Annotated in this window: 99 protein-coding genes and 1 other RNA gene (2 of these 100 running past the window's edge); 51 read left to right on the forward strand and 49 right to left on the reverse strand. The window is 44.7% G+C overall.

Annotation, left to right across the window (positions count from 1 at the left end; all coding sequences use genetic code 11):
* Positions 1 to 237 carry the 5' end (the start) of a TonB-dependent receptor gene (locus tag LU351_RS01660; protein ID WP_232592267.1) on the reverse strand. Its footprint begins 1959 nt before the window's first position, so only the first 237 of its 2196 coding nucleotides appear in the window; its start codon is at positions 235 to 237; its stop codon lies off the left edge, out of view.
* Positions 238 to 473: 236 nt separating this feature from the next.
* Between LU351_RS01660 and LU351_RS01665 the strand changes: the two genes are divergently transcribed.
* Together LU351_RS01665 and LU351_RS01670 are read left to right on the forward strand one after the other, a co-directional pair.
* Positions 474 to 1448, forward strand: coding sequence for a YbgA family protein (locus LU351_RS01665; protein ID WP_232592268.1), 975 nt, complete (start codon positions 474 to 476; stop codon positions 1446 to 1448).
* A 16-nt stretch (positions 1449 to 1464) separates the two neighbouring features.
* Positions 1465 to 3003, forward strand: a complete 1539-nt coding sequence (locus tag LU351_RS01670) for a cryptochrome/photolyase family protein (RefSeq protein WP_232592269.1) — start codon at positions 1465 to 1467, stop codon at positions 3001 to 3003.
* On the opposite strand, the gene rpiA is transcribed toward LU351_RS01670, so the two are convergent.
* Positions 2987 to 3676, reverse strand: a complete 690-nt coding sequence (gene rpiA, locus LU351_RS01675) for a ribose-5-phosphate isomerase RpiA (protein WP_232592270.1) — start codon at positions 3674 to 3676, stop codon at positions 2987 to 2989. The two genes, LU351_RS01670 and rpiA, sit on opposite strands and share 17 nt — an antisense overlap.
* Before the next feature lie 419 nt (positions 3677 to 4095).
* On the opposite strand from rpiA, the gene ilvA reads away from it, so the two are divergent.
* The 3 genes from ilvA to LU351_RS01690 all read left to right on the forward strand — a co-directional run bounded on the left by ilvA (position 4096) and on the right by LU351_RS01690 (position 9154).
* A complete protein-coding gene (gene ilvA / locus LU351_RS01680) occupies positions 4096 to 5631 on the forward strand; it encodes a threonine ammonia-lyase, biosynthetic (RefSeq protein WP_232592271.1) in 1536 nt (511 codons plus the stop codon).
* Positions 5632 to 6215: 584 nt separating this feature from the next.
* A complete protein-coding gene (locus LU351_RS01685) occupies positions 6216 to 8621 on the forward strand; it encodes a GGDEF/EAL-containing response regulator (protein ID WP_232592272.1) in 2406 nt (801 codons plus the stop codon).
* A 392-nt stretch (positions 8622 to 9013) separates the two neighbouring features.
* The gene (locus LU351_RS01690) at positions 9014 to 9154 is read left to right on the forward strand and encodes a hypothetical protein (RefSeq protein ID WP_232592273.1); all 141 of its coding nucleotides are present in this window, start codon (positions 9014 to 9016) and stop codon (positions 9152 to 9154) included.
* Positions 9155 to 9584: 430 nt separating this feature from the next.
* On the opposite strand, the gene LU351_RS01695 is transcribed toward LU351_RS01690, so the two are convergent.
* From LU351_RS01695 to LU351_RS01710, 4 genes are all read right to left on the reverse strand, one after another.
* Positions 9585 to 10208, reverse strand: a complete 624-nt coding sequence (locus tag LU351_RS01695; protein ID WP_232592274.1) for a 5-formyltetrahydrofolate cyclo-ligase — start codon at positions 10206 to 10208, stop codon at positions 9585 to 9587.
* Positions 10209 to 10434: 226 nt separating this feature from the next.
* A non-coding RNA gene (ssrS, locus tag LU351_RS01700) (6S RNA) lies at positions 10435 to 10611 on the reverse strand.
* Between the two features lie 351 nt (positions 10612 to 10962).
* Complete coding sequence (locus LU351_RS01705) at positions 10963 to 11247, reverse strand: cell division protein ZapA (RefSeq protein WP_232592275.1); 285 nt, start codon at positions 11245 to 11247, stop codon at positions 10963 to 10965.
* Positions 11248 to 11279: 32 nt separating this feature from the next.
* Positions 11280 to 11489, reverse strand: coding sequence for a TIGR02449 family protein (locus LU351_RS01710; RefSeq protein ID WP_232592276.1), 210 nt, complete (start codon positions 11487 to 11489; stop codon positions 11280 to 11282).
* 347 nt (positions 11490 to 11836) lie between these two features.
* On the opposite strand from LU351_RS01710, the gene LU351_RS01715 reads away from it, so the two are divergent.
* The 8 genes from LU351_RS01715 to fnr all read left to right on the forward strand — a co-directional run bounded on the left by LU351_RS01715 (position 11837) and on the right by fnr (position 20679).
* The gene (locus LU351_RS01715; protein ID WP_232592277.1) at positions 11837 to 12415 is read left to right on the forward strand and encodes a UPF0149 family protein; all 579 of its coding nucleotides are present in this window, start codon (positions 11837 to 11839) and stop codon (positions 12413 to 12415) included.
* Positions 12416 to 12479: 64 nt separating this feature from the next.
* Positions 12480 to 13811, forward strand: coding sequence for a Xaa-Pro aminopeptidase (pepP, locus tag LU351_RS01720; RefSeq protein WP_269783229.1), 1332 nt, complete (start codon positions 12480 to 12482; stop codon positions 13809 to 13811).
* Positions 13808 to 15073 carry a 2-octaprenyl-6-methoxyphenyl hydroxylase gene (gene ubiH, locus LU351_RS01725; protein ID WP_232592278.1) on the forward strand — a complete coding sequence of 422 codons (1266 nt, stop codon included), beginning with the start codon at positions 13808 to 13810 and terminating at the stop codon, positions 15071 to 15073. The genes pepP and ubiH overlap by 4 nt, the downstream gene beginning before the upstream one ends.
* A complete protein-coding gene (locus tag LU351_RS01730) occupies positions 15070 to 16395 on the forward strand; it encodes a UbiH/UbiF/VisC/COQ6 family ubiquinone biosynthesis hydroxylase (RefSeq protein WP_232592279.1) in 1326 nt (441 codons plus the stop codon). The genes ubiH and LU351_RS01730 overlap by 4 nt, the downstream gene beginning before the upstream one ends.
* Positions 16396 to 16457: 62 nt before the next feature.
* Positions 16458 to 16814, forward strand: a complete 357-nt coding sequence (locus LU351_RS01735) for a hypothetical protein (RefSeq protein ID WP_232592280.1) — start codon at positions 16458 to 16460, stop codon at positions 16812 to 16814.
* A gap of 218 nt (positions 16815 to 17032) precedes the next feature.
* Complete coding sequence (locus LU351_RS01740; RefSeq protein WP_232592281.1) at positions 17033 to 17962, forward strand: aldo/keto reductase; 930 nt, start codon at positions 17033 to 17035, stop codon at positions 17960 to 17962.
* 551 nt (positions 17963 to 18513) lie between these two features.
* Positions 18514 to 19746, forward strand: coding sequence for a coproporphyrinogen-III oxidase family protein (locus LU351_RS01745; protein ID WP_232592396.1), 1233 nt, complete (start codon positions 18514 to 18516; stop codon positions 19744 to 19746).
* A gap of 186 nt (positions 19747 to 19932) precedes the next feature.
* Positions 19933 to 20679, forward strand: coding sequence for a fumarate/nitrate reduction transcriptional regulator Fnr (gene fnr / locus LU351_RS01750; RefSeq protein ID WP_232592282.1), 747 nt, complete (start codon positions 19933 to 19935; stop codon positions 20677 to 20679).
* 85 nt (positions 20680 to 20764) lie between these two features.
* Here the strand turns inward: fnr and LU351_RS01755 are convergent, their stop codons facing one another.
* The 9 genes from LU351_RS01755 to iscR form a co-directional block, all read right to left on the reverse strand.
* Positions 20765 to 21196, reverse strand: coding sequence for an Hsp20/alpha crystallin family protein (locus tag LU351_RS01755; RefSeq protein WP_232592283.1), 432 nt, complete (start codon positions 21194 to 21196; stop codon positions 20765 to 20767).
* Positions 21197 to 21472: 276 nt separating this feature from the next.
* A complete protein-coding gene (locus LU351_RS01760; RefSeq protein ID WP_232592284.1) occupies positions 21473 to 21910 on the reverse strand; it encodes a SufE family protein in 438 nt (145 codons plus the stop codon).
* 49 nt (positions 21911 to 21959) lie between these two features.
* The gene (sufT, locus tag LU351_RS01765) at positions 21960 to 22481 is read right to left on the reverse strand and encodes a putative Fe-S cluster assembly protein SufT (protein ID WP_232592397.1); all 522 of its coding nucleotides are present in this window, start codon (positions 22479 to 22481) and stop codon (positions 21960 to 21962) included.
* Between the two features lie 64 nt (positions 22482 to 22545).
* Positions 22546 to 22902 carry a HesB/IscA family protein gene (locus LU351_RS01770; RefSeq protein ID WP_232592285.1) on the reverse strand — a complete coding sequence of 119 codons (357 nt, stop codon included), beginning with the start codon at positions 22900 to 22902 and terminating at the stop codon, positions 22546 to 22548.
* A gap of 29 nt (positions 22903 to 22931) precedes the next feature.
* Positions 22932 to 24149 (reverse strand): aminotransferase class V-fold PLP-dependent enzyme, encoded by a 1218-nt coding sequence (locus LU351_RS01775; RefSeq protein ID WP_232592286.1) that lies wholly within the window; start codon positions 24147 to 24149, stop codon positions 22932 to 22934.
* Positions 24150 to 24309: 160 nt separating this feature from the next.
* Positions 24310 to 25602: a Fe-S cluster assembly protein SufD gene (gene sufD, locus LU351_RS01780; protein WP_232592287.1), complete on the reverse strand. Its 1293-nt coding sequence runs from the start codon at positions 25600 to 25602 to the stop codon at positions 24310 to 24312.
* The gene (sufC, locus tag LU351_RS01785; protein ID WP_284285022.1) at positions 25602 to 26384 is read right to left on the reverse strand and encodes a Fe-S cluster assembly ATPase SufC; all 783 of its coding nucleotides are present in this window, start codon (positions 26382 to 26384) and stop codon (positions 25602 to 25604) included. Before sufC ends, sufD begins: the two co-directional genes overlap by 1 nt.
* A gap of 31 nt (positions 26385 to 26415) precedes the next feature.
* Complete coding sequence (sufB, locus tag LU351_RS01790; protein WP_232592289.1) at positions 26416 to 27852, reverse strand: Fe-S cluster assembly protein SufB; 1437 nt, start codon at positions 27850 to 27852, stop codon at positions 26416 to 26418.
* Positions 27853 to 28067: 215 nt separating this feature from the next.
* Entirely contained in the window at positions 28068 to 28544 is a 477-nt protein-coding gene (iscR, locus tag LU351_RS01795) for a Fe-S cluster assembly transcriptional regulator IscR (RefSeq protein WP_232592290.1), read from the reverse strand.
* An 809-nt stretch (positions 28545 to 29353) separates the two neighbouring features.
* Here iscR and LU351_RS01800 point away from each other — a divergent pair.
* On the forward strand, positions 29354 to 29815 hold the full coding sequence (locus tag LU351_RS01800; protein ID WP_232592291.1) for a hypothetical protein: 462 nt from the start codon (positions 29354 to 29356) through the stop codon (positions 29813 to 29815).
* A gap of 135 nt (positions 29816 to 29950) precedes the next feature.
* Here LU351_RS01800 and LU351_RS01805 read toward each other — a convergent pair whose 3' ends face one another.
* Positions 29951 to 30565 carry a class I SAM-dependent methyltransferase gene (locus tag LU351_RS01805; protein ID WP_232592292.1) on the reverse strand — a complete coding sequence of 205 codons (615 nt, stop codon included), beginning with the start codon at positions 30563 to 30565 and terminating at the stop codon, positions 29951 to 29953.
* Between the two features lie 194 nt (positions 30566 to 30759).
* Between LU351_RS01805 and LU351_RS20615 the strand changes: the two genes are divergently transcribed.
* The 4 genes from LU351_RS20615 (at position 30760) to LU351_RS01825 (ending at position 35756) form a co-directional block, all read left to right on the forward strand.
* Positions 30760 to 31482 (forward strand): acyltransferase, encoded by a 723-nt coding sequence (locus LU351_RS20615; RefSeq protein WP_269783230.1) that lies wholly within the window; start codon positions 30760 to 30762, stop codon positions 31480 to 31482.
* Between the two features lie 554 nt (positions 31483 to 32036).
* On the forward strand, positions 32037 to 32636 hold the full coding sequence (locus tag LU351_RS01815; protein ID WP_232592293.1) for a nucleotidyltransferase family protein: 600 nt from the start codon (positions 32037 to 32039) through the stop codon (positions 32634 to 32636).
* A 460-nt stretch (positions 32637 to 33096) separates the two neighbouring features.
* Positions 33097 to 33555, forward strand: coding sequence for a (2Fe-2S)-binding protein (locus tag LU351_RS01820; RefSeq protein WP_232592294.1), 459 nt, complete (start codon positions 33097 to 33099; stop codon positions 33553 to 33555).
* Positions 33556 to 33557: 2 nt separating this feature from the next.
* Positions 33558 to 35756, forward strand: a complete 2199-nt coding sequence (locus tag LU351_RS01825; RefSeq protein ID WP_232592295.1) for a xanthine dehydrogenase family protein molybdopterin-binding subunit — start codon at positions 33558 to 33560, stop codon at positions 35754 to 35756.
* Between the two features lie 145 nt (positions 35757 to 35901).
* Here the strand turns inward: LU351_RS01825 and LU351_RS01830 are convergent, their stop codons facing one another.
* From LU351_RS01830 to LU351_RS01845, 4 genes are all read right to left on the reverse strand, one after another.
* Positions 35902 to 37107: a tetratricopeptide repeat protein gene (locus LU351_RS01830; protein WP_232592296.1), complete on the reverse strand. Its 1206-nt coding sequence runs from the start codon at positions 37105 to 37107 to the stop codon at positions 35902 to 35904.
* Positions 37108 to 37215: 108 nt separating this feature from the next.
* Positions 37216 to 38631, reverse strand: a complete 1416-nt coding sequence (locus LU351_RS01835; RefSeq protein WP_232592297.1) for a hypothetical protein — start codon at positions 38629 to 38631, stop codon at positions 37216 to 37218.
* Positions 38628 to 40067 carry a rhomboid family intramembrane serine protease gene (locus LU351_RS01840; RefSeq protein WP_232592298.1) on the reverse strand — a complete coding sequence of 480 codons (1440 nt, stop codon included), beginning with the start codon at positions 40065 to 40067 and terminating at the stop codon, positions 38628 to 38630. The genes LU351_RS01835 and LU351_RS01840 overlap by 4 nt, the downstream gene beginning before the upstream one ends.
* 432 nt (positions 40068 to 40499) lie before the next feature.
* Positions 40500 to 41894: a TolC family outer membrane protein gene (locus tag LU351_RS01845; RefSeq protein ID WP_232592299.1), complete on the reverse strand. Its 1395-nt coding sequence runs from the start codon at positions 41892 to 41894 to the stop codon at positions 40500 to 40502.
* A gap of 602 nt (positions 41895 to 42496) precedes the next feature.
* Here LU351_RS01845 and LU351_RS01850 point away from each other — a divergent pair.
* The 5 genes from LU351_RS01850 (at position 42497) to parE (ending at position 47337) form a co-directional block, all read left to right on the forward strand.
* Positions 42497 to 43093 carry an NUDIX domain-containing protein gene (locus LU351_RS01850; RefSeq protein ID WP_232592300.1) on the forward strand — a complete coding sequence of 199 codons (597 nt, stop codon included), beginning with the start codon at positions 42497 to 42499 and terminating at the stop codon, positions 43091 to 43093.
* Positions 43094 to 43163: 70 nt separating this feature from the next.
* Positions 43164 to 43619: a DUF1249 domain-containing protein gene (locus LU351_RS01855; RefSeq protein ID WP_232592301.1), complete on the forward strand. Its 456-nt coding sequence runs from the start codon at positions 43164 to 43166 to the stop codon at positions 43617 to 43619.
* Positions 43620 to 43763: 144 nt separating this feature from the next.
* Positions 43764 to 44552, forward strand: coding sequence for a 3',5'-cyclic-AMP phosphodiesterase (cpdA, locus tag LU351_RS01860; RefSeq protein ID WP_232592302.1), 789 nt, complete (start codon positions 43764 to 43766; stop codon positions 44550 to 44552).
* A 232-nt stretch (positions 44553 to 44784) separates the two neighbouring features.
* Complete coding sequence (locus LU351_RS01865; protein ID WP_232592303.1) at positions 44785 to 45375, forward strand: YqiA/YcfP family alpha/beta fold hydrolase; 591 nt, start codon at positions 44785 to 44787, stop codon at positions 45373 to 45375.
* Positions 45376 to 45450: 75 nt separating this feature from the next.
* A complete protein-coding gene (gene parE, locus LU351_RS01870) occupies positions 45451 to 47337 on the forward strand; it encodes a DNA topoisomerase IV subunit B (protein WP_232592304.1) in 1887 nt (628 codons plus the stop codon).
* Positions 47338 to 47435: 98 nt separating this feature from the next.
* Here the strand turns inward: parE and LU351_RS01875 are convergent, their stop codons facing one another.
* The 3 genes from LU351_RS01875 to LU351_RS01885 all read right to left on the reverse strand — a co-directional run bounded on the left by LU351_RS01875 (position 47436) and on the right by LU351_RS01885 (position 51567).
* Positions 47436 to 47651, reverse strand: coding sequence for a hypothetical protein (locus tag LU351_RS01875; protein WP_232592305.1), 216 nt, complete (start codon positions 47649 to 47651; stop codon positions 47436 to 47438).
* Between the two features lie 13 nt (positions 47652 to 47664).
* The gene (locus tag LU351_RS01880) at positions 47665 to 50331 is read right to left on the reverse strand and encodes a hypothetical protein (RefSeq protein ID WP_232592306.1); all 2667 of its coding nucleotides are present in this window, start codon (positions 50329 to 50331) and stop codon (positions 47665 to 47667) included.
* A gap of 444 nt (positions 50332 to 50775) precedes the next feature.
* Positions 50776 to 51567, reverse strand: coding sequence for a hypothetical protein (locus LU351_RS01885; protein ID WP_232592307.1), 792 nt, complete (start codon positions 51565 to 51567; stop codon positions 50776 to 50778).
* A gap of 337 nt (positions 51568 to 51904) precedes the next feature.
* On the opposite strand from LU351_RS01885, the gene arsH reads away from it, so the two are divergent.
* Positions 51905 to 52618, forward strand: a complete 714-nt coding sequence (gene arsH, locus LU351_RS01890; protein WP_284284952.1) for an arsenical resistance protein ArsH — start codon at positions 51905 to 51907, stop codon at positions 52616 to 52618.
* A gap of 155 nt (positions 52619 to 52773) precedes the next feature.
* On the forward strand, positions 52774 to 54843 hold the full coding sequence (locus LU351_RS01895; protein ID WP_232592308.1) for a S9 family peptidase: 2070 nt from the start codon (positions 52774 to 52776) through the stop codon (positions 54841 to 54843).
* A 112-nt stretch (positions 54844 to 54955) separates the two neighbouring features.
* On the opposite strand, the gene LU351_RS01900 is transcribed toward LU351_RS01895, so the two are convergent.
* The 4 genes from LU351_RS01900 to LU351_RS01915 form a co-directional block, all read right to left on the reverse strand.
* On the reverse strand, positions 54956 to 55639 hold the full coding sequence (locus tag LU351_RS01900) for an MSCRAMM family adhesin SdrC (protein ID WP_232592309.1): 684 nt from the start codon (positions 55637 to 55639) through the stop codon (positions 54956 to 54958).
* Positions 55567 to 57105, reverse strand: coding sequence for a hypothetical protein (locus LU351_RS01905; RefSeq protein ID WP_232592310.1), 1539 nt, complete (start codon positions 57103 to 57105; stop codon positions 55567 to 55569). Before LU351_RS01905 ends, LU351_RS01900 begins: the two co-directional genes overlap by 73 nt.
* Before the next feature lie 434 nt (positions 57106 to 57539).
* A complete protein-coding gene (locus tag LU351_RS01910) occupies positions 57540 to 57815 on the reverse strand; it encodes a hypothetical protein (RefSeq protein ID WP_232592311.1) in 276 nt (91 codons plus the stop codon).
* A 106-nt stretch (positions 57816 to 57921) separates the two neighbouring features.
* Positions 57922 to 58521, reverse strand: a complete 600-nt coding sequence (locus LU351_RS01915) for a DNA-J related domain-containing protein (RefSeq protein ID WP_232592312.1) — start codon at positions 58519 to 58521, stop codon at positions 57922 to 57924.
* A 72-nt stretch (positions 58522 to 58593) separates the two neighbouring features.
* On the opposite strand from LU351_RS01915, the gene LU351_RS01920 reads away from it, so the two are divergent.
* Positions 58594 to 59172 (forward strand): thymidine kinase, encoded by a 579-nt coding sequence (locus LU351_RS01920; protein WP_232592313.1) that lies wholly within the window; start codon positions 58594 to 58596, stop codon positions 59170 to 59172.
* Positions 59173 to 59369: 197 nt separating this feature from the next.
* Here LU351_RS01920 and LU351_RS01925 read toward each other — a convergent pair whose 3' ends face one another.
* Positions 59370 to 59807, reverse strand: coding sequence for an Lrp/AsnC family transcriptional regulator (locus LU351_RS01925; protein ID WP_232592314.1), 438 nt, complete (start codon positions 59805 to 59807; stop codon positions 59370 to 59372).
* Between the two features lie 311 nt (positions 59808 to 60118).
* Between LU351_RS01925 and LU351_RS01930 the strand changes: the two genes are divergently transcribed.
* From LU351_RS01930 to LU351_RS01940, 3 genes are all read left to right on the forward strand, one after another.
* Positions 60119 to 61237: a saccharopine dehydrogenase family protein gene (locus LU351_RS01930; RefSeq protein WP_232592315.1), complete on the forward strand. Its 1119-nt coding sequence runs from the start codon at positions 60119 to 60121 to the stop codon at positions 61235 to 61237.
* A 77-nt stretch (positions 61238 to 61314) separates the two neighbouring features.
* A complete protein-coding gene (amaB, locus tag LU351_RS01935) occupies positions 61315 to 62820 on the forward strand; it encodes an L-piperidine-6-carboxylate dehydrogenase (RefSeq protein WP_232592316.1) in 1506 nt (501 codons plus the stop codon).
* A gap of 8 nt (positions 62821 to 62828) precedes the next feature.
* On the forward strand, positions 62829 to 63638 hold the full coding sequence (locus LU351_RS01940; protein WP_232592317.1) for a DUF1338 domain-containing protein: 810 nt from the start codon (positions 62829 to 62831) through the stop codon (positions 63636 to 63638).
* Between the two features lie 81 nt (positions 63639 to 63719).
* Here LU351_RS01940 and LU351_RS01945 read toward each other — a convergent pair whose 3' ends face one another.
* Positions 63720 to 65906 (reverse strand): di-heme-cytochrome C peroxidase, encoded by a 2187-nt coding sequence (locus LU351_RS01945; protein WP_232592318.1) that lies wholly within the window; start codon positions 65904 to 65906, stop codon positions 63720 to 63722.
* A gap of 475 nt (positions 65907 to 66381) precedes the next feature.
* Between LU351_RS01945 and LU351_RS01950 the strand changes: the two genes are divergently transcribed.
* From LU351_RS01950 to LU351_RS01970, 5 genes are all read left to right on the forward strand, one after another.
* Entirely contained in the window at positions 66382 to 68478 is a 2097-nt protein-coding gene (locus LU351_RS01950; RefSeq protein ID WP_232592319.1) for a VCBS domain-containing protein, read from the forward strand.
* Between the two features lie 30 nt (positions 68479 to 68508).
* Positions 68509 to 68874, forward strand: coding sequence for a hypothetical protein (locus LU351_RS01955; RefSeq protein WP_232592320.1), 366 nt, complete (start codon positions 68509 to 68511; stop codon positions 68872 to 68874).
* A gap of 335 nt (positions 68875 to 69209) precedes the next feature.
* The gene (locus LU351_RS01960) at positions 69210 to 69806 is read left to right on the forward strand and encodes a TetR/AcrR family transcriptional regulator (RefSeq protein ID WP_232592321.1); all 597 of its coding nucleotides are present in this window, start codon (positions 69210 to 69212) and stop codon (positions 69804 to 69806) included.
* Between the two features lie 277 nt (positions 69807 to 70083).
* Positions 70084 to 71103 carry an NADP-dependent oxidoreductase gene (locus LU351_RS01965; protein ID WP_232592322.1) on the forward strand — a complete coding sequence of 340 codons (1020 nt, stop codon included), beginning with the start codon at positions 70084 to 70086 and terminating at the stop codon, positions 71101 to 71103.
* Between the two features lie 13 nt (positions 71104 to 71116).
* The gene (locus LU351_RS01970) at positions 71117 to 71998 is read left to right on the forward strand and encodes an SDR family NAD(P)-dependent oxidoreductase (RefSeq protein WP_232592323.1); all 882 of its coding nucleotides are present in this window, start codon (positions 71117 to 71119) and stop codon (positions 71996 to 71998) included.
* 92 nt (positions 71999 to 72090) lie between these two features.
* Here the strand turns inward: LU351_RS01970 and LU351_RS01975 are convergent, their stop codons facing one another.
* From LU351_RS01975 to LU351_RS02010, 8 genes are all read right to left on the reverse strand, one after another.
* Positions 72091 to 72747, reverse strand: a complete 657-nt coding sequence (locus tag LU351_RS01975) for a glutathione S-transferase family protein (protein WP_232592324.1) — start codon at positions 72745 to 72747, stop codon at positions 72091 to 72093.
* Between the two features lie 22 nt (positions 72748 to 72769).
* Positions 72770 to 73303, reverse strand: coding sequence for a hypothetical protein (locus LU351_RS01980; RefSeq protein WP_232592325.1), 534 nt, complete (start codon positions 73301 to 73303; stop codon positions 72770 to 72772).
* 38 nt (positions 73304 to 73341) lie between these two features.
* The gene (locus LU351_RS01985; protein WP_232592326.1) at positions 73342 to 74466 is read right to left on the reverse strand and encodes a DUF3570 domain-containing protein; all 1125 of its coding nucleotides are present in this window, start codon (positions 74464 to 74466) and stop codon (positions 73342 to 73344) included.
* Positions 74467 to 74666: 200 nt separating this feature from the next.
* Positions 74667 to 74870 carry a DUF4266 domain-containing protein gene (locus tag LU351_RS01990; protein ID WP_232592399.1) on the reverse strand — a complete coding sequence of 68 codons (204 nt, stop codon included), beginning with the start codon at positions 74868 to 74870 and terminating at the stop codon, positions 74667 to 74669.
* Between the two features lie 101 nt (positions 74871 to 74971).
* Positions 74972 to 75484 carry a TlpA family protein disulfide reductase gene (locus LU351_RS01995; RefSeq protein ID WP_232592327.1) on the reverse strand — a complete coding sequence of 171 codons (513 nt, stop codon included), beginning with the start codon at positions 75482 to 75484 and terminating at the stop codon, positions 74972 to 74974.
* 159 nt (positions 75485 to 75643) lie between these two features.
* Positions 75644 to 76291, reverse strand: a complete 648-nt coding sequence (locus LU351_RS02000) for an outer membrane beta-barrel domain-containing protein (RefSeq protein ID WP_232592328.1) — start codon at positions 76289 to 76291, stop codon at positions 75644 to 75646.
* Positions 76261 to 77178, reverse strand: a complete 918-nt coding sequence (locus LU351_RS02005) for an SH3 domain-containing protein (RefSeq protein ID WP_232592329.1) — start codon at positions 77176 to 77178, stop codon at positions 76261 to 76263. Before LU351_RS02005 ends, LU351_RS02000 begins: the two co-directional genes overlap by 31 nt.
* A gap of 95 nt (positions 77179 to 77273) precedes the next feature.
* Positions 77274 to 80003: an HzsA-related protein gene (locus LU351_RS02010; protein WP_232592330.1), complete on the reverse strand. Its 2730-nt coding sequence runs from the start codon at positions 80001 to 80003 to the stop codon at positions 77274 to 77276.
* A gap of 693 nt (positions 80004 to 80696) precedes the next feature.
* Between LU351_RS02010 and LU351_RS02015 the strand changes: the two genes are divergently transcribed.
* The 7 genes from LU351_RS02015 (at position 80697) to LU351_RS02045 (ending at position 91768) form a co-directional block, all read left to right on the forward strand.
* Positions 80697 to 82034, forward strand: coding sequence for a hypothetical protein (locus LU351_RS02015; RefSeq protein WP_232592331.1), 1338 nt, complete (start codon positions 80697 to 80699; stop codon positions 82032 to 82034).
* 3 nt (positions 82035 to 82037) lie between these two features.
* A complete protein-coding gene (locus LU351_RS02020; RefSeq protein ID WP_232592332.1) occupies positions 82038 to 84575 on the forward strand; it encodes a LamG domain-containing protein in 2538 nt (845 codons plus the stop codon).
* Positions 84576 to 84686: 111 nt separating this feature from the next.
* Positions 84687 to 86288, forward strand: a complete 1602-nt coding sequence (locus LU351_RS02025) for a general secretion pathway protein GspF (protein WP_232592333.1) — start codon at positions 84687 to 84689, stop codon at positions 86286 to 86288.
* A 616-nt stretch (positions 86289 to 86904) separates the two neighbouring features.
* A complete protein-coding gene (locus tag LU351_RS02030; protein ID WP_232592334.1) occupies positions 86905 to 88230 on the forward strand; it encodes a UDP-glucose dehydrogenase family protein in 1326 nt (441 codons plus the stop codon).
* Positions 88231 to 88449: 219 nt separating this feature from the next.
* Positions 88450 to 89871 carry an MFS transporter gene (locus LU351_RS02035; protein WP_232592335.1) on the forward strand — a complete coding sequence of 474 codons (1422 nt, stop codon included), beginning with the start codon at positions 88450 to 88452 and terminating at the stop codon, positions 89869 to 89871.
* Positions 89872 to 89960: 89 nt separating this feature from the next.
* Positions 89961 to 90638: a single-stranded DNA-binding protein gene (gene ssb, locus LU351_RS02040; RefSeq protein WP_232592336.1), complete on the forward strand. Its 678-nt coding sequence runs from the start codon at positions 89961 to 89963 to the stop codon at positions 90636 to 90638.
* Positions 90639 to 90895: 257 nt separating this feature from the next.
* On the forward strand, positions 90896 to 91768 hold the full coding sequence (locus LU351_RS02045) for a sugar nucleotide-binding protein (protein ID WP_232592337.1): 873 nt from the start codon (positions 90896 to 90898) through the stop codon (positions 91766 to 91768).
* 41 nt (positions 91769 to 91809) lie between these two features.
* On the opposite strand, the gene LU351_RS02050 is transcribed toward LU351_RS02045, so the two are convergent.
* From LU351_RS02050 to fabA, 4 genes are all read right to left on the reverse strand, one after another.
* Positions 91810 to 92400, reverse strand: a complete 591-nt coding sequence (locus tag LU351_RS02050) for a glycine zipper family protein (protein WP_232592338.1) — start codon at positions 92398 to 92400, stop codon at positions 91810 to 91812.
* A 77-nt stretch (positions 92401 to 92477) separates the two neighbouring features.
* Positions 92478 to 93443 carry a DUF6515 family protein gene (locus LU351_RS02055; protein ID WP_232592339.1) on the reverse strand — a complete coding sequence of 322 codons (966 nt, stop codon included), beginning with the start codon at positions 93441 to 93443 and terminating at the stop codon, positions 92478 to 92480.
* A 348-nt stretch (positions 93444 to 93791) separates the two neighbouring features.
* Positions 93792 to 95006 carry a beta-ketoacyl-ACP synthase I gene (fabB, locus tag LU351_RS02060; protein ID WP_232592340.1) on the reverse strand — a complete coding sequence of 405 codons (1215 nt, stop codon included), beginning with the start codon at positions 95004 to 95006 and terminating at the stop codon, positions 93792 to 93794.
* A gap of 477 nt (positions 95007 to 95483) precedes the next feature.
* The gene (gene fabA / locus LU351_RS02065) at positions 95484 to 96008 is read right to left on the reverse strand and encodes a 3-hydroxyacyl-[acyl-carrier-protein] dehydratase FabA (protein WP_232592341.1); all 525 of its coding nucleotides are present in this window, start codon (positions 96006 to 96008) and stop codon (positions 95484 to 95486) included.
* A gap of 741 nt (positions 96009 to 96749) precedes the next feature.
* Here fabA and galU point away from each other — a divergent pair.
* Both galU and LU351_RS02075 read left to right on the forward strand, forming a co-directional pair.
* Positions 96750 to 97583, forward strand: a complete 834-nt coding sequence (gene galU, locus LU351_RS02070; RefSeq protein ID WP_232592342.1) for a UTP--glucose-1-phosphate uridylyltransferase GalU — start codon at positions 96750 to 96752, stop codon at positions 97581 to 97583.
* A gap of 26 nt (positions 97584 to 97609) precedes the next feature.
* Positions 97610 to 98962 carry a phosphohexomutase domain-containing protein gene (locus LU351_RS02075; protein WP_232592400.1) on the forward strand — a complete coding sequence of 451 codons (1353 nt, stop codon included), beginning with the start codon at positions 97610 to 97612 and terminating at the stop codon, positions 98960 to 98962.
* Positions 98963 to 99068: 106 nt separating this feature from the next.
* Here the strand turns inward: LU351_RS02075 and LU351_RS02080 are convergent, their stop codons facing one another.
* From LU351_RS02080 to LU351_RS02095, 4 genes are all read right to left on the reverse strand, one after another.
* Positions 99069 to 99461 (reverse strand): YbaN family protein, encoded by a 393-nt coding sequence (locus tag LU351_RS02080; protein ID WP_232592343.1) that lies wholly within the window; start codon positions 99459 to 99461, stop codon positions 99069 to 99071.
* Positions 99462 to 99504: 43 nt separating this feature from the next.
* A complete protein-coding gene (pgi, locus tag LU351_RS02085) occupies positions 99505 to 101139 on the reverse strand; it encodes a glucose-6-phosphate isomerase (protein ID WP_232592344.1) in 1635 nt (544 codons plus the stop codon).
* Positions 101140 to 101340: 201 nt separating this feature from the next.
* Positions 101341 to 102303: a polyprenyl synthetase family protein gene (locus LU351_RS02090; RefSeq protein WP_232592345.1), complete on the reverse strand. Its 963-nt coding sequence runs from the start codon at positions 102301 to 102303 to the stop codon at positions 101341 to 101343.
* On the reverse strand, positions 102275 to 102535 hold the full coding sequence (locus LU351_RS02095) for a hypothetical protein (RefSeq protein WP_232592346.1): 261 nt from the start codon (positions 102533 to 102535) through the stop codon (positions 102275 to 102277). Before LU351_RS02095 ends, LU351_RS02090 begins: the two co-directional genes overlap by 29 nt.
* A 49-nt stretch (positions 102536 to 102584) precedes the next feature.
* Between LU351_RS02095 and rplU the strand changes: the two genes are divergently transcribed.
* The 6 genes from rplU (at position 102585) to LU351_RS02125 (ending at position 107217) form a co-directional block, all read left to right on the forward strand.
* On the forward strand, positions 102585 to 102896 hold the full coding sequence (gene rplU / locus LU351_RS02100) for a 50S ribosomal protein L21 (RefSeq protein ID WP_232592347.1): 312 nt from the start codon (positions 102585 to 102587) through the stop codon (positions 102894 to 102896).
* A gap of 21 nt (positions 102897 to 102917) precedes the next feature.
* Entirely contained in the window at positions 102918 to 103175 is a 258-nt protein-coding gene (gene rpmA / locus LU351_RS02105; RefSeq protein ID WP_232592348.1) for a 50S ribosomal protein L27, read from the forward strand.
* Between the two features lie 226 nt (positions 103176 to 103401).
* Positions 103402 to 104595 carry an Obg family GTPase CgtA gene (gene cgtA / locus LU351_RS02110; protein WP_232592349.1) on the forward strand — a complete coding sequence of 398 codons (1194 nt, stop codon included), beginning with the start codon at positions 103402 to 103404 and terminating at the stop codon, positions 104593 to 104595.
* A gap of 81 nt (positions 104596 to 104676) precedes the next feature.
* Positions 104677 to 105810: a glutamate 5-kinase gene (gene proB / locus LU351_RS02115; protein WP_232592350.1), complete on the forward strand. Its 1134-nt coding sequence runs from the start codon at positions 104677 to 104679 to the stop codon at positions 105808 to 105810.
* A 50-nt stretch (positions 105811 to 105860) separates the two neighbouring features.
* Positions 105861 to 106919, forward strand: a complete 1059-nt coding sequence (locus LU351_RS02120; protein ID WP_232592351.1) for a pyridoxal phosphate-dependent aminotransferase — start codon at positions 105861 to 105863, stop codon at positions 106917 to 106919.
* A 19-nt stretch (positions 106920 to 106938) separates the two neighbouring features.
* Positions 106939 to 107217, forward strand: a complete 279-nt coding sequence (locus LU351_RS02125; RefSeq protein WP_232592352.1) for a hypothetical protein — start codon at positions 106939 to 106941, stop codon at positions 107215 to 107217.
* 43 nt (positions 107218 to 107260) lie between these two features.
* On the opposite strand, the gene LU351_RS02130 is transcribed toward LU351_RS02125, so the two are convergent.
* Together LU351_RS02130 and LU351_RS02135 are read right to left on the reverse strand one after the other, a co-directional pair.
* A complete protein-coding gene (locus tag LU351_RS02130) occupies positions 107261 to 108493 on the reverse strand; it encodes a GGDEF domain-containing response regulator (protein WP_232592353.1) in 1233 nt (410 codons plus the stop codon).
* Between the two features lie 301 nt (positions 108494 to 108794).
* Positions 108795 to 111296 carry an ExeM/NucH family extracellular endonuclease gene (locus LU351_RS02135; RefSeq protein WP_232592354.1) on the reverse strand — a complete coding sequence of 834 codons (2502 nt, stop codon included), beginning with the start codon at positions 111294 to 111296 and terminating at the stop codon, positions 108795 to 108797.
* A gap of 512 nt (positions 111297 to 111808) precedes the next feature.
* On the opposite strand from LU351_RS02135, the gene LU351_RS02140 reads away from it, so the two are divergent.
* A complete protein-coding gene (locus LU351_RS02140) occupies positions 111809 to 112801 on the forward strand; it encodes an alpha/beta fold hydrolase (protein ID WP_232592355.1) in 993 nt (330 codons plus the stop codon).
* Between the two features lie 116 nt (positions 112802 to 112917).
* On the opposite strand, the gene LU351_RS02145 is transcribed toward LU351_RS02140, so the two are convergent.
* Complete coding sequence (locus tag LU351_RS02145) at positions 112918 to 113739, reverse strand: substrate-binding periplasmic protein (RefSeq protein ID WP_232592356.1); 822 nt, start codon at positions 113737 to 113739, stop codon at positions 112918 to 112920.
* A gap of 341 nt (positions 113740 to 114080) precedes the next feature.
* Positions 114081 to 114602, reverse strand: coding sequence for a GAF domain-containing protein (locus tag LU351_RS02150; protein ID WP_232592357.1), 522 nt, complete (start codon positions 114600 to 114602; stop codon positions 114081 to 114083).
* A 489-nt stretch (positions 114603 to 115091) separates the two neighbouring features.
* Between LU351_RS02150 and LU351_RS02155 the strand changes: the two genes are divergently transcribed.
* Positions 115092 to 115343 carry the 5' portion of an MBL fold metallo-hydrolase gene (locus tag LU351_RS02155; protein WP_232592358.1) on the forward strand. 396 nt of this gene lie beyond the right edge of the window, so only the first 252 of its 648 coding nucleotides appear in the window; its start codon is at positions 115092 to 115094; its stop codon lies beyond the right edge, outside the window.

Below are 115343 nucleotides of genomic sequence, written 5' to 3' on the forward strand. Positions count from 1 at the left end.
ATTAAACGCCTGAACAGATTCTGGGATATCCATTTTACGCTTTTCTTCACGCGTCGCGGTCACAATCACGGTTTCAAGTTCCGATATACCTGAGTGGGCTAAGTGAATATTATTTTGACGAATTCCTTCTTCATTTATCTCAACCGTCGCCTGTTCACTGTCAGATGCCTGTACTCCCAAAGGAAAAATAAAAGACATAGAAGCCAAAAAAAGGGATACAGACAATTGATTGCTCATAAACAATACTCAAGTAAGAAAAATGTTTTAATTAATATTAATTGTATCGCTATCGGTTTTTTCCTTATATGAGTCAAAGTGTCACACCCCTCATGCAGAGTGCCTTCTACAAAGAGCCTCTATAAAAGCGCTTCTAATAAAGAAGAAAGCACTGATCCACCTCTTCCTCCCCTTGCGTATCCGTAGGCTATGATAAATATTGGTATTGTCGACACACTTGAGGAGTCGATTTCATAATGACACTAGAACCTAAAATCCCTGTCGGCATCAGTGCCTGCGTTTTGGGCCAAGAAGTTCGCTACAACGGTGGCCATAAGCGTTCACGCTACTGCACGGATGTACTCAGTGATGTGTTCGATTATCGGCCCTATTGTCCAGAAGTCGCGATTGGGTTGGGTATTCCTCGGCCCACTATTCGTCTGGTCGGTGACCCACAGCGCCCAAGAGTAGTCGGCAGTGAAGACGACTCATTGGACGTCACCGATAAAATTTACGCTTACAGCGAAGATACCTCGAAAAAACTCAGCGATTTATGCGGGTATATTTTTATTAAAAACTCCCCCAGTTGTGGAGCCTTTAAAGTAAAGGTGTACAACGATGACAAAACCAGTAACAGCTATGGCTACCCGCAACAAGAACCGGGCACCGGTGTCTTTGCGCATCATGTAATGAAAAACAACCCTCTTTTACCCGTAGAAGAAGAGGGGCGCTTAAATGATCCTCCTTTACGGGAAAACTTCATTTTGCGCGTGTTTGCGTTGTACCACTGGAAGCACGAAGTCGAGAATCAACTATCTGCAAAAACCTTGGTGGACTTTCATAGCCGCTATAAATACACCTTAATGGCACAATCTCAGAAGGCATACCGCTCTTTAGGGCAATTGGTGGCAAACCATGAAAAGCGCCCGGTAGAAGACGTCGCTGACGATTATATCCATCAGTTTATGACGGCAATGCAAAAACCCGCCTCTCGTAAAAATCACTGTAATACCCTTTATCACATTCTGGGGTATTTAAAACGTACGGTAGAAAGCGAAATTCGCCACGACCTTATTGATGTGATTGATCAATACCGTCTCGGTAGTGTGCACCTTGCCGTGCCAGTGACAATGCTGAAACACTATGTGAATCGATACGGTAATGATTACATTCGTCATCAAGCCTACTTAGACCCCTACCCACTCGAACTTGGGTTACGTAACCAGATTTAATCTACTTCGCCCCTCTATGACTGAACGCCAAATTCTTGAGCAACACGCTCAACAACACCTTGTTTGGTTGCGCAATGACTTACGCACCCAAGACAACCCCGCACTGTACGAAGCCTCTCAACAAGGCCATGTCATTGCCGTGTTTGTGATTACCCATAAGCAATGGGAAAGTCACCATGACAGTCACACCAAACTGTCGTTGATCTATCAACGATTGAAGGTACTTCAAGAGGAATTAGGTTCGCTTGGTATCCCATTGAAAGTGATTGAGGCAAAACAGTATTCCCATATCCCACAAGCGCTATTGGAATTGGGAAAATCGTTGAGCATCTCTGGGCTTTGGTTTAATAACGAATACCCACTGAATGAGTCTCGCAGGGATAGGGCTGTTGAAAAACACTTTGTTGCTGAAGGGTTATCCGTACATCGCTTTCACGGTGATGTGATTTTTCCACCCGGCAGTGTGCTTACTGGCCAAAACGAGATGTTTCAAGTCTTCACGCCATTTGCCCGGCGCTGGCGGCAGCTTTTCCGACAAGGTTTCAGCAAACACGGTTTATCACCGTACCCCAAACCCAAGCGACAAAAGTCAGATATTCTTCTCAATAACATTCCCCACGATGATATCCCTCCTTTTGGAGAGCCACTGAAAGAATCGCAAGGAAGGTCTCATGAAAAGTCACATGATGAGTCATATCGACAGTCGTATCGAGACGACCTCTGGCCCGCCAATAGCCAGGCTATTCACCGCAAACTGACCGCGTTTGCCCAAAAGCGACTCGAACGATACGGCGAAGATCGTGATATGCCCTCACTCCCCGGCACCAGCACACTGTCTCCTTATTTGACGATTGGTGCTCTGGGGATTCGAGAATGCCTGGCGGCTGCCGAAAAAAGCGCAGCCAAACAACCTGGCTCAAATACCACATTATTAGACGAGTGGTTAGACTGCACCTGGGTTACAGAACTGATTTGGCGAGAATTTTATCGACACATTATGGCGGCCCACCCCAAAATAAGTTGGGGAAAATGCTTTCGCCCGGCGGGTGATAATGTCCGTTGGGACGATAACGAGAAGGCTTTTCAAGCATGGTGCGAAGGTAATACTGGCTTTCCTATTGTGGATGCCGGTATGCGTCAGTTAAAACAGACGGGCTGGATGCACAATCGCGTTCGCATGATTACCGCCGCCTTTCTTGCCAAACTCACCTTAGTAGACTGGCACAAAGGTGAGGCGTTTTTTATGCAGCATTTGATCGATGGGGATTTCGCCAGTAACAATGGCGGTTGGCAATGGTCAGCATCGGTCGGAGCGGACGCCGCCCCGTATTTTCGGATCTTCAACCCCTACCGGCAAGCCGAACGCTTTGACCCAGAAGGGGAATACGTGCGCCGTTTTGTGCCAGAACTACAATCCCTCCCGGCGAAACAAATACACAAACCCTCCCTGGAGCAATGCCGCCAACTGGGTTACCCAGACCCCATCATTGATTACAGCCAAGCACGCAAAAGAGCATTGGCTGTGTTAGAGGCCGCCTTTAAGCACGGGCAGTAAAGGTTTTTACGCCGTTTTCAGTGCCTAACAGCAAGACATCCGCCGGGCGGTCAGCGAATAAGCCATTGGTGACAACACCCACAATGCCATTAATGGCACGTTCCAAACTTTTGGGGTTGTGGATATGCAAACCATGGACATCCAAAATATGATTGCCGTTATCCGTCACAACCCCATCACGATAAACTGGGTCTCCGCCAAGCTTCACCAACTCACGGGCAACGTGGGCACGAGCCATTGGGATCACTTCCACAGGAAGAGGAAACGCACCCAATGTATCAACCCATTTACTCTCATCCGCAATGCAGACAAATTCATCTGCCACAGCCGTAATGATTTTTTCACGGGTTAATGCCGCACCACCGCCCTTAATTAATTCCAACTGAGCATTGGTTTCATCAGCCCCATCCACATACACCGCAACATTATCCACCGCATTCAGGTCATACACACTGATACCATGACCTTTCAACTGCTCGGCTGAAGCCTCAGAACTGGCAACAGTGCCATCAAATAACCCTTTTAAAGGAGCCAATAAATCGATAAAAAACGCTGCAGTTGAGCCAGTGCCGATACCCACAATGGTATCTGGCTCTAACTTTGGCTTAATGTAATCGATGGCGGCCTGAGCTACGGCCAATTTCAAGCGATCTTGCGGGGACAGGTCTGACATGATTTCTCCAAGTCGATCAAATGCGTCGATAATAAATTCAATGCTCCTTACTGCTATGCCTATTAACTACTAGGTCTATTAACTACCATGTCTATTAACTACCATGTCTATTATTAGGAGCAATTTTCTTGATATAGGAATAATAGAAATCCATATCACCTCTAACAAGAGGTTTGCATTATAACGGCCTATAATGACAAATAGAGCTTTTCTATTTAAATCCTATGCTTTGGAAGCCATAACGTTTTAACGTGCTTGGAATATCAAAGTGCATAGCGTTTCAAAAAAGCAGATATTAAAGTCGTAAACGTTAATGTACGTACTTTTTAAATAAATCAAAACTAGGCAGATAAGTGCGAAATGACTTCCTGTTGGGCTTACAGTAGTATGATTGCTCCAAAACCAGAAGTTGCCTGAACATGCCCGACTCTTACATAAAACGCATCTTAGACGCCCGCATCTACGACCTTGCGGTCGAAACCCCACTAGACAACACACAACTGCTTTCCGAACGATTCAGTAACTCCATTTATCTGAAACGGGAAGACCTACAACCGGTGTTTTCATTCAAAATTCGCGGTGCCTACAATAAATTACTGCAACTGCCAAAAGAAGCACTTGAGCGTGGAGTAATTGCCGCCTCTGCGGGTAACCATGCTCAAGGGCTGGCCTTAAGTGCGAAACACCTGGGCATTCAAGCCACCATCGTGATGCCACAAACCACACCGGCTATTAAAGTGGATGCCGTACGTGCTCGTGGTGCCAACGTAGTATTAGTTGGCGACGCCTTTGACGAAGCCGCCGCTCATGCCAAGCAATTGGAAAAAGAGCATAACCTTACCTTTATTCACCCTTACGACGACCCCGATGTGATTGCTGGGCAAGGCACTGTCGCGATGGAAATTCTGCGACAACACCCACAACACATTGACGCTATTTTTGTCCCTGTAGGTGGTGGCGGACTTGCTGCGGGAGTAAGTGCTTACATAAAATACGTGCGACCAGACATTAAAATTTTCGCCGTCGAGCCCGAAGATGCGGCCTGTTTAAAATATGCACTTGAGCACGATTGCCCGAAAAAGCTCAAAGAGGTCGGCATCTTTGCCGATGGGGTTGCGGTAGCCCAAATTGGGGACGAAACATTTCGAGTATTACGTGAAACCATCGATGGTGTCATCACAGCGAACACGGATGAGATTTGCGCCGCCATTAAAGATATCTTTGAAGACACTCGCTCTATTGCTGAGCCCGCAGGCGCCATTGCTTTAGCTGGTCTGAAAAAATACGTACAAGAACACAAGCTGAAAGGGCAAACACTGATCGCCATCGACAGCGGTGCCAATACCAATTTTGATCGCCTGCGTTATATTTCTGAGCGCACCGAAATTGGTGAAAAACGCGAGGCCATTATTGCTGTTACTATCCCGGAAGAGCCGGGCAGTTACATGCGTTTCTGCCAAGATCTCGGCAAACGAAACATTACCGAATTTAACTATCGCTATGCCGGTGAAGGACCTGCACATATTTTTGTGGGGATTCAGGTTTCCGCACACGGTAATGATCGTGCCCAATTGATGGGGGAACTCAAAGAGAAAGGCTATAACGCCGTAGACTTAACCGAAAATGAAATGGCAAAACTGCACATTCGCCACATGGTGGGTGGACGACTACCCTATACTGCCGAAACAGCGACTACCGTCAAAGAGCATCTTTTTCGATTTGAATTTCCCGAGCGCCCTGGTGCATTAATAAAATTTTTAAACCACATGGGTAATCGTTGGAATATCTCTATGTTTCACTATCGCAATCATGGCAGCGCTCAGGCGAGAATCTTACTGGGTATGCAGATTCCAACGGGTGAGATTACCGAGGTGATTGCGTTTTTAGAAGCCTTAGACAGTTACCGTTATTGGGATGAAACCAATAATCCAGCCTACCAACTGTTTTTATCTTAATTTACCTTACGAATAGAGTCTTATGACTCTATTCACTTTATTCTACTCCATTGCCACTCTTACGGTCATTGCTACAAGCCATACACCCATCATCGTAGAAATGATGACAAGGAATCATCCATCCCGACGTTAGACTTTGGTCGCTATCGACTTTAGTAGAAAATGGATTTCTTTGGTACACAAGTTATGTTTCACTTGCTAAATTCTCAATCAACCTTAATTTTTATGCCTATTTAGCGTTATAGAAAAACAGGTTTAGATGGAGTACAACGTAATTTCTTAACTCTTAAAAAGAGTGATACAAATGAAAGATTAAAGTATCTATACTCACTATAAGCCACACGCTCCACCCTTTGATTTTTCATCAAAAAAAAATATCAGTTTATCAGAAATTATTTAATTGCTATACATTACCCAGGTTATCATCATGGGCATAAATAGAGTCATGGGTACTCATAGTGTCGTGAATACTCATAAAATTATAGATTACCGATTCACAGGCTAAGACCAAACCATGCGCATCAAAGAATTTCACCCGTGAAATTGAATATGATTATTCATACTTTGATTAAAGAGTTCGCCCTATGGATGCTATGCCAAATACAAACATTTTAAACAATAAGCGATTTTTGGTAGTTGACACTAACAGAGATTGCGGAAAAAAAATTGGCGCCATCATACAAAAATTTGGCGGTGAGTTGTCTGCGACCGCAAATGATGATGAAGATGCTGTCCGTCAAATCCACTACAACGCGCTGGATATGGTATTGATAGACGTAGAACTCAATTCTGATGAACGAGGAATACGCGTCGCAAAGGTAATAAGCAAGTGTACTAATATTCCTATTGTGTTCATGGCAAAGCAGGATGAACACAGAGAAAATGAGCGAGAAAAAATTGCGGCACCCTATGGCATCATCTTTAAGCCCATCTCAGAAAAGGACTTCTTATTTACTGTCGACATTGCTTTTCTACGACATGCTATTGAGCAAAAAAGCAGACAAACAGAATATCAATTACAAAAACTGATCGATACCATAAAAACGCCCGGCCCAACCAACACAAATTTTTTCAAGTTTCATGGCATAGAAAGCTTTATTGAAAAGAAAGGTGAATCGACGCAAATCACTCCCAATACCTTTTACCAGCTCTGTTCCCAACCTGAACATACACTGCGAAAGAAGCTCGACCAAAGCATCCCCTTTGACTGCACTATCGCACCATTTAAAAATCAACCTGGCAGGCATGTTCTATTAAAGGGCATTCAAAAACGGCATGGAACGATTTACATCAATGCAGTGGTGGATATCCAAAGCAAAGGCACGGAATTTTCTGAAAATACGCTACTTCACGGTATTTTAAATATCGCCTCAGATGGCATCGTTATTACCGACAAACAAGGCACAATTACCTGCACAAACAACGTATTTTCAAATTTACTGGGGTATCCAGCCAACGCATTAATTGGGCAACCTCTGGCCGCCACCCTAACCCACCAACGAGCTTCCGATATTTCGTTTTCAGAACTATTACAATCGACCTCGTCTTGTCGTAAGGAAGTCACCCTGCAAAACAGCAGTGGCAATCACTTTTGCTGCACTTATTCGTTCTCCGAGCTTGATAAAAAAAATGATGACTATTATTACGCGGCCATCTTTACTGACATCTCCTCTCTAAAAGAAGCCCATCGCCAATTACATTACCTCGCTTATACAGATCCGCTTACGGGGGTGATGAACCGGCATGGATTAACGCAGTTTCTAGACCAGAATTCACATCAAGAAATAACGGTTATTTTTATTGATGTGAATAAATTTAAATTAATCAATGATCGGTACGGCCATCATGTAGGCGACGAGGTATTGATTGAAATTGCTCAAAGGGTTTCACAAAATATTCGTGAAAAGGATTACCTTTATCGTATTGGGGGTGATGAATTCGTGATCGTCGTCAATAACCCTAACCACACCAAAACGCTCGTTGATAAACTCACCGCCCTGTTTGACCTTGAATTCGAAACCAGTGCAACCCGGCTGACCGTCACCGCCAGTATCGGTATTGCAACTTCTGATCGCCTTTCCAGTACTCAAGATTTACTAAAACACGCTGATACTGCGATGTATCATGCCAAAAGTTATCAACAAGAAAACATCTGCTTTTACAACGATGATTTACGCAGTGATATTTCGATCAGACAATATTTAGAAGAATCGATACGACGAGGATTAGTTGATAAAGAGTTCACCACCTACTTACAACCAATTGTGGACGACGAAGAACATGTGATAGGTATTGAGGCCCTGTGCCGCTGGCGAGGGAATGGTGAAGAAATTATCGCACCAGATCGCTTTATTCCTGTAGCCGAAGAGGCACATTTGATAGACGCCATTGGGCAGCACGTCTTTCGTGAGGCTTGCATTGCACGCAGTATTCTTGAAGCGAAAGGGTACAAAGATTTACCCGTTCACATTAATGTCTCACCAGAACAACTGCATAAACCTGATTTTTTTAAATTCTGCAAAGACACCATTGACGATATCGAAATTGAGAGCAATCAAGTGGTACTCGAAGTCCGCGAAGCAGCCATCCTTCATCATGACTGCCGAAAACAACTCGCGCGCTTTATTCTTGCTGGGTTTAAAATTGCAATTGACGATTTTGGTGCGGGTTACACTCAGTTACAATCCATCAAATCTTTTGACTACCATATCGTTAAAATAGACCGGTCACTGCTCCCCAAATCGGGAAGAGATATTCGCGGACAAATCTTACTCCAACATACGCTCGGGCTTTGTAAGGCCTTGGGCATGAAGGTAATCGTTGAAGGAATCGAAACCCCCGCGCAAGTTCAATTGATGCGCCAACTCAACTTCGATGGCTTACAAGGCTTTTATTATGCTAAGCCTATGCACTTGATTGATCTATTGAAATACATGGATGTCCCTGCTATGCCCACTGGGCTTGTCAATACCATTTCAGCCCATCACTAAGTTATCCACACCCTCCCCCCCCCCTCCTCACTCACCGAGAGAATCAAGGAACAAATGCGCCACCTTAGTGAGAAGATGATCAAATTGAGCCAATATAATGCACGTAGACAAGACGACGAAAGTTTGCCACCTTTCCATTAGAATGATTTGCTATCGATCTTAAAGCATTCTCATATACAAGGTTTTAGAGGTAAGCTACCACTTACTCTCAATGTGAAGGTGATCACAAAAGGAAGGCCCGCCAGTTGCAGCAATGCTGTCTTATCGCAAAGATGACAATTCTGCGATTTGTCATGTCAACTTCTTGGCGGACGAAAACAAATTAGGTATAAAGCTTGCTCTCACCGATTACCACAACCATTACAATGTGAGATAACCGTAAGGACATTCATATGAAAAATGATGTACTTACCTTGGCTGCAATTGTGTTTTTTGTTGGTGTACTTGTCAGCAGCGTTGGTGTTAAAAGCGTCTTTCACAACGAAGGAGATACGCCTCCAGCACAGCTACAACAAGGCATTGCTTGGCAGTGAAGCTATTAATCGGTCATGGTAGACCTCAATAAAAAGCCATAAGCATGTTTTCACGGAAACTATGCTGGCCGAGGTAACAATAAATAAGTTAAGAGAAACTCAGTTAAGAGAAACTCAGTTAAGAGAAACTCAGTTAAGAGAAACATAGACAGTTTGTCATAGTGGTCTGTCTTAGCGATAACAAGCTTACCGCTATCACTAAAAATCCGGTGGTAATGTAATCTTTGCTATCGAGTACAAATTGAACTTTAAACCTTAACTGGCATTAAAGTAGAAATATTATTAAGGCGACGTGATTATCGCGACAAGAAATCATTACAATGCCGCTTGTCGTCTTAATCATCTATTCAAACAGTGCCATTCAAAAGCCAATGATTCTGTTGGCTTTTTTATTTCCTACTTTATTACTCCCCTTACTTACACAATTTTATTACAAAACATTATTACAAAGTGCAGCGAACGACTCTGTCACAATCCCCTCCATCGCCACATCCCAGTCATCAGACGGCAACCTCGTAGAGGCCTGGCAAGAATGCGCAACACCAATTAAAGCGGGTGTTGAAAAAGGCGACAAATAAGTATTTGTTTTACTTTTCCTATACGCAAACGCCCGATCATAAAAGCCGCCTCCCATTCCCAACCGTCCTCCAAAATGGTCAAAGGAGACCAACGGCATCAGCACCATATTTAAACACCACACCGGAATTCGACGACTGAAGCGGCGATCAGGCTCTAATATTCCAAATCGATTGGGGCGCAAAGGCATACCTTGACGATATTCATAGAATTGCATACGAGGTGATACCCGCTTCGTTCCATCACCAATTACAGGCAAATAGCAACGCTTCCCAAGACGCTGAGCAAAATCCATAGCGTAGGTTAAATCCACCTCTCCATCGCTCGCCCAATAAAAACCAATGTGTTGGCTAAATAAAAAACAAGATTGAGTAGACAATTGCGACATGACACCAAATGCAGCCTGATCTTGCTGTTCAGGCGTTAAAGCACGACGCGCAGCTCGCATTTGTCGTCGGATTTCATTTTTCTCTTTCATTCAGTATCACCGCTATGGCCTGTTATGGATGGATAACTGACCTTGCATAAAGGCAATTTATCAACCTGAAAGTGATTTTAAGTCAAGAAGCCATCATCGGCCTATTAATGCAAGAACACAGCTATGAAGAAAAAAATGAACAATGAGTTACTCAAAACAATCGTGAAAAGAATATGAGCAAAGTAGAAAAAGGAAGAATGTGCGCACCTGCACAAAAATACGGATAAGGTATCCCGGCGACGCCGCTGTCAACTTGGCCTTGAACCGTAGGGTTCAAGGGGAGGTGGCTGAAATGCATTAGGCTTTCCGTCTCGCGGACCTGCACACCAACATTTGCGAGTCACTTCCGGGGTATACATTATCGGCTCGAGGACTTGTCAACTGGCAAACGCCTCAGGATGGCAACAGTATACCCCAACACGGCGTTGCTAAAAATATTGTACTTCTCTCCATTTTGCGATAGACAACTGTCAAGCGACAACCAAATACAGTGCCACATATAGTATTTTTACAATTAAACACAGACTTGATTCCCTAGTTAAAAAAAACCGCTATAAAAAATCGATAATGCCTTCATTCGCATTTTTAGAATAAGGAGAAAAGATACAACAGATAGGATTTTGCAGAAAAAGAAGCAAGTGATCGAACAGTAATCAAACAAAATTTATAAAAATAAAAAGCGAAAATAAAAAAGAAAGGAAAAGCGTAACGTAGAAGTGGTGACAGCCGACACGTTCAGTAAATAAACAAGCACTTACTCCAAACGAGAAAGTGCATCATCAATTTTATCCGACATGCGTTTTAGCATCTGGTCGTCCATTTGGCTCTGTTCTTGATGCGCCTGCAATAGATCATGGCTCAAATTTAACGCTGCCATCACGGCAATCCGCTCCATACCAATCACAGTGCCAGCATTGCGAATTTTCCGCATACGATGATCTAGTTGATGCGCGGCACGCAAAAGATCGTCCCGCTCCTCTTCTGAACAGGCCACTTGGAAGTCTTTACCCAAGATGTTGACAGTAACAGTGGTGGTCATAATAGTAAGATCATAGATTTAAGTTCACAATATCATGCCTCTGACTCAAGACTTCTTAAGCGGCTGATCATTGCTTCTACACGAGACTTAGCCAATTCGTTCTTCTCAACCAATCGGCCACGCTCTTGGTGCCATTTTTCTTCACGCTCTAATAGATTTTGCTTGTCCAACTGAAGCTGCTCGACTCGCCCAATCAATTCGTTAATTTTAGCTTCCAATACCAACATTTGTTCTTGAGACATAATTTTCCAAGCCACAGCATGGTATGCATCACACAACGACGTTATAAATGACTGAACTATGAACACCGTTGTCGACGTAAGTTACAACATCAAGTCGCAATAATGGTTACCGTTTACTATATTGTGGGGACTCAAAGTGGTCAATTAGCACATCAACAGAATGACAACCGTCAATCAATTCAATTTCTTTTCGTTTCCTGCTCGTTTTTTCTGATAATGCAGAATCATGGTAGAATTTTCTCCTTAAAAGCGGACAACACCTAAACCGCAAACGATAAACATGTGTTCAGCTTAATCACATTTTAGTGCGTCAAGAAGTACACCACCTCTAGTAACAGGCTACTTGAATGAGCGATTCCTCTTCCATCATCGATTTTGACTCTCTTTGCGACTTACTGGCACCCCTTAATGTCATCAACAGTCCTGCCGAATTGCACGGCTTTCTCTGCGGCAAACTGACCGGTGGCGCCCAACTTTCTCACTCACAGTGGCTAGAAAAAGCCTGGGAGCTATTGGATGCCGTCGAAACTCCCACCGACGAAGCCAGCAATGCCCTTGTGGAACTTTTTGAAACCACTCAACAACAATTGCAAGGCAATGACTTCAGACTGCAGTTATTAGTTCCCGATGATGATACCGATATGAGCCAGAGGCTCATGGCGCTTGGTCAATGGACATACGGATTTTTAACCGGTTTAGGTAATTCTGGCCTAGCTGGCACCAGCCAACTTTCCCCAGAAGTGGCAGAAGGTATGCGAGACTTAGCCGCCATCGCACAGATCAACGACAGCTCAGATCCAGAAGAGACCGACGAAAATGATTACAATGAAGTGCTCGAATACGTTCGAGTGGTCGTATTGAATATGTACGAAGAAATTGGTCGCTCGGCAAACAACGCCGCAAGCCCCCAACCCCCGATTCATTAGGTATGATACCCCTCATATAACACCGACCTAATGAACGCCGATGTGAAGTAATGGAGCTCTCCCTTTGAAACAGCGCATTGCACTGATTGAATATTCCCGCCGTCGCCGCGAGTTAATGGACATGATGGAGCCCAACAGTATTGCCATCATTCCATCTGCTCAAGAAGTGGTCCGCAGCCGCGATACACATTTTTCATTTCGCCAGGATAGTGATTTTTACTATCTTTCCGGATTTGACGAACCTAATGCCGTTTTAGCATTGATCCCCGGTAGGGAGCACGGCGAAGCCGTGTTATTTGTTCGAGAACGAGATCGAGAAAAAGAAATTTGGGACGGCTACCGACAAGGCCCTGAAGGCGTGGTCGAAAACTTCGATGCAGATGATGCCTTCCCGATTGATGACATCGACGAGATTTTGCCGGGATTACTTGAAGGCCGTGAACGAGTGTATTACAGCCTTGGGCGCGACGCCGACTTTGATCGTAAAGTCATGGACTGGGTAAATACCTTACGAGCCCAAGTCCGTGCCGGTGCCGTACCTCCGGGTGAGTTTTCTGATTTACATCACTTTCTACATGACATGCGCTTATTTAAAAGCGCCTCAGAAATTCGAGTGATGAAAGACGCCGGAGACATATCCGCCAATGCCCACGTCATCGCAATGCAACAGTGCAAGCCGGGTATGTACGAATACCAACTGGAAGCACACATCCACCACACGTTCGCTCAAGCCGGCGCCAGGCATCCTGCCTACAGCACCATTGTGGGCAGTGGAGACAACGCCTGCATACTGCATTACATCGAAAACAATCGCAAAATGAACGCCGGCGATCTAGTACTCATTGACGCAGGTTGCGAATTGGAAATGTACGCTGCCGACATTACGAGAACCTTCCCAGTCAACGGTAAATTCAGCGAAGAACAAAAAGCCATCTACAACATTGTACTTAAGGCCCAACTTGCCGCCATTGAGGCAGCACGCCCCGGTAACCATTGGAATCAGCCCCATGAAATTGCCGTACAAATTATTACCGAAGGCTTGGTTGAACTGGGTATTTTGAACGGCGACGTTGAAAAGCTTCTGGAGGCAGGGGCTTACCGGGACTTTTACATGCATCGCACCGGCCATTGGATCGGTATCGATGTACACGATGTCGGCGATTACAAAGTCGCTGGCCAATGGCGCATTTTAGAGCCCGGAATGGTATTAACCATTGAGCCGGGTATCTACATTCACCGCGACAACGATAGCGTAGACGCCAAATGGCGCGGGATTGGTGTCCGTATTGAAGATGACATTGTTATCACCCCAGACGGCTGCGACGTGATTACCGATGGCGTACCGAAAACCGTCGACGCCATTGAAGCTCTGATGGCCGAGTCCACCGCACAGTGAACAGCCCCAGCCTCAAAGCGGCACAAGAAACATCGATTGCCATCGTCGGTGGCGGAATGGTCGGCGCCACTTTGGCTCTGCTGTTGGCCAATGCAGAGCCTCGCTGGCAAATTACTTTATTCGAGCGTTACGCTCTGCCACTGGAAAACGAACCCGCTAAGCAACCCAGCTTTGATGAACGCAGCACTGCCTTGTCATTTGGCAGCACGACGATTTTAAACGCTCTTGGCATTTGGGACACACTAGAGAGCCTTATTACGCCCATTGATACGGTGCACGTATCCGATGCAGGGCATATTGGGGGGACTCGCCTGCAAGCCAAAGCGCAACAGGTGCCTGCTCTGGGGTACGTCATAGAAAACCGCCACCTCGGCCAGACATTAATGCAACAGGTGATGCATTGCGACAACATTAACTTCATCGCACCTGCCTGCGTCACTCAACTTACCCCTAAGCCAAATGGCTTTTACTTATCGTGGTCTCAAGATGAAGGCGATTCCAACTCCCTTCACAGCCTTGAGCCTGATCTTGTCATTGTGGCCGATGGTGCACACTCCCCACTGAGAAAACAGCTTGGAATAGACACCGCACAACACGACTACGATCAAACCGGTATCATTGCGAATGTGGGATTTACACAACCTCATAAAGGGGTAGCTTATGAGCGCTTCACCCCTAAAGGGCCCTTGGCACTATTACCATTAGGGCAAAGCCCCAACGGCAAAACCTCCGCTTTGGTATGGACTCGCCCTAAAATCGACGCTGAATCCTTACTGAAATGTTCTGAAGCTCAATTTCTAGATCAATTGCAAGCAGACTTTGGCTGGCGACTCGGCCGCTTCACGCGTGTGAGTCCCCGACATGCATACCCACTCTCGCTCATTCTGGCAAAGGAGCAAGTGCGACAGCACTTAGTCGTCGTCGGCAATGCAGCCCATTTTTTACATCCCGTTGCCGGCCAAGGCTTCAATCTCGCACTGCGTGACTGCGCACGGTTAGCAGCAGTATTGGCTGAAGGCTGGAAAAACAACCCCATCACGTTTGCAAAACTGAATAATTTACAGCGATATGTGGATCAGCAACATACCGACCAACTTACGACGATTGGCTTTAGCCATAATCTGGTTAAACTGTTTTCCAGTGATCATCTCGTTTATGCCGGGCTTAGACAACTCGGACTGCTTGCCCTAGACACAACCGCCACCGGACAAAGCGCCTTTGCACGACAAGCCATGGGAGTGGGGGGAGCTTTCTCTTTATGACGAATAACACAGAAACCTTAGAACCAAACAACAAACAGCCACCCTCTACAGAACACACCTACGATATTGTCATCGTAGGCGGCGGCTTGGTGGGCGCTAGTTTAGCGGCAAGTTTATTATTAAAAGCCGACGTCCATAATGAAAGCCTCGGCCACCCGCCTCTTTCCATTGCCTTGATTGATGCAGGTCCAAAGCCAGAGGCACCGGCTCTAGATAAGCACGATGCCAGAGTGGTGGCACTCACACGGGAGTCTGAAACACTCTTACGAGATATTGGCGCATGGCAGAGCATAGAGAAACTGCGAGCATGCCCCTATACCCATATGACCGTATGGGATGCTGATGGCACGGGACAAATTCACTTCGACTGCCGCGAATTGGCCGAACCAAACCTTGGGCATATCGTCGAAAATCGTGTCGCACTGTACGCAGTTTATGAACAACTCGAAAACCAAGATGCCATCTCCCTTTGGCATCATTCTACTATTGAGCATATAGCACCCGATAACACCCTAACCTTGAGCGATGGCCGCACTGTGCAGGGCACCTTAATCGTGGCTGCCGACGGTGCGCACTCCAAAATACGTACCCTAACGAATTTCGCCACACGAGAGTGGGATTATGGACACCATGCCATTGTGACGACGGTTAAAACACAACACCCTCACCAAAGCACAGCATGGCAGCGATTTCTACCGACAGGCCCTTTGGCTTTTTTGCCATTACTCAGCAATGGTACTGATGGTGACACATCACTGGCCTCCCCCTCGTCATTATCAAACTCTGAAGAGCATTATTCTTCTATTGTCTGGTCGATTGAAGAAAAATACGCCCACGACCTCATGGCAATGAACGATGACTCATTCAAACAAGCTCTCAGCGATGCCTTTGAATACACCTTGGGTGAGGTAACTTGGTGTGACAAGCGCGCCTGCTTCCCGCTACGACAACGGCACGCCCAGCGTTATTATCAAAATGGAATTGTATTAATTGGCGATGCCGCCCATACCATTCACCCTCTAGCCGGCCAAGGGGTCAATCTTGGCTTATTGGATGTGAACAGCCTTTGCGAAGAAATCACCCGTGCCAGAAAACGAGGTATTCCACTTGATGATATCTCCATACTCAAGCGCTATCAGCGTCATCGCAAACCTCACAACTTAGGAGTAATGGCGGTGATGGAAGGGTTTAAACAATTATTTGGTACAAAGGCTATCAGCCTACGGTGGATACGAAATGAGGGAATGCGCCAACTCAACCGGCTTACCCCTTTAAAAAACCCCATTGTTCGTCGCGCAATGGGAATCACCGGTAAACATTAAACAACACGAGCTAGCTCGAAAACAAAATACGCATTTTCATGACAAAAAACACTAGAGAGATAATGAAACTCATCAACATGGTTTACGCCATGTCACTTTTATTGGCCAGCTTGTGGTTTACAAGCCAGCTCGATACATTTGGCCTCTTTGTTGGCACAACAGGATTCCTATGTGTATCGGGCGTTATCATGAAAAAAAAATGGGGGTATTTCGCTGCCGGAATTTGGTGCGCCGGCTTAATGCGGTTATCCATCGATAAATATTCTGGCGTTTACGAAGACAGCATTAAACATACCGTCACGGCACTCGGATTTTTCGGCGTAGTCTTCGCCATTATCCTCCATGAAACATTGACGAAAACCAGTAAAAAAGCAGAAAGTAAGAGCAAAAACACTCCAACAGACTCATCAAGCCATTGAAGACAACTCAAATACCCTTAGCAAGAGAGCGTTTATTTTCGTAAAAATCACGATAAATACTCGTTTGCAGCACGCATTGGGATTCCGCTTTACACACAGATTACGCTACAATGCTGATTCTTTAATCAAATCTCAGTCTTTCAAGCAGTTAAGTGGGAACACTCGACACGCACCATTAAGAAAGTGGTCAATGCTGGGTTAGGAGCACCTTTAGACACATGTCGGATATTCAAGGAATCCAACGTCGACGTTTTTTACAATGGGGACTCTCGTCGCTAGGGATGTTTTGCGCGCCCAGTTTTAGCCAAAACTTTACCCGCGCCACCTTGATGCATAAATCCATTCCCAGCTCTGGTGAAACCTTGCCCGTTATAGGCTTAGGTACCAATGCCTATGACATTGGCCCACCAGAGCAAATGTCGCGTTTATCTTTATGTTTGAGCACATTAAATGAATTGGGTGGAAAATTTATTGATACCGCTCCCCGTTATGGCTCTTCCGAAAATGTGCTTGGGGATATGATTCGCTCTTTAGGTTCAAGAAAACACTTCTTTTTAGGCACAAAGTGCGATTCAGAACGCCGAGATACTGTAATTTCTCAACTTTCTCAATCTCAACTCAATTTGCACACAGACGTTGTTGATATCGTGCAAATACATAGCCTTCGAGGTTGGCAGGAACAATTGCCCATTTTACGTGAAGCAAAAGCAGACGGGCTCATTCGATATATCGGTATCACCACCTCACAAAATAACCAACATTTAGAATTGGCCGATATTTTAAAAAATGAGCCCGATATTGACATGGTTCAACTGAATTACTCTATTGTTGATCGTCAAGCGGAATACACATTACTACCGATTGCACAAGAAAAAGGTATTGCAGTCATCGGCAACCTCCCTTTTGATGGAGGTAAACTCTTTCAAAAAATCGCGGATAAAGCATTACCCCCCTGGGCTGCTGAATTTGACTGTCACAGCTGGGCGCAATTTTTCTTGAAGTTCATTATTTCTCATCCGGCCGTAACCTGTACCATTCCAGGGACTACACAGCCTCACCATTTACGGGAAAATATCATGGCCGCCACTGGCCGATTACCCTCACCACAATACCGTCAGCGCCAGGCTAACTTTATGGCCTCGTTATAGATTCACTCGCACCTTCATTTAACGATGCATTGGCCTGCTGTATATCATGCTCAATATGGCGTTTCGCAAAACGTCCTATATACACAAGAATGGCACAGGTAAGTATCACCACCAAAAAAGAGCCTATCACTACCCCATCTAGATACATTATCAACGCTCCCATCATTTCACATTTTAAGAGAAGAGTTTTTTCATAGGTACGTAACGCCACAGGTAGGTAGCGTCATAGGTACATAGCGTCATAGGTACATAGCGTCAAAGAGCGACTTAATGCCTATATGCCTATCCACGCTATGTCTATCCGCGCTATCTAACACGTAATTAGGGTAATGCCGGACGCCATATACCGGCTTGATTAAAGTCAATGATGCTCCAAAACATTTCTATAGAGTGTGGGAATTAGAAATACAGACTGAATTCATGACCATCTCATGCTGGCTAGAAGACTAATGCAAAATTGTCATTCTCCTCGCTTTAAATATACAAGCACACTGATAAAACAATATCCTCCCTTATGCTCTAGGGGATGGCAGCCGACTACAAACGATGTGATGTATCCATTGAGCTTAGGCAGTAAAGACATTAAGCGTGCATTTGATGGAGCCTCCGGCTTATCGCTCTATATTCACATTCCGTTTTGCCGAGACCTATGTTACTTCTGCCACTCCAACAAGATTGTTACGCGGCAATACGGCCTTGCCAGCCATTACATGGAGCTATTGTGTAAAGAAATTCAGTGGTATGGCCAAATAGTGAAAAACATTCCTGTCACCAAACTCTACCTAACCGGTGGAACCCCCACCTATCTCACGCATCAAGATATTGAATATTTATTAAACCAAGTAAAATCCCATTTTTACCTCCAGAATATTGGCGATATACCATTGAGTATTGAGTCAGACCCAAGACACTTGGACGAAGACCTCATTCCTGAACTCGTGCAACTTGGTTTTACGGATTTAAGCATAGGTATCCAAGACTTTGAGCCAAATGTGCAACAGGCTATTCACAGAACATGCTCACCCGAACGCATACAGATGCTGATAGAGCGTGCAAAATTGTGCGGTATGAAAACGGTTAATGTGGATGTCATGGTTGGATTACCGAACCAAACACTTTCTTCATTTCAAAAAACACTCGATGAAATAATCCAATTAAATGCGGATGAGATTTCTGTTTATCACTACCAACACGAACCTGAACGCTTCCCCTCACAGAAACAAATTGAACGTCAACAGCTACCTGATATCGAAACCAAAATCCAACTCGCTCAATACGTGTATCAAGCCCTTTGCCAAACAGGCTATGATGTTCTCAGTGCCGATCACTTTACACACCCTAAAAACAAGAAAAACATGACAAACCAAACGCCATATCAAGACCCGACAACGCAATACCAATTGGGCTTAGGTACATCTGCAACCACCAGAACCCCAGAAAGGCTTTGGAAAAATCATGAAGATATTCAACACTACAGCCAAAATATCCGTAATGGACAACATGCGATCAAGCTAGAATATGGCCTATCAGAAGACGAAAGGATTCGAGAAGCACTATTAAAGTCGATATTGTCCGATTTCCAAGTCAACAAAGGCCTTTTCTCGAGGCTTTGGAATATTGACTTTGATCACTATTTCGCTAGAGAATTGAATTTATTAAAAGCCATAGAAAAAGATGGACTAATATCTCAAAGTAAAGACATGCTCAAGGTTAATCAAAGTGAGCTCTGGATAACACCCTATATTGCAAGCACCTTTGAAAAAGCAACTGAAGAAGACAATTGAGTCAATGGCAATCTTACAGAAGACTCTAGTAAATAATACTATTGAGACAAACGCCATATAAGACAATGAGCTTATAACAATGACTTCTTATAGGCTTGAGAGAATAATTGAGTACAACGTTAAATACGGCACGGCATAGAAAGCCATGCAATGTAAATTATCATACTCGGTAAATGGAAAACGCTAATGTCTATCCAATCACACGTAAAATGCAGCAATTGTGCGGTGAATAAATTCTGCTTACCCCAAGCGCTATCCAATGACGATATCGACAAACTTGAAAATATAGCCAGCCAAAAGCGAGTTCTTCATTACAATGACACCTTATATCATGCAGGAGACACCTTTGAGGGCCTGTATGCCGTTAGCTCTGGCAGCTTTAAATCGGTTTTTATAGCCGAAAATGGTGACACACAAATCACCAGCTTTTCCTTCCCTGGTGAAATATTAGGGTTTGACGGATACAGTGGAAAAAATCATACCACTTACGCTCAAGCCTTAGAAACAGCCAGCGTGTGTTTCTTACCTTTTGATCAACTCGATCAACTCTCAAAAAAAGTGCCTGCTCTACAACAACAAATTTACAATTTATTCTCTGCCGAAATTCAAAATACGAATGACACCCTGCTCCTGCTCGGAAAACGTAGTGCCGATGCTCGCCTAGCAGCATTGTTAATGAATATTTCCAGCCGATATTCGCAACGCGGTTATTCTGCAACGCAATTTCGTCTATCCATGTCCCGCACGGACATCGCTAACTATCTTGGCCTAACAATCGAAACCGTAAGCCGACTGACTAAACGCTTTCAACAACAAGAACTCATTGAAATACGCCAGCGCGATGTTCATATATTAAATTTAATTGAGCTCAGTGAATTAGCAGGCACACACTGCAACTTTAATGAATCTCAAATAGCCAGCAGCTCTAATTAATTTTCAACACCAATAGCTCCCACACGCCTTCCAAGTCGATGAACTGGAATTCTTCAGCAACAACCAGCGCGGGAGCTATTCATAGTTAATTAATTTCGATACGCTTTCTTTCTGGTTCGGTATTTTTTATTTTGGGCACCTCCAGAGTCAGAACACCATCGGAAAACTTCGCCACAATATCACTTTCGCTAACATTACCGCCTAGGTTAAAACTTCTCCAAAACTGCCCAAAATGACGCTCTCTACGAATGATCACTTCATCTTTTTCTTCTTTAGACTCTGAAGACACTTTAGCGCTAATTGTTAAAACACCTGCATCTAAAGTAACGTCCAAATCCTCTTTTTTTACACCAGGCAATTCCGCATGAAGTAAATATTGATTTTGGGTTTCTTTTATGTCAACCCTTGGTGAAAAAACATCAGCAGCAGCGCCACCAAAACTTTCTCGTCGTGGATGAAGAAAATGATCGAATAAATTATCAAAGTCAAACAGGGAATTACGGGGTATTATGTTCATTGCAAATTCCTCTGAAAAGTCTTATATAGCTTTCCGAAACCTTATGGTATCAGTTCATTTCAACAGTAAAGAGTGGCTTAAACTTTATCGTTTACACCTTTTCCTTACACATTAACGTTAACATCCACAAGAAAACGTCGGTTGAGGAAAATCAAATTTTCACTCACCTTATTAACATAAGACAGCAGCGTACACATTGGAAAAGAAAAGATTATGGACAGCGCCTTAGAACCAGGCGCTTTAGAGAAATAAAAAACAAAATCCAAATCGGAACAATTAAAGCTCAATAGCGTTATCGGTTACATTTTTTAAAGACATCGCTATGGATTTCACTTTACCCACTATTGACCTTAAGCCGTTTCCACGAGTCGGACTGAGATGACGCTCTAAATCCAGTGTTGAAAAATAATCGTCTATATCAAACGCCACGATATCACTGGGGCTTTTCTCGTTGAATGCCGACATCACTAAGGCAAGTAAACCACGCACAATAACAGCATCACTTTCGACCAAGAAAACCAACTGACCATTTCGATATTCGTAGTGTAGCCAGACATTACTTTGGCAACCTTTCACTAATCGATCTGCTGTTTGTAACTCTGGCGCCATAGAAGGCAGCTCTTTACCTAGATCAATAATGTATTTGTAACGCTCTTCCCAATCATCAAAAAAAGCCAAGTCTTCTAAGATTTCATCTGTGCTAGCTAATACCATGGTGTTATTCTGCTTCAATTAACATCAATTACGAGAATAAAGAAAAAGCTTAGAAAAATAAACCGGCTTCTAATTGAGCTTCTTCACTCATCATTTCACGAGACCAAGGCGGGTCAAAAACCAATTCTACCCCCACAGAACTCACATTAGGCACTTTCGCAACACGATATTCCACATCACTGACCAAAACTGGTCCCATACCACACCCTGGCGCGGTTAAGGTCATTTTAATGGCGACAGATTTATCTTCTTGATTTACTTGAACACCGTAAATTAATCCAAGTTCCACCAAATTAATGGGAATCTCCGGATCAAAAATGGTCTCCAGCGCTTGCCAAATTTGAGATTCATTAATGAGATCACAACCGGTATCTTTAAAGACAAGGCCCTCGACCTCCTGCCCAATGGCATCAGCATCGGTACCATCAATTCGATACATATTGCCTTGCCAAGTGACTGTATAATTGCCCCCCAGACTTTGCTTTATCGACAAAAATTGGCCTGCTGGAATGGTTAACGCCTCGCCACTTGGCACCCGACGAACAGGGCAGTCCCGTTGGGTTACCACCATGGATTGTTCCACTACTGAACCTCTCTATAACTTCTCTTGGCTTTTACTTAAACCACTTGGAAATTCAGCTTACGCTGAAACTTTCTCCACAACCACACTCGGAGACGACATTAGGGTTATTAAACTTCACTACCTGGTTGATGCCTTCTGTGACCAAGTCTATTTCGGTCCCTCGTACCAACGCCAATGTGTCTTGATCAATGGCCATACTGAGACCATCACTCAAGGTTAGAAGCGCATCACCCTCTTCGGGTGCGGGAACAAAATCCAGCACATACGCATAACCTGTACAGCCACGAGTTTCTGTACTTAGGCGAATCACACTCTGCACGCCGGACGTTTTATTTTTTTCAAAATATTTGAGTGCCTTATCTGTGACCGTCACGGGCGTGGCACTTGGGTCGTAGGTCGCTACGCTCATTATTCACACTCCATTTTTCATCTTAACAATCAGGCCAGCATCAAACGTACTTTTTTCAATGCATCGAATAATGCGTCGACCTCATCTAATGTGTTGTACAGGGAAAACGAGGCACGGGCGGTACCTGGTACGCCAAGGCGATTCATGAGCGGCTCTGCACAATGGTGCCCGGTACGAATTGCAATACCTTGTCGATCCAGTAGAAATCCCACATCTGCTGGGTGGCCCCCCTCAATGAGAAAACTCAATACGCCCAATTTGTTTTTCGCCGTACCAATAATTCGCAGGCCTTCGAATTGCTCGGCACGCTCTGTCGCCGTGGCCATAAGTGCTTTCTCATGAAGGCGCATCCCATCCAAATCCTGCCGTGATAGCCATTCCAGCGCTGCACCAAGCCCTATGACTCCAGCAATATGTGGCGTGCCCGCTTCTAATCGATAAGGTAATTGATTCCACTGTGCGGATTGGTAAGTAACAGTAGAGATCATCTCTCCACCTGTTTGCCAAACAGGCCAAGACTCTAATAAAGATTGACGCCCCCAAAGGACACCGGTGCCGGTTGGCGCAAACACTTTATGGCCAGAAAAAACGTAAAAGTCACACCCCAACGACTGCACATCAACATCACCATGGGCAATGCCTTGAGCGCCATCTATCAATACTAATGCACCGGCAGCTTTCGCCATTGCGATCATCTTTGTAATCGGATTTACCGTCCCCAATGCATTAGAGATATGCGGGAAGGCAACTAATTTGGTGCGGTCACAAAGCAGAGTTTGGAATTGGTCTAAATTCAATTCCCCATTGTCATTGATAGGAGCAACCTTTAGCTCAGCGCCCGATGTAGCGCACGCCTGTTGCCAGGTGACCAAATCAGCGTGATGCTCCATTTCGGTTACTAAGAGTTGATCACCAGGATTCAACTGCTGTGCAATACCGTGCGCCACAATATTAATGGATTCGGTGGTGCCACTCGTCCAAATCACTTCTTCACGCACATTTGCATTAATGAAGCGCGCCACTGTATCTCTGGCACCTTCGTAGGCTTTCGTAGATTCATCGGCAAGTCGATGGGCTCCCCGGTGCACATTAGAATTACTGTAACTGTAGTAATGACTAATGGCGTCAATTACACACTGGGGCTTATGTGTCGTTGCTGCGTTATCCAAATACACCAAAGGCGAGCCATCAATATCACGGCTTAAAATTGGGAACTGCTGACGGATTACTGCAACGTCAAATGCCATACCGGAAACCTTTTTACCTTTGTACTTCTTATGTATGTACTTTTTATTTACGCACTATTAATTGATGAACTACTTATGTACGAACTACTTATTTACATGCTTCTATATGTTCTTCAAATCATGCGCTTAGAATTACATTGCCTTCGAGCTTTTAATGGCCTTAGGAATTTACCAACGCATCTTGTGGCGATGACACTTTCATTTGAGCAAATCGCACTTTCAGCTTCGACCTTAACCATGTAGCCAATGCTTCATTGGGCATGCGGTCCACCAGCTCATTAATAAAGCCAAAATTCAGCATGATTTGCGCGTCTTGCCGACTAACACCTCGGGACTGAAGATAGTACAACGCCTTGGTATCCAACTCTGCTACGGTTGCCCCATGAGCACAACGCACATCATCGGCATAGATTTCTAACTCTGGCTTAGTATTCACTTCCGCTTTTCTCGAAAGCAACAAATTCCGATTGTTCAACTCAGCCAGTGTTTTTTGCGCATCACGATGAATATGAATTCGACCGTTAAACACCACTTTCGCTTGATCAGCAACGATACCCCGAACGTTTTCTTCTGTTGTACCATTGGGTTTGGCGTGCTCTATCGTCGAATGCAAATCGAAAATTTCTTTCCCATCCAACAAATACACAACATTCTTTTCAGCGTAAGCATGTTGACCGGCATGTTCGATATCCACATCGACGCGCGACAACTGACTCCCGAACCCCACCAACGTACTGTGCAACTTAGAATGGTCGTGCAATTTAAAGTGTCCGCCACCCACGCTAAGAGCACTGCCGGTTTGTAATGCAAAACGATAATGCTCTAACTCAGCGTTGTCTTCGATAACATACTCGGCAAAGCTGGTATTTAAGCTCGGTGTTGAGTTGGTAAATTCCTCTGCAATGGCCAGTTTTGCACCTTTACCCACACGAACCAATATACGGCTGTGGGCTTCAATACCTTCTGAAAATAAATTAACCACTCGCAACAATGTTGTTACTTGTACGCCCGGCTCGACATCAATAAGCAAACCATCTTCAGCAAGCACATCATTTATCAAGCCAAATAAGTGGCGATCAGGCTTCACGCTGGCAAATTGGGCTAATGCCCACTCTTTTTGAGCAGCGGAGGCATTATGGAAAGACGTGATCGAAACCCCTTCAGGCAAGGTTTTACAGGATAGGGCCTCACAGTATCTCCCATTTAAGAATACCAATGCGCTTGCATCTAGGTTATCAATCGCATCAATCGCTGCGTTCGCGTCAACATCATTGACCGCAGGAGAAAAAGCACCACGGTCGATAACACTCACCGGAGTATATTTCCACGCTTCGGTTTTGCGGTTGGGCCATGACTGTTGCTTAAGTTTGCCCAACGCGGCCTGACGCTTTTCAGACAACCAATCTGAAACGTCTGTACCGCGAACGATGGCATTGGCTAACCAAGTGCTCATTAGACGTGCTCCTCTCCCAACAGCTCGGCATCCCGTGCACGCTGCTCCTGAAGCCACGCATAACCTTGAGCTTCCAGCTCCAGGGCCAATGACGCATCGCCACTTTTGACAATCTGGCCATCCGCCAATACATGCACAAAATCAGGTTTAATAAAATCCAATAAACGTTGGTAGTGGGTAACTACGACAAAACTACGCTTCCCATCCCGTTGACTGTTTACACCTTCAGCAACCACTTGCAAGGCATCGATGTCTAAACCAGAATCGGATTCATCCAAAATACACAGCTTCGGCTGTAACAAAAGCATTTGCATAATTTCATTACGCTTCTTTTCTCCGCCAGAGAAACCTTCATTGACTCCGCGTTTTAAAAAGTCAGCCGGTAAATTGACTTGCTTACAGGCTTCACGAGCTTGCTTTAGGAAATCCTTGGAACTTAAAGGTTCTTCACCACGCGCCTCTCGCTGGGCATCTACGGCCGCTTTCAAAAATTCAAGGTTACTCACACCAGGTATTTCAACCGGGTATTGGAAAGCCAAAAACAATCCTTCGCGTGCCCGTTCTTCCGGATCTAAGTCCAGTAAATCAGCCTCACCCAACTTGGCACTACCGCTATTGACTTCATAGCCCTCTCGACCAGAAAGCACATACCCTAATGTGCTTTTTCCGGCACCATTGGGGCCCATAATGGCATGCACTTCACCTTCATTTACTGTTAGGTTTAGCCCTTTCAAAATGGTCTTCTCTTCAACCGAGGCGTGAAGGTCCGTTACGGATAACAATGCGTTCGACATATCTTTAAATTCCTCGTACTTATCCCACCGAGCCTTCAAGGCTGATTTCAAGCAGTTTGCCGGCTTCTACCGCAAACTCCATCGGTAATTCTTTAAAAACTTCTTTACAAAAACCATTCACGATCATAGATACCGCTTTTTCTGCATCCAAGCCACGCTGCTGGCACAAAAACATTTGATCATCACTGACCTTGGAGGTTGTCGCCTCATGTTCAACAATGGCACTGGGGTTACGGCTTTCCACATAAGGGAAAGTGTGGGCACCACACTGATCACCAATCAACAATGAATCACATTGGGTGAAGTTCCGGGCACCTTCAGCACCAGGGTTCATACGCACTAAACCACGGTAACTGTTGTTACTACGACCCGCCGAAATGCCCTTGGAAATGATGGTCGACTTAGTATTTTTGCCCAAGTGAATCATCTTTGTGCCAGTGTCGGCTTGCTGTTTACCACGCGTCAAAGCAACGGAATAAAACTCACCCACACTGTTATCGCCTTTCAATATACAGCTGGGATATTTCCACGTTACAGCAGAGCCTGTTTCTACTTGCGTCCAACTGATCTTCGCGTTGGTATGGCAAACACCGCGCTTGGTCACGAAGTTATAAATACCCCCACGGCCTTCTTCATCACCCGGGTACCAATTCTGTACTGTAGAATATTTGATTTCTGCATCATCTAAGGCCACTAGCTCTACCACTGCTGCGTGCAATTGATTCTCATCACGTTGTGGTGCAGTACAGCCTTCTAAATAACTGACGTGACTGCCTTCATCAGCAACGATAAGAGTACGCTCAAACTGACCGGTATTTTGTTCGTTAATACGAAAATACGTGGATAACTCCATCGGGCAACGCACCCCTTTCGGAATGTAGACAAAAGAGCCATCAGTGAATACAGCACAATTAAGGGCTGCGAAGAAGTTGTCTTTCTGAGGGACGACGCTGCCAAGGTATTTTTTCACAAGCTCTGGGTATTTATGGACTGCTTCAGAAATCGGGCAAAAAATAACCCCAGCCTCTTCTAGCTTCTCACGAAAAGTCGTCACCACCGAGACAGAATCAAATACTGCATCTACCGCAACACCGGCAAGCATTTGTTGCTCAACCAATGGAATACCGAGCTTTTCATAGGTACGCAGTAATTCAGGATCCACTTCATCCAAGCTCTTTGGCTTATCCTTCATACTCTTCGGCGCGGAATAATAGGAAATAGATTGGTAATCAATATAGGGATAATCAACATGAGCCCATTCTGGCTCTTCCATTTCCTGCCAAAGCCGAAACGCCTTTAAACGCCACTCCAGCATCCATGGCGGTTCATTTTTCATCGCAGAAATACGATGAATTACGTCTTCATCGAGACCAGGAGGAAAGGTATCGGACTCAATTTCAGACACAAAACCGGCTTCGTACTCACGAGCCAATGCCTTGTCGATTTGTTCGGTCATCTTCTAGAACTCACTAATCACAGATTCTGGGTTGATCTCGAACACTCTTTCGGTGTTTTCTGCACTTGTTATCACATGCCGACTGACATGCACCAAGACAGCGTTGATCATAAAAGGCGCGCCAGTGTAGCGACGCCTGGGCATTTCGCAAAGGGGTAATCGAAAGTCATTTACTGATACATAACAGGACCTCTGTGAATCTCAGTAATTACTCGTCAATTAATAACTGCTAACACCTGCTCGTGCTGAGCACGTTCTTGAGCATCTTGTCGATCTGCCACCGCTTTTATATCGTTTCTCTCAACTAAGTCTGCCAAGCTAATACCGCTGAGGAATTGATGTATCTGCTCACTCAAGTCACTCCAAAGGTGGTGAGTTAAGCAAACATCGCCCTTGTGGCAATTTCCCGCCCCATGGCAATTGGTGGCATCTATCGTTTCATTAACCGCATCAATGATTTCAGCAATGAAAATCGACTCTGACTCACGACTCAATTTATAGCCCCCCCCTGGCCCACGCACACTGGAAACCAACTCGTGTTTACGCAACTTGGCAAATAATTGTTCAAGATAGGACAGAGAAATTTCTTGGCGCTTAGAAATATCCGCCAAACTTGTGGGCCCTTGATGGCTATGCAAAGCTAAATCCAACATTGCTGTAACCGCATACCGGCCTTTTGTGGTAAGACGCATAAGGCAGTCCTCATCAATTGATCGAAGGCACATCAGTTGGCCTCAGGACACGCCCAAAACCAAGTAAATCAGTCAGGTATATATCCGACTATTTTACTCAGATATTATCAAACCGCAAGTGAAGTCACGCTGTTCAAGAGAGATAAAGAAGAAGGTTGCGAAAAATCTCCCTGTACAAGAAATGTACGACTCAAACAGCAAGATTATTTAAAATATACACCCGTTAGTCGCCCACACTGTTAATAAACACTATTCATAAGCAGAAGTGTTAATCACTTGTACAAGTTTTTACAAATTGAGGGATGAAAGTGAAGTAAGTGTACGCTATTATTGCTCGTCCTGATTTGGTACTACAATAATTCTATATATTGGCTTAGCACGTACTTCAAGGCAGTTATTATCGAAGCAACTTGCCCCCACGCTGCAAAAGCACCTTTTTATTTCGGCTGATTTGGCCACACTTCAAACTTAGTAATGTATGTCTGTCACAACTCATATCATTCACCCGAACTGATATGCCTTGCTTGTGTCAACACAACGCAGAAAGCGCTTTGCATTGGTGTTTTTTAATCCTACTGATGAATAGGCTACATTTGTTATGAGCGCTCGCTCACCAAATCAATAGGCTCAAGTAAGTACCACTTGGCTAATCCAAACAAAAAACGGAAACACCGGATTTTTCGGCGCAGCTTTCTGTGCCAACACCAAGAAAAATCGACTCGTCGATGTGAGTAATGACAGAAGCGAAATAATGAAAGACGAAACGAACGACGATGCTAAGTGTGGGAAGTAGTAAACGGATGATGGGTGTGAATAAACCAATGATGATTAGCACATTATCAGAGGCCGAGCGTCAACGCTCAATTGCCATTTACCAAGCGATACAACGCAAACATAACGCGGTAACCATTACGGCTGGCAGTATTGTTGGGGCCGTATTATCAGGTGCCTTACTTGCCTGGATAATGGTGAAAGCTCCATCCAACGCAGCGTTGGCCATGATTGTTACACCAGGTTTTATTATTGGCGGGATGTCTCGCTTAACCTGTGGTGCATTTTGCAACAAATTATGTTTAATTCCCGCCGTGTTTGGTATGGCGCTGATAACCTCTGTCGTGTTTTTACTGGGTGGCTCAATCGCTATGTATTTACTGGCCATTCCCAATGCGGTGATTGCAGCGTCTGTTACCAAAAAGCGTTTATCAACGGAAGAACGTCTTGCCATTTACCGAGTCAAACAGGGGTTAATCGACCGCCAGTCCACGCCATAAACTGCGACTTAAAATACAGGAATAATTGCGTCTAAAAATAAATAGAAAGGCGCATAATTAACCACAGAGCAATTTCCTCACCCTACTTTTCATCGCCTTCTATTGGATAGCTAAAACTTTATTTTACTAATACTTTTACAAACGCTTTAGTAACGCCAAAGTATTCACCATCGGCAGCTCTTCAAATAGTCCCGAAGCTAATGCTTGCTGATAGATATGATAGGGTGCCTGCCCACCTTCGGCTGGGTCAGGAAAAATATCATGAATTGCCAATATTCCTCCTTGCATAATGTGTCCAACCCAAGAGCGATAGTCAGTTTGTGCCGCTTCTTCACTGTGTCCACCATCAATGAACACCATGGATAAGGGCGTTGACCAATACTTTGCTGCCATCGCTGACGAGGCAACAATAGGCACTACAGTATCATTCAATTGGGCCACGTCCATGGTTGAGCGAAAAACACGAAAGCTGTCCATTTTCGCAATCGCTTCGTCATACAGTTCCGGATCGTGATATTCCTCGCCTAATTGATGCTCTTCAGAGCCACGATGGTGATCAACGGCGTACAACAACCCACCGGCTTTTTGACATGCCACCCCCAAGTACACAGAAGATTTTCCACAGTAACTACCCACTTCAAGACAGGGGCCAAGAGGTGCACAGTCCAGTGCCATTGCATAGAGTGCAGCACCTTCATCATCGGATAAAAACCCTTTTACCGTATGGATATCAATCGGTAACTCCATCATTTTCGCCTTTCTCATTTCGCTAAACTGTCTATTTATATCAGCGCTTTGCCAAATACAACCTTTATGCACCAGCCACCAACAATAACAGGTTATCTGACCTAATCTGTTCGTATTGCGCATGAGAAAACATTACATCAAAAGAGACCTCTTAGGCATAATATGCCTCTTTTTGTATAAATGTTGTGAATCAAACTATGCGCAAAGACCCAAAGCCCTACTGGCTGAAACGCTGGCTCAATCACATTAATCGTTGGTACGTTAACCGCTTTGTGCGACCTCACTGTGATTATTTAGGCAGAGACCCTCTCATCATGCACCCGCGCCACATCGAAATTCATGGGGCAAACATTCACATTGGTGACTTTATCCATATGATCGGAGCCTCTGATCGAAAATTGCGTTTAACTACTTGGGGGGGGAAACAGGGACAAGGCACCATCAATATTGGACACTATTGTTTACTCTCACCAGGGTGCCAAATTACCGCGCATCAAAAAATTGAGATTGGAGATAACTGCATGTTGGCTGCCGATGTGTACATTGCCGATAGTGATTGGCACGGCATCTACAATCGACTACGACCCTTTCGATGCACCGCCACAATCACATTACACAATAATGTTTGGGTCGGCCACGGAGCAAAAATATTAAAGGGCGTTACCATCGGTGAAAACGCGATCATTGCAGCAGGAGCTATTGTCACAAAAGACGTGAAAGCCAATACCATTGTCGCAGGTAACCCTGCAAGAGTAATAAAAAGTATTAATCCAAACCGAAAAATGCTCAAACGCGAGTTATTGTTTCAAGATCCAGAGCATTATCTCAACAATATGGATTTATTAGATCAATATTTACTCTCAGAAAACACTTTTCTAAATTGGTGTCGAAGCCAAATCGCACCCAGCACCAATGATTAATGAGAAGTTTTCAAGAGACTCTTTTAACTTACAAGCAAGTATTTCTAAGATAGTAGTCTAACGTTAACCAGGAATGTATTGACATGGCGACACAAGAATAGAGCGTGTTTCGGCCTACAAGGATTCTTCGGTATGCATTGTCACGTAAGCTCAATCACTTGCTTGAATGCTCGAACAACTCAAGATATGAAAACAACTCATAAGAATCGCTCTCCATTATAAAAAAACATATTAATTTAACTTTTTGATATAGAAAGCCCTCTTTGCTAATTCGGCAAAGACACAACGCAGGGCTATTCTGGCCAGTATGCTCAACAGATGGATTTATTTTTTGTTAATTCTCGTTTAGCGATGTTTTGCACTTCTTTTTAAGCCATAATGCAATATTGAACGACACAAAAGCTTAAATTATTAAAGCAATGAAATTGATTAAGTCTCTTTTCAACTTGTATTCGTTTCATTCCAATAACGTTCAGTAAAAACACAACTACGATAACGATCTTAAGAATCGTTACATTGGTCTTCACGGTGCACTAACAGAGATACTATTTTCAATGTTAGAAATTCATAACTTATACGGGGTCATTTTAGCCTCGGGCAGCTCAACTCGATTGGGTTGGCCAAAACAACAACTTCTTTATCAGGGAAAGTCACTCATTGAGCACGGCATTGACCAACTACAGCCCTGCTTATCTACGCCCATTCGCTTAGTACTTCCGCCACAGTTTTGCCAGGAAGGTGCTTACCCACCTGACATCGTGGTGGTTCCCAATGAGCAACACCAACGGGGAATGTCTACATCTATCCATGCCGGCATCAATGCGATCCCCCCCAATGCAACCGGTGTAATGCTGTGTTTATGTGATCAGCCCTTAATTACCAGTGCCGACTATGCCAACTTAATTACTCATTGGTCCGAAAATGTATCGGCTATCGTTGCCAGCTACTACTCTGGGACACTCGGCGCACCAGCTATCTTTCCAGCTCGGTATTTTTCTCGATTGTGTTCCTTAAATGGAGATCGTGGTGCAAGAGCATTACTGGAGAATAACCCAGATGTATTATCTGTTCCGATACCTGCAGCGGCAGTGGATATTGACACCATTGAAGATGTTACCTCAACGCCTGGCGTAAGTGTTCCTCCGATACATTAACTCCGCCATAAACACACCAAGCAGCCTACTAAATCCATTCACTTGATTCTTTAATTTCTTCATAACCCGGTTGATTAATATTGAGCAACCGGGTGATTAATATTCATTAAATCATACTTAATTTTTATTTAGCGAATGATGTCATATTCTCTAAATGCTTTCCCTACTGCTCCTGCTCACTCATTAGTTATTGCTATACTTAAGTTCGAATTTTTAATGACCTAACCATCGATCGCCTGTGAAAGCCTATCTTAAATCGATGACTATTTTAAATGATGCTTTTTTGAATAAATTTTTATTTCTGCATTACACATTAACTTTTTATTTTATCGCAACCATCTTCATGACCAACAGCACGCTCCACTGCCGTGTTCCGATATCAATACTTAAAAACGTTTACAAAAAATAATCGTGATTACGATGTTGCGCTCATTGCCAACTGAAATTAGGAGGAGAAAAGATGACCGAGTTTACGCTCAACGGAAAAACCATCCAATACGATGGCGATCCAACCATGCCATTATTATGGTATGTACGTGACCTCGCCGAATTAACCGGTAGCAAATTTGGATGCGGTATTGCCATGTGTGGTGCTTGTACCATGCATGTCAACGGCCAAGCGACGCGCTCTTGCTCCTTACCGATGTCGGCATTGGACGGAGCCACAGTGGTGACGATTGAAGGCCTGTCTACGGCTGCCGGTGAAGCAGTAAAAGAAGCCTGGCAAGAACATGACGTAGTGCAATGCGGGTACTGCCAATCTGGACAAGTCATGCAAGCTGCTGCTTTATTGGCGACCAACGCCATGCCAACAGACGAGGATATTGATGTGGCAATGCAAGGCAATGTCTGTCGTTGCGCCACTTATCATCGTATTCGCACTGCTATTCATGCTGCTGCCAAAAAACTGGAGGCTTGATAATGACTCGCTCCCCCACACTGTCACGCCGCGCCTTACTTCGTGTCACCGCCATTGCAGGCACTGGCTTTATGATCGGCTGCGAAGACCCCTCTGTCGTAGACGACAACACTAATAGCGCATCCGATACAAATACAAACATAGATACCGCACCATTAACCTTTAACCATTTTATTAACATCAGCACCGACGATACTGTCACCGTTGTTGTTAAACATTTAGACAAAGGTCAGGGTGTTACAACAGGGTTACCCGCCATTGTTGCAGAAGAATTAGGGGCGCGGTGGGATCAAATGCGTTGGCAATACTCCCCAGCCGACTCGACTCGTTATAACAATCTTTTTTGGGGGCCTGTTCAGGGAACTGGTGGCTCTTCATCCATCGCCAATTCATGGAAACAGCTTCGTACTGCCGGTGCCGCTGCGCGCGAAATGATCATTAATGCAGCGGCAAAAGAATGGGGTGTTCCTGCTACTGAAATTACCGTGTCCAACGGAAAAGCTCAGCACTCAAGTGGAAAAACCGCCAGTATTGGTGAACTCGCGATTGCGGCAAGTCAAATAACACCACCGACAGAACCTAAATTAAAACTTGCTCGAGATTTTAAGCTTATCGGCGTAAACGCTTCCGGCAAACTGCCCCGTATGGATAGCAAAGAAAAAAGCACCGGCACAGCACAATACACTATTGATGTGAAACGGCCGAATATGTTGAGTGCGGTCATGGCACACCCACCACTCTTTGGCGCCACCGTTAAACATGTTGATGATACCAAAGCCCTGCAAATAGAAGGGGTAGAGCATGTTCTTACCACACCTCGTGGTGTTGCCGTCGTCGCAAAACACCACTGGGCAGCCCTAAAAGGGCGAGAGGCTTTAACCATCGAATGGGATGATTCAGCCGCTGAAAAACGCAGTAGTGATGAATTGACTGCTTATCTACAAAAGGTGGTTTCTGAACCCATGACAGCGGTTCGAGAAGAAGGGGATATCAAAAAAGCCTTCAATGAAAGTAGCAAAACCATTGAAATGACATTTGATTTTCCCTATTTAGCTCACGCCACTATGGAACCTATGAACTGTGTATTGCAGCTAAAAAATGGGGAATGTCACATCTGGACTGGTAGCCAAGTACCCACATTAGACGTAGGTACTGTCGCGGCCATCACTGGAATACCTCCAGAAAATGTTCACCTCCACGTTCAATTTGCCGGAGGCAGTTTTGGTCGTCGTGCCGTACCTGACAGCGATTACGTTGCCGAAACCGCAATGATCGCTAAAGCCCTAGGCAAGACCAACCCCATTAAACTTCAATGGACGAGAGAAGACGATATGCTTGGCGGGCGCTATCGCCCTATGGCACATCATCAATTTCAGGCCAGCCTCGATAATAAGGGAAATCTCACAGGATGGCACCAACGAGCAACCGCGCAATCCATACTAAGAGGCACCCCTTTTGAAGCCATGATTTCCGGTGCGGTGGACGATAGTTTAACCGAAGGTGGAAAACAGCTTCCCTATTCGGTACCCAATATCACCGTTGAAGCTGCAGAGGCCGAAATTGGTGTGCCCGTGTTGTGGTGGCGATCTGTGGGACACACGTTTAACGCTTACTCTACAGAAGTATTTCTCGACGAAATTGCCCACGCTAGCCAACAAGACCCAGTAGAGTTGAGAAAAAAACTCTTAACCAAACACCCCAAACATAAAAAAGTGTTAGAACTCGCTGCGGATAAAAGTAATTGGGGCAGTGCTTTACCCTCCAACACCGCACGAGGTATTGCCCTTCATGAGTCATTTAATACCGTGGTAGCGCAAGTGGCCGAAGTCACTCTCAATGGCGATGGCAGTTATCGAGTAAACAAAATCACCTGCGCCGTAGATTGCGGAATTGCGGTGACCCCCGATGTCGTCAAAGCCCAATTAGAAGGCGGAATCGGGTATGGTCTCAGCGCCACCATGGGAGAAGCCATTACATTAAAAGAAGGCCGCGTTGAACAAAACAACTTTCACACTTACCAACCGTTGCGCATCAACCAAATGCCAGAAATTGACGTCCATATTGTGGAAAGTAACGAAGCCCCAACCGGAGTGGGAGAGCCAGGCACCCCACCTGCAGGGCCCGCCGTTGCCAATGCATTAAGAGCATTGACTGGAAAAGCCATTACTCAACTGCCAATTGGACCAAGCGTCACCACATAGGGCCTGAGAGAAAAGAGAAAAGAGAAAAATAGATTAATACCGACGACAGATTATCGTCACGCTCCACTTCCCTTAGGCACGGAGGCTTTATAACCTCTGGCCTTAAGGGAAATACGAAACCTACCGACCATTCATCACGTATCAATTACTGATTCAGTGCCGATAATTTTCGTTCATACCGCGCTCGATCATACACCTCCGCCACCTCAGCCGCTTTGGTTAAGCTTCGCAAGGCTCGCTCATGATCCCCCAGCTGGTGCATGATTTGCGCCTGTAAATGGTAAAAACGATGCTCATCTTGATTCAAGGTAATAGCATTTTGAATCTTCGTACGTGCCTCATTCCAACGTTGTTGGTCATAGAATCGCTTCGCCAAATAGTATTGGTAAAATGGATTTTTAGACTGGTGGAAACGCACTAACCTCTCATATTGCAATGCGTTTTCTGTCTCACCACGATTCTCATATAAATGCACTAAATTCATTGCCGGTGGACGATGGCTGGGCTTTAACATCAACGCGTGTTTGAAAGCAATTTCCGCCTCAACATCATGGCCAAGGCGGTTATAAAATACCCCAAAATTACTCCAGATAGCCGCATCACTGGGATTCAGTGTTAACGCCTTCTTAAAATACCCAAACGCCTTTTTATATTGATTTGCATTTAACGATTCCATAGCGCGGTTATTGTAATACTGAACCGTCAACTCTTGTTCACTTAACGTTGTTTCTGACACACCTTGGTTGTAGCTATTCATATCCAAATCAACAATGATTCGAGTTAAATGATTCACCTTCACCATGGCATTAACATGCCGGAATAACACAAATGTTTGATCGCCTTGCAAGTCCCACGTTAAAGGCACTTCAACTTCATTAATAAAGACCTTCAACCCTAAATATTTACCCATTGCATAATACAAAGCGGTAAAAGTGAGGCAATTTCCTTGCCGCTGATCAAAGGCTTCTGCTGCGGTTAATGTCAAATACGGCTGATAATCGAGTCCCAATGCACCGGGGTGAAGAATGGTTTGATGCAGAGTTTCGGCGCGATCGCCCTTTTTCAGCGCCCTTCCCACCATCAAATCGGCGTATCGCTTCATCTCTTCTGTTAATGCTAATGGGTTTTCTGAAGGGAGTTCAATCTCGTGTGCCGCCGAACCGAATAATGGCTCACCCGATAAAAGTACCTTTAACGCCTCGGCTTCTATGGGTGCGTGATGAACATGGGTACAGCTGATGAGAAAAAATGGCGTGAAAAACAATAAAACAATCCGCCGCAACGATGCGCACTCTCCGCAACGTGCAAACAAATGACTTAATAATAAAACAATGTCACTACCTCTGGCCATACAACTCATGAGCACCACCTTTAGCTGCCCACAGTTTACAACAATGCGCATTGCTTCATTACAATGCAATCGCATTAAAACTGAGGTTCTTTCAACGAATTATACTTATCACTCCGACTGTGATTCCGAACTTTTAAGAAACCCTTCAAACATGACACTTTCCTGTTGAAGTTGCTCTTTTTCTTGGTTTTCTTTAATCAATTTATTACAGAACTTTCGATAGCTTTCGGCTTTACTGGCCATTGTCGGTATTTTTTCAATGGCATTCGCTAGCAATGTATAAGCCTCAATAACGTATGTCGCTTCTTCATATCGCTTATGAAAATTATTCAATAATTTTGCTGTACTTTTAAAATCACCAGCATTATACAATGTGTGGGCCAAACTGATTCGCAATTCTGGATCTTCCGGCCCATAATTTGGCACTTTTTCAATAATGCTCCTAAACATCTTGGAGACAGCAAACTCTTCGTTTCGAGACATGAGTTTTGGAAGATAGTTATCAGAAAAGCGCGTAATTTCTGTTTGGCTACCAACCGCAAGCATTAAAGTTAAACACCGTTCCCACAGAACTGGACTGAGACTTTTGGGCAATAGTTGACGGTATACCTCCAGGGCAGATTCATACTCACCTTCTTTAACCAGCACTTCTATTCTGGCTTCTTGTATTTTTTGTTCACTACGAATCGTATCTTGCTGTGTAGAATCCGACGCATAAAAGCCCAATGCTTCCTGGTTTTGAAAAACCAAATACCCCAGCATATGAAAAATAATCACAAAATAATAACTGGATATTGTATTTTGAATAAAAAATTGAATATGGGGAAATGCATCGCCAACTAACGCATTCAATATTCCTATTGAACTGATCATGATGGCAATAAACGTTAATAAAACAATGTAAGAAATACCCGTTGATGCAACAAGCTGACTAATTCGGCCAAAATTCACTGCCTCTTTTAAGTCTTCGTCAATTGCCAATAAAATAAACACTGCAGGCAAAGCAATGACTTCCAGCAAAGCGACAACTATTGCAGCAGTAGGATGCACAAACATCGCCACAACGATGATCAATGCCACCGCAAGAATATTAACCCCAATGAGCTGGAGTAATAATTTAACACTACCGCTAAATCCTTCTCCCAACTCTGGAGGGTGCATTTTCCCCCCCGCTGTTTTTTGAAGGCAACTAAAAGCATAACGAGTTAACAACATCGTTGGCACGAGCAATAACAAAGGAAAATGAATAAATAATTGCGAAAGGAGCGACGTTCCAAAAATCGCCATTAAGGCATCTTTTGAAAAGCCATATCGATAAATAGACGGCAATTCTCGCCAAAAGGGGGCTACACTGTGTGCTGCCCCAAGGTGCTTCATGGTTTTATTACAAAGAAAGCATCGATGACCATGCTCATCACCCGTGCCACTGGGGTTCTCGTCACAACACTCGTCACAAGTGTAAATATTGCAGTGAGAACAAAAGAATCGTGACGATTTCAACGGATGATATTTGCAAGTACTCATCGAACAAATCCTCCCATTAATTCATCCGCCAAGCGATTGTATTCATTTTTTTTATGCAAAATGCCTTCTCTTTCATAATACCACGCCAGTTTTCGGGCCAACTTTGCCAAACTGGCTTCATGAGGTTGACGAGCCTTCAGGTATGTAAAAATAGATTCGGACAGTTCAACATCACAGGCATCCAATATACGTACTGCCATACTGACTTGATCTGCAGGCGAAATAGACGCTCTCTCTCGTTCAGATAGAGAGCGCCACAGCTTAGCTTGTGCTTTTCCTAAGCGGGTGCCTTTTTGTCGACTATGGATATTTTTTAACAAATAGTCTTTGAGCGATGTGCCACCAATAGCAACCATAATGTTTAATTGAATACTCATTAGCTCACTTTTTTGCCCGTGAGTTTCAATCATGTCAGCCACTAATTTCCGGGCAGATTCAAAACGATAATCGGCAATCGTACGATAGACACGATCTAACGCCACAAGATAATCATCAACGGATTGATCTTCTTCTATGTACTCCTGATCAATGGCGTGTTTATCATAATACTGCACAAGCAGCACCCCCACACCGCCGGCCAAAAAACCACCCAAATGGGCAGAATAAGCCACATTGGAATCGCTCGTGGTTAACCATTGCAATAGTTCACTGCCAATGTACACCGGCAATATTGCCAACGCCGGAGCACGAAAATACCCCACCAATACAAAGATAAAATAAAAGAACTCAATTTTACGAAGCTGAAACAACATGCAATACATGGCCATCACGCCAGAAATGGCGCCCGAAGCACCTACCAATGGGGTCGCATTTTCCTTCGTCAGTGACGCAAATAAACAATAAAACAACCCACCTGCCGCACCAGACACTATATATAATGCGAGAAAACGCCCATGGCCCAGCGCCGCTTCCACCGCAAAACCGCAGACAATCAGAAAAAGTAAATTCCCCAACAAATGCCCAACACCACCATGCAAAAATTGATGGCTAATCAGAGATACCACACTCAGGTTATCCACACTGAGGCCAAATGCCCGTGAACTGACTTTATTCACCGCCGCATTGACTTCCTCTCTCGCCAATTGCCACTGCTTAACGCCTCCTGCAGGCTTATACAGCGTGAGATTCTCTTCCAAAAATTCGTAAAAGCGCTGATCAAACATCAGCTCCAAAGTGAATTCTTCGGGGAAAGATTCTCGGTACTCGATAATGTCTTCAATAGGGGAGTCATGGTAGCGCAACCAATAATCTTGATAAGGTTTCCATTCGACATTTAACAGCTCATGGGTACGGTAAATCTCCAGCGCAGTCTCCATACGCCGAGAGTCCCCCCATTGGTACAACATAAAAACCAATAGATTCAATAACACCAAGACACACAAAACAACGGGCGGTTTTTTCCAATCAATTTTTTTTTCTGTGGGTAATATAATCATTCTCTGTAACAGCCTTTAACAGAGTCAATGAATCGCAAAATAGATCTCTCAAATAATGGAAACAGACCTACACATTGCATTAGTAATTTAGTGTTTTGTTACACCTCGCTAATGTCGGGCCTTAAAAACTTATATCGCCTTAAAAATGACGCGAATATCAACACAACAATTCATAACTTTCTTTTTAGTACTCTACTGATAACCATAGCAGCAGGCCAATTACCACGCTGACACAGGCAGAATAACTGAGTTCATTAGGTTTGTCTTATGTACTAAAAGCTACTTCCACAACACGGTACTGATAATGATGTACTTGGAAGTTGGAATCAGGCGGCGTGAAAAGATAGAAAGACAAAAAATGGTAGGCAGGCTCATCAAGGAAAGAATGATGACTGGATTTCCTTGATGAGAACAGGCTGGGTTTAAATAGATTTACTGCGTAAAACTGCTGCGTTCAACTGACTTGCCCGTATCCAACCAGCGGTTAAGCTCCATGATATCCGCCGGATTCAAAGTACCTGCGGTTTGTTTAAGGTTGAGAGTATTCAGGACATAATCGTACAGCGCATTGTAGTAATTACTGCGCGCCTGGAAGACACCTTGCTGAGCATTCAAAACATCCACAAAATCACGCGTCCCCACTTCATAACCTGCTTGGGTCGCCTCCAGCGAGCTTTCACTGGAGATAATTGCCTGTTTGCGAGCAGAAATGGTCGCCACATCCGTCACAACATTAAGGTGCTGAGAACGGGCCGACTGAATGGTTTGGCGCTTTGTTTGCAGATATTGCTCTTGAGCTTGCTCATAACGCCTCGCCGCTTGTCGGCGTGAGGCACTGATATTACCACCAGAGAACAACGGCAGATTCACATTTAAACCGATGGTCTCGACACTCTGATCATACAATCCAAGGTAGATGTTTTGATCATCATAGGTATAACTGGCCGATATTGTAGGCAGATGGTTACTGGTGGCCGCACGCGAGCCTTGACGCGCCGCATCCGCTGCCAATTTGGCCACTTTCAAAGCATTGTTATTACCTAAGGCAAACTCAACCCACTCTTGACGATCTACTGGCTCAGGTGGTTGAACAGGAAAATCCTCTCCCAAAGGCTGGACGTCGGTATACACCTCACCAGTGAGTACCTCTAACGCTTCAAACGCAACACCAAGATTATTTCGGTTACCCAATGTGTCCGCACGGGCACCGTCATAACTGGCACGCGCATCGTGTACATCGGTAATAGCTGTCAAACCCACTTCAAACCGCTGTTTGGTTTGCTCTAATTGATGCTTTAACGCACGCTCTTGAGCGATGCTGTTTTCTAATACATCCGCTGCGCGTAGCACGTTGAAATAAGCTTGAGCAACACGAATAATAAACGCCTGCTGATCGGCTGCAAATTGCATCTTCGCCTGGTCAGTGGTCGCTGCCCCTTGTCGATACGTAAACCACGCATTCATATCAAACAATGTTTGCGTTAAGTTTGCCCTATAAATCGTTCCTTCTCTTTCTTGGTTAAAACGGTTCAGAAAAAGCGGGTCAGGATTAGGGTTTTGGCTTTCTGTTATCTGGTCTTGATAAAGAGCTTGAGCGGTTAATTGGGGTAATAAAGCCGACCTTGCCGTATTGACCGCCTCCAAACCCGCTTTATAAGCGGCTTCATCCGCCTTTAGCTGATGTTCAAATTGCAGTGCTTGATCGTAAACTTCTTGCAAAGTCGTTGCACTGACATCAAAGCCGCAAATAAGCGCTGTGGCAAAGACGCTCGTTTTCTTCCAAAACTGTTTTCGTATGGCTTGTTTCCAATACATTGATGTCATCATAGGTTATTGGCCCAATAATTCTGTGTAATTCAAAAGCGAAAGACGATTGTAAAAAACGCTAGGGAAAGACCTTATTTATGGGGATTCGTTCACCCAACCACAAGGTATAAAGTATACGGAGGCAACCATTACAGCCGTAATCACGCTGACCACTCCTTGTCGTTGCAACAATTTCCGTCCCCACAGCACACGACATTGTTGGTTGAGACTAGCACTTTATAATAAGAAGTGCGTCATGAGGAGAAAGGTATAAGCCGCAATGATTGAATCAACAGCATGGCAACAATACCTGAGCCTCTCAGAATAATCTTGCCAATTCTTTCGTATCGTTTCTTCTGCATCAACGGCGATTGGCGCCATTTTGTCATCGTTCGGCGCGTAAACACAGAGTATCAACTGCTTTAAACAAAGAATAGCTTTCTTGAAAATGAGACGATTTGAATACTCGAATATAGACGAATAAAAAGAGTGGCGATGCCCGTCACTCAAAATACCGATGCACTCTGACTACACTCGTACAATAATCCCCAAATACGATAACTATCCACTAAAATAGCACCGACACAAAAACAACATATAACTTTTAAAGATGCGAGAACACATTGACTGAATTTCACAATAAGGATGTAGAAATCATCCAAGAAGAAATCGTCTACAACGGTTTTTTTAAAATGATCGCCAAAACACTGAAGCATCGATTATTTGGGGGAGGTTGGAGCCCACCGATTCGCCGGGAGTGCTTTCAGCGAGGAGATGCCGTAGCCGCCATCCTCTACGATCCGCATCAAGATACTATTGGATTTATTGAACAATTTAGAATTGGAGCCCTAAATTCCAAAAACGGACCTTGGTGTTTAGAGGTCGTCGCAGGGATGGTTGAAGCCGGTGAGACGCCTGAAAATACGCTCAAAAGAGAATTAATTGAAGAGGCAAGTTTTACCCCCGAACGTTTGATTCCTATCTGCGAATACTTTTCAAGCCCTGGTGGCTGTGACGAAGTATTGCATGTGTTTTGCGCTATTGGTGATTTACGGCATACTGGAGGAATTCACGGTTTAGAATCAGAGTCGGAAGACATCAAAGTTCATGTTCAACCGGCAGAGTGGGTATTTGAAAACCTATATCGTGGCAGATTTAACAATGCCGCAACGCTCATTGCTCTACAATGGTTAAAATTGAATAAAATGGCACTAAATTAGACATAATTTGGTTGAAATGTCGCCACAATCGAGACAGCATTAACGTTTTTTTACGGAGTACCTTGTTAGCATGCAAAAGCGCTACGTTGTCGATTTACGTCATCAGCAAGCAGAGTGTGATGCGAACTACGTTCGACTGACACGGCTTTTGCATGGAATGCCAGAAAAACAAGAGTGGGAATATGCCGTTGAGGGCTCGCACAGCCAAGTGGCCGAGCGAGTCAGCCTTCGAGTCATTGAATCCGCACCTTATACCTCAACCATTGAGGTTAAACAGGTCGAATCACCCCACCAATGGTCGAAAGCGACCGTGTTGAAAGTAAGAATGTATCACGATGCCCAAATGGCAGAAGTCGTGGCTTGGGACAAGCACTGGAATACTCGCTCACGTTATGAATATCCGAATCCCCGGATGTACCAACGGGACGAAAAAGCCCAATTCAATAAATTTTTGGGTGAATGGTTATCGTGTTGCTTATCCCAAGGTAGGGTCGTACACACTTTTGCGATATCTGAAGACAGCTAATTGGCACGTTTGCATAGCGCAAACGTGCATCAAAATCAGCCAGCGTATGTTTACAAAAATCAGCGTACAGAAAAACAACGCAGCACTAGGCCAATATTCAGGTATCCGAAATCGCGTCGAAAAATTCGAGCAAGGAACGAGATAATGGGCAATTCAGCTACAACACACAAAGTGATTCAAATCACTGACCCCCATCTAGGCAGGGAGCACGGGGACGAATTACTGGGTCTTAACACTGACGAAAGCCTGTCTGATGTTCTACTGGCACTCGTCGACGGCGACTTAGTGGTTGCCAGTGGCGACATCTCCAATGACGGCAGCGCAGAATCGTATCGTCGCTTTGTTGATACCGTTACCACCCAAATTCATTGCCCGCTAGTTTGTTTACCCGGTAACCATGACGACGATGAAGTTATGCAGCGCGTCATGGGGCCTGCGGTTATGAATCGTATGATCATCATGGGTAAATGGATTCTAATCATGCTGAACTCACGGGTTCCAGGTTTTGAACATGGTGACCTGACCGACAGCGAACTGCAATTTCTCGACAGCATCTTAAGTAAGCACCCAAACTACCATGCGATGGTCTTTTTGCACCATCAGCCTGTACCTGTGGGTAGCGCCTGGATTGACCAATATGTCGTCAGACGCGCTGAAGAATTCTTTCAAGTCATCGATAAGCACAGCAACGTTCGCATTATCTCTTGGGGGCATGTACATCAGGACTTTCATCAGGTGCGAAACGGCGTAGACCTCTATGCAAGCCCCTCTACGTGCGTACAGTTCAAGCCTGATTGCGATGACTTTACCATTGACCCCGCCATGCCTGGCTACCGCACTTTCGATTTACTGGATGACGGCACTCACAGCACCGCTATTGAGCGAGTCATGGAAAAGACCTATAGCATCGATTTCGCATCAAACGGATATTAGTAGTTGGGCAATTAATCGTTAAACAATTGCAGTTAGACTATCAGCTATTAGACTATCAGCAGTTAGACAATACGCTGGTAGTGAGAGAGCAAACTCTCTAATTCAGTATATAAGCACTAACTACCTGTATTGCACACCAGATTAGTACGATCACAAGAGGCTCAGCCAGGATAATGGCTGGGCCTCTTTTCGTTTTTGAGTATACTAATAGCCAACAGTTAGCGAGGGTTAAATGTCAACACTACTCTATATCCATGGTTTTTTAAGCTCACCATCTTCTTTTAAATCACAGCAATTCAAGCAGTGGTTGACACAACACCGACCAGATATTCACTTTGAGTGCCCTCTGCTACCGCCCTACCCTGCACAAGCGCATCAAATTCTCGACAACATTATTACCCAAAGCGCCGAGCGGCCCATCTACCTCGTGGGCAGCTCAATGGGAGGGTTTTGGAGCACATATTTTGCCGAAAAATATAACCTGCCCGCCGTATTGGTAAATCCTGCGTGCGCGCCCCTCACGCTCATGCCCTCCTACGTCGGGATAGAACTAAAAAACTTTCATACAGAAGACACTTACCTTTTAAACGACTCCCACCTGAAAGAACTCGCAGAATTCGTCATTGAAGAACCTCAGCGCATACCCAATTATTGGGTGCTACTGCAAACGGGCGATGAAACATTGGACTACCGGCTGGCTGAAAAAAAATACCGCAAATGTAAAGTCACAACTGAAGATGGGGGCGATCACAGCTTTGCCGGGTTTGAACGATACTTTGAAAACATCATACGCTTTTTCGAAGACATACACAGCGCCCGCTAGCAACATGACATAACCCATAGCACCCCCCATAATGCAAAATCAAAGACAACGCACGAATCATTAGGACCCTTGTATATGAGTAAGTACACCGCCCAGGATATCGAAGTATTAACAGGCCTAGACCCAGTAAAGAAACGCCCAGGCATGTATACCGATACCACTCGCCCAAACCATCTTGCTCAGGAAATCATTGATAACTCTGTGGATGAGGCCTTGGCGGGCCATGCCAAAACCATTCACGTTGTGCTGCATAAAGATCAATCCATGACCGTTGCCGACGACGGACGCGGCATGCCTGTCGATATCCACCCAGAGCAAGGGAAACCCGGTGTAGAAGTCATTTTGTCCACTCTGCATGCCGGAGGAAAGTTCTCAAACAAGAATTATCAATTCTCTGGTGGATTGCACGGTGTGGGCGTAAGCGTTGTAAATGCGCTATCGAAAATACTCGAAGTCACCATCAAACGTGATTCAAAAGTTTATCGTATTGGTTTTCAGGGCGGTGCCAAAGCGATAGATTTGGAAGTCATCGACGAATGTTCCAAGCGTACAACTGGTACCAGCGTTCGCTTTTTACCAGACCCACAATATTTTGATTCTTCGAAATTTTCTGTCTCTCGCTTAAGGCACGTCTTACGCGCAAAGGCGGTGTTATGCCCCGGTTTAAAAGTTATTTTTAAAGACGAACAAAGCGGCGAAAAAGACGAATGGCTCTACGAAGACGGCTTAAAAGATTACCTCCTCGCCTCCACGCAAGGGTGGGAAACGCTACCCAATGAACCTTTTATTGGCAGCTTTAATGGCGAAACTGAAGCAGCCGACTGGGCCGTGCAATGGCTACCGGAAGGGGGCGAACTCACCCAAGAAAGTTACGTCAACCTTATTCCCACCGCGCAAGGCGGCACCCACGTCAATGGATTACGAACCGGCTTGCTGGAAGCCCTTCGTGAATATTGTGAATTCCGTAATTTATTGCCCCGAGGCGTAAAACTCACCCCCGATGATTTATGGTCAAACTGCTGTTACATTCTCAGTTCAAAACTCGCCGACCCACAATTCTCTGGCCAAACAAAAGAACGCTTATCTTCGCGAGAAGCAGCAGCCTTTGTTTCCGGCGTGGCCAAAGACGCCTTCAGTTTATGGTTAAATCAGCACACCGAAGAAGGCGATAAAATCGCAGACTACTGTATTGCCAATGCACAAAAACGTGTTCGCTCCAGTAAAAAAATCGCTCGTAAAAAAATTACCCAAGGCCCTGCTCTCCCTGGAAAATTGGCCGACTGCTCCAGCGGCGAACCGGAGCGTAGTGAATTATTTTTGGTGGAAGGTGACTCCGCAGGTGGTTCTGCAAAACAAGCCAGAGATCGAGAGTTCCAAGCCATCATGCCTCTACGGGGTAAAATTCTAAATACATGGGAAGTTGACAGTGCAGAAATTCTCGCCAGCCAAGAAGTGCACGACATCTCTGTCGCCATTGGTGTTGACCCGGGTAGCGATAATTTAGATGGTCTTCGATACAATAAAATTTGTATTCTGGCCGACGCCGACTCCGACGGCCTTCACATTGCCACCCTACTGTGTGCTTTATTCCTAAGGCACTTTCGTCCACTTATTGCCGCCGGACATGTCTACATCGCCATGCCCCCACTTTACCGTGTGGACGTAGGTCAAGATGTTTATTACGCCTTAGACGAAAGCGAGAAGAACGGCGTGCTAGACCGAATTAAAGCAGAAAAGAAAAAAGGAAAAGTCAACGTACAACGATTTAAAGGCTTGGGTGAAATGAACCCCATGCAACTACGTGAAACCACCATGGACCCAGACACCCGCCGCTTAGTTCAATTAGTATTAAACCCCGGTGACGATACCAATCAAGTCATGGACATGTTATTGGCGAAAAAACGCTCCAGCGATCGAAAGGTATGGCTAGAAGAAAAAGGCGATATGGCTGAGGTGGTTTGATCGTGTCGCTTAATAATTAATTTATCTAATTAGGTAAAAGTTAATCCCCCTTCTGCATTAGTTAGGGGATTAATTTATAAGCTCTTTTTATACAGAGGTTATTGGAGAGTGAGTGAATTATTGATCATGGATGTGTCAACCTCTACTGGTTCACCGTTATCATCCACAATGGTTATGCTTGTAAGTTGTACCTCAAAATCAACCGGAGCGTCTGAGTCGGTATTATCTTGATCAAAAGGGTTATTCGTTTCTCCACCACAAGCGGTGAGCAGCGTAATAGCGGAAAAAATGATAGAAAGCAGTGTAATTTTCATTAGCCTATCCTTTTTATTGCATATCATAAATGATGAAGAATCGAGAAAAACCGTTTTCAAGAGTCAGTGGTTCACTCAACTGAAAAGTCAGTTCGCGATTTCCTGCGGTAAATTCTTCGATGCTAATTTGCTCGTCACTGGAGTTGATATCAATGGCGCCATTTTTATCGCGGTCGTAATACAAATAGGCACCTTGAATATTATCGGACTCAGAAATGTCACCACTGTTGGCAATGGTCATGGTATATAACTTGGCAGACACTGAATTGACGGTAATGCCAAAGTGAAGCACGGGCTGTTTTCCTGAAGACCGGTTCAGTAATTGGTTGATGATAAAATTGGACAGGCGGATATCAATCGTATCGCTTGAGTCTGAGTCTCCGTCATTAGGGATGTTTCCACCCTGATCAGAATCCCCATCTTCTGAATCGGTATCGCCGTCATCATTAACTGGATCATTGTCTCCTGGCTGGTCGTTCCCTGGATTATTGTCTGCTGGTTGATCGGTTCCTGGATTGTTGTCTCCTGATTGATCGTCTCCTGGTTCGTTGTTATCGCCATCCGGGTTGTCATCGTTGTCATTGGGGGTGTCGTTATTGTCAGGCTGATATATAACGGCCTCAGTATCATTAATGAATAACCAGCTTTGATAATTTCTGCGGGCATAAAGCGCATTTAATGGTTCAGGAGGGTATCGGGTCGTCCACTCGTCATTATGCAGTTTTAAGCCATAGCTCAGGTTTTGCTGAAAACTGAAAGCAACACCATTCTTCCCTAACGTTTTATCGGTATACGTAAATTCAATATGTTGTGCCTCAGAAAGCCCTCTGATTGGGCAACTTATTTCAGCATCAAAGTATTGATTGTCTGGCCATTGAGCGGGGTTGCTGAATTCTGCCCAGTCTTCATTTGGCCAATCAATTTTTAATTGAAGGCCATCAAATGTTTTATTGTCTTCACAAATACGGTGATATTTATCATTAAAGTAAGAAAAATCTTTCTCATATTTCAGATAAATTTTGGGGCCATTGTGGTAGTCCATAACCTTAATGAGCATTTCATTATCCTCCATTTTGGAAGATAATCCGTTTGAATAACCGGAAAGTGAACTGGCGTGATAATGATCCGTACGGCTTAAATCCATGATGTATCGATAGATGTTTTCATTTTCTAACCAGTGCTCTCCTTGGTGAGACGGGTTTTCCACTTGGCTGACACCTCGTTGTAAATGAAAGACCGATTTGAATATTCCGGTGTCGCTCACATACCCCAGGTATGTCCACTTTTTGCCGTCGTCATCCACTTCACAATAGACTTGTTGATCACTGAATGTGTCGCGAGATATGGCATAAATACCGCTGGTGGTAATATCTAACGCTGAACAGTTGGAGCCTGTTTGATTGGCTTTTATGTCTTCAATTATTTGCGGGGTGGGCCAACTTGAGGTATTGATTTGTTGCGACAATGCTTCATCGACATCGGCAATGTTGGGTGTTGTCATTTCTTTTTTATTATCGACGATCGAGACGATCATGGCGTCTACGTGCATTGGAATTTCGCGTCCCACTTCCTGATCATAGGTAAACCATAAATTATCAAACCAGGCGAAAGGGTAAGAAATATGTTCTTCTTTTACTGTGTGATAACGTCCGTTATCTTGTTCTTTGAGAAAGCGAATATTGGTATGAATATTCTTTCCTACCCATAGAGAATCGGCCTTGTTGGCTTGATCAATGGTTAATAAAACCGATATTGGAATTAAACCTTCGTTATTTTCGTCAAGGCAGATGGGTGGGTGAATGGCGCTGCCGGTAAAGTATTCTTCTGGATTTTGTTCTCGATATCGTGCTTGGTCGCCTTTGTTGCCGTTAAAGAGTGATAAATCGGCGTTGGGATCATCCATAAAAATAACGCAATTATCGGGGTCTTCTATTTGATACTCTTGCAAGTGAGCGTTACCTAGAATGTTGTCCTTTAAATAAGGCAAGCAAGACATGGCATTGGCGCCCCAGAAGATATTGAGATAACCATCGTCAATAAAAAAGTGAGTGCTTGGACACTGAATATTGTCTGGGTCTTTACGTTTATTCCATATAAATCTCAAAGCATGTTTATCTTCTTCTTGTAATTCTTCATGCATTTTCATCATAGAGGGTGGGCGTCCACCCTGTATGGACATACCTTTATAATCGTCTGCTAAACCAAGAGTATGGCCGTACTCGTGTAGAAAAATGGTGTAGAAGCGTTCAATGTTATCGAAATGGCTTTCTGTGGGGCCCAGCGAGAAAGGGCCGCCATTAAATACTGTTCCACCGTGAATATTAATCATCACCGGGTGTACAGTGAGACCAGACTCAAGTTGATGCCGTTTATTACGGCAATCGTCTTCTGCTACTTCAGTATAAAAAGTAATACGTTCGACGGGCCACTCCGCTCCCAATGCTGCTTTTGTATGCGCATTCCATTCATTAGCGACTTTATTCGCTTCAGACAAAAAACGAGTTGCCTCAGGTGTATTTTGCTTTTCTTGTGGTATGCACATTGGGTAGCGAATATTGGCTTGCCCGCTTGCATTGGCCACCTCTTCGTACTGGAATAAGATGGAATATTGATTTGGATCGCTGGTTCCCACAAAGGCGTGTATCTGGCCGACGAACAGGAATAAAGAGGAGAACAGCATTTTCCTCTTTAAAAAATGATTCTTTAACTTCATGTTTTTACCTTTTTTGTTTTGATAAATGTCGGTAGGTTAGTTTTTGCAAATGGTGTTTTTAAGTGTGTATTGAGATAACCGTTTGTGATGAATATGTTTAATCAAAGTCAGAAATAGAAAAGAGAATGAGTGCGCACATCAGAGGTATTGATACTGAATTGACTTCACAAAAATCAAGAAATACAACGAAAGAATTAGTGCTGTTTTTCAATCTCTACTACTTTTGGCCTATACATTAATGACAGCATTAGTAAAGAAGCATTAGGACAACTTAGCCACATGCCATAGCAACATTAACAAACAAAACATAATGACTGGCAGGATTGAAAACGGAGAATTTTTAGAATAAAAGGAAGCTGAAATACCCTTCGAAGATTCGAAGGGTATACTGAAATAATGGTGGGCTTTGAATTATAATCTATCCACCCAAGCCCAATCTGTTCTGGCTCGATTTTTCACAGGAATAATCTGTTGATTTTGAAAGGTCATTGAGTAGGGAGAATTAAACATATTGCCATTATTGTTATTTAACATATGATCTGTTCTTTCAAAACCATGATAGATGGGTTGATGCAAACCTTGCATTAAAGGTGAATTACTTACATTTTTTTCAACCTTAAAAAATAAATCCAATTTGGGACCGTGCATTGCATTGCAAGCAAAAAAACTGTAACACCAAGGAAGTATCAAAATTTCTTCATCCCTCAAACTATTGCGAGCATGCATTTTCAAGGTAGCAACTTGCCAATGATTTTCTTCACCGAAGGTTCCTGTGTCGACGACCTTTACCTTAACAACTCCTCCGGGAAATTTCATTTTTCCAAAAGTTCTGTCATCCGAATTGATTTCAGCGGTACCTTCATAGATTTGCTGACTTGTGCGGTAGTCTTCAAGATAAAAATTTCGGTCAAAAGCAGTATTGTTTGTTTTCTCAATGATGTTTCCATGGCGCCCACTGAGAACTTTAAACTTGGTAAATCCCATTGTGCTGTATAAGTAGGCAATTAATGCAGTCCATGAGCCACCGGCATAAGAAATGGTGGTGTAGATATGATTTAGTGCCACCCAAGGAAATTTGGTGACAATAAGGTTACCACGATGCCTTATGTATTGTTCCTCTAAAATATAGGGGCTGGCTTCGCAGGTCCAACCATCATGAATAGCACTCGGATCTGTTCCTTTTCCTCTTAAAAGTTCTCGCATGATACTTTCCTTAAAATCAATATGAAACTTCCTTTATTTGGGTGTTAAAAACCACAAAGTGTCTGTTTTTGATTGAAGCGTTATTAAAGGTATTGCAATGATCTTTCGCTCAAGCATCAGGTCACTTGCTGTGGTGAGCGGATAATATTCAAACAATGCGGTTTTTAAAATTACATTTTATTACAGATCTGAGCATGATTTGACCTTAATATCTGATCAAAAAATTGACCTAATGGTTGAGAATTGAGGTTTCAACAATCTCTCTATAGAGTCTGCCATTAAATGGATTTCTTTTGATATATCGATGATTAATTTTATAGCTGAATGAGGTGTTAAGGTGGAAGATTGTCCTAATGTTGTTTCGGAGTGTTTTAATCCGATTGACGTGAATAAATTATTTAACGTTGGGGAGTCGCAGCACCGCCCTAAAATATTATTGCTGTATGGTTCTTTAAGAGACACTTCCTACAGTCGCTTGGTTACCGAAGAAGCCAGTCGAATTTTGGAATGCCTTGGGGCAGAAACCAAAACCTTTGATCCATCGGGTTTGCCTTTGCCCGATGACACGGACGAAACCCACCCTAAGGTGAAAGAATTACGTGAATTGGTTATGTGGAGTGAAGGGATGGTGTGGTGTAGCCCAGAACGCCATGGTGCAATGACGGGCATTATGAAAACGCAAATTGATTGGATTCCATTAGCCTTACAAGGCGTACGCCCCACACAAGGAAAAACCCTTGCGGTCATGCAAGTTTGTGGTGGTTCGCAATCCTTTAATGCCGTAAATCAAATGCGCATACTGGGGAGATGGATGAGATTAGTGACCATACCGAACCAATCTTCTGTGGCAAAGGCCTGGCTTGAATTTGATGATGAAGGACGTATGAAACCCTCCTCGTATTACGATCGCATTGTAGATGTCTGTGAAGAGTTAATGAAATTCACATTGTTATTACGAGGCAATAAAGACTATTTTGTAGATCGCTATTCCGAGCGAAAAGAAACGGCTGAGGAGTTTCGAAAAAGAATTGATCAGCGTACCGGCATTTAGTGTACCGCCTTTATTTTCGTTGTTATTTATTCGTTAAAATGAAAGTCATTTTAATAATGGACTTGACTTATTAAGAACGAGCTTGACTCAGGGTTGATTGATGATCAGCCACTTTATGTTATTGTTATGTTATAACGTAGCTTACAGAGGGTGATATGAAAAAGATTGGAATATTGGCGTTGGGTTGTTTATCCGCCATGGCGTTTGCCTCAGATAAAGGGGCATCCGATACAGAAAAAGACAACACTTTGCATCTTAATGACGTCTTCTCATTGGAATATGCCTCAGGTGTAGAGATCGATAATAGCGGTAAAACCACGTACTTTGTTCGACATTACATGGATATCCACTCCGATAAAAAAGCGGGCAATATTTGGAAGGTGGATGAAAAAGGTGGAATGCGACCAGTGACGAATGGTTTGCATAATGACTTTTCTCCTTTGTTATCCCCTAATGGTGATCGCTTAGCCTACATTTCTACCGCCAGTGGTAAGCCTCAAATTCATATTAAATGGCTTAATACCGGCGAAGAAACACAAATTACCCACTTAACCTCTTCACCGGGAAATTTGGCATGGTCACCTGATGGTAACCGGATTGCCTTTACGCAATACGTAAAAGGCGCTTCTAAGTCTCCGGTGGCTTTACCCGGAAAGCCGGAAGGGGCGAAATGGGCAAAGCCCGCAAAATTTATTGATGATTTGTATTACCGAGCCGATGGTGCAGGATATTTAACCGCAGGAAATACTCAGGTATTTGTTGTGCCTGCCGATGGTGGTGCGGCACGGCAGATCACAGAAGGCGAGTTTGATCATGGTGGCAAGCTAAGTTGGTCGAAAAATGGCAAATCAATTTTCTTTTCAGCCAATCGCCATGAAAAGCATGAACTGGAACCATTAAATTCCGAAATTTACCGTGTTGATGTTAACACCGGCGAATTAACCATGTTGACGGATCGTTTTGGCCCAGATGCTTCTCCTGTGGTTTCTCCTGATGGAAAGTGGGTAGCGTATTTAGGGTTTGACGATACATTTAAAAATTACGAAAGTACGAATTTATACCTTATGAAGCCAGATGGTTCTGGTAAAAAATCATTAACCGATGATTTTGATCGAAAGATTGATGCAATCCAGTGGGCGGGTAATGGCAAAGGGCTTTATATTTTATACAAAGATAAAGGCGATTCTAAACTCGATTATCAACCCATAAAAGGAAAGCGAAAAACCGTTGTTGAACACATGGGCGGAACGGCCTTTGGTCGCCCGTATACTGATGCGGATTTTGATGTGTCTAACAATGGCGTGGTTGCTTATACCCATTCGGATGTATTAAGGCCTGCCGATGTCGCCGTTAATAAAAACGGAAAAACCCGAGTGCTCACGCAATTAAATGAAGATGCATTGGCGCATAAGGCGCTCGGTAAAGTGGAAGAGATTTGGGTAAAATCTTCTGCTGATAATCGTGATATTCAAGGTTGGTTGGTGTACCCAGCGAATTATGAAGAAGGCAAAAAATACCCGTTAATTTTGGAAATTCACGGTGGGCCTGTGGCCAGTTATGGACCGCATTTTTCGACCGAAATTCAATTAATGGCGGCAAAAGGCTACGCCGTTTTGTATATGAACCCAAGAGGCAGTGATTCTTACGGTACCGAGTTTGCGCAAACGATCCATCATAATTATCCAAGCCAGGATTATGATGATTTGATGAGCGGTGTTGATGCGGTTTTGAAAAAAGGGTTTATTAATGAAAACGAACTCTTTGTTACCGGTGGTTCTGGCGGTGGTACATTAACCGCATGGATTGTTGGCCATACAGATCGCTTTGCCGCAGCCGTAGTCGCTAAACCCGTGATTAATTGGTACAGCTTTGTTCTAACGGCGGATTACTATCCCTTTTTCTATAAATATTGGTTTGGTAAAAAGCCTTGGGAAGATATCGAACATTACATGAAGCACTCTCCTATTCAGTATGCGGGTAACGTCACAACACCGACCATGTTGTTAACCGGTGAAGCGGATTATCGGACGCCGATTTCTGAAACCGAACAATTTTACCAAGCGTTAAAAATTAATGAGGTAGAAACGGCAATGGTTAGAATTCCGGATTCTTCACATGGGATCTACCGTCGCCCCAGTAATTTAATGTCTAAGGTGGCTCATATTCTTTGGTGGTTTGATCAATACAAAGAGTCATCCGAAGAGGATACTACCGAGAAAAAATAGAAGCCCTGCATAGGTGATATAGAGAGGAACAAAAAAGCCATCGAAGTATGATGGCTTTTTTGGGCTCCTAAATTTTATCAGCTAATGGTGCACTGATAAGACAACAGCATAATCAGGGAATTGGAATGGGGTTTGGAACGAGTGGATCGGTGCCTAATGCGAATTCACGAAGGTTAGTTAGGTGATCCCCATCATAATCCTCGAATACGTCTTCGCGATTGTGATCATTCAACCCAAAGCGCTCTTCCCACTCACGCGGTAAACCATCACCATCTTCATCCACAGTGTATTGAGGATTTAACGGCGCAAAGTCTTCACCATCGAGCACGCCATCCTCATCCGAGTCTGGGTGGTTAGGGTTTGTGCCTAGCGCATATTCCTCGGCGTTGGATACACCATCGCCATCACGATCTTCGATGGCATCATTACGCCATGGTTCTAGTCCATTTTGGTTTTCCCACTGATCGGGCAGGCCATCGTTATCGGAATCGATGGTGTACTCAGGGTTGGTTGGCGCGATGTCTTCCCCATCGAAAACGCCATCTTGGTCACTGTCCGGGTTTTCTGGATCCGTGCCGGCTAGGAACTCTGCCAGATTGGTCAGCCCATCTCCGTCGAAGTCGTCATTGGCGTCTTCAGGGTGGATGTCTTCCAAGAAGTGGAACGTCACTTCATAGGCTTCGGGCAAGCCATCCTGATCGAAGTCGTGACGATAAGTAGGGTTTAATGGGAAAGCATCTTCACCGTCGGGCGTACCATCTTGATCGGAGTCCAAACGATCTGGGCTGGTGCCCAATTGGTATTCCTCAAGAGTATAGTTAAGCCATCCTGATCGCGGTCTTCGTCGGCATCCCATGCAGCGTGAGGGTCGTAAAGGTAAGTCCGCTCCCAACGATCGGGCAGTCCGTCGTTATCGGAGTCGCGATCGCGTGTGGCGTCGGTGGGCCAAGAATCTTCCGAATCGTTCACACCATCATTGTCGGTATCGAACGCTTGTGGGTTGGTACCTAAGGTAAACTCACGGACATTGGTGAGTTGGTCCCCATCGTCATCTTGGTAAGCGTCGTCACGAAAATGATCATTAAGGTAGTAACGCTCTTCCCACTCACGCGGTAAACCATCGCCATCTTCATCCACAGTGTATTGAGGATTTAACGGCGCAAAGTCTTCACCATCGAGCACGCCATCCTCATCCGAGTCTGGGTGGTTAGGATTTGTGCCTAGCGCATATTCCTCGGCGTTGGATACACCATCACCATCACGATCTTCGATGGCATCATTACGCCATGGTTCTAGTCCATTTTGGTTTTCCCAATGATCGGGCAGACCATCGTTATCGGAATCGATGGTGTACTCAGGGTTGGTTGGCGCGATGTCTTCCCCATCGAAAACGCCATCTTGGTCACTGTCCGGGTTTTCTGGATCCGTGCCGGCTAGGAACTCTGCCAGATTGGTCAGCCCATCTCCGTCGAAGTCGTCATTGGCGTCTTCAGGGTGGATGTCTTCCAAGAAGTGGAATGTCACTTCATAGGCTTCGGGCAAGCCATCCTGATCGAAGTCGTGACGATAAGTAGGGTTTAATGGGAAAGCGTCTTCACCGTCGGGCGTGCCATCTTGATCGGAATCCAAACGATCTGGGCTGGTGCCCAATTGGTATTCCTCAAGGGTAGTTAAGCCATCCTGATCGCGGTCTTCGTCGGCATCCCATGCAGCGTGAGGGTCGTAAAGGTAAGTCCGCTCCCAACGATCGGGCAATCCGTCGTTGTCGGAGTCGCGATCGCGTGTGGCGTCGGTGGGCCAAAGATCATCAGCATCTGATGTGCCATCACGATCGGTATCGAAGACTTGAGGATTCGTGCCTAAAGCAAATTCCTCAAGATTATTGACTTGGTCTCCATCGTCATCGCGAAGAGCATCTTGGTCGTTATTATCGTCTAAGCCAAAATTGTATTCCCACTCATAGGGCAAGCCATCATTGTCGTTATCAATACTGTATTGAAGTGAGAGAGGAAAGAGGTCGTCGAAATCATTGACGGCATCACCGTCGGTGTCCCATAAACAAGGATCGGTTCCCAGCAATAATTCATCCATATTGCTGAGGCCATCTCCATCTGAATCTTCAGATACTTCGATAAATGAACATTCATTGGTTACAGTTTGAGAAAAAACATTATCGGTTACTTGGGCAATGACAAGTGGACTGGCAAAAAAACCGAAGAAATAGTGAGCAAATAGAGCCTTACGCGATCCCTTATTGAACATAAATATTCCTTAATAGAAAGGTTGGAAAGTATGAAAAATACTCAATAAACGGTGTTCAAGAAAAAGTAATCATAACGTACTTTGAGTTGTAAATTAAAATTTACAAGATGTTTTTTGCGCCATTTTTTGAGAGCTTTTTAGACGGGATTTTTTGATTTTTATTCTTTGAACAAATTGTAAAAAAGTGTAATTAATTATTAGGTTTACTTTAAAAAATACGCCTTTGGAATTATTTAATGGCGAAATAATTTAATTTTTATGGGTCAGAGGTAAAACTCTATGGATTTCTATCAATTGATGATGAGATATGATTTTTTAAGGGAGAGTGGTGACTTCCAACCTTATGTACTCAAATAGAGCCAGCTTTTCACTGGCACTATTTGAGTAACATTATTTAAGCAATACGGTAAGTCTGATATTCAGTAATAAGCCAGTTACCTATTTGTCTTTTCCCGTATTTCTTTTAATCTCACTTTCATGCACTCTTGGTCGTCTTTGCATTCTTTTTTCGCTGCTTCAAACAAAGCTCTTTGTTTTTGAATGTACTCACCTCGACACGCTTCGTCGTTACCACATAATGAATCTAACGTATCCGCTGTTGAATAAATTTTAGGGGAAACTTTATCTGATGAGTCCGCGAGAGCGAAAGAAGCAACAATGCATGAGAAAATAATCATCAATAGTGTCGATAAGATAGATGTGGTTTTCATTTGATACCTCTCGTGTGCCGGTATTTTTTAATGGATCGTCGTAAGTGAAAGTATAGTAATTACTCAAAAGCGAGTGTTGCTGAAAAGCTGTTTTGAGTACTGGTTATTATTTATGCTTCAATGTTTCGTACGCCTCTCTTAGTGCAATAAAGTGGTCACTGTTTCCGCCTCTGTCTGGGTGATGAATGTGCGCCAGCTTCCGATATTGTCGAGTAACTTCTTCCTGAGTGGCATCGTGTTGCAGCCCGAGGCAAGACAATGCCGACTCACGCCCACCTTGATGATTTAGGCGAGTCCAAAAACTGGCAAGAAGACGATTAACCTCGTCGACTGTCATATGCTCAAGATTGCGAATGTCTAAATAGTATTCTGCGACTGGATCTGTGTCCGCCAATGTTCGACCATAGGTGGGACTCAGCGGCTGAAGGGTTATGCTCAGTGGTGATATCGCCAGATGGTAGTTGCGTTGAGCTAGCCATTCTCTGAGTGAATATAGACTGTGCATTGTCAAAAAATGCTCTGTGAATAAGCGTAATTCAGGGGGGAGTGTCGTTGATGACCACTGGGTGTCGGGGCATTCTGTTCTGAGGATTTTTATCAGATCGTATTCGCTGTAAGGCGTTGAATCTACTCGTTCTTGATTCAGTAGGTGTTGCAATAACACCCGCTGTAGAGGGGGAAGGGAGAGGTATTCATCTGGATTCATTTGGTTCGGGCCACCCGGTTCGGTACACTGCCGTTTTCACAATAGCATGAGTTTGAGGATGTAAAACACGCCATGGCGCAATTGTATTTCTATTATTCGGCGATGAATGCCGGTAAATCCACCTCGTTACTGCAATCTGTGTACAACTATAAAGAGCGTGGGATGCACGCTGAAATATTCACAGCAGCCCTGGATGATCGCTTCGGTAAAGGCAAAGTCGCTTCACGTATTGGCTTGGAGGCGCCAGCCAACTTATTCAGTGAAGACACTGACTTATTGGCGATGATTAATGAGATGCAGGAAAAGGCGCCTGTGGATTGTGTGTTTGTGGATGAGGCGCAGTTTTTAACGGCTGCTCAGGTACGCCAGTTGGTGGATATTGTGGATGATTTGGGTATTCCAGTGTTGGCTTACGGTTTGAGAACGGATTTTCGCGGTGAAACCTTTTCGGGTAGCCACTATTTACTGGCCTGGGCGGATAAACTCACAGAGCTAAAAACCATTTGCCATTGCGGGCGAAAAGCCACTTTTGTGGTGCGCTTTGATGAGAATGGCAATCCCATTCGTGAGGGTGCCCAAGTGGAAGTGGGTGGCAATGATAAGTATGAATCGATGTGCAGGAAGCATTTTAAAGAGCTGGTATGGTGTTGAACCGAAAAATGTAACACTAATGTCATCTTGTTTGCGCATGATGGTCGGCTGCTTTTTAGACTGATCGTTTCGCGCTCCCTCCCTCTATCCCTCGGAATATATGGGGTTACGACACTTATCCACACGCTTATTCAGGTTTTCTGTGGGCGACCACTCATTCATCATTATTGATTCATTTGAAATACAACTGTGGTCGCTTATCGTTCAAGCTTTGTGGATAATAAAATGGAAGAGACCGTTTTTTCGACACCTGTGACGTTACCAATTTGATCGAGGGTTTGATCCAATTCACCGGTTGAAGTTGCTTCCACCAGCGCAATAAGGTCATAAGTGCCATTAACGGCGTACAGAGACTGAATACGACTGATTTTTTCCAAGCCTTTCACTGCGGCGGTATTTTGATTGGCCCTTACGGACATCAGCACATGAGCCCGAATCAACGATTGGGTGTAGTCCTCGTTAAATTTGACGGTGAAGCCATGAATGATGCCGCGGCTGACGAGCCGATCAATCCTCTCTTTCACAGTCGTGCGTGATAACTTGAGTTGTCGTGCCAATTCACTGGTGGATTCACGAGCGTTTTGCCGAAGTAGGGTCAGCAGTGCTTCGTCTTTTGTATCCAAGAACCTCGACATAACTTCTCTCTTCTCTTTAGTTATTTCAAGCCATTGCATGAATTTGTCATTACCAACCCACAATGATTCGCACTTAACTGATCAATTTGTCGGTTAAACCGTTATTTTGACTAAAAGTTTCTGACATTTTGATCAGCTTGTCTATTCAATATAATCATCGCGACTCTTACACTCGATAAATAAGCTTTTTCAAGTCAGTCAACTCTCAATTCACTGTTGTGATGGACAATTGTTGTGGTGGGTAATGGTCATAACAAAGCAGTCATAACAAAACCGTCATAACAACTCGCAATCATAAAAAGGTGGTCGACATGCGTGAAGTGGTCTTAATGGGTGGTGGGAAAATTGGGGCAATTATTACTGAGATGTTATCGAGTAGTGGTGATTATATTGTCACGGTTGTGGATCGCAAATCAGAGCAATTAGCAAAGTTTTACGATAAGCCGAATGTAAAAACGGCTGTAGTTGATGCCACGAATAAAGAAGATTTATTATCGGTTTTGCATGGGAAATTTGCGGTATTAAGTGCGTGCCCTTACGATATTACGAAATACATTGCACAGGCGGCTGCCGAAGCCAAAGTCCATTACCTCGATTTAACCGAAGATGTGGCCTGTACCCAGTTAGTGAAAGAACTAGCCGTGAATGCCGATTCTGCTTTTATCCCTCAAAGTGGTTTGGCACCGGGTTTTATCACCATCGTTACCGCTGAATTGGCGCGCCATTTCGATACGTTAAAAAATGTGCACATGCGAGTAGGTGCCCTGCCTATCTATCCGTCTAACTCCATTAAATATAACCTTACGTGGTCAACCGAAGGGTTAATTAACGAATATTGCCAACCTTGTGAAGCCATTGTGAATGGTGCTCACACTATGGTGCCGCCACTTGAAGAATTAGAAACTTTCTCATTGGATGGGGTGACTTATGAAGCATTTAATACATCCGGTGGCTTAGGCACCATGTGTGAAACACTGAAAGGCAAGGTTGAAAATTTAAATTATCGTACGGTGCGCTACCCTGGTCACCGTGACATTATGAAAACCGTATTGAACGATTTAGGCTTTAAAGATCGCCAACCATTGTTGAAAGAAATTTTTGAATCATCAATTCCTTCTACTGATCAAGATGTCGTACTGGTCTTTGTCAATGTCAGTGGCATGAAAGACGGACGCTTGGTACAAAAAACCTATTCCAATAAAATTTATGGCCAAACCATTAACGGTACTTTTTGGAGTGCGATTCAAATTACCACGGCTTCTGGCATTTGTGGTGTACTGGATTTGTTATCGGATGGAAAATTGCCAACGAAAGGCCTCGTAAAACAAGAAGATGTCAAGTTCGATGATTTTATATCAAATCGATTTGGCCAGTACTATGCGATGAGAGAGGGTACGCAAGAGAAACAGATGAACTCTAACGCGGCATAATGGCACGATCGTTAGGCAAATTCTTGTTAACCGAATTTTTTAAAAAAGTACGATAAAAACAGATTATTGAAGGGTGAATGATGAAAACAATCAGTGAAATTCTTTCAGCATTAGGAATACCATTGGATAAAGTTGAAGGAAAAGGACTGACGGTAACAAGTCCTGTCGACGGGGAGACAATAGCAACCGTAGAGATAGCAGGTACAGAGGCGGTTGATGCCGTTATTGCTCAGTCTAAAATTGCTTTTGAGGCATGGAGAGCGGTGCCTGCCCCCAAACGCGGAGAGTTAGTGCGTTTATTTGGGAATAAACTCCGCGAGCACAAAGAAACGTTGGCCGCCTTAGTGACGTTGGAATGCGGAAAGATATATCAAGAAGGTTTGGGCGAAGTTCAAGAGATGATTGATATTTGTGACTTCGCTGTGGGCTTATCCCGTCAATTATACGGTTTGACCATTGCCTCTGAACGTCCTGGACATCGCATGATGGAAACGTGGCACCCTCTAGGCCCTGTGGCGATTATTTCAGCCTTTAATTTCCCGGTTGCCGTATGGAGTTGGAACAGTGCATTGGCATTGGTGTGCGGTAACAGTGTCATTTGGAAGCCCTCTGAAAAAACGCCTTTAACGGCCATCGCATGTCAGCATTTATTTGAACAATCGGCTATCGAATTTGGAGAAGCACCAGAGTATTTATCACAACTTGTGATTGGCACCGCTGATGTAGGGGAACAGTTAACAAAAGACAAGCGTATTCCATTGGTAAGCGCGACTGGCAGTACCGCCATGGGTCGGAAAGTGGGCCCAGTTGTAGCAGAACGTTTTGGCCGCACTATTTTAGAATTAGGCGGTAACAATGCCATTATTGTTTGCCCTAGTGCCGATATTGATATGGCGTTACGAGCAATCGTTTTTGGTGCAGTAGGCACATGCGGACAACGTTGTACCTCAACCCGTCGCTTATACGTTCATGAGTCTATTTATGATTCTGTCGTCCCTGCATTAAAGCGTGCTTACAGCAGTGTTGCTATTGGTAATCCATTGGATGAAAAACACTTAGTCGGGCCGTTAATTGATGAGCAAGCGTATACTCAAATGCAAAATGCCTTAGCGCTTTCCGCACAGCAGGGTGGAAAATTAGTCGGGGGTGAGCGTGTTCTAACAGATCAATTCCCTCATGCTTTTTATGTGCAGCCAGCTTTGGTTGAATTGGCTGATGCTGCGACCGTACAAACAGAAACGTTTGCCCCTATTTTGTATGTGCAGCCTTACACAGAGTTAACCGATGCCATTGCTCGTCAAAATGATGTGCCGCAAGGGTTATCTTCTGCCATTTTTACCACCGATGTACGCGAAGCTGAATTATTTACTTCTGCGATGGGAAGCGACTGCGGTATTGCAAACGTTAATATTGGCACCAGTGGTGCTGAAATTGGCGGCGCCTTCGGAGGAGAAAAAGAAACCGGCGGTGGTCGTGAATCCGGTTCGGATGCTTGGAAGGCCTACATGCGTCGTGCCACCAACACGATTAATTATTCTCGTGAACTACCCTTGGCTCAGGGCATTGAATTCAACTTAGATTAAGGGGAACCATGATGACACATAATGCATTGGCAATGATGTTAGATGAAATGTGGGTCGACTATATTAGCATGACGCCACATGCCCAAAAAATTGTGGATTTATTAGCTGCAAAAGGCGAAACCATTATTAATGATCATATTGCCTTGCGCACGTTTAACCATCCGAGCGTTAATATTAATGTTTTGTCAAAGCCTTTCCTTGAGCTAGGTTATCAACGTAAAGGGAAGTATGAATTCGAAGAAAAACAATTAGATGCAACGCACTTTGAACATGAAGACAAAGCGCTGCCGAAGATTTTTATATCAGAATTACGATTGGAGTCGTTTTCTCAATCTCTTCAAGCGAAAATTGATGAGCTGATTGAGTCTGTTGATAAGGAGGTATGGGCAAATCCAAAGTTAAGTTACTCCGGTCGCCCATGGGAATTATCCCGTCAAGAGTATGAATTATTAAAAGAGGAAAGTGAATATTGTGCTTGGGTTGCTGCATTAGGTTATCGGCCTAATCACTTCACCATCTTTGTTAATGCGTTAAAAAATTTTTCAGAGTTAAGCGATCTAAATCAATTTTTAAAAGAAGAAGGTTTTTCGCTGAACAACAGTGGCGGGGAAATAAAAGGTTCCAAGGCTGTTTTTCTAGAACAGTCTTCCACTTTGGCCGATTCTACCGAAGTACGGTTATCCGATGACACTTTGCGTATCCCCAGTTGTTATTTTGAGTTTGCCAAGCGCTATGTCATGGAAAATGGCGAACTTTATCAAGGATTTGTAGCAAAAAGTGCGGATAAGATTTTCGAGTCTACAGAGGGAAGTCAGTAGCTTTTCAATAAATATGGGTTAGCTGAAATAAAAAAGAGGCACAAATATGTGCTTCTTTTTTATTTGTACTTTCAGTGCCATTTACAACATTTTCATATACTCCACCAATGCCCAACGTTCTTCTTTTGTAAGGGCTTTAAGAATGACCTCTCCATCATCACTTTTTATATCTCGTGCACCATAGTCATGACCGGTGTTGAAATCACCTACCCGTCTTGTTGTAAAGGTCGTCCCTTGCTTGCCTTCACTGACAAATCCCACTTTTTTCGGGTCTAGCTCGCGGCTACCGACGACAAATTCATTTGGGCGGTATTGGCAGGGCTCTGTTTCGCCAGAAGCGTTTTCACATAAGTCTGGATCACCGGGCATTTTTTTCGGCAGTAATAAATCGTAAAGCGTTGGTACTGAACCATTGTGCAAGAATGGCCCAGTGGCCCAGATGCCATTGAGGGATCGCGCTTTATAACTCAGCAATGAGTTATAAGGGTTGGCGGTGGTGTCTGGGTTGTAGTCGCCGGCTTTTACGCTGGATTTGATGTCATTATCAAAAAAAGACATGGCCATCACATAGAGCCAATCTAGAGTCCGACGAATAACGTTTTTATCCGGGTCAGGGGTAGACACAACCCCTTTTGTTACAGACGTTAAAATTTGTACTACCGGTGCTTTTTGCTCCAATATAACGGTACCCGCATCCGTGGATTGATAGGTATGTTGGAAATTGCTGGAATAGCCTTTAAAGGTAACGCTATTGTCTGCCATGGCAGGGTCGGTTTGAATGGATTCGAGACTGGACATTTTGGCGATAACTAGCCGATCCCAAGCGGTACGATCAATCACTTCATGGCAAGAAAGGCAATACTCGTTGTAAAGTAGTTTTCCTTTCCAGGCTAATGCTTTGTCAATTTGCATTGAGGGGTCATTGGGGAATAAATGATCCGGCCATTCGGGCGATTCTAATGTGCGTAAATGGGATTCCAATCGTTGCAGGTTGGTTAAATCAATTGAGGATGTGAAGTCGACTTTTATTTTTTTATTTTTTTGTCCACTGATGTAAGCGGGTAAGCTCCATCCACTTTCTTTTGCCGTCCAATCTAAGATGCCAAAAACACCAATGACTTCACCAGCGTTTCGGCCCAAAGGGCCAGGAGGGGCATTATTGGCGAGCCCATTCCATTGAACGTAATCGGAGTGAGCAATATCCCAAAGAAAGGGGTAGCTTACAGGTGCATCGGGTTCATTAAAAAGTCCGTCACGCACACGTAATAGTCCTTTAATGCCGAGTTCAGGGTAGCCCTCTGACTTGGGCATTTGTAAACGTTTAATGACTTTTGCAAAACAGTCACTGCCAATAATCGTGGGGTCGCAACCCTCTAAGACTTTGTCGGCTTCTTTGGGTGAGATGAGTGGGGTTTTTTTATCGGCTTTAGTAAGAGCCGTTAGCATTTCTTTGGCTTGATCTGCACCGACAACGTATTCAAGAACACGATTATAAATTCGCCCAAAGGCGTCTAATCGCGCGTAACCATAGTCAATGTGGCTTTTGTTAACGATGTTATAAAGGCGGAGAGTATTCGACCACTTTTCTAAGTCTTCTTTGACCTCTTCCGGCTTGCGGTAATCATTCCCCAAATCGATGACGGCAGTACTGAAGCGATTAAACTTGTCCTGATTGTTCAGTGTTTCGAACATCGCCTCTTCTAGTTCTTCCAAAAATAACACCATATTGGCCATTGCAGGCCCACCGTCAATTCGCATGGCCTTGCCTTTGTAATTGACTTGGCCGGTATGACAGGCTGCACAGGTATAGCCTAAGTAGTCTTTGCTGGTGTCGCTGTTGCCTTTGTAGGTTTCTTTAACAAAGCCGACTGGGAGTGCATCTGGGTTGAAGAAGGTTTTTTTCTGAGGCAAGTAGCGATATTTATCAATATTGACGTTATCTCGGAAAAGCGTGGTGTTGTCTTTTTGCTCTAATTGGATAAAAAAATCATAGGGTAGCAGTGCCGAGCCTTGCGTGGTGTTGTAAAACCAAAGGCTGTCTGACTCGTCCCAGTTTTGGTCGAGGTAGACCGGGGTATCGAAGCTTTCGCCGAGTCCGCCCTCAGGCATGGCGATGGCACCTCGTTCGGGGTCTTTATCCCAATGTTGATAGATTTTACCAATAGTTAAGGTGATACCCATAAAGGCAGCCACAAATACAAGCAATGCCAACACTCGGCGGCGGTGTCGGCATAGAAAGGATAAAAAGGATTTAATCAGGCGTGACATAACGAGACTTCCTCTGTTCGTTGTGCTGGTTGTTTTTGTGAATCTTTAAAAAGGCGACGAAAAGCCAGCTTTTTTGGTTTGTATAGGAAATGTATAAATTAACTTATGCGCCTATCTTAGCATATTTTGCCTTTTAATGGTCACATTACAGGATGACTCTTGCTCCAAATGGCGTTTAAAACTTTTCTTTATCTTCTTTTGATGAATTATTGTGCTGAATATGGGTGTGCCCACTTCATGATGAAGTTTTTATATTTCTTTTTTCTCAATTATTTTCGCTTTCTATACCAAATAAAATTTTTTTAAATGTCTATTTGTCATGCTGGAGATCGAACTGGTTCACAAATTTGTAAATTGGCGCCATGAATCCTGCCTGATGAGACGCTGTTGGGTGTTTGTTTCTTCTGCATTTGTAGACTTCGTTTAAATTTTCGGTCACTTCTGGCCTCTTTCTTCAATGCGGTTGACTATAACAATGAGCACAAAGCTTCTTCCTCTTATACTACTGACTATGACCTTGGCGGCATGTGGCGGTGGTTCCTCCAGTGACGACAATAATACGGATAGCACACCACCTGATGCTGGGGCTCCGGATGCACCGGGTGGTGGCTCAGACAATTCGGACTCAGGTAATGGAGATACCGATCCAGGCAACGGGGATACCGATCCAGGCAACGGGGATACCGATCCAGGCAACGGGGATACCGTTCCAGGCAATGGAGATAGCGACCCAGGCAACGGGGATACCGATCCAGGTAATGGAGATACCGATCCAGGCAACGGAGATAGCGACCCAGGCAACGGAGATACCGATCCAGGCAACGAGGATACCGATCCAGGCAACGGAGATACTGATCCAGGCAACGGGGATACCGATCCAGGCAACGGGGATACCGATCCAGGCAACGGGGATACCGACCCAGGCAATGGGGATGATGATGGTGGCACTTTAGGTGTTACAACGGGTGAGGGAAGTGTTGTCGAAGATAGTATGACTTCGGTGTCTGGCCAATTAGTGACGAGCTCAGAAGCATTAACCATTCAAGAAGACGTTTTTAAAGGCACTTACGGTGACTTGAGTGTTCAGACTAGCGGTGCTTGGGAGTATATGTTGGATGGCGAGCGCTCTGATCCTTTAAGTGAAGGTGAGGTGCAGCAAGAAGTCTTTACTGTCATGACTTCAGAACCAGATATTTCCACGACCGTAACAATTTCAGTTACGGGTGCGGACGATGCAGCTAAGGTTGGTACTGGGTCGGGAACCGTTGTTATTGGTCGTACCCAAACGGCATCAGGCTCAATCAGCATTACGGATGTGGATGGACCTGATTTGCAATTTATTGCACAGGAGCAAGAAGGATCCTTCGGTAATTTGGACATCAAAGAAGATGGGAGCTGGACCTATACATTGAATACGGATGCCAGTGTAAGCACTTCGGCGCAGGAAGACTTTACTGTATCTGTAGAAGATTTATCCGGTGTGGTGGTGGAGACGACTTCCGTTACCATTACGATTACCTCAGTGGAAGTGACTCGTCGCGATATTGTCTTTGTTTTGGTGAACTTTAGTAATGATGATGTGACCGATGAAATATCGTTGCAAGAGTTAGAAAGCATAGCATTTGATGATCAAGATTCTATTAATGAAGTGATGAAGGCAAACAGCCTGAATCAATTTGAGTTTATAAGGGATCGTGATGGTGACGGTAATATGGATGTTTACGTTGCTGAAATTGATTTTGATACATCTGCTTCATGCCAGAACAGTTACTATGGGCAACCAGCAAGAGGCTCTACTGCTTGGGCCGGAGCAGCAGATGAGTATATTTCCAGTCAATATTCCGTCGACACCAATGATTGGGACCATAGAGTATATTTATTCCCCAATCAGACACAGCGCAGTTGTGGCTGGAGTGGATTAGCAACAGTGGGTTGTGTGAATAGTAGCTGGAATAGTAGTTGCTGGGCTTATGCAAATTCACACAGCGTGACGGTTATTGGCCATGAGCTTGGCCATAACATTGGATTGAGTCACTCCAGTACAGACACTGACAACAACGGTGCCATCGACAGTGAATATGGCGATGAAGGCTCTATGATGGGTAATGCCCGTGGGGCGAGAACCATTCCAGTTGCTCAACGTGATTACTTAAACTGGTACGATGCCTATCCAGATTACTCCAGCCAAGTAAACTCGGATACTCAAGTAACGTTACAGGCTACACAGCACACGGCGGTTGAATTATCTGAAACAGGCATGCCACAGTTCATGGTGGTGAATGCCCCTAATAGTAGAAACCAACAAGCAGCCTCTTATTATGTGAGTTACCACGAGGCACACCCAATTACTAACCCTTCGCAACCAGCTAGTTGGCGTCGACCTGCGGGAGGATACTGGGAAGGTGCCCTGAAAATTCATTACCTACTGGAAAATGATCGACAATCAGTATTTGTTGAAGGTTTGCAAGAGCCAGGTGATAGCTTTACTGATGTATCTGCTGGGGTGAGCATCACCTTCATTAGCCGAGATCGAGAGGCAGAAACGGCTGTCGTTGAAGTTACCTACCAATAAAATTGACAGAATGACGCTGAGAATCAAATTATGAAAACATTAGCTAAATCCTTTAGTGCTGCTGTAATGCTTGTAGGCGTGATAGTGAAATCGTTACCTGTTTACGCTGCATCCGAAGTTGTGATTATAGGAACCATTAATGAAGTTGTATTGGAAAGCCTGGACGGCAGTTCTGAAAAACAGTTTTTTATTGAATCTGAAGAAGATCGGCGCATGTATTCTCTAAATGTTGATCAATTAGAAAAGGGGGGGTACCAAACTGGTGATCGAGCTAAAATTACAATACGATTGCCAACAGAGAACCATAAAACAGGCGCATTAAATGATAGCCCTGAGTTAAATGTTCAATCTATAGAGATATTGCCTCCTAAAATGCAAGAAAAGCTTAAGAAATAGACCCCCCCTAAAACGGAATAAGCCAATTTTATGCGCCACTAAAAGTAAGAGCTTTTTTGGAAAAAATTTTAAAAACCACCGTATATACGGTGGTTTTTTTTTAACACTTGGCTTATATCTTATTATGTTTTTTCGTTAGTCAGTATTGTTGCGCATAAACCCATAGTGAGAGTGCGCTAGTATGAGAGAAACAGGATATTCAGGCATATAGGCACTACAGTAAACCGTTGTAACAGGCCGACCGTAATAAATCTACTTGTTATAAAATTTTATTTTACAATGTAAAAAGTACTGTGCTATCTTCAAAGAACATTAAAATAGAGTGACTGAGTATTATGGCAAGAAAAGCCTTAACACCTGAGCAAATAGAAGCCTATCGTAAGAAACTCTGTGAGACTGCTTACGCACTCTACCTTGAAAAGGGCTACGAAGCCGTATCTATGCGGGCACTTGGAACTCGCATGGGCTCCAGCGCAATGATGGCTTATAGTTATTTTGAAAGTAAAGATGATGTTTTTGCCACCATTCGGGCGGGGTTATTCCAACGTTTGGGGGAGTCGTTAAGCGAATCGCTTGAGCAGGCACAGTCTTCTCAGGAAAGTGGTTTACAAGCCTTATTTGTTGAATACGCTCAATTTGCACAGCGTGAGCCAAAAGCCTATCAATTATTGTACCTTATTAATCAACCTGGGTGGGTACAGCACCCAGCGACAGTTTTGGCTCATACTAAAGTAAAAACATTATTATTAGAGCAAACAAAAAAAGAGCAGCATAATTTAGTGATACAAGGTGAGGCAGAGGTCGTTGCTCACATATTATGGGCTTCACTGCATGGCCTCATTACTTTGGAGTTAAGTGGTCAATTACACCATGGTCACGCTTTTAAGGAGTTGCTGCCGGCTATGCATAAAAATTTTTTTAAGCAAGTTTAAATCTTTTTCGAGTGCCATCCACACTTCACCGGAAAGGCAATAAAAAGAAAACACCCAATAGAAAAATAAAAAAACAGAAATTTAAATCTGGATTAATTTATTAACTTTGAACACTTAAGCCATAGTTTAATTGCATATTATCATACTGATTTTTTTGTATTTGGAAATCGTCAATAACAATAATGAGACAGAATGATGTAGCGTATAGAGTATTTAATGATAAACGCTCTTTATGTTGAACATGTCTCTTCTTTCATGCATTTCAGAGGACACTTCAATGAGTTTAGTTAATCGCCAATGGTTACTTGCAAACCGCCCAGCAGAGTTGGTTAGCCGAGATAATTTCGAATACAAAGAAACGCCCGTGCCAGATTTAAAAGAGGGTGAATTTCTCATCAAAAACTTATATTTATCCTTCGACCCGACATTGCGTGTATGGATGAATGAAGCAGACTCATACGTTTCTGCCATTGAAATTGGTGAAGTAATGAGGGCCTCTACAGTTGCTCAAGTGGTTGACTCCAAAAATGACGCCTATCCGAAGGGCGAATTCTTAGTGGGTATGTTTGGCTGGCAAGATTATATGGTAACGGATGGAACGAGTTTAATGTTACCGCCACGTCGTTTACCTGCTGGAACGCCATTAACCATGCCGTTGAGTATTTTTGGTATAACCGGCATTACGGCATATTTTGGCATGAAAGAAATTGGCCAAGTGAAAGAAGGTGATGTTGTGGTGGTATCTGGTGCGGCAGGTGCCACTGGGTCAGTGGCGGCGCAAATTGCTCGCTTGAAAGGAGCGACAGTGATTGGTATTGCGGGTGGAGAAGAAAAATGCCAATGGCTAAAAGAATCGGCCAAGCTGCACCATACTATTGATTACAAATCCGAAAATATTGCTGAACGATTAAAAGAGTTATGTCCGAAAGGCATTGATGTCTATTACGATAATGTAGGTGGCGACTTATTGGATACCGTTTTGTCAATGATCTCAATTAATGCCCGCATTGTGTTATGTGGTGCTATTTCTGATTACAACTCTAAAGACACCTATGCTCTGAAAAACTATACCAATTTGATTGTTCAGCGTGGCACGATGCAAGGGTTTATTATTTTAGATTATTTACCTCGTTCCGATGAAGCCATTGGTGACTTATTGTCTTGGGTACAATCTGGTGAGTTGGTTTATCAGGAAGATATTCAAGAAGGATTAGAGAATGCACCGGAAGCGTTTCAACGTATTTTTACCGGAAAAAACAAGGGTAAACAGCTGTTAAAAGTTGCCGATCCAGAATAAAGGAGTAGTAATCATGAGTATTTTAGAGGGTAAAACCGCTATTGTAACTGGTGCAGCGTCTGGTATTGGGTATGCGATTGCCTCGGCGTTGGGCAAACACGGTATGAAAGTTGTCGTTGCTGATTTATCACAAGAAGCCGCAGAGGAAGCATGTTCTGAATTACGTAAAACGGATGTTAATTGCATGGCATTGACATTAGATGTAACGGATGAAGCGCAATGGCAAACAGCGGTGACAGAAGTAAAGCAGAAGTACCAGAAGATTCACATGTTAGTGAATAATGCTGGTGTAGGTACATCTCCTTGCTCCATCGAAGACGATCATATTAAAAACTGGAAGTGGGCGTTCAACGTTAATGTTTTTGGAATTTTTTGTGGCACTCAAGCCGTAGTTCCAACGATTAAAAGCCAGAAAGAAGGCGGTTGGATTATCAATGTTGCTTCTATGGCCGGTATGGGTGGAGTTATTTATGGGGGGGCTTACACAGCCAGTAAAAATGCAGTTGTGGCAATGTCTGAAAGTTGGGCGCAGGAATTAATGCCCCAAGGTATTGGTGTTTCCGTGTTGTGCCCTGCTTTTGTTAAAACTCAAATTAGCCGTGCGGAGCGAAACAAGCCGGAAGAATTTAAAACAGATTCCACCATGAGCGAACAACAGATTGCCCAAGCCAAATTACTGATGAAGGCAGTGGATGAAGGAATCGAGCCAGAAATTGTTGGGGAGCGAGTGATAGAGGCCATTACCAATCGTGAGTTTTATATCTTTACTCATCCTGCGTTTAGAGAGGATATTGCTGGTCGAGGTAAGGCGATTGATAAAGCATTCTCTGTTGCTGAAAAGAGTCCTGTTGTAGGTCATCTGAAAGATTTAAAGCCTAACGGATTTGCAATTTAATTTAAGGTATTCTTTGACTCATACCCTGCCCGCTATGGGAAATAATAGCGGGCTGCTTTCGAAGAATAAAAATGAAACTATTTCACTTGCGATTAAACTTCTTCTCCAGCTTCATCTTGTTCGACAATCTCCGTTTCCAACAATGCATCACAAGCCCATGCTTGCGCAGCCGGGTGTGCTAAAAGTGCTTCACAGTAAGTTTGACTTACAGAGGAGAGTTTGAATCCGTATGTTTTAATTCGATAGGCAACTGGTGTGTAGAAACAGTCGGCAATAGAGTATGGCCCACAAAGGAATTCACCCTCCGTATGAAATTGTGCTCGGCCTTCTTGCCAAAGCTCATCAATACGGGATAAATCTTTTTGTGCGCCGGTGGATAACGCTAATCGCCTTTTAGCGCGAATATTCATTGGGGCTTCATTACGCAAGTGCTGAAAGCTGGAATGCATTTCTGCCGTTGCACAGCGAGCGAAGGCTTTGGCAGTCGAGTCTTCTGGCCACCCCTTTCCATTGATAATATTATCGTTAATGTACTCGCAAATTGCGAGAGAGTCCCAGACACACCTTGTGCCATCAAAGAGTACAGGTACTTTGGCGCTGCCTGAAAATTCAGATAACGCCTCGGACAACTCTTCTTGCTCAAGAGAAACTTGTTTTTCTTCAAAAGAAACTTGGTGGGCTTTTAAGAGTAACCAAGGCCGTAACGACCAGGTTGAATAATTTTTATTGCCGATAACCAGTTGGTACATGAAGCTCTCCTTATTTTGAAGATTATTTCAATAAAGGGGTGTTAGAAAGCGCCCAAGGTGTTTGATGAACTCCTTGCTTGATAAGTTGTTCGTTTATCATTTGGGTCTCACTATGGTTCAGAGGAGCATAACCACGAGAATATGGCCAGCCGTAACCCCAACGGAAATGCGTTGGCCAGTAAGGCATTCCTCCAACTCTTACTCCTCTCAGCATCATTTGTGCAACTTGAGGCTGGCCTAATTGGGTAACACAGTGTGCTAATTCGTTATCCGCATGTCGTCGCTCAGCTTCTGTACCGCCTCGCCAATAATAAAGATCGTGATGAAAACAGCATTGTTGCCAAAGTGTCTGATTTGAAAAATTGCCATCTGGAAACCAACTGCATCCATCAGAATGAAACGGTGATAATTCTAAAGGAGCAGAGTTAGATTCTAAATTGTCAGCCGCTCCGGCAAATAAGTTGAAAGAGGCGGCTGTAATGACAATAACGGAACAACATAAAAAAATTGAGACGGTGACTTGATAAATATGCTTACGTATTACTGAAAATATCATTAATTAAAAGGATTGAATTCAAATATTGAGTTGCTGAATCAGTACCAGAAAGAAATATAAAAGCGAAGCACATTGGCATCAAAATTAAAAAAGGGTTCTTCACCAATGGCAAAACTTCCATCATTACTTTGAGTCATATCTCGAAAGTTTTCGTAATCGAATTGGATGTAATCCCAATAGGCATTAATGGTGGTCTTGTCGAAAAAAGATAACCAAGGGTGTTTCAATTCATAAGAGGCACCAATGCCAAACATATTGGTAGTGTAAGTACTTAACTCTTTATCTCGACCATAAAAATTTGTGGCATCTTCAAAAGGCAACAAATCACTGTAAAAATCGGCTTGAGTCTGGTCATAAAAACGGTACTTTGCTTCTAAAGTTAGCCCCGCGACTTCTTTTAAAGGGTGAATGTAGCGAAGTTCGTAATTACTCGCTTCAATTCCCCAGCTATCGCTGTAAAAACGATAATCGGCACGTATAGCAGCACGATAAGGTAAATAAAACATGCCTTTAACCGCAATGGCGTCACTGTTTCTCGTATTGGGATATAGCTCGGTTTTACTGGACGCGGTGGTGCCATCCCCAGTTAGGAAGCGGACTTGACGATAAGGGTTGTTTAAATAACCTTGATCAGCAGCGGTTTCAAAACTCACATTCATCAAGATATTTTTGGTAATTACTTGGGTTAATCCAATGCGGTAGCGTTTATGTTCAGCTTCTTCAGAAAAACTGTCATCACCGTTTCGGCCCACGGTATCTTCCGCGTAACTAAAACCCATACTTAAAGTAGATAAGTCTCCGAAGAAATCATGGCTGACATCGAAGCTGACGGCATCAGAAACGTAATCACTTTCGTCACTGTTGAGATAGCTCAGGCTCATGATAGTTTTATCATAGAGATAATCTGCCCCAATAGAATATTCATTTCGCTCTTCAGTGTAAGCACTGCCATAAGAGAGTACATCGATGGAGGCACCAGAGACTTGGTCGGTATAGTAATTTCCGTATACAGAAACTTTATCGGCGATGTTCTTTCTGACCAAAAAAGAGGGGCCATCGATTCTAACGCCGTCACCATCATAGCCGTGGTACATGATGTCAGCGCGATCTTCAGGCAATACCGCACTATGAGTACCAATGGACACCAATAGTAATCCTGCCATTAGTAACTTCATGACCGGTAAATTAACTACCAGCGTTATTTTTTCTAACATCTTATTTAGGGTGGATAAAATAATGCTGAATGAAAATGCGGTGGATAAGCTTGCGCGTGCGCGCGTGAATATAGAGAAAGCGTGCATGGTGATTTCTTTAAATCCGTTTCTGGCTGTAAGGGTTTTTGATTCGATGCAATGCATTGTGATTAATTACATCCGCAGCCACCACCACCGGCGCCTTCAGCACCTCGAGCGGCTTCTCTTGTATCGTACACATGATGAAGGTATTTCGCTGAAACTTGATCTCGCTCGAAACTCATTATCGGGTCGGCCAAATTTTGTCGCTCATAAGGTTTTACCCATGGCTTAATCGGCGAGCAGCCGCTGGCCGCAATGAGTGTGCAAACCATGCCGATGATGCTGAGCTTACGATGAAGCCTAACCTTACGTGAGCGCGTCCATAGTAATGTCATGGGGGTACCTGCTGTTGGCCGACCGATTGGAGTGTGCGTTATTCTTTAATAAGCTCACGAATTTGAGCTCGATAATCGTCTTCAAAACCGGGTTTGTAGCCACGGTGTAAAAAGCGCATTTTACCGTTGCGATCTACCAATACACTGGTCGGCATGGCATCCACATCAAACAATTCACTGACTTTACTGGTTGTGTCATACAGAACTGGGAAAGAGACTGGTATTTTTTTCAACAGACCATTCGCGGCAGCTTCGTCTTCATCAATACTAATACCCACAACTTTGAATCCGGCACTGCTGTAGCGGCTGTGAAGCTCTTCTAAAATAGGCATTTCTTGACGGCATGGGCCACACCAAGAAGCCCAAAAGTTAATGAATAGGACGTCACCACGGTGTTCAGATAAGCGGAAGTTTTTACCCTGATTACTTTTCAAGGTGAAATCCGGAGCGGTTTTGTTCATTGTCGTTGCTGCCAATGCGCTACTGGTCAGCAAGGAAAACATAATGGCGGTTAGGTAAGGGGTAACGCGAGTCATCAGTGATGTTGTCATTATAGACCTCGTATTAATTTGCATAAGAATGAGTCTTGTTATTGCTTGTTAATTTATAGCCGCTCATTCTTAACATAAAAAAGAAATGAAGTTATCGCAATTTCGTCATTACTATTTTTATTTCTTCTTAGGCTCTTTTTTGCCTAGTGGGGTGAGCCGTTAAAAATAAATGTTTAAACCCAAAGAGGTTTCTAAGTTTGTCGTGTCTTGTTCTTCACCGAAAATATCATGTTCGAATAAATGGGCGCGGACATCCCATCGAATACTGAACCAATCAGTGGCAAAGAAATTAATACCGCCACCTAGGTTGTAGGTAAAGTGTTCTTCATCGGCAAAGCTGGTACTGCCGGCACCGCCAATTAAATACAAATTGGTATTGAATGCCCATTTCGACCCAACAAAGACTTCACCAGGAAGAAAGTTGTAGCCCAAAGACAGGTTGTAGTAAATCAGTTCTCGTTGATCTTCCGTGAGGATTTGAATATCCCCGCTTAAACGCTCGAAACTGGTTTCTTTTAGACGTGAATCTCCAATGCTGGTTTCAATGAAGAGGTCTTCACTAATGTGATAGGCCAAGCGAATGCCCACTACATCGTTGCTACCGAAGTCTTCTACATTCATGACACCGGCAAATAGGCCGACTTCAAAATCTTCGTTATCGATTTTGTCTTCTTTAATTTCGCGGCGCTCCAAATCGGGGGTAATGATTTGGTCTAACACACGATCTTGGGCGCTTACTTGGCCGCCGATCAGTAATGCCCCAGCGGTTGTAGCACTCAGAAGAATGCGGTTAAGCCAATTTTCCATTCATTAATCTCCTCGTTTTCGTCGCGGTCAGTCAAGAGGGTGTTGTTGTTGTATTGGAAGCGAGCTACAAATCGTCGAGTGATATAGCCATATACGCCTATACCCACTTGCATAACGTTGTTGTCTCTGTCTTCAGTATCAACGAGTGTCGCATCTGGGCTAATTCGAATCACACCGCTACCGAGTGTCACAAACGGAGACAATCGGCGTTCCGGGAAGGGCTGTAGTACGATGTTTGCGGTCAACATTTGGCTGTCTGAAAATTGCCCAACAATTTGTGTGGCATGTAATTCAGTAGAAAGGTTGCGGCTAAAGCGCCAACCTGCATACAGTGAAATCGATTCAGATCCCTCAAAATCACCTCCGGCGAAGCCTAATTCATACTTGCGAGAGAGAAATTGATCCATTGACGGTGTGGTGAAATTGACTAATTCTCCATTTGCGCCAACGGATTGATTAATGTCTGTGACCTTTACCCAGCCAGTTTTGCCCTTACGGGTGAGCACTTTAATCCAGCTGGTTCTCTGCTTCAGTAGTTCGACGGTTTCGCCTTTTTCTAATACATGATGAATGGGGTAACCACGACCTGGGCCGGTGTAAACGTCTACGTATTGGGCTTCGATGACCACCAATAGTCGTTCATCTCTCTGTTCAACGACTGTATTTGGTTGCTCATCAATGGGGTTGTCATTTTCATCTTGTGGACTGTTGCTATTAGAAAGATCATTGCTTTCTAGTTTTGATTTTTCAAACTCAGAGCGTTCTATGCTCTCATCTTGGGCGCTGGCAATCGTACTAACACAAAGTAAGCCCGTCAGTAAGCAATACAGAGAGTGCCGAGTAAGTGAATATCGATACAGTGAGACTACATTCTTTATGGCTAGCACTGGGTATCCAAATTATTTTTAAATCGTTTTTGAGTATGCGAGAGCGTAGCAGGTGGTGACTCGTTTAGTCTAATGGTCATCCAGGCAACGATCATCTAGTCCAGCGGTGCATCAAAAGGATTGTTGTAGTACTGGCCGCCGATGTCTAACCATTCGCTCAGTAATCGTAATTCTGCATCGCTTAATGCTCCATTGTGATCGTATTCGAAATTATTACTGGTTGCGGGATCAAAAATTTCGAAAAAACGACTGTTGAGCGCATTTCCAGAGGTCATGGTGCGAGTGATAGGGAAGGTAATCAGCTCTACCTCAGGAATGGGGTTGTTATCTGCATCCAGAATTAGATTACCGTCATTGTCGGTTTGATAAACGATATTTCCGTTTTCATCTGTGACAACTCGCTCTTCGGTTCTTTCTACCAAGGCTCCGTCTACGATTTCATCTTCATTGTCATTAGCCAAGAGTTCGAGATAAGAACGAACACGATTGTCAGTATCAAGGGGGCTGGCCGTCAGCTCCAATTGCCCAGCCGGCACTTGTTGTGCGCCCATGGCGTCTCGTGTGTTGTGGCAGAGGGTGCAGGTGTTATCTGCTATCACGTTGTTCATGTCATCGAGGGTTTGCCTGGGCAGCTCCCAGAGGGGTTGTATGTGGTCGGGGTAATTGACTATGACTCGGCAAGAGGCAGACCACTCAGAAATACAACCTTCGCTGGCAGGCGCGGGGGTAAGCAAATCGTTATAGCGGTACTCGAAGCTATCGTCCTTGGCTCTTACCGCAGGGTCTGTCCAATCGTCATTAAAAATAATGTCTACGCTGGGTGCTCGAATGGCATCGGTACTTTGAGCGTACGTTTGCGCCATGGTTTGCCCGGACGAGCCGATCAACAGTGGCTCTGTATTTGGGAAGTTGTATCCGTCTACCGGTGCGCCAGTATTTGTACTGGCTTGAAACTGATCTCGTCGGCGCTGGGTAATGTTTAAGCCATGGGAATCAATGACTTCTCCAGGGCGTGCCTGAATCCACGTTGTAGAGCTGTCACTGACGCGCCTAGCGTTTTGGTCAACAATGGAAATGGCCAGTGCGACATCAGCCGGAATGAGAGTGAGAACAGAGCCATCTGGCTCAACGGGCGCGTAGCCAATAATCTCACGCATGGTTCTGGCAACCCCAATGTAGGCACGATCAAAGTCTAGCGTATCGTCATCGGGCATACTCACGGCTTTCTCTATTTTTAAAAATAACGCTGGACGTTCATCTGCCGGAGTTTGAGCAGGGTCTGCCAGTACACCGATGCCAACTTCACTGGTGTCTATGCCCTCGACTTCATACACATTGCGAATATGAAGTTGGGCAAGGCCGTCATCCACTTGGTCTTGATCTAGTTCAATACCACCTTGACGATCTGCCAAGAACAGATCTTCTGTACGATTTGCGAAGGCAGCCACATCGCTGTACATCACGCCTTCTTCTGGTACAAAGATCGGCTGTAAGGTTCCGATCTCTAAGTTGTATATCCACAAACCATACAAAGGCGGTGCTTCTGTAATACCTTCAATGGCAAGATTTTCCTCGGTACACGCGAGAATGGCCTCACTGTTTGGATCTTGCAGGCGGCAATCCGTCCAGCTCACGAGTAAACGTGGTGTGTTGTCAAATAGGTCATGGGCGGCAGCGAAGTAGCCGTTTCGAGAAATCGTCAGGTCATCTTCATCAACAATAATGTCGCCTGTACTGAGTGAGCGCTGTCCATCCCCTTCTTCTCCTGGGTTTTCCGTATTCAGTAGGTCAAGATTGGCCTGGTTACGATCACTGTAATTGGCATAATCAATGGTGATGATATCACCACCCCAGCGTCTACTTTCTTCGGTACGAAGGATAGCTAACAACCTATCATCACTCATAGGCTTGGGTTGATCGATAATCGCATTGCTGCCCTCGGTGCCGGTACTTTGGCTGTTATAGCCATATAGGCTCATGGTGTCTTGGCCATCGGGACGAGTAGTATAAAGAGATAAACGATTGTTGCGATTGAGATTATCCCAGCGAAGGTAGGCGATTTCGCCCGTAGGCAGTACGGTCGGTTGAAAGTCGTGGCTTTGGTTATAGGTGAGTTGTGAAAGATTAGTGCCGTTCTCGTCCATTACGTGGAGTACAAAAGCATCATCCATTCCATCCTCGGTTTGAGCTTCATATTGAGGTTTATTGTCGTCAAGTAAGATGGCTTTACTGCGGATTTGGCGATTAGAAGAGAAAACAATTCGCCCATCAGGGAGGTAGCTTGGATTGATATCCTGACCCTCCTCTGCGGTGATGTCATCAGCAATAATTCGACGAAGGCTGTCTTCTTCTAAATTGTATTCCCAAATATTCCAGGTGGGTTGTTCATCGTCGTCCACATTCTCCAATTCAGGGGCTCGTAACGCAAACAACAGTTTACTGCCATCGTTAGAAACACTTAAATCTTTAACATCGTAGAGTTCACCTTCCTCAAATAAGTCACCCGTTACGTTGACTTCATCGGCGGTCGCGGCTGCGCGAATTCGCACGAAAAGCTCGGCCCCAGGGGTAAATTGCACTAAATCAAAAGCATCGCTGGGAATAAAATCTTCATTTTCATCAAAGGGTAATGAACGACGGACATACGCAATAGGGATATCTTCAACGGTTATATCGGGCTCGTCACCAGTACTGCTGCCATTACTTGAGTCGCTACTGCTACCTCCGCAAGCACTTAAGATGGCTAGCATGCCGGCCACAAGACTCGAGCGCATTATTCCAGATGCTATTCGAAGGAGGGTAGCGTTTAAATTGTTGTCCGGCATGTGCATCATCTCGTCAACCAATGGTTATTTTTGTCACGATTCCTTTCTATTAGAAGAAAACTAATAGGTCAATGCTATTAAACTTTTAAAAAAGAGTATTTGCCATCCTCATTGAATAGCGTCTTAATGCTTATTGCATGTTAAAAAAAATGCTGGGTGTGTCCGTGTAGGAGGTCACGATTTTCAGCCTCTAAAACGATGTTTCTTAGGCTGATATGTCATCGAAAATTAAAATTCTAAAGCAAAAATATCTATTAATGTTTCTATGACTGAAAAAATTGTTTTGTTCTTTGCTTCTGTGACGCATTTAACGTCAAAAACTCCCAAAGTACCTAGCTATCATGATTTGGACGATAGCATAATGTTTAAGCAGTACTGAGTTTGTTAATGAAAAAGACAAATACTGAGTAGATCTTATCGATTGATAATCGCCCGAGCGTCGGATTAAAAAGATCATTTTATTTGGCTTTTTCAAGGGATTTCTGGAAGATAATAATCATGAAAATACTGAGAGAGAGCGCAGCATTGAGACTGGCATACCATGCCGAAACGTTAGCAATGAGAGCGTGTTAGACAAAATAAAAACAAATGCTGTTCAATGAGCGAGAACGAACAGAATCCAAAAGCAGGGGGTTTAAGCCATCTGCTGTGTTTGATGATTTGACCGATTGAGCTGCCATGAATACTGTCACTATGAATATATTTAGACGCCTAATAAGGCTTAAATTAACGTCAAAAAGCCAGCAAAAGATAAGTCAATATGAGCCTCAGGCTGGTTTACCGCATACCCTATCGCCCTCTATTCGCCCTTCTTTCCTCTCGTTATCTGCTACCACTTTGTTTTCGCTCTCAAAGGTTATTGCGCTTTTGGGTGGGGCATCTGTGGCTGTTGCGGGAGAATTCGAACAAGCCAAACGTATGCATGAACGTATTGTTGGGGCCCCGCCCACAGAAGCGGTGTTGCAAAGTATGGCAACAAATATAGCTTCGGGTAATGGTGTGCAAGCCGCTTTTACGGCAATGGACGATCCACGTTTTTACAGCGTGACGTTAAAAAACTGGGCCACACCTTGGACAAACCGAGATCAAGATATTTTTCGCCCACTGAATGATTACACCGCAACGGTGATTGGTGTGGTGCGTGATGAGTTGGATTTCAGGACGCTGCTTTATGACAACCTACTCTATGTAGGTGCTTCGTCTACGGGCGTGTCTGCCTACTCCAACAGCAATAATGCCCACTATGAACAGCTTGAAGAGCGTAATGTTAATTTAATTGAGAATTTAGAGCGGCGAACACAATCGGACGTGACAGGGTTGCCAGCAGGCGCTACTGCCGGTGTCATTACCAGTCGTGGTGGCGCGCGTGCGTTTTTTTACGCTGGGACGAATCGCGCCATGTTGCGCTTTACGCTGCTGAATCATTTATGCAATGACCTTGAGCAAGTTCACGACGTAACCCTTCCTCCTGATCGAATTCGACAAGATGTATCTCGTAGCCCTGGTGGTGATAGCCGGGTTTTCTTGAATAACTGTGTTGGCTGCCACAGCGGTATGGACCCGCTGGCCCAAGCATTTGCCTATTACAGTTGGGATTATGACCCAGATACAGACCCCGAAGGCGATGCCGGGCAAATCACCTACAACCGAGAGGGCGACATAGACCCTGAAACGGGTACTCGTGTACAAGAAAAGTATCGTATCAATGCAAATACCTTCCCTTACGGATACGTAACACCGGATGATAACTGGGATAACTATTGGCGTATTGGGGCGAATAGCCTATTAGGTTGGGATCAAAGCCTGCCGGGAAGCGGTTCTGGCGCAAAATCCTTAGGTATGGAGTTAGCACACAGTGAGGCCTTTGCCAGTTGTCAGGTCGAGAAAGTATTCCAAATGGTCTGCCTCCGTGAACCTGGTAATAATGCGGATCGCGCTCAGGTTGAGGGCATGGTTACCAGTTTTGAAAATAGCGGTTATAACCTCAAGCAGGTTGTGGCTGAATCCGCTGATTACTGTAAAGGGGAGTGAGCCATGATGAAAAGGAATGAATTTAGCTTCCCATCAGTAGAAAGCTCTTTATATACAATGGCTGCTTTGAAGTCTGCCCTCTTAAAAACCACTATGACGGTGGGTATTGTAAGTGTGGTGACGGCTTGCGGTGGTGGCAGTGGTGCCTCAACGGTCAGCAATCAAGATACCTCTAACGATCGGCCCGATGAAGTGACTTACAATGGGCCTGACCCCAGCACAGAGGATGTCCAGAATTTCAAATTGAATGTCTGGGACAATTTGGTATCTGAAGAGCGTTGCGGAGCTTGCCACAGTACGGGTGGTCAATCTCCGGCGTTTGTACGAGCTGATGACATTAACGAAGCCTATGCGCTTGCAAATGGTCTGGTCAATCTAGAAATCCCTTCCGAGTCTCGTTTGGTCACCAAAGTGGCGGGCGGGCATAACTGTTGGGAGTCGGTTGCCTCTGTATGTGGTGATATTGTCACCGGATACATAGAAGGCTGGGCACAATCATCCGGCGGTATCTCAAACACTATTACACTGACTCCTCCTGAAATTCAGGATGTGGGGGAAAGTAAAAACTTCCCTCAAGACTCAACGTTGTTTTCTACAACAGTTTACCCTCTCGTTTCTACCTATTGCTCTTCCTGCCACAGTGAGACCTCTGAAATACAACAACAACCCTATATTGGCAGCGCTGACGTTGATGTTGCCTATGAAGCGTCGAAAAGCCGTATAGATTTAGCGACGGCGGCGAATTCTCGGTTGGTTACTCGCTTGGGGAATGAATTCCATAACTGCTGGGGGGATTGTTTGACCAATGCCAATGAAATGCAGGCCGCAATTCAAGCTTTTTCGGATGGGGTGCCTGCCACAGCGGTTGACCCCGATTTGGTCGTTAGTAAGGCGATGGGATTGTACGATGGTATCGTTGCTAGCAGTGGTGGGCGCGTTGAAACCAATATGATTGCTTTGTGGGAGTTTAAAGTAGGAGAAGGTACTACTGCCTTTGACAGCAGTGGCATTGAACCTGCGGTGAATCTCACGCTGACTGGTGACGTTGAATGGGTGGGGGCCTGGGGCCTCGACTTTAACCCTGGAGGAAAAGCTCAGGCGTTAACCCAAGACAGTGTCAAGCTCTACGACATGATTTCTGCAACGGGCGAATACTCTATTGAAGCATGGGTGATTCCGGGCAATGTTTCTCAAGAGGGGCCTGCACGAATCGTGAGTTATTCTGGTGCAGAAATGTCTCGTAATTTCATGCTCGGGCAAACGCTCTATAACTATGACTTCCATAACCGCAGTGCAGCAACAGATGCTGATGGTGCCCCTGCTGTCAGCACACCGGATGCTGATGAGGTGCTGCAAGCAACGCTTCAGCACGTCGTCGCCACGTTTGATCCGATCGACGGCCGTAAAATTTATGTTGATGGCGAACTGATTGTTCAGGAGGAGGCGGTAGAAGGTGGTAGCCTAAATTCTTGGGACAGCAGCTTTGCTTTAGTGCTAGGGGCTGAAGTCGATGGCAGCAACGGATGGGATGGCATTCTTCGTATGCTGGCGGTACATAATCGAGCTATGTCTGAAGAGGATATTCGTGCCAACTTTGATGTGGGGGTGGGCGAGAAGTACTACCTGCTTTTCAATGTTGAAGAGCACATGAGCGTTCCTCAAGCCTATGTTGGTTTCGAGGTGCAGCAGTTTGATAGCTACGGCTATCTGTTCAATAGCCCATTCTTTATTAGCCTCGATGGCACGGCGTCTATCAGTGATGTTCCTCTTTCCGGTATGCGTATTGGTGTGAATGGTCGAGAGGCTGAAGTTGGCCAAGCATTTGCGAATCTTGATTTATCACTGGGTGGGACTGCTTACGAAGAAGGCGTTGGGCAGCCTCTCTCTGGTTTGGGTACTGTTGTGGAACTGGAGTTTGGTGCGGCAGAGGATATTTTCTTCCTCACATTCGATAGGTTGGGAGCGGATTCATACAGCCGCTCAGCACCACCTGTGCCAGCAACTCCTACTCCTGTTGATCTCCCTGAACAATCCGACATTGGGTTAAAACATTTTGCTGAAATTAACGCGACACTGTCTGAAGTGACGAGTGTTCCGGTGACCAATGCATCGGTTGCACAAACTTATGAAACACTGAAACAGCAGCTACCGACCATTGAGGCGCTTGATGGATTCCTCACCTCGCATCAGATGGGGATTACCCAGTTAGCAGTAGAATATTGCAATGTGTTGGTAAACGATGCGCCTTTACGCTCAGCCTACTTCACCGGTTTTGATTTTGGTCAGCCTTCTGCTGCATCCGGTTTAAATGATTCGACAGAGCGAGATGCGGTCATCAATCCGATTTTGAATCGACTATTGGCGAACGCTGTGGCGGCTAACGGTAATGTGTCTTTGTCGACACAGCCAGATCCAGCCGCTGTTCGAACAGAGTTAGATAGCTTAATCGATACAATGATTGGCTCTGGAGCAACAACGAATACCACTGTCATTGCAGTGTGTGCTGCAGCGTCGGGCAGTGCGTTGATGCTCTTGCAATAATGAATAATGGTCATGTTTTGGTGATTAAGAGTAAAGCCAATCTTGCAAAAACAACTTTGCAAAAACAACCAAGTCAAAAATCAAGTGTGAAAGGCACAGTGGTAAAAGACTATGAGTAAACGTAAACATTTTCGAGACCTAGATCAGCCGTTGTTGTACACCGATCATCGCCCGCTTACTCGTCGTTCCTTAATTGCACAAGGAATCAAATCGGGTGTTGCCAGCGTTGTGGGAGGCGGTGTTTTCAGCCTTTTTGCAAACCCTCAACAGGCACGAGCAGCCCTCTCTGCAGATGTGCAATCTGTAATGGATAATGTGTGTGGTGGTATCAGTTCAGCTGAACGAATCCCATTTATTTGCTTTGACCTTGCCGGGGGCGCGAATATTGCCGGTTCCAATGTATTGATTGGCAAACGAGGTGGCCAATTAGATTTTCTTTCTACGGCGGGTTACAACAAACAGGGATTGCCTGGTGATATGGTGCCGCAGGTGGCAGATGCGCAAACTGGCGCTACGGACTTTGTGAATACGGACTTGGGGTTGGCTTTCCATAGCGATAGTGGCTTTCTATCAGGAATTCTTGAAAAAGTATCTGCAGACACAGCCTCTCGTATTAATGGCGCTGTCATTCCAGCTCGCTCTGAAAACGATACCAGCAATAACCCTCATAACCCAATGTACGGCATTAACATTGCAGGCGGAGAAGGAGAGCTGGTGACGCTGGTTGGTTCACGCTCCAGTGAATCGGGAGGAAATTCAGAGGCACCGGTATCAATGATTAACCCTGAGGTGCGCCCTACAAAAGTGGATCGAAGCTCAGATGTTACCGGGCTGGTTGATACAGGGCAGTTGGTTGGTCTGTTGAACCAAGAAGATACGGTTGCGGTGATGGAGTCTATTTATCGTATCAGTAATTCAAAATTGGGCGCTGTGAATACCAACATAACCGCTGATGATGTTATGAAAGATCTGGTTCGTTGTGGATACGTCAAAGCGGCGGATTTAGCGGATCGTTTCGGTAACCCCGCAGATTTGAACCCTGAGTCGGATCCTGATTTGGTTGGCCCTGCCGGTGTTTTTTCTGTAGATGAATTCAACAGCGACCGTGAATTCGAAAAAGCCGCCTCCATCGCGAAATTAGTCGTAAATGGTTACTCCGCTGCAGGCACCATAACGATGGGTGGATACGATTACCATACAGGTGACCGAGCTACCGGTGAGCTGCGTGACTTGCGTGCTGGGCGGTGTATGGGGGCGTGCTTGGAGTATGCAGCTAAACGTGGCAAACCATTAATGATGTACGTTTACAGTGATGGCTCTGTTTTCAGTAATGGTATGACGGATGATTCTGAAAATGGACGCGGCAAAGGGGTTTGGACGGGGGACAACCAGCAAACAGCGGGGTCTTTCTTCTTAGTGTATAACCCAGGCAGCCGAGCAATCTTGATGGGTGCCGATGCACAAGCGCAAGCAATGCATCAGCAATTAGGTTTTATGCGAGACAGCGGCGATGTGGAAACGGCTTCTAGCCCTGCTGCAAACAATGTGAACCTTCTGGTCGAGACCGTCGTGTTGAATTACTTGGCGCTACACAATTTGCATGGCAATTTCGAGACGCTCTTTCCAAACCACGGTTTGGGAAATGCCACCAGCCGTGATGGTATGACGGCATTTGAACCCATCTTCAATGGTAATATTTCCACCCCCATATAGTTTTTATACGTAGACATCGCAATCTGCCTTCAGTGCACTTGTCCTGCCAGAGCGTTGCTTTTTATAGTTGTAACCGTTAACTACCTATAATCGGCAATGCTCTGTGATCCTTCCTCATGGTTGATTTTCTTATACTCTTTGCTTTTTTTAGCTGCCTTTAGACCGTATCATTCTTTTTGCAGGTCGCTTTCTGAACGCTCCAAACTGGTAATGAGTCACACCTACCCCTATGTTTTTTTAAAGCAAATTATAAATAATTATTTAGCCCAGAAGTGTCCTCAGATCGATTTTAGGTAGGTATTTGATTTAATAGTGTTTTTTGTGACGTTTATTCATTTAAACAATGACAGTGTTGGCGAAAATTCTGTTGTTAATTTTTATGAGTTGATGTTCCATGTGTAAACTCTATAAATTTAAATCATACTCATTGCGGGCTACTATGGCGTATATCGGATCAAGTACCGAGGATAGAGTTGTTATTTGGTAATTCAATTGGTAGTGGCATAAACAGAAAGTTCGAACAGCATTGTCAAATCAGTAGTACTACTACTCTGATTTTTAGGGAAACCATAAAGTTGACGAAAAGATATTAAAATAGCGTTGGGGATTACGACGGATGAAAGTAACAGTATTTGGTACTGGGTATGTAGGGCTAGTAACGGGCGCCTGTTTGGCAGAAGTGGGTCACCACGTCGTGTGTGTGGATGTGGATGCCGATAAGGTTGCTCGTCTAAAAAATGGACAAATCCCGATTTACGAACCTGGTTTGGACGGTATCGTAATCAGCAATTACGAAGAAGGGCGCCTTGAGTTTACGACGGATGCTAAGCATGCCGTTGCACATGGGACCATGCAGTTTATTGCCGTTGGTACGCCACCGGATGAAGATGGTTCTGCAGACCTCCAATATGTACTTGCTGTTGCCAGTACGATTGCGGAATACATGGATGACACAAAAATCGTTGTGACAAAATCCACAGTACCAGTCGGCACGGCAGATCGTGTGAGATCCGCCATGATGACCGGCCTGAAGGCACGAAGTACAGACCTCACCTACCACGTTGCTTCTAACCCCGAATTCCTCAAAGAAGGTGCTGCGGTGGCGGATTTTATGAAGCCAGATCGTATTGTGGTGGGCACCGACTCCAAAGACGTTGAAGACGCCATGCGTGAGCTTTACGCTGCCTTTAACCGCAATCATGACCGTATGTTGTTTATGGATGTGCGTTCCGCAGAACTAACGAAGTATGCAGCGAATGCCATGCTGGCAACAAAGATCAGTTTCATCAATGAAGTGGCCAATATTGCGGAGTACGTTGGGGCAGACATTGAGCGAGTTCGACAAGGTATCGGTTCAGACCCCCGTATTGGTTATAAGTTTATTTACCCCGGTTGTGGTTACGGTGGATCATGCTTTCCTAAAGATGTGAAGGCGCTGGCGTCCACCGCACGCCAAGTGGGTTATGAGGCGAAGTTACTGGATGCGGTGGAATTAGTGAATGAGCACCAAAAAACCCGCTTGTTTGATAAATTGCATACCTACTTTAATCAAGATTTGGCAGGTAAAACCATTGCTTTATGGGGGCTAGCTTTCAAGCCTAATACGGATGACATGCGTGAAGCATCAAGTCGTGTGTTTATAGAGGCATTATGGGAAGCCGGTGCTTCAGTGAAAGCATACGACCCAGAAGCCATGAATGAAACTCAGCGTATTTACGGCCAGCGCCCTGATTTACAATTAATGGGAACAAAAGAGGCATGTTTAATTGATGCTGACGCATTAGTAGTTTGTACCGAATGGAAGGCTTTTTGGGCACCCGATTTTAACTTAGTGAAAGAGTCTTTAAAAACGCCACTTATTGTGGATGGCCGAAATATTTATAACCCTCACCAGTTGGAGGATTTGGGCATCGATTATATCGGGATTGGTCGATCCAATTAACACAGTGTTATTTCTAGCTTGGTGTTGCTTGCTATTGACTAGAAATATTCAGTGGCACTTTGAAAGTAGCGCTTTCAAGTGCACTCATTATCAATTCAATAAAGTAGACAGTGCCAGGCTAACGGCGTAGTGTGGCACAACTTTCGATTCGACCAGCACTTGGTGCTGGTCGAGCGTTCTATTGGCGGCTAGAATGACGCCCTTCTCAAGCGAAGTGTATTGGCTAAGATAAACCGCCAGGCCACGTTGCAGTACATCACCTCCATATCAAGACAGAAGATTCGCCGAGTGAACAATCAGCCTGCCTTAATCCGTCGATCCGTGCTTTCCCTATCTGCCTTATACATTTTTCGCATGTTAGGGCTGTTTATGGTTTTGCCTATTCTCATGGTCTTGGGGGAAGATTACGCAGAGGCAACACCTTTTTTACTGGGTATCGCACTGGGCGCATATGGCTTAACCCAATCGTTATTTCAGCTACCGATGGGAATGCTTTCGGATAAGCTAGGCCGTAAGCCGATTATTATCGTCGGCCTTATTTTATTTGCTCTAGGCAGTATTGTTGCAGCATTAGCAGAGTCTGTTTGGGGGCTTATTCTTGGGCGTGCGCTACAAGGAGCGGGGGCAATTGCGGCGGCGACCATGGCTCTACTTACCGATCTGACGCCTGATGAACACCGTACGAAAGCCATGGCCGCTATAGGGGTTTCTATTGGAATTGCTTTTGCTGTGGCACTGGTATTAGGGCCCGTTATTTCAGGTTTTGCGGGATTGTCGGGGGTATTTTGGTTTACCTCTATTTTGGCGATGGTGGGTTTGTTTATTGTTGTTGTTTTAGTACCGTCGCCCGATTCGACTTTTGCCAGCCGCGATACTATTCCTACCTCTACGTTGTTGACGACAGTATTGAGTAATGCGGAACTCCATCGTTTGAACTTTGGTGTTTTTGCACTGCACTGTTTGCTCACGGTAATGTTTGTAGCAATTCCTGGCTTACTACTTGACGGGCTAGATATTGACGTTAAGCATCATTGGTGGGTGTATTTACCTATGCTGGCGTCAGCATTTATTGTTATGGTGCCGTTAGTCATCATTGCGGAAAAACAGCGTAAGATAAAAGGCGTATTTTTAGGTGCAGTTGCAACCGTCGTCGCTGCTCAGCCTCTATTGGGTTGGAGTTTCAGTCTACCTTGGATTGCCGTTGCCGTTTTATGGGTGTTTTTTGTGGCCTTTAATGTCTTAGAGGCAACATTGCCCTCCTTAATGAGTAAATTGGCACCGATAGGCACCAAAGGTACAGCTTCAGGTGTTTATTCCACTTGTCAGTTTTTGGGGGCATTTGCCGGTGGTGTCGTAGGTGGATACTTGCAACAATCTTTCGGCCCGATGGGAGTATTTACCTTTAGTGCCATCATTGGAGGGCTATGGTTAGTCGTTGCCCTACCGATGCGCCCACCCAAGTTTTTAAGCAGTATATTGGTTGCTTTAGGCGACAAAAATTTTGCAGATATTGAGCCTGAACTGAGAAAGTTAGATGGTGTACACGATGTACTATTGAGTACCGAAGAGGCGACAGCGTATTTGAAAGTAGACTCAAAAGTTTTTAATCGAAATAGCTTGCAAACGTTAGGGCTTCGTTAATTATTTTGAGTGAAAGCATGTGGCCGCAAGGCCTTTGTTCGAATGGTTATTTGTATTGTGAAACAGAGTAAATTGATTAGGAGAAGGTTATGGCACGTGGTATCAACAAAGTGATTTTGGTCGGTAATTGCGGCCAAGACCCAGAAACTCGATACATGCCCAGTGGCGGTGCCGTGACAAACATCAGTATTGCGACCAGTGAATCCTGGAAAGATAAGCAAACAGGGCAACCGCAAGAGCGCACAGAATGGCATCGCGTGGTGTTTTTTAACCGCTTGGCGGAAATTGCTGGTGAGTATTTGCGTAAAGGATCGCAGGTTTATATTGAAGGATCATTAAGAACGCGAAAGTGGCAGGACCAGGGCGGTCAAGATCGTTATACGACTGAGATTGTGGCAAATGAAATGCAGATGTTAGGTGGCCGACAAGACGCCGGTTTCAGCCAAGGTGGGGGGCAGTCGTCATACGGTAGTGCGCCTACACAGAATAATCAGTTTGGTGGAAACCCTGGGCAAATGGGTGGGCAACAAGCAGGCTATGCTCAGCAACCTCCAGCACAACCATCTCCAGCACAACAAGCCCCGATGCAGCAACCTCCTGTTCAGCAGCCTCCGGCAACGCAACAAGGAGGCTATCAGCAAGCTCCTGGGCAAAATGCGCCTCAACAGCAACCTCCCCAGCAGCCACAACAACAGCCACCAACGCAAAGTGGAACGCCACAGCAGTCTCCTGGTTTTGATGCGTTTGATGACGACATACCGTTTTAGACTTTGCCTAAACTGCTTTTAGAGAGTGTCTGACCTATACGGCTTTGACCAAACAAAATAAAACCTCGTTACCAATACGAGGTTTTTTTATTCGAATTGAATGCTCGTTCAGCACCAATCCATTTTTTGCTTCTAAACTGCTTACTTTCTTCGCTCGATATACCTTGTAGTATTGAGGTTCGTTGTGGTTTTTTGTAGCGTGATACAGAATCCAATGCGTCTTTGGTGGCTCAGTTTTTCTTAGAGGGTGTCATTTCTTGGCTTTTACAATCATCCTGACCGATAGCACTAATCCGATTGGCCAGGCATTACTCAATCAATTTGAACAGAACTCTTTTCGTGTCATTTTGCCTGCGGAAAAGTCCGTAAATTGGCAAGATGCTCAAAGTGTTGATGAGTATTTTACTGAACACATGCCAGACCTTGTGGTGAACACATTGGGGTGGAGTGATACTGGGGTTGGTGTAAGCGAGGCGAAGTTGCTGGAGCCGGCACTGAATATTGCGGACGTGTGCCGGCGGATCGATGCGGTGCCCATTCAGCTTTCCAGTTATCGTGTTTTTGGTGGAGAAAAGTCAGGATATATCGAGACAGACATTACTGACCCACGAGATAGCGTGGGAGAATTGTTTTTGGATGTTGAGCGAGCGTATGCTGAACTCCCAAAGCACATTATTTTGCGCCTCAGTTGGGTAATGGGTTGGCAGGGAGAAAACTTACTGACTCGATTGCTTAGACCTCTGACAGGCCATGGACAGGCACGTATCAATGCAGAGTGGCGAGGCGCACCCATTACTCATAGTGATATTGCCAGGGTGATCATTGCGATTATTAAGCAAGTTCAATACGGCTCTGAAAACTGGGGAATCTTTCATTACGGCTCAAGTGATGTCTGCACAGAAGATGAGTTTGCCAGGGAAGTTTGTGCTCGGTTAATGGATCGAGATTTACTCAATGGTGACCTGGTGCATGTGGATAGAGCCGAATCAGATCCGGTCAGTGCGGCTGTGGGCTATCGCCGGATAATGGATTGCTTTGGAGTTCAACCTCGCACATGGCACCAAGGGTTGGGGAATATGATCAGTACTTGGCTTGCGGAAAACACGCAGAATCAAGGTGTCGCTTCTTAACGGCTAATGCCGTTTTCTTGCTGTATGCCATCTCATTTACATCATTTCACACTGTAGTTTCGGGCTTCCATGCAGGCACTGAATACTCGATTGTAATGAATGAGTTGTTCTTTGTAGAGTTTGTTCTCTTCGGCTTGTTGGGCGGCTTTGTGGTGTGCCTGTGCTTTGGCGACGTTGACATTGTCTTTGTGCCCCTGGGCTTCACTGGTTGCCCCGATTAATGTGCCTATTCCTGCACCGGCAATAGCACCCTCAAACGTTTGATTATGACTATGCCTACCGTGACGATATTCCATTTGTGAGCCAATAGCTGCACCGATGACTGCGCCAATGATGGTGCCTGCAATGGTATTACCTTTATTTGGGTTGTCTGCAATAGCCACTTTTACAGGGCCGGATTTCGGCTTTTTCAATGCAAGTGGGTCAATATCGCTGTTCTTTTTGGCCCATTGATAACAATCGTATCGATCTTTTTCCAGTTGCTCGGGTGACTGTCCTTCCGATGGGTAAATGAATAGTCGTGTATAGGCCTTGTTGGGGCTGGCTTCTGCGCTTGTAGTCGATACGACAGAGAGGAAAAGTATGGGCAAGATACTTAACAAGTAGAAGACTTTTGGGTTGTATCGACGCATGTTTCTCTCCTTGCTCTTCATATGATTTGTGTATTTTTCAATGAAGCGCTTCCAACACTCTATATGAATAATTTAGGTTACTTAGTGGTGTAACCCCTTCCCTCTAAGCAGGCTGCCATTGCTCGATGGTAGTTACCTCGCTCATTTCTTGGCGAATTGGATTCGCTTGGATCAAAGCCGGTTTGCTCAAAAGCCCAGCGATGGCACTGGTATCGATCAAACTCTGTTTGTTCTTCATCCTGGCCTTTAGCGGGATAGATCACCAAGTCGTTGCCTTCGTAGTCCTCCTCATCATAATCGTCATAGTCATCTTCATCAGAAAAGTAGCGGTCGCCATCATCGGGAGATTCCACGACAACATACTCTGTACCGTCTTTGCGATAATAAGTGTCATTAACGTGGTAATACACGGCTGAGCCAATGGCAAGTGTCACGAAGCCTGCTGGTAAGTAGCCCACTCTTGCACCAATGGGAGCGGATACCACAAAGTAACTGCTGCCTCTGGAGCGATAAAACATGCCGCTATGGTAAAAGTAGGAATGACCGTGGTAGCGAATACGCCGATAGCCTGTGGGTAAATAAGAAATGGTGTATCCGTGGGGGTGGTAATGGTGGGTATAAAAGCGATTATATCGGCGGTGGTGTCGATTATAGTGCTGAGCTGCGGTATAGGCACTGTATCGGCGGTAATTGTTATAGTGGCGTGTAATTGGGCGATTGATACGACGATGAGCTCGATTGTTAGAGTTATTAATGGCGCGACGCTGAACGATTCTTCCATAATCGTTGCGAGAGTTAACACGGCGTACACGGTTGGTGTGCCGAGCCGTATTCGATGCCCTGCCGGCCTCTCGACGATGACGTTCAGCCCGGTTTGACGAGCGGCTCTCTTGTCGCTGAACCTCTTGAATTGTTCTTTGGTGTTTGCGATCACCGAGGTCGCCAAAATTAATAGAAGCTTGCACTGATGCAGATACGAGACATGCCGATATCAATGCTGCGATTGCTGATATGGTCGTGAAATACGTGACAGAACCGTTCATTGTATGGCCTCCGTTCTATTTTATGCATATGCCGCTAATATCGCCTGATGTAGATTCACTGAAATTAAGTGTAAGAACGGCGTAATTCGTTTTGGTGATAGAAAGTGTTTTTTAGTGTATGCATGTCAACTGAATAGAACCTGAGCGTTAAATGTACGAGATAAAGGTGCTCTTGAGAAAGGCCGATGTTTTCTGGGTTTGAATTGGAGGGATGCCAGCTATTGAGAAAAGGGGAGATATCCAAGCACTCCACTTGTAAAGCAGAGTACTTGGAAAGATAGTACGAGGAGAAATTACTCGGAAAAGGAAACTCAGAAATAATGATGTAAAGAGCTTAAGGCTTACATACTATTCATAGCGTTGAAAAACCAACGTGGCATTAGTGCCGCCAAAACCAAAGCTATTAGACATGGCTCGTTGAATGTCCACATCATCTTTACGCTCGGTGACAACCGGCATACCTTCGGCGCCCGCATCCAAATTTTCGATGTTGGCGGAGGCGCAGACAAATCGGTGCTTCATCATTAGTAGACTATAAATGGCTTCTTGTACGCCTGTGGCGCCCAACGAATGCCCGGTTAACGATTTGGTAGAGCTAATCAATGGGCTATTGGTGCCGAAGACTTCTCTCATAGCATTCAATTCTTGAATGTCTCCGGCAGGGGTAGAAGTACCATGGGAATTGATATAGTCAATCTCTCCTTCGACCGTTGCCATGGCTTGTCTCATGCAGCGCACCGCGCCTTCACCCGACGGTGCAACCATGTCGTAACCATCCGATGTGGCACCATAACCGACTAACTCAGCGTAAATGGTGGCACCACGTGCTTTGGCGTGCTCCAGCTCCTCAAGTACTAAACAGCCACCACCTCCGGCAATCACAAAGCCATCGCGATCAGCATCGTAGGCACGAGAGGCTTTTTCTGGCGTCTCGTTATATTTACTCGACAATGCACCCATGGCATCGAACAGGCAAGATTGACTCCAGTGCTCTTCTTCACCACCGCCAGCAAAGACGATGTCTTGCTTACCCAATTGAATTAACTCCATAGCATTACCAACACAGTGAGCGCTGGTAGCGCAGGCAGAGGAGATTGAGTAGTTCACACCTTTGATTTTGAAGGGAGTGGCCAGGCAAGCGGAAGTGGTACTGCTCATCGTCTGGGTAACACGATAGGGCCCGACGCGCTTGATTCCACGATCCCGTAGGACATCCGCAGATTCCACCAGGTTTTTTGATGATGCGCCACCGGAGCCCATAATGATTCCAGTGCGATCATTAGAGACTTGAGACTCTTCAAGACCAGCATCTTTGATAGCTTGCTCCATTGAGAGATAGGCATAGGCGGCCGCTTCACCCATGAAACGCAGTGTTTTGCGATCAATGTGGTCTTTCAAGTCTAGATCGACGCTACCGGAAATATGACTGCGAAAGCCCATTTCTTTGTAGGTCTCATTAAATCGAATACCGGAACGCCCCTCTTTGAGAGCGTCCAATACAGTGTCTAGATCGTTACCCAAGCAAGAGACAATTCCCATACCGGTAACAACAACCCGTTTCATAAGCAACCTCTATTTATCAGTGCCCTCATATTGAGCACTTGTTTTGACTGATTTCTGTGGTAGTGACACTTTTGGTTCGTGGCTCTGGTGTTTACAAAGCTATCACAGGGTTTAAGTATTATTATTTCAACCAATTGCGTACAATTTTTGTCTAATTCAATGCAGATGGGCGAATAATTCTCGACTTCATCGACAGGAGTCAGTCACGCAGCAAAATAAGCGCCTGCTTAACCAAGATGAGACATCGCTAAAGGGAAATTGTTGCATAGATTTGAAAGTTATGTGTGAAAGGCAAAAGAATTTTGGCCCAGAAGGAGCAAATGGTGTCCGACTTACCTAACAAACCTGTTGAAAATTGATGCTATAGGAAACTCAAGGGAGGGTATGCCTAGCCAGTAGTCGTTTACCGACCCTTGATATTACTATGCCTTATACCCGGCAAAAGTTACAGATAACCAGGCTTTTATAAAGCAACAACTAGAAAGAGCTGGTGTCAGTAAAAAGACCAACACGTAAGTCTTTTGCGGTATAAATTTCTTTTCCGTCCACAGCAACGGAGCCGTCTGCAATTCCCATCACCAACTTTCTTTCGATAACACGCTTTAAGTGGATATGGTATGTCACTTTCTTTGCTGTAGGGAGAATTTGGCCGGTAAATTTGACTTCTCCGGAGCCAAGTGCCCTACCTCGCCCTGGGTTACCTTTCCAGCCCAGATAAAAGCCAACAAGTTGCCACATGGCATCTAAGCCTAAACAGCCAGGCATCACAGGGTCCCCAGGGAAGTGGCACTCAAAAAACCACAAGTCAGGGTGAACATCGAGTTCCGCAATAATTTCGCCTTTGTCGAATGCGCCGCCCTCGGTTGAGATATGAGTAATGCGATCCAGCATCAGCATATTCGGAATCGGCAATTTTGCATTGCCTGGCCCAAATAGCTTGCCATGCCCACATTCGATGAGTTCGTCGCGCTCATAAGCGCTTTTCGGTACGAAAGCATTCATACACTGACCCTAGCAGTTATTGATGTTGACGACACGACAAATTCAATTAAAGACTCTTTTAAGGACCCTTAATTCGAAAATTGCGCTATGCCGCAAAGGTGGCACATTCTAACGGTTACCGTGTACATGTCTAGAGTGACTGGCATGAGACTTGCGGCTAATAGACCAGTGAACGGTTCTCATTTATAAGCTGGTAATTGTGAAAGAGGCCAAAAAGGAGGTGATCATCTAGAAAAAGAAGAGTAATTGTCTAAAGAGGTCAACATTTTCCCTGCGACAAATTCTCAAATTAGAAGTCCATCATGTAATTCACATGAATTGTATAGAACTTGTGGTAAGGTCGCTGCTTATACGCAATCTAATGAAATCTATCTAGGGTTTGTCTACCTTTATGTTATGAGAACTCTAAAAATGGGTCCAGAATTCTAAAAAAGTGTAGATTTTCGTCTACCGTCGACGTTTTGGGGTGTGTCAATTGCTTTGCCATAATTTGTCTTGTCGCTATGGTTCAATCAACATAGATCTAATTGACAACATAGATCTAATTGACAACATAGATCCAACAGGCATTCTAGATGCACATTTGCACCTATCTGGGGCGGGTATATATCCGTCATTATCGTGCGATCCCACTCATTTCGTCACGTTCAAAACATCCGTTAATTCTTACTCCCACTCGAAAACAATATTGCTAACAGATACTCAGCTATTCAATACACAGCCAATCAAAAGGATGATGAAATGATCAAAAAGTGTCTCTTCCCTGTTGCCGGATACGGTACTCGATTCCTACCAGCGACAAAGTCAATGCCGAAAGAAATGTTACCGGTGGTGAATAAGCCATTGGTTCAGTATGGCGTCGAAGAGTCGATTGAAGCCGGTTTAACAGAAATTGGGTTGGTAACAGGCCGTGGTAAACGTGCTATTACGGATCACTTTGATGTTAACTACGAGCTTGAACATCAAATTGCGGGCACATCAAAAGAAGAGTTTTTGTCCAGCATTCGTGGGGTTATGGATAAAGCGCAATTTTCTATGACTCGCCAGCAAGAGATGCGAGGTTTAGGTGATGCCATTTTAAACGGCAAGCGCCTAATTGGTGATGAGCCTTTTGGTGTCGTCCTGTCTGATGACTTGTGTTTGTCTGAGGAAGAAGGCGTATTAGCGCAAATGGTGAAGCTCTACCGTCAATTCCGATGCAGCATTGTTGCCATTCAAGAAGTGCCTGAAGATCAAATTCATAAATTTGGTGTGATTGCTGGTGAAAAGTTGAAAGAGGGAATCTTCCAAGTTACCGACATGGTGGAAAAGCCAGCAAAAGAAGACGCGCCCAGCAACTTAGCCATCATCGGCCGTTATATTTTGACACCAGATATTTTTGAAATTATCGAAAACACCCCGCCTGGGAAAAATGGTGAAGTGCAATTAACCGATGCGTTGTTGCATCAAGCCAAGTCTGGGTGTGTATTGGCTTACAAATTTAAAGGCACACGTTTTGACTGTGGTAGCGTTGACGGTTTTGTTGAAGCGACCAACTATGTGTACAACAACATCTACAAAAAAGGACAGGCGTAGTAATGAGCGATAATGGCGCTGAAGAGATGAACAACGAGATCACATGTTTTAAAGCGTATGATATTCGTGGTCGTGTACCCGACCAGCTCAATGAAGACGTGGCCTATCGAATTGGGAGAGCGTTTGCCCATTTCTTGGAGGCGAAAAAAGTGGTTGTCGGGCACGATATTCGTTTAACCAGTCCATCGCTAACCGATGCCTTAATGCGTGGTATTACCGATGCTGGGTCTGATGTGCTTCACATTGGCCAATGTGGCACAGAAGAAGTTTATTTTGCGACTTTTGATAACGATGTGGATGGCGGAATTTGCGTGACAGCGAGCCATAATCCTATGGACTACAACGGGATGAAGCTGGTACGCCGTGGCTCTCGTCCCATTAGTGGTGATACTGGCTTGTTTGATATTAAAGCCATGGCTGAAGCGGGAGAATTTCCTGAGCCGACGTCCACAGGTTCTGTCCAGACATTAAATAGTCGTGAAGCTTACGTCGAGCATTTGATGAACTATATCGATGTGTCTGCATTGAAACCGTTGAAGGTTGTGGTGAATGCGGGAAATGGTGGGGCCGGAGCCGTCATTGATGCGATGGAATCTCAGTTACCACTAGACTTTGTGAAAGTGCATCATGAGGCCGATGGCAATTTCCCTAATGGCATTCCGAATCCATTATTGCCGGAAAACCGAGGCGCCACGATTGATGCCGTAGTAAGCGCCAAGGCCGATTTTGGTATCGCATGGGATGGCGACTTTGATCGGTGCTTCTTCTTTGATGAAAATGGTCGGTTTATTGAGGGGTATTATTTGGTGGGGTTGTTGGCGGAAGCCTTCCTTGCAAAAAACCCAGGTGCCAAGATTGTTCACGACCCTCGCTTAACTTGGAATACCCGCGCAACCGTTGAATCGGCGGGCGGGGCTCCTATTCAAAGCAAAACCGGACATGCCTTTATTAAAGAGCGTATGCGCAGTGAAGATGCCGTCTACGGTGGTGAAATGAGTGCGCATCATTATTTCCGTGATTTTGCCTATTGCGACAGTGGCATGATTCCATGGCTACTTGTGGCAGAACTGATTTCGGTGAAAGGCAAATCGCTGTCTCAGTTGGTGGATGACTGCATGGCGGCTTATCCGTGCAGTGGGGAAATCAACAGTACGGTTGACGATGCCAAAGCAGTGATTGCCAAAGCAGAGGCTCAGTACGCCGAAGGTGCGGAACACATTGATCATACTGACGGACTTTCCGTTGAGTATCCAGAGTGGCGTTTCAACCTTCGTATGTCGAATACAGAGCCTGTGATTCGTTTGAATGTGGAATCCAAAGGGGATGTACCTTTAATGGAAGCAAAACGAGATGAGTTATTGGCGTTGATTCGAGCCTAAACGCCTCTCTTTATTTTGTTCCTTTTAGATATTGATACCTATAGAAAAAGCCTCTGTTCGAAAGACAGGGGCTTTTTTGTTCGATCTTATTCTTTCCGTTTATGAGTTAGATTTCTGGGCTGGGAGTTTGTGTAAGTCGACAGAGGTAGATTGTGGTTGCGGTGCCAATACTTGTCAGCATGACGATGGCCCATACACTGCCAACAAGCCACATGGATAATCCAAGAGTGAGCCACAAAAAGAAAATAGCGCGGTTACGAACGGTTGCTGTAATCCCCAGCCCTGCTTCCCATCGTGTGATGATCGGCCCGAAAATTCGATGTTGAGACAGCCAGTGATGGAATCGTTCGCTGGAGCGGGCAAAGCACCACGACGCGAGCAAGATAAAAGGCGTTGTTGGGAGTAGTGGTAAAAATATTCCCGCAACACCGAGTACCAAAGCGACCCACCCGCCAGTAAGCAATAAAAAACGTTTTGTTGCTGAGGATGAATGAGCCATACCTTGGTGTTCTTGTGTCATAGCATACAAGCCAAAGCCGAGATTAAAGGCTGCCTTTATTCACGAGTTCAACCAATGCTTTGGTGGAGCCGTCCCAGTTTTCAGGCAGTGGCTCACCGGTTAACGCTGGGTAGACTTTTGCGCCTAATTGTTTGCCGAGCTCGACACCCCATTGGTCGTAAGGGTTGAGCCCCCACAGTGTGCCCAAACAAAATACTTTGTGTTCGTACAACGCAATCAGTGCACCCAATGACTCAGGGTTGAGCTGTTCCAGTAGTAATGTATTGCTTGGACGATTGCCCGGAATCACTTTATGGGGTGCTAAGGTCTCAGCATCGCTCGCGCTTGCTCCGCCATCGAGCAGTTCTTTCGTCGCCGTTTCCAATGACTTACCGGTAAGTAATGCTTGGCTTTGGGCGATGCAGTTGGACATCAGGTGGGTGTGGTGGCCATCCAGCGGGCTCATTGGCTTAACGCTGCCAATAAAGTCAACCAAGACACCTTGCGTACCTTGATGCAGCAATTGATGGAAAGAGTGTTGGCCGTTGGTGCCTTCGGTACCCCACAAAACCAATCCAGTATGGTGTTTTAGCGGCTGGCCGTTACGATCAACTTGTTTGCCCAAACTTTCCATGTCCAATTGCTGCAAATAGGCTGGTAAACGGCTCATGCGTTGGGCATAGGGAAGAATCGCTTGGTTGTTGTATCCCCAACAGGCGCTGTACCAGAAGGTAATTAAGGCCATCAGCATTGGCATATTGCTTTCGATGGGCGCTTCTGCGAAATGCTGATCCATGGCATTCGCGCCTTTCAGTAAAGATTGGAAACCGTCCATGCCGATGGCAATGGCAATGGGTAGCCCAATGGCTGACCACAATGAATAACGGCCACCTACCCAGTCCCACATTGGGAAAATATTTTGCTCGGCAATACCAAATTCAACGGCAGCTTTAATGTTGCTGCTGACAGCAACGAAGTGTTTGTGTAAGTCTGCTTCTGCACATCCACCTTGCATCACCCATTCTCGTGCAGCCAAGGCATTCTCCCGGGTTTCTAAGGTTGAGAACGACTTTGACGCAACAATGAACAAGGTGGTTTCTGGGTTCAGCGTTTTCACCACATCGCTTAAGTCGGCGCCATCGATGTTTGCTACAAAGTGGACTTGTGGTGATGCTTTCTTTACATCCGCCAAGGCAGTCACGACCATGCGAGGCCCTAGGTCTGAACCGCCAATTCCAATATTGACCACGTCGGTGATGGGTTTGCCAGACTGACCTAGCCACTCGCCATCGTGCAATGAGCGAACAAACGGGCTCATTTTTTCTAAGGTTTCGGCAACCACTTCTTGCTCTGGCGTGCTTGGAGCACCCTGAAAGCGCAATGCGGTATGCAGAGCGGGTCTATTTTCGGTGTTGTTTACAATGTCGCCTCCCAACAAGCCTGCAACGGCTTCGGGTAACTTGGCCTCTTTGGCGATGTTGGTTAACAATCCGAGAGTTTCGGCAGTGAGGTGGTTTTTGGAATAATCCAAGTACAAGCCTGCGGCTTGCAGAGAAAAGTCTTGTGTTCGAGTGGGAGCACTAACAAACAGCTCCGCGAGAGTGGTTTGCCATTGCTCTTTATGGCTCAGTAATTGGCTCCAGCTCGGGTACGTATAGGTATCGCCAGTAATCTGCATGCGATGATTGCCTCTTGCTTAATTAGTCTTATTCCAATGCGCGCCTTGGGGCGGCAACGAATCCTCTGCAAGTCTTTTTATTTTTATTCAATCCCAGTAAGGGTGTTTTTCACTGAGATTGTTGATGGCGCATAAAGCTGCGCTCTTATTGTTGAAGTTAGTGATTGAGCTTTTCCGGGTTTTACTTTGTAGCCCTGATTATTAATGATTCCGGCCAATGGCAAAGTGAGCTAAATCGATCAACGCTTTTTTATAAATGCTGTCCGGTAAGATCGACAGTTGCTCAATGGCGGATTCAGAGTGCCCGGCTGCTTTTTTCTTCGTGTAGGAAAGCGCACCGCTTGAGTTTACTATGTTTACGATGTCAGATAGATGATCAAGGCCGCCGTTTCGGATGCTTGAAGCAATGATTTCACGGTCTTTCTCGCTGCTGTGCTTCATAGCAAAGATCAAAGGCAATGTTGGTTTGCCTTCGGCAAGGTCGTCACCGACGTTTTTACCCAGCGTTTCTGCATCACCTTCGTAGTCTAGGGCATCATCAATGAGCTGGAAGGCGAGTCCAAGGTGATATCCGTATTGTTTTAATGCGTGTTGAACTTCCGTTGAGCCGCTGGCGATCACGCCCGCGCATTGGCCGGCGGCTTCAAAAAGGGCGGCGGTTTTTTTATGAATCACCGAAAAGTAACTGTCTTCTCCTACGGAAGGGTCTTTCGCATTGACCAGTTGCTGCACTTCACCTTCTGAAATCAAATTCGTGGTATCGGCAAGAATGTTCATGATTTCCATCTTGCCGATTTTGACCATCATTTGAAATGCACGGGAATATAGAAAATCACCGACCAAAACGCTTGGGGCATTCCCCCAGTTGGCGTTGGCTGTTGGGCGTCCGCGACGTAACTCCGACATATCCACCACATCATCATGTAATAAAGTAGCGGTATGAATGAATTCGATAATGGCGGCCAACTCTAGGTGCTGTTGGTGTTTGTAACCCAGCGCTTTAGCACCAAGCAAAACGATAAGGGGTCTTAGTCGTTTGCCGCCAGCTTCTACCAAATATTGGCCAATGTTTTCTACTAACCCTACGTCGGAATGCAATTGGTCGATAATGAGTTGGTTTACAGCGGAGAAGTCATCAGCAACGACTTGATGAAAAGGCAGCATTTAAGAGTGGTCCTGTCAAAAAATTTGCCTGCATCCTAGGAGTGTCCATGGTGCAGGTCAAGGTAGCAATGGATTCTAAACGGCCAAACATTGCAGTTTTAGTGGCTTCGCACTTGTGACTTAGGGGTATTTTACGTACAATCGCCGCCCAATTTAAATACGGTTCAAGTTTTGGTGGTAGCACTGAATAGTCTTTGTTACCTAAAAGGCCTGAAAAAATATCTTTTTTCATTACGGCCTACTTCGTACCGTCCAATCCATTATATTGGAGCGCATTGCTAATGTACGCAGTTTTTGCAAGCGGTGGTAAGCAGCACCGTGTAACGGAAGGCGAAGTCCTGAAGTTAGAAAAAATTGAAGTCGCTACTGGCGAATCTGTTGAATTCGATCAAGTGTTGTTGGTTGCTAACGGTGACGATGTCAAAGTTGGTGCCCCTTTGGTTGATGGTGCTAAAGTGACCGCAGAAGTGGTTAACCACGGCCGTGCTGACAAGGTGAAAATCATCAAGTTCAAGCGTCGTAAGCACCACATGAAGCGTCAAGGTCACCGTCAGTGGTACACCGAAGTTAAAATCACTGGAATTCAAGGTTAATTTGGGAAAGAGGTAATACTCATGGCTCACAAAAAAGCTGGTGGTAGTACACGTAACGGTCGCGACTCAGAAAGTAAACGCCTTGGTGTTAAGCGCTTTGGCGGCGAAGTAGTTGCGGCAGGTAACATTCTTGTTCGTCAACGTGGTACCAAGTTCCACGCAGGCGTTAACGTCGGTATCGGCAAAGATCATACTCTTTTCGCGAAGTCTGAAGGCGTCGTGAAGTTTGAGGTCAAAGGCCCGCAAAACCGTAAATTCGTCAGCATTGTTTCTGCCTAAGTTCTCTGAACGATAGCAGACAACGCAAAACGAATATCAGCACTTAGTGTTGGCGAAAAGCCCCATCATGATTCATGGTGGGGCTTTTTCGTTGTCTAGGGAACTCCGAGTAAAATTTCCCGTACAATAGGCGACAAATGCATCTATACAATTTATAGATGTGATATCAACTACACCATATTAAACACACAGCGTCGCCGCTGTTCGCAAGTGGTAGGAGCATAAAGTGAAATTTGTTGATGAAGCCCCCATCCATGTAGAAGCCGGTAACGGAGGCAAGGGTTGTATGAGCTTCCGACGTGAAAAATTCATCGCCAAAGGTGGCCCAGATGGCGGCGATGGCGGCGATGGCGGCAGCGTTTTTTTAGAGGCCGACAACAACCTCAATACGTTAGTCGATTATCGATATCAACGTAATTACCGAGCCCAGAACGGTGAGCCGGGTCGCTCTCGTGATTGTCGAGGGGCAAAGGGTGAGGATTTGATTTTGAGAGTGCCGGTTGGAACATCCATTTTAGATGAAGATACTGAGGAAGTGCTCGGGGATCTGACCGAAAATGGCCAGCGTTTACAAGTGGCACAAGGTGGCTTTCATGGTTTGGGTAACACTCGTTTTAAATCCAGTGTGAATCGTGCTCCGCGCCAGACAACCCCAGGTAGTGAAGGCGAAATGCGTAACTTAAAGTTGGAACTTAAAGTTCTGGCGGATGTAGGTTTACTCGGCTTACCCAATGCGGGCAAATCCACTTTCATTCGTGCGGTGTCTGCGGCAAAGCCGCGTGTAGCCGATTACCCTTTTACAACCCTTGTACCCAACTTGGGGGTGGTGAAAGTGCATGATCACAGAAGCTTCGTTATTGCGGATATTCCCGGTGTAATTGAAGGCGCTGCTGAAGGGGCGGGTTTGGGTATTCGCTTTATGAAGCATTTAACCCGTTGCCGTTTGTTGTTGCATTTGGTGGATATGAACCCGTTTGATGGTTCTGATCCGGCAGAGAATGTGCGTGCTATTGCCGATGAGTTGGAAAAATTTAGCCCCACATTGGCCACTCGTGAGCGCTGGTTGGTACTGAACAAAACCGATTTGTTGCCGCCCGATGAGCTTGAAGAAAAATGCCAAGCCGTGATTGATGCATTGAACTGGGAAGGCCCTGTTTATCGTGTTTCGGCAATCAGTAAGCAAGGTACGCAAACCGTCGCCGAAGAAGTACTACATCACTTAGAGAGCCTCTGGGATGCGGAACAAGAAGATCCAGAACTTGTCGAGCAAGAGAACCAGATTCAATCATTGATGCAGCAAGAAGCGCGTGAGCGAATTGAAGAACTTCGAACACAGGCCCGAGCGAAGCGCAAAGGTGAGCAGGATGACGACGATTGGGATGACGATGACTACGATGTAGAGGTGGTTTACGCCCAATAGACTCTCTTTTTAGACTCTCTTTTCTTGTTGAATTATGGGTGATCACACAGATTGCCCAGCTGTCTTTGAGTGATACCCCCAATGAACCAACGTGAACAATTCTTTTCTGCTACTGCCAAGCCCCGTCGTTGGGTGGTGAAAATCGGCAGCTCATTGTTAACCGACAACGGACGTACGTTGGATGTCCCGGCCATCAATGGCTGGGTGACTCAAATGGCTCAACTTCGTCAACAGGGTATTGAAGTAGTTTTAGTGTCTTCAGGAGCCGTGGCGGCGGGTATGTCTCAATTGGGGTGGAAAGAACGCCCAGACCGCATTCATGAACTTCAGGCCGCTGCCGCTGTAGGTCAAATGGGGCTTGTTCAAACCTACCAGCAAGCGTTTCATCGCTACCAACTGCATGCCGCCCAAATCCTTCTCGATCACGATGATATGTCCAACAGAACTCGCTATCTCAATGCGCGTTCTACGTTAAAAACGTTGCTATCCCTCGGAGTAATTCCAGTAGTCAATGAGAACGACACCGTGGTCACCGATGAGATACGCTTCGGGGATAACGATACTCTAGCTGCACTGGTCACTAATCTGGTTGAAGCAGAGCTGCTGGTTATATTGACCGATCAACCGGGTATGTATAACGACGATCCACGTTCTAATCCTGAAGCAACGTTAATCAATGAAATATCCAGCCAATCACCAGAGTTAGACCGTATGGCGGGTGATGGTGGGCGCCTTGGGCGCGGTGGAATGATTACCAAGGTGCGTGCCGCTCGATTGGCAGCACGCTCTGGTGCCCATTCGATTATCGTTGGTGGCAAGTTGGATAATGTTCTCGGTCGACTTTTAGAAGGTGAATCTCTGGGTACGCTTATGGTGGCAGACCAACAACCCCAGCAAGCTCGTAAACATTGGTTAGCGGGACAGCTACAAATGCGCGGGACATTAACGCTAGATGCCGGCGCGGTGAGTGTGTTACGCGATAAAGGCACCAGTTTATTAGCCGTAGGGGTTCGAGAATGTCATGGGGATTTCCATCGTGGTGACATGGTGGTGTGTATCGATACCAACGGTGATGAAGTTGCGCGAGGTCTGGTCAATTATTCTGCTGAAGAAGTTCGATTGATCCAAGGGGCTTCAACGGAGTCGATTCGAGAGCGCTTAGGGTACAAAGATCAAGATGAGCTGATCCATCGCGATAACTTGGTGTTAGTGTAAAGCGTGTTGATCTAAAAATAGATTCTATAAGTCATGGTTCGGGAGTGGTTTTGAGTATTTTTAAAGAGCACATCGTAGCGATGGGGGCGTATTCCCCACCGTTGAAAGGGCGTAATCCGATTGATTACACGTTGCTGGATTTTAACGAACGTACTATTCCGGTAGCCGAACCTATCAAGCAGGCCATGATTGCGTTTATTAACAGTGACCGCCTACAAACCTACCCAGCATATGGCGATATCACGGCTCAATTGGCATCTTATTGTGATGTGAATGAAAGCCAAGTGATGATCACCAACGGCTCTGATCATGGTATTGAGTTAACGATTCGTGGTGTTTGCTGCGAAGGCAGTGAGGCAATTATTCCTGGCCCCAGTTTTCCCATGTACCACCAAGTGGCGGGTGTGGAAGGTATGGTTATTCATGAACCGCTTTACACGCGCGAATCTGGTTACCCAGTTCAACAGGTGAAGGCACTGATCAATGACAACACCAAGTTGATTGTGGTTTCCAACCCCAACAATCCTTCAGGTACATTGACGACACGAGAGGTAATTATTGAGCTCGCTAACGCTGCACCTCAGGCGGCGATTCTGGTGGATGAGTGCTATTTTGAATATACCCAAGTGAGTATGAGCGACTGTGTTGAAGAATACCCGAACATCGTCATTACGCGTACATTTTCTAAAACTTGGGGGCTTCCATCGGTGCGTTTTGGCTATGTCATTGCGGCGGAAAAAAATATTCAGGCATTGTTAAATGTGCGTGGCCCTTATGACATTAATCAGTTGGCGGTAGTCGCGGCCGAAGCGGCGTTACGTCATCCTGAATACACAGAGCAGTATGTAGCAGAAGTGATGAACGTGAGTAAACCAATGATGGAATCATTTCTCGAAGAACATCAGATTCAATTTTGGCCAACAGCCGCCAATTTTGTGTGGATTTTCCCCGATAGAGCTCAGATGCTCAATGACGCATTACGCGCCGAAGGCATTCTTGTGCGCCCCAAAGCGGATACAGATGGAAAGATTGGGTTGCGCATTACTCTTGGAACTCAGATTCAGACTCAGCGTTTGATCGCAGTAATGAAGCACTTTTTTGAAGGTTAAGGAACACAATCGTTAAACCATGTATATTTTTTCAGTAACAGCTAAAGCCAAAACCGCCATTCATGGATTCGAAGCCGGACACGAAGCTCCCTTTATCGTTTATATCGATTTCAAGGACTTGATCGGAGCAGAGCAGCTCGCACGATTGTTTGTGATGAAAGAAGGTTTTTATGAAGTGGTGATTGAAAAGCGGCGACGGCTCACCAAAGATAAAGTCATTCGGCTTAAGCGCAAAGATCAGCAAATCAAAGAAGCGCTGGAAACAGGCTATGCCATTCAGTTATTCGATGAGCATTGACTGTCATCGGGAAGAACGCTCGGGTTGTTCAGAAGTTTCCAGATTAGCTGAACAACCTTTTAAACGCTTCGGTTAATTTAACCAGGTTGCAGGTTTTGCTTAGGGCAAGGCTTTCGACCAGCTCGCCTGCTGTGTCTTCAACATAAAGTTCGTATCCTGCGCCATCTTCTTGGGATGATTGAGTAAGGGTGGCGCAGCTTTTATCGTAAATAACCCAGTCAGGTTGTAGGTTTTCATTAATATCTAAGCGCTCACTCAGGCTTTCTGCCGTAATAATATTGGCGAAAATTTGTAAGTGAACGGTAAGCTCTTCTCGACGTTGTTTATCAGCACTGGCGATCAGAATGGTTTTTTGACTGCTGTCGCGCTCAGCAATGGCGCGATTTCGCCCAGATGTTTTGGCAACGTACAAATTTTTGTCGGCTCTCTCAATTAATTCTCCGAGTTTGACTTCTTCATTTTGATTAAGGCTGGCAATCCCAATGCTTACCGTAACATGTGCTGCTGTGGTGGACTTTGCGTGGGGCATTCCTTGTGTTTCCAACTCATTGAGCAGCTTTTCCGCCACCTCCAATGCCTGATAACGGTTGCTGTCACTGAGCAGAACAATAAACTCTTCGCCACCATAACGGGCAAACAAATCGGTTTTGCGATTAAAAATTTTGCTGATGCAGTTGCCCACCATTTTCAAACATTGATCCCCCTCCACATGCCCATAAAAGTCGTTGTAGAGTTTAAAGTGGTCGACATCCATCATCATGACACTGACAGGTTTGTTGAAGCGCTTGGACAGCTGAACAACCTCCTCAGCCTTTTGAGAAAACATACGGCGATTGTACAGCCCGGTGAGTTCATCTTTCGTACTGAGATAAGAGAGTTTCTCGTTTAACTCACCTAGCTCATTGTGAATTACCACCAGACGCTGCATGGCAATCAACTTGGCTTCCAGTAGAGTAGGAGAAATCGGTTTAGTTAAGTAATCGTCGCCACCCGCACGAATGCCTTCCAGTACCTTCTCATCACCTTCGTTCCCCGTAGCAAATACAATCGGCAGCCACCGATAATTAAGCGCTTCTCGCATGAGGTGAGTCGTCTCAAATCCGTCTAACCCTGGCATGTCTACATCCATGATGACCATGTCAAAATCGGTAAGTCCGATCATTTGAAGGGCTTCTTCTCCAGAGTGAGCAATAATCGGCTCGTGTCCGAGCTTGGAGATCATGTTGATCATGCCTGCTCGGATAGTGGCGCTGTCTTCTACAATCAATATTTTCATGCACGTCGAGAGGATTGGCTTGGTTAATTCAAGTCCGATTTCAGAGTCCTTAGCTTGGTCTAATTTTCGAGGTCATAGTCAATACCATAGCTAAAAAATGCGATGACTGTTGAGAGCAAGCCCTAAAGTTGGTAATTGTTTGGCGATATTGAGTGATGAATATCTCTAATGGAGAGGGTTATTGAAAAGAAGAACACTCAAGAATGCTTAGTACGGTCATGCATCAATAAAAAAGCCGGCATAAAGCCGGCCTTGAAAGGATTGATAATGCTTATTTTTACAGGTTAATTGTTTAACCTTTTTATTTCTTGAACCAGCGTTTAAAAAAGTCACGCCATGGTGACTGCAGCTCAAGATTGACTATAACCGGGTTGTGATCGGAGCTGCGATAAGGGCCGATGGCGGTGAAATCAATTGCATCGCCATTGGCGCCATTGTTGAAACGCAAGGCTTGGTGATATTGCAATTGGTATAATTCTGACGCATTGATATCCCAGTTAGTCGCATCTACAACGCGCTCTGCAGCAGAAGGCGAGAGCAGAACGTGGTCCAGTGAGCCAACTTGATCGGTGTCGTAGTAGTAGTACGAGTAAGTGGATGCTTCTACCAAGTCTTGCGAATTAACATAACCGTAATTTTTAGATACAGCGACAGCTTCACCATTATCCAACTCTGTATTAGCGGCAGTCATTATTTCGTAACCGCGTGTAGTAGGATCATAATCGGTTAAGATGGAGATGGGATCTTCCTTGCTGTAAGCGTTGAAGTCACCTAATAAAACCACATTTTTAGGCAATCTCATGGACTCTAAGGCTTCACCCAGCTTCACTACAGAGGAAACGCGATAGGAATTACATCCCCCTTGAGCAGACTCAATATCGGTAGGCATATTGTCTTCGATACAACGTGGGCGCTTGCTACGTAAGTGGCTCACTGCAACAGCAACTTTATTCCCAGACGATTTATGCAAGAAGTTTTGGATGACACTTGGACGCGAGAGCACGAGGTAACCATCATTATCTTGGATTGGCATTTCAACACTTTGCATACGACCCCAAGGAATCACCACGCGAGGCTTGTAGATAATTGCATTAAATACAGCATCGGTACCGGTCAGTTCAGTGTTAAATGTCCAGATGTAACGGTACGCTTTGTAGCCTGCCGCTGCATTCAACGCTTTCACTAAATCGCGGATGGCACTGTCTTTGCCAAAGCCATCGTTTTCCATTTCCATCAAACCAACGATATCGGCATCCATATCCAGCAAGGCACGAACAATGCGCGCTTTTTGCAGTTCAAACTGCTCGGCAGATCGTGCACCACGGTTTTCTTCATAGTCGAAGGTAATGCTGCCATCGTCCAACACTTCACCGTTGAAGTAGTTCAAGACATTGAAGCTGGCAATGCTTAAGTTACCTGGTATCAAATCAGGCACTAAGTCCCTTGAAGATAAGATAGAGAAAGATTCTTTAGTTGGATTGATGCGGTAGCTGCCGAAGCTGAAATTCAATGGGCCAGTGGCGGATACTGAATCACCAACGCGAGGAGCATTGTCGTAATTTAATCCATCAAATTCAGGGGTTGAGAAGAAATTGATGGTCTCTGGGTAGTTACCTGAAGCATTGTCTTCGATAACCAAAATATTGGTATCGGCATTCTGTTCTGCTTCTAAGAACGACGTGCTCAGTGGTGCACCCACATCAGAGGGGGTGTATTTTACCGAATCACTCACTCGTATTTCGCCGTATTTGGTGAAATCGTCCAGTGAGTAGACGGTGGCATCTGTTACGGTGGCGACCATGCCTTCGATAGATTCAAGGTCAAGAAGACCTTCGTAAGGCATTGGAATTTGCACAGCGGCAATGTTTTCGTCACTTTCGCCACAAGAGAGGCTGGCCGTGGAACGGATTTGACTGTTGCCGTAAAACTCGGTTGGAGCGCCTAATACTCGGGCGACCTCGCCAACAGCGACCGCTGAGCTATCGCCGAAGACAAAAATACCTTCAGACGTTGCACTGTCCATATCGCTATCGCTGGGCTCTTCTTGAATAAAGAAGCCATTATTGCGAATGCCGGTCACAATCCCCTCTACAACGACGGTATCTGTTGAGGTGACTTCTCTGCCAGCGCCTTGGATAGTGCTGATTAGCGTTGCTTCATCATTACACGTACCAATCACCACGGTGTTGCCATTGTCGTCATCCCCATCACCGGGCGTGGCATCTAGGGTGAAGGTCGCGACTGGCATCACAGCAGTGCTGCCCTCATTGTTACTCGCGCCATCCCACACATTGGTGCCACTAAACAGCCAGTGACTGCTATCAAAGGTTCCACCATTGGCGTTTTGACCACTCAAGCGGTAAGCCCAGCCGTCTAGGTGATCCCAGCTCTGGCCACTACCATCCACATTAATGTCACCAAAAACATCAATGACGGATCCGTTCTTGAATAATTCAATGGCATCGTCACCGTTGATGGCTGCAGCAGAAGAGGTATAGGCGATATCTGGAGTAAAGCCGAAAAATTCTTCAAAGGCTGCATCTTCGCTGGTGACATAAATATAAGAACCAGCGCTCACGCTAATGGCTGGGAAGGTGAATTCTTCACCATCGGACCCGCCACCGTTATTTGCAGAGCCAACGCCATATTGGCTTAAATCGTTAATGTCCTCGGTAACATAGAGTTCCACACCTTTAGGAACGCCACCGGGTAGAGTGCCATCAAACACACCACTAATAACCATGTCAGCACTGGCTGTCATACTGGTTAGCAACACCGGTGCTGTCCACAACCATTTTTTCATCATCATTTCCTATTTGTTATGTAACGGGTTTTAAACATTAAATTATTTGCTAATGCATTTGAGTTCGAATCAGGTGAAGACGTTGCGGTTTATTGTCTTTTCGATCTCTATTGTTATTTTCTGTTTATTTTTCGGTCTAAAAATTGAAATACCTGATTATTGGGTTAATTTAAGGCATATTTGTGTCAATTTTATGAGGGCGGTGAAGAAATTTGTGACAGACTAATGATTTTTAGAATAATTGATATTTTTTGAGATTAAATTTGGCATTTGATAATTTCTAATTAACTGGAAAAGATTTTTCCACGCCATTAAATTATTTAACCGATGGCTATTATTAAAAAGGTAATAGACTGAATCAGTTTTAATAAGTGTTAATTAAAACGCAGCAATGGAATTTGTTTAGATTTTATCGGGAGTGCTTGAATACCAATGACTTAAATGTTAATTAATCGTACGCTTATTTACAGAAAAGCAAACATTTATTGTCATACGTTTCTTGGAGTTGAAAAATGAAAACAAGGATTTTTCGTATTAAATCTATTGTCGGTTGTATTATTTCATGTGTACTTTTGTTGTCAGTAGCAGCCAGTGCATTTGCCGTAAGAGAAGAAGGTTTTCTTGAATTGGATAACGGCAACCGTTTACATTACATATCAAAAGGAAAGAAAGGGGCACCGCTGGTATTGTTTATTCACGGCGCGCCTGAGCGTGCAGAAGTTTGGGAAGAATATTTAAGCTATTTTGGACATTATTACTACTCTGTGGCGTACACTTCTCGTGGTTATTTTCCATCCTCGATTCCTCAAGGTGTAGAAGAATACACCACCGATAAATTGGCTGAAGATGCGGTCGCGGTCGCGGCGAAACTTGGTTACGACTCGTTTACACTGGTTGGACATGACTGGGGGGCTTCCACAGTATGGCAGGTTGCCATTCGTTTCCCTGAAAAAGTGGAGCGTATGGTAACCATGGCGACGCCCCATCCGATTGTTTACACGCGGGGTTATCATGAAAGTGAAGCTCACGCAGCAGCGCTAGATGGGTATATTCCACTTATCCGCAATGGTCTTGTACCTTGGACTGTTGAAGGCGTTCTCAGTGATAACGTGGCGTTTTTTAAAGAATATGTTTATTCGGAGCGCTCTCTCAATCGTGTACCTTGGGCATTGGGTATTGATTTAGAAGAAACCTGGAGATTTAACGATGGGGAAAGCTTAGAAGCGCTTTTTAATCATTATCGAGCATTAAATTGGCCGCTGGCTTATATTCCTAATTGTTCTGTTATTCCGGATCCGAACTATGTGATCAAACAACCTGTGTTGATGGTGTATGGTGAAAAAGATCGATTTGTTTCGTCTGAAGTATATGACTTGCCCAATAATGATTGTACACCCAACATTCAGTATCTCTCTTATCCAAAAGGAGGTCACTTTATTCAGCATGAATATAAGTGGTCTATCATGGCGCAAATGAAAGCTTTCTTTGAAGAAACGCAACAATAAGAAAAGAAGATTGAGGGAAATAAAAAAGGGCGATTATCGCCCTTTTTTATTTTTTAGTACTGGTTTAATTTTGATTTGTTTCGCTTACTTTGTATTGAATGAATTCCGCTTAATCGTTATTTAATGTAAGACCCTAAGTAATAACTCACAATCGCGTCTAGGGCATTTTTTTCTTTCAATAAACGTAACCGATCGTTCACAAAAATACGAAGTGTTTCAGGGGTGTCTTTAGACATCATAATGGTCAGTGGTGTTGCGTAATTCAGTGATTGTCCCATCAGAGTCACGTTGTTAATATTTTGATTATTAACCAAATATTGCATTCGGGGTAAATTGCCAAGATAAAAATCGGCGCGGCCACGCTGTAATGCTTCTATCGCGTCCACTTGACTTTTAACCTCCAAAATTGTCGCCCCTCGGTTAGATAAATTCCCCAAAAGTGCCCCGTATTGATAACCCTGAATAACGCTAATGACTTTTCCCGTAAGGTCACTGGCTGGCGCTGTTTTTCCTTTCAAATACACCAAGCTGTATTCGTAATTGAGGATATCTGTGCTGGCTAAAAACTGGCCGCCCCAGTCAGGGTCATTCTCCCAGCTTCGTAAGCCATAGGTGATCCAGTTATCCAGTTTCTCTTCGTACGTATCTCGTTTGATACGAGCAATAGGGCGAGTTCTTGGGAGTATGGTGTAATCACTGCCATTAAAGATGGCGAAAATGACTTCTGAGATAATTCCCCCTGGGGGTAGGTCTTCAGAGGCAGGAGATATTTGTATGGGGGCTCCTGTGGTGTCATACACAAGGTATTGCAGAGTCAGTGGGTCTAATGATTCCTCAAAAAATGGAATGGCATTTGTGGATGGCGTTAGGAATAACAGTAATAACAGACAAAAAGTGAAAGTGCTGCGTTTGAAAATTGAGCAATTGTCAGCATGCATAAAAATTACACTAAACTCATGTGGGTGGATCAATGTTTGTTTGGTTTCAATACATCCAGAGAAGATCGGGCGTACCGGTACATCCGATTTAGCGCCAAGATTACCAGAAAAGGTTGCTTATGTGACGATTAATCACGGCATTAGAGGAAACCTTTGTCTACTTTCTCCGCAAATACATGGGGTTATTGGCATATAAGGTAGTTTTTATGTTCGTTGGTTTTGTTTTCGCCCTGCTTATCTCTATATATTATATAAAGAGTGCATCTTTAGACGCCTTTTTTAGAAGTCCATTTCTTAACGAATCTCTTAGTGTGCTTTGGGGTGATGTTAAGACATGCGTTTTAACAGTGGTTTGCTGAAAATAACGCCATCATTTCTTCAAGTGCGAGTAAGTCCTTTTCTGAAAAGCGATTAATACTGGGGCTATCGATATCCAACACGCCTATGACTTCAGAATTTGAATTACGCAAAGGAATGACCACTTCAGAATTTGACGCAGCATCACAAGCAATGTGCCCAGGAAAATCATGAACGTTACTGACTCGTTGTGATACCCCTTCTGCCACAGCGGTGCCACACACACCTTTGCCTATTTCAATGCGCACACACGCGACCTTTCCCTGAAATGGCCCCAGTACTAATTGATTATCGACCAAACGATAAAAACCTACCCAATTAATATCCTCTAGGTTTTCATACAACAGCGCTGAGCAATTTGCCATATTGGCAATGGTATCTTTTTCACTTTCAATTAAAGCGGCAAGCTGTTTACTCAGTAAAGTGTAGTCTGTTTCAGGTTGGTTATTATCTGTGTATATACGAGCCTCTGCATCAGAAGGCGCGGTCGTTGGTGCGATGGACATAGATGATCCTTTCAAAAATGTGGCCAGAGTAAATTAGACAAGCGTAAGCTCGGCCTTTATGTCGTCTTTAACGTAATACTGCTGGAAATAAGCAGATTGTATGATTGATAAAGGTATGATGAGTGAAATTTTAAAATGCGTCTATTGAAATATTTCCCGAAGTGTTTCAATACCGTGTTTCGCAGCTTTATTCGTCTTTAAATAGACATTTTTCGAAGTGGGTCTGTTCAACCGGGAACAGAATATATTCAACGACGAATGACAACTGGCTATTATACTCAAGCCCTCGAAAAACCTTTGGCCTGAAGAATAAAAAAGAGTAATGCTCAACACTTTTATATTTTTACTTTTAAAGCCCATGTCCATTGTTATTGCAGAGTAAAGTAATCATTGACTAAACAACAACATTGGGCGAATTGAGGGAGAGCTTTCATCAAGGTAGCTTGTGTTTTACAGTAGTCGTTTATTACTGACCAAAAAGGTAAAAGAATGCTTCGGTTTCGAATTGTCCCGGTGACACACTTCCAGCAAAACTGCTCTGTTGTGTGGTGTGATGAAACATTGGAAGCGGCAGTGGTCGATCCTGGTGGCGATATCGATAAAATACTTGCCGCCATTCGTGAAGAGGGCGTGACCCTAAAAGCGATTTGGTTGACACATGGTCATCTTGATCATGTGGGGGGAACGGCGGAAATGGCTGCCTCACTAAATTTACCGATCATTGGCCCACATCGTGAAGAC

This window comes from Marinibactrum halimedae, assembly GCF_021234875.1.
Classification (GTDB): Bacteria; Pseudomonadota; Gammaproteobacteria; order Pseudomonadales; family Cellvibrionaceae; genus Marinibactrum; species Marinibactrum halimedae.

What these genes read in the sequence shown, in the direction of transcription:
- LU351_RS01665 (WP_232592268.1), top strand. Translation starts at nt 474, where the DNA reads ATGACACTAGAACCTAAAATCCCTGTCGGCATCAGTGCCTGCGTTTTG.
- LU351_RS01670 (WP_232592269.1), top strand. Translation starts at nt 1,465, where the DNA reads ATGACTGAACGCCAAATTCTTGAGCAACACGCTCAACAACACCTTGTT.
- rpiA (WP_232592270.1), bottom strand. Translation starts at nt 3,676, where the DNA reads ATGTCAGACCTGTCCCCGCAAGATCGCTTGAAATTGGCCGTAGCTCAG.
- ilvA (WP_232592271.1), top strand. Translation starts at nt 4,096, where the DNA reads ATGCCCGACTCTTACATAAAACGCATCTTAGACGCCCGCATCTACGAC.
- LU351_RS01685 (WP_232592272.1), top strand. Translation starts at nt 6,216, where the DNA reads ATGGATGCTATGCCAAATACAAACATTTTAAACAATAAGCGATTTTTG.
- LU351_RS01690 (WP_232592273.1), top strand. Translation starts at nt 9,014, where the DNA reads ATGAAAAATGATGTACTTACCTTGGCTGCAATTGTGTTTTTTGTTGGT.
- LU351_RS01695 (WP_232592274.1), bottom strand. Translation starts at nt 10,208, where the DNA reads ATGAAAGAGAAAAATGAAATCCGACGACAAATGCGAGCTGCGCGTCGT.
- LU351_RS01705 (WP_232592275.1), bottom strand. Translation starts at nt 11,247, where the DNA reads ATGACCACCACTGTTACTGTCAACATCTTGGGTAAAGACTTCCAAGTG.
- LU351_RS01710 (WP_232592276.1), bottom strand. Translation starts at nt 11,489, where the DNA reads ATGTCTCAAGAACAAATGTTGGTATTGGAAGCTAAAATTAACGAATTG.
- LU351_RS01715 (WP_232592277.1), top strand. Translation starts at nt 11,837, where the DNA reads ATGAGCGATTCCTCTTCCATCATCGATTTTGACTCTCTTTGCGACTTA.
- LU351_RS01730 (WP_232592279.1), top strand. Translation starts at nt 15,070, where the DNA reads ATGACGAATAACACAGAAACCTTAGAACCAAACAACAAACAGCCACCC.
- LU351_RS01735 (WP_232592280.1), top strand. Translation starts at nt 16,458, where the DNA reads ATGAAACTCATCAACATGGTTTACGCCATGTCACTTTTATTGGCCAGC.
- LU351_RS01740 (WP_232592281.1), top strand. Translation starts at nt 17,033, where the DNA reads ATGTCGGATATTCAAGGAATCCAACGTCGACGTTTTTTACAATGGGGA.
- LU351_RS01745 (WP_232592396.1), top strand. Translation starts at nt 18,514, where the DNA reads ATGTATCCATTGAGCTTAGGCAGTAAAGACATTAAGCGTGCATTTGAT.
- fnr (WP_232592282.1), top strand. Translation starts at nt 19,933, where the DNA reads ATGTCTATCCAATCACACGTAAAATGCAGCAATTGTGCGGTGAATAAA.
- LU351_RS01755 (WP_232592283.1), bottom strand. Translation starts at nt 21,196, where the DNA reads ATGAACATAATACCCCGTAATTCCCTGTTTGACTTTGATAATTTATTC.
- LU351_RS01760 (WP_232592284.1), bottom strand. Translation starts at nt 21,910, where the DNA reads ATGGTATTAGCTAGCACAGATGAAATCTTAGAAGACTTGGCTTTTTTT.
- sufT (WP_232592397.1), bottom strand. Translation starts at nt 22,481, where the DNA reads ATGGTGGTAACCCAACGGGACTGCCCTGTTCGTCGGGTGCCAAGTGGC.
- LU351_RS01770 (WP_232592285.1), bottom strand. Translation starts at nt 22,902, where the DNA reads ATGAGCGTAGCGACCTACGACCCAAGTGCCACGCCCGTGACGGTCACA.
- LU351_RS01775 (WP_232592286.1), bottom strand. Translation starts at nt 24,149, where the DNA reads ATGGCATTTGACGTTGCAGTAATCCGTCAGCAGTTCCCAATTTTAAGC.
- sufD (WP_232592287.1), bottom strand. Translation starts at nt 25,602, where the DNA reads ATGAGCACTTGGTTAGCCAATGCCATCGTTCGCGGTACAGACGTTTCA.
- sufB (WP_232592289.1), bottom strand. Translation starts at nt 27,852, where the DNA reads ATGACCGAACAAATCGACAAGGCATTGGCTCGTGAGTACGAAGCCGGT.
- iscR (WP_232592290.1), bottom strand. Translation starts at nt 28,544, where the DNA reads ATGCGTCTTACCACAAAAGGCCGGTATGCGGTTACAGCAATGTTGGAT.
- LU351_RS01805 (WP_232592292.1), bottom strand. Translation starts at nt 30,565, where the DNA reads ATGATGGAGTTACCGATTGATATCCATACGGTAAAAGGGTTTTTATCC.
- LU351_RS20615 (WP_269783230.1), top strand. Translation starts at nt 30,760, where the DNA reads ATGCGCAAAGACCCAAAGCCCTACTGGCTGAAACGCTGGCTCAATCAC.
- LU351_RS01815 (WP_232592293.1), top strand. Translation starts at nt 32,037, where the DNA reads ATGTTAGAAATTCATAACTTATACGGGGTCATTTTAGCCTCGGGCAGC.
- LU351_RS01820 (WP_232592294.1), top strand. Translation starts at nt 33,097, where the DNA reads ATGACCGAGTTTACGCTCAACGGAAAAACCATCCAATACGATGGCGAT.
- LU351_RS01825 (WP_232592295.1), top strand. Translation starts at nt 33,558, where the DNA reads ATGACTCGCTCCCCCACACTGTCACGCCGCGCCTTACTTCGTGTCACC.
- LU351_RS01830 (WP_232592296.1), bottom strand. Translation starts at nt 37,107, where the DNA reads ATGGCCAGAGGTAGTGACATTGTTTTATTATTAAGTCATTTGTTTGCA.
- LU351_RS01835 (WP_232592297.1), bottom strand. Translation starts at nt 38,631, where the DNA reads ATGAGTACTTGCAAATATCATCCGTTGAAATCGTCACGATTCTTTTGT.
- LU351_RS01840 (WP_232592298.1), bottom strand. Translation starts at nt 40,067, where the DNA reads ATGATTATATTACCCACAGAAAAAAAAATTGATTGGAAAAAACCGCCC.
- LU351_RS01845 (WP_232592299.1), bottom strand. Translation starts at nt 41,894, where the DNA reads ATGATGACATCAATGTATTGGAAACAAGCCATACGAAAACAGTTTTGG.
- LU351_RS01855 (WP_232592301.1), top strand. Translation starts at nt 43,164, where the DNA reads ATGCAAAAGCGCTACGTTGTCGATTTACGTCATCAGCAAGCAGAGTGT.
- cpdA (WP_232592302.1), top strand. Translation starts at nt 43,764, where the DNA reads ATGGGCAATTCAGCTACAACACACAAAGTGATTCAAATCACTGACCCC.
- LU351_RS01865 (WP_232592303.1), top strand. Translation starts at nt 44,785, where the DNA reads ATGTCAACACTACTCTATATCCATGGTTTTTTAAGCTCACCATCTTCT.
- parE (WP_232592304.1), top strand. Translation starts at nt 45,451, where the DNA reads ATGAGTAAGTACACCGCCCAGGATATCGAAGTATTAACAGGCCTAGAC.
- LU351_RS01875 (WP_232592305.1), bottom strand. Translation starts at nt 47,651, where the DNA reads ATGAAAATTACACTGCTTTCTATCATTTTTTCCGCTATTACGCTGCTC.
- LU351_RS01880 (WP_232592306.1), bottom strand. Translation starts at nt 50,331, where the DNA reads ATGCTGTTCTCCTCTTTATTCCTGTTCGTCGGCCAGATACACGCCTTT.
- LU351_RS01885 (WP_232592307.1), bottom strand. Translation starts at nt 51,567, where the DNA reads ATGCGAGAACTTTTAAGAGGAAAAGGAACAGATCCGAGTGCTATTCAT.
- LU351_RS01895 (WP_232592308.1), top strand. Translation starts at nt 52,774, where the DNA reads ATGAAAAAGATTGGAATATTGGCGTTGGGTTGTTTATCCGCCATGGCG.
- LU351_RS01905 (WP_232592310.1), bottom strand. Translation starts at nt 57,105, where the DNA reads ATGTTCAATAAGGGATCGCGTAAGGCTCTATTTGCTCACTATTTCTTC.
- LU351_RS01910 (WP_232592311.1), bottom strand. Translation starts at nt 57,815, where the DNA reads ATGAAAACCACATCTATCTTATCGACACTATTGATGATTATTTTCTCA.
- LU351_RS01915 (WP_232592312.1), bottom strand. Translation starts at nt 58,521, where the DNA reads ATGAATCCAGATGAATACCTCTCCCTTCCCCCTCTACAGCGGGTGTTA.
- LU351_RS01920 (WP_232592313.1), top strand. Translation starts at nt 58,594, where the DNA reads ATGGCGCAATTGTATTTCTATTATTCGGCGATGAATGCCGGTAAATCC.
- LU351_RS01925 (WP_232592314.1), bottom strand. Translation starts at nt 59,807, where the DNA reads ATGTCGAGGTTCTTGGATACAAAAGACGAAGCACTGCTGACCCTACTT.
- LU351_RS01930 (WP_232592315.1), top strand. Translation starts at nt 60,119, where the DNA reads ATGCGTGAAGTGGTCTTAATGGGTGGTGGGAAAATTGGGGCAATTATT.
- amaB (WP_232592316.1), top strand. Translation starts at nt 61,315, where the DNA reads ATGATGAAAACAATCAGTGAAATTCTTTCAGCATTAGGAATACCATTG.
- LU351_RS01940 (WP_232592317.1), top strand. Translation starts at nt 62,829, where the DNA reads ATGATGACACATAATGCATTGGCAATGATGTTAGATGAAATGTGGGTC.
- LU351_RS01945 (WP_232592318.1), bottom strand. Translation starts at nt 65,906, where the DNA reads ATGTCACGCCTGATTAAATCCTTTTTATCCTTTCTATGCCGACACCGC.
- LU351_RS01950 (WP_232592319.1), top strand. Translation starts at nt 66,382, where the DNA reads ATGAGCACAAAGCTTCTTCCTCTTATACTACTGACTATGACCTTGGCG.
- LU351_RS01955 (WP_232592320.1), top strand. Translation starts at nt 68,509, where the DNA reads ATGAAAACATTAGCTAAATCCTTTAGTGCTGCTGTAATGCTTGTAGGC.
- LU351_RS01960 (WP_232592321.1), top strand. Translation starts at nt 69,210, where the DNA reads ATGGCAAGAAAAGCCTTAACACCTGAGCAAATAGAAGCCTATCGTAAG.
- LU351_RS01965 (WP_232592322.1), top strand. Translation starts at nt 70,084, where the DNA reads ATGAGTTTAGTTAATCGCCAATGGTTACTTGCAAACCGCCCAGCAGAG.
- LU351_RS01970 (WP_232592323.1), top strand. Translation starts at nt 71,117, where the DNA reads ATGAGTATTTTAGAGGGTAAAACCGCTATTGTAACTGGTGCAGCGTCT.
- LU351_RS01975 (WP_232592324.1), bottom strand. Translation starts at nt 72,747, where the DNA reads ATGTACCAACTGGTTATCGGCAATAAAAATTATTCAACCTGGTCGTTA.
- LU351_RS01980 (WP_232592325.1), bottom strand. Translation starts at nt 73,303, where the DNA reads ATGATATTTTCAGTAATACGTAAGCATATTTATCAAGTCACCGTCTCA.
- LU351_RS01985 (WP_232592326.1), bottom strand. Translation starts at nt 74,466, where the DNA reads ATGGCAGGATTACTATTGGTGTCCATTGGTACTCATAGTGCGGTATTG.
- LU351_RS01990 (WP_232592399.1), bottom strand. Translation starts at nt 74,870, where the DNA reads ATGGTTTGCACACTCATTGCGGCCAGCGGCTGCTCGCCGATTAAGCCA.
- LU351_RS01995 (WP_232592327.1), bottom strand. Translation starts at nt 75,484, where the DNA reads ATGACAACATCACTGATGACTCGCGTTACCCCTTACCTAACCGCCATT.
- LU351_RS02000 (WP_232592328.1), bottom strand. Translation starts at nt 76,291, where the DNA reads ATGGAAAATTGGCTTAACCGCATTCTTCTGAGTGCTACAACCGCTGGG.
- LU351_RS02010 (WP_232592330.1), bottom strand. Translation starts at nt 80,003, where the DNA reads ATGCCGGACAACAATTTAAACGCTACCCTCCTTCGAATAGCATCTGGA.
- LU351_RS02015 (WP_232592331.1), top strand. Translation starts at nt 80,697, where the DNA reads ATGAATATATTTAGACGCCTAATAAGGCTTAAATTAACGTCAAAAAGC.
- LU351_RS02020 (WP_232592332.1), top strand. Translation starts at nt 82,038, where the DNA reads ATGATGAAAAGGAATGAATTTAGCTTCCCATCAGTAGAAAGCTCTTTA.
- LU351_RS02025 (WP_232592333.1), top strand. Translation starts at nt 84,687, where the DNA reads ATGAGTAAACGTAAACATTTTCGAGACCTAGATCAGCCGTTGTTGTAC.
- LU351_RS02030 (WP_232592334.1), top strand. Translation starts at nt 86,905, where the DNA reads ATGAAAGTAACAGTATTTGGTACTGGGTATGTAGGGCTAGTAACGGGC.
- ssb (WP_232592336.1), top strand. Translation starts at nt 89,961, where the DNA reads ATGGCACGTGGTATCAACAAAGTGATTTTGGTCGGTAATTGCGGCCAA.
- LU351_RS02050 (WP_232592338.1), bottom strand. Translation starts at nt 92,400, where the DNA reads ATGCGTCGATACAACCCAAAAGTCTTCTACTTGTTAAGTATCTTGCCC.
- LU351_RS02055 (WP_232592339.1), bottom strand. Translation starts at nt 93,443, where the DNA reads ATGAACGGTTCTGTCACGTATTTCACGACCATATCAGCAATCGCAGCA.
- fabB (WP_232592340.1), bottom strand. Translation starts at nt 95,006, where the DNA reads ATGAAACGGGTTGTTGTTACCGGTATGGGAATTGTCTCTTGCTTGGGT.
- fabA (WP_232592341.1), bottom strand. Translation starts at nt 96,008, where the DNA reads ATGAATGCTTTCGTACCGAAAAGCGCTTATGAGCGCGACGAACTCATC.
- galU (WP_232592342.1), top strand. Translation starts at nt 96,750, where the DNA reads ATGATCAAAAAGTGTCTCTTCCCTGTTGCCGGATACGGTACTCGATTC.
- LU351_RS02075 (WP_232592400.1), top strand. Translation starts at nt 97,610, where the DNA reads ATGAACAACGAGATCACATGTTTTAAAGCGTATGATATTCGTGGTCGT.
- LU351_RS02080 (WP_232592343.1), bottom strand. Translation starts at nt 99,461, where the DNA reads ATGGCTCATTCATCCTCAGCAACAAAACGTTTTTTATTGCTTACTGGC.
- pgi (WP_232592344.1), bottom strand. Translation starts at nt 101,139, where the DNA reads ATGCAGATTACTGGCGATACCTATACGTACCCGAGCTGGAGCCAATTA.
- LU351_RS02090 (WP_232592345.1), bottom strand. Translation starts at nt 102,303, where the DNA reads ATGCTGCCTTTTCATCAAGTCGTTGCTGATGACTTCTCCGCTGTAAAC.
- LU351_RS02095 (WP_232592346.1), bottom strand. Translation starts at nt 102,535, where the DNA reads ATGAAAAAAGATATTTTTTCAGGCCTTTTAGGTAACAAAGACTATTCA.
- rplU (WP_232592347.1), top strand. Translation starts at nt 102,585, where the DNA reads ATGTACGCAGTTTTTGCAAGCGGTGGTAAGCAGCACCGTGTAACGGAA.
- rpmA (WP_232592348.1), top strand. Translation starts at nt 102,918, where the DNA reads ATGGCTCACAAAAAAGCTGGTGGTAGTACACGTAACGGTCGCGACTCA.
- proB (WP_232592350.1), top strand. Translation starts at nt 104,677, where the DNA reads ATGAACCAACGTGAACAATTCTTTTCTGCTACTGCCAAGCCCCGTCGT.
- LU351_RS02125 (WP_232592352.1), top strand. Translation starts at nt 106,939, where the DNA reads ATGTATATTTTTTCAGTAACAGCTAAAGCCAAAACCGCCATTCATGGA.
- LU351_RS02130 (WP_232592353.1), bottom strand. Translation starts at nt 108,493, where the DNA reads ATGAAAATATTGATTGTAGAAGACAGCGCCACTATCCGAGCAGGCATG.
- LU351_RS02135 (WP_232592354.1), bottom strand. Translation starts at nt 111,296, where the DNA reads ATGAAAAAATGGTTGTGGACAGCACCGGTGTTGCTAACCAGTATGACA.
- LU351_RS02140 (WP_232592355.1), top strand. Translation starts at nt 111,809, where the DNA reads ATGAAAACAAGGATTTTTCGTATTAAATCTATTGTCGGTTGTATTATT.
- LU351_RS02145 (WP_232592356.1), bottom strand. Translation starts at nt 113,739, where the DNA reads ATGCATGCTGACAATTGCTCAATTTTCAAACGCAGCACTTTCACTTTT.
- LU351_RS02150 (WP_232592357.1), bottom strand. Translation starts at nt 114,602, where the DNA reads ATGTCCATCGCACCAACGACCGCGCCTTCTGATGCAGAGGCTCGTATA.